Origin of the sequence: Micromonospora noduli (assembly GCF_003264365.1) — a bacterium.
GTDB lineage: Bacteria > Actinomycetota > Actinomycetes > Mycobacteriales > Micromonosporaceae > Micromonospora > Micromonospora noduli.
Genome location: NZ_PYAK01000025.1, coordinates 1 through 91,970 on the forward strand (window position 1 = coordinate 1; position 91,970 = coordinate 91,970).

Genomic DNA, 91,970 nt, shown 5'->3' on the forward strand with positions numbered 1-91,970 from the left:
GCCGCCCGCCGCCGGCCGCCCGCCGCCGGCCGCCGGCCGCCGGCAAGATCCGCACAACATCAGGGATGTAGTGGCCTCGTTGGCGGCGGAGGCCACTACATCCCTGATGTTGCTGTCACCACCCAGCGCCCACGCGCCGCCCTCGCCGATCTTGCGGTTTCTGTCGTTGATTCGTCCCGTTATGCCGGTGATGCGACGACAGGAAGCGCAAGATCGCCAGGCCAGGCCAGGCCGGGCCAGGCCAGGCCAGGCCGGGCCGGGCCGGGCCGGGGTGGGCCGGGGTAGGCCGGGCTGGGGTGGCTCGGTCAGCTGCGGCGGAAGGCGTAGCGGCGGGCCTGGCCGGCTTGCTGGCTGCGGCCGCCGCCGGAGCGGTTGCCGCCACCCTGCGGCGGGCCGGCCGTCGGTGCCTTCGGTCGACCGGTCGGCTTCGGCAGATCTCGCATCGTCGGCGCGTCGACGACCAGCGGCACGTCGACGACCGTCGGAACATCGACCGCTGTCGGCACGTCGACCGGCGGCGCCACCTCGTCCAGGACGGCCGCTGGCAGCGCCGGCTCGGCCAGCACCGCCAACAGCGCAGGCTCGGCCAGTGCCGTCGGAAGCGCCGGCTCGGCGAGCACCGCCAGCAGCGCCGGCTCGGCCAGCGTTCCCGGTTCCACAAGCACCGCCGGCAGGGCCGGGTCGAGGGCGGGGAAAGCGGTTGGGAGCGGGCCGTGGCCGGCCGCCGGGTCGACGCCGAGCGGCATCGCTCTCGGGGTACGGGTCTTCTTCGGGTTACGCCTGGCAGGCATCCGGGCCTCCTTCAATGCCGACCGGCGCGGCCGGTCCCGCGCTGCGGCGGTCGGTCGGATCGGCTGGTGACCGTCGTTGCGCGACGGTCGAGTGGGGAAGGGACTGCTCACCGGGGCCAGGCAGGGCCATCGCCGCCGAACGGCGGGGAGGGAATGCGGGACGCCCGGGAGCGCACGGACCGCGACGCGGGACGGCGGGCCGGCTCGGAAGTGGGGCGTCAGTTACGCATGTTCGTACCGTAGCCACCGCCGGACCGACGCGCATCCGTTTTTACTGGCACGATCGGCACATGCTGATCGCGTTCTCGATCACCCCGCTCGGCGGTGACGACTCCGTGGGTGACCTGGTCGCCGAGGCGGTGCGGGTGGTCCGTGCGTCCGGCCTGCCCAACCGGACCGATGCCATGTTCACCACCGTCGAGGGCGAGTGGGACGAGGTGATGGCGGTGGTGAAGCGGGCGGTCGACGTGGTCGCCGCGCGGGCGCCCCGGGTGAGTGTGGTGCTCAAGGCCGACGTCCGGCCCGGGGTCACCGACGCGCTGACCGGGAAGATCGCCCGTATCGAAGCCCGTCTCGCCGAAGGCTGACGCGCGCGGCGCGGGATGACGACAACTTTCCCTGCGCGGGGCATACCGACCACCGAAATGAGGCCGAGCCGCCAGCGGCAACGTCCACATTACGTGCAGTAACGGGACGTCCATCACTGGTCCGTATCGGCTCACATCACGGTAAGTTTCCAAACGCTGATAGTGGTGTGACGAGAGGTGGCGGCACGAATGGCTGATCAGGCGAGGGCACAAATCGGTGTGACCGGGCTGGCGGTGATGGGTCGCAACGTGGCCCGCAACCTGGCCCGCAACGGCTTCACGGTGGCAGTGCACAACCGCTCGCCGGAGCGCACCCGCAGCCTGGTCGCCGAGCACGGCGACGAGGGCACGTTTCTGCCGGGCGAGACGATGGCCGATTTCGTGGCGTCACTGGAACGACCCCGCGCGGTCATCGTCATGGTGAAGGCCGGCGCGCCCACCGACGCGGTGATCGACGAGTTGGTGCCGCTGCTCGACGAGGGCGACATCATCGTCGACTGTGGCAACGCCCACTTCGCCGACACCCGTCGCCGCGAGGAGGCGCTGCGGGCGCAGGGGCTGCACTTCAGCGGCACCGGCGTCTCCGGCGGCGAGGAGGGCGCGCTGCGCGGGCCGAGCATCATGCCGGGCGGCTCCGTCGAGTCGTACGCGAAGCTCGGGCCGATGTTCGAGAAGATCGCCGCCCAGGTGGACGGCGTGCCGTGCTGCATGCACGTCGGGCCGGACGGCGCCGGGCACTTCGTCAAGATGGTGCACAACGGCATCGAGTACGCCGACATGCAGCTCATCGCCGAGGCGTACGACCTGCTCCGGGCCGGCCTGGACGCGACGCCGGCCGAGATCGCGGAGATTTTCCGGGAGTGGAACAACGGCGAGCTGGAGTCGTTCCTCATCGAGATCACCGCCGACGTGCTCGCGCACACCGACGCGGCGACCGGCCGGTCGTTCGTGGACATCGTGCAGGACCGGGCGGAGCAGAAGGGCACCGGCCGGTGGACCGTGCAGAGCGCCCTGGACCTGGGCATCCCGATCACCGGGATCGCCGAGGCGACCTTCGCCCGTTCGCTCTCCGGGCACGTCGACCAGCGCGAGGCGGCCCGCCGGGCGTTCCCCGACGCGGGTGAGAAGTGGCAGGTGACCGACCGGGAGACCTTCGTCGAGGACGTTCGCCGGGCGCTGCTCGCCTCCAAGATCGTCGCGTACGCGCAGGGCTTCGACCACATCCGCGCGGGCAGCCAGGAATACAACTGGGACATCGACCTGGGCGGCACCGCAACGATCTGGCGGGGCGGCTGCATCATCCGGGCCCGCTTCCTCAACCGGATCCGTGAGGCGTACGACGAGCAGCCGGACCTACCGACGCTGCTGGTGGCGCCGTACTTCGCCGAGGCGGTCAGCGCTGGCGTGCCGAGCTGGCGGCGGGTGGTGGCCGACGCGACCCGGGCGGGTGTGCCGACGCCCGCGTTCTCGTCGTCGCTGGCGTACTTCGACGCGTTGCGCGCGGAGCGGCTGCCCGCCGCGCTGATCCAGGGTCTGCGGGACAACTTCGGCGCGCACACCTACCAGCGGGTGGACCGCGAGGGCTCGTTCCACACCACCTGGGCCGCCGACCGCACCGAGTCGCCGGCGTAGCCGGGGTGGCGCCCTGCGCGCCGCCGTGATCGTGCTCGATCCCTGATGTAGTGGTCTCCCCCGGTGGGGAGGCCACTACATCCATGTTCGGGCGAGATCATGGGGGTAGGCCGCGCGGGTGACGGTCAGGCGACCGTGGCGTGCATCTCCCAGACCAGGATCTCGGCCGGTTCGTCGGTGGTCACCCGCCGGCCACCGGTCATGGTGAGCCGGGCGGCGTCACCACTGCCGAGCGGACCGCTGCCCTCCAGGGTCACAGTGCCGTCGGGCACGTAGAGGTGCACGTAGGGCGCGTCCGGGATGGTGACCTCGTCGCCGGGGGCGAGGCGGGCGGCGTGCAGGGTCGCGTACCGGTTGCGGATCCGGATCGCGGACGCGCCGTCGTAGCGGTCCATCCCGGAGGCGATCGGCACGAGGCCCCCGCGGAGCAGTTCGTCCTCGATCTCGAGTTGCTCGTAGCCGGGGTCGACGCCCTGCTCGTCGGGGAGCACCCACATCTGCACGAAGTGCACCGGGTCGGTGTGCGGCTCCTGGTTGTTGAGCCGCCAGGCGTCGTTCTTCTCCGAGTGCAGGATCCCGGTGCCGGCGCTCATCCGCTGGGCCAGACCCGGGTAGATCACCCCGGAGTGCCCGGTGGAGTCCTGGTGCACCAGGGAACCGCGCAGCACCCAGGTCACGATCTCCATGTCCTGGTGCGGGTGGGTCTCGAAGCCGGCCCCCGGTCGGACCACGTCGTCGTTGTTGACCAGCAGCAGGCCGTGGTGGGTGTTGGCCGGGTCGTAGTGCCGGGAGAACGAGAAGGAGTGCTTGGAGTCCAGCCAGGAGATCCGGGTGGCGAAGCGGTCATCGGCACGACGGATGTCGACAGCGGGTGCGGGCGCGGTCACCAGGCACGCTGCCCGGCGGCGGGGGTCGACGGCGCCCAGGTCAGGGCCGGCTCGCCGGTGGCCAGTTCGGCGATCTCACCGGTGCGCAGCTGCGGTGTGTGGCCGAACTCGGCGCAGTGCTGCTCGGCGATCTCGGCACAGATCTCGGCCACCTGCTCGCAGATCGGGTCGCCCAGGTCGGCGGCGTTCAACGCCATGATCATCTTAAAGCGGAGATCACGCATCTGCCCCCCAACCGCCGTCGTCCCACCACCTCCGGACCCTACCCGCAGCCCTTGCGCAGGACCCCGAAACGAGCACACCACCCCCGCTCGGTGCCAAGCCTGATGGTCGCCGTGGTGCCTGCCCAGGCCCTTCGGCACTGCGGGGAATGCGACAACGCCGCCCGCACGGGGGGTGCGGGCGGCGCTGGGACAGCCTGGGGGTCGGTCAGAAGAAGCGGCGGCGCTTGGCCTTCTGCGGACGGATCAGGTCCGCACCCTTGGTCAGCAACCGGGTCGCCCCGGAGGGACCACGCCGGGCCTCCAGGGTGTGGCTGAGCCGGCGGGCACCGGCAGCGGCCAGCGGCACCGCGATCGCCATCACCGCCCACTGGGCAACGCGCTTCTGGATCATGTGGGTTCACCTCCGTCAGTGGCTTCTGACGTCTCTGATACCCAGAGTGACGTGCGGGTAAGCGCGTCGGCTCAGATAACCGGGGCGACCGGGTTGGGCAGCGCGCCGCCGAACCGTCGGTCCCGCTGGGCGTACAACTCACACGCGTACCAGAGGTGGCGGCGGTCGAAGTCGGGCCAGAGCGTGTCCAGGAAGACCAACTCGGCGTACGCGGTCTGCCAGAGCAGGAAGTTGGAGATCCGCTCCTCCCCGGAGGGGCGCAGGAACAGGTCCACCTCCGGGATCTCCGGGTGGTAGAGGTACTTCGCCACGGTCTTCTCGGTGACCTTCGCCGGATCCAGCCGGCCGGCCGCCACGTCCCGCGCGATCGCGGCGGCGGCGTCACCGATCTCGGCCTGCCCGCCGTAGTTGACGCAGAACTGCAGGGTCAGCGTCGAGTTGTCGCGGGACATCTCCTCGGCGGTCTGCAACTCGGAGATGACGCTCTTCCACAGCCGACCGGGCCGGCCCGACCACACCACCCGTACGCCCAGGTCGACCAGCTGGTCCCGGCGGCGACGGATCACGTCCCGGTTGAACCCCATCAGGAACCGGACCTCGTCGGGCGAGCGCCGCCAGTTCTCGGTGGAGAACGCGTACGCCGACAGGTACGGGATGCCCATCTCGATGGCGCCCTCGATGGTGTCGAAGAGGCTGTGCTCGCCCGCCTCGTGCCCCTTGGTGCGGGGCAGCCCGCGGTCCTTGGCCCAGCGACCGTTGCCGTCCATCACCACCGCCACGTGCTTCGGCACCGCCTCGGTGGGCAGCGCCGGAGGGCGGGCCCCGGACGGGTGTGGCACCGGCGGCGTCGGCTCGCGCCGGCCGGCCTTCTTCGATCGGATCACGTGGTCACTCCCTGTTCGCGCCGTCCGCCCCGGCCTCGACGTCGCCACGTGGCCGGAGCACCACGGCCCCGGTGCCCTCCGGCGGCGGGGCCGTGCCGGCCGCCGAGGAACCCCGGTCGACCAGCGGCAGCGAGCGTAGCGCGCGCTCCAGGTGCCACTGCAGGTGAGCCGCGACCAGCCCACTGCACTCCCGACGGACGGCGGCGTCGGTGGCGTCGGCGATCACCCAGTCGCCGGAGGTCAGCGCGGACATCAGATCGATGGTGGCCGGGGCGGGATGAGCCGCCCCGGGTGGCCGACAGTCCGGACAGACCGCGCCTCCGGCCGGCACCGAGAACGCCCGGTGCCGGCCGGGCGTGCCGCAGACCGCGCAGGCGACCAGCGCCGGCGCCCAGCCGGCCAGCGACATCCCGCGCAGCAGGTACGCGTCGAGCACCAGGGTGGTGGCGTGCTCGCCCCGGGACAGCGCCTTCAACGCGCCGATGGTGAGCTGGAACAGCCGCAGCGATGGCTCCCGTTCCACCGGGGTCAGCCGCTCGGCGGTCTCGGCGATCGCGCTGGCCGCCGTGTAGCGCGGATAGTCGCCCAGGAACCGTTTGCCGTACAGGTCGATGCCCTCGACCTGGCTGACGGTGTGCAGAGAGCTGCCGTGATTGCCCTTCGGGTCACCGGCGAGCTGGAGGTCGACGTGGCCGAACGGCTCCAGCCGGGCACCAAACTTGCTGGTGGTGCGGCGGATCCCTCGAGCCACCGCGCGCAGCCGGCCGTGCCGGCGGGTGAGCAGGGTGATGATCCGGTCGGATTCGCCGAGCTTCTGCACACGCAGCACCACCGCGTCGTCGCGGTAGAGCTGTCGGCGATACCCGGCCATCGGGCCATTCTCCCTCGGGGTGTGAAATCAGGGTTGGTTCGGGGTGCAAGCGCGGATGAACCCCGATGCGGCCGCCTCGTGCCCGGCCGTAGCGTGCTGGTCATGGCACTGCACCTGACCACCACCCCCCGCCGTCGTCGCGTCGCCGCTCCCGTCGCGCTAGGGCTCGCCACCACCCTCATCGTGCTCGCCGGGTGCGACAACCTGTCGTTCCGTCGACTCGACTACGACAACACCGAGGCGGTCCGGATCACCACGGTCCGGGTCTCCGGGGGCTCGGGCGACGTGGTGGTCCGCGGCACCGGCCCGGCGTCCGAGGTGCGGATCAAGCGAGTGGTTCGCTACCAGGGCGGTGAACCGGACAACACCCGCTACGAGATCAAGGGCAGCGAGCTGGTGCTGGACACCGACTGTGGCTCGCGGTGCAGCATCTCCTACGAGGTGACGGTGCCGGAGGGTGTGGCGGTGCAGGGCGAGACCAGCTCTGGCAACGTCGAGCTGAGCCGGGTCGGCACCGTGGATCTACAGGTGAGCTCCGGCGACGTGCGGATCTCCGGTGCGTCGGGTGCGGTAGGGGTGGAGGCCCGTTCCGGCAACATCGAGGTGAGTGAGGCCGCCGCGGCGGTACGGCTGCGCGCCTCGTCCGGAGACATCAGCGCACGTCGGCTGGGCGGCACTGTCGACGCCGAGGCCAGCTCGGGCAATGTCAACGTGGAGCTGGACAAGCCCGCCTCGGCCCGGGTCCACGCCTCCAGCGGTGACGTCACGCTTGTGGTGCCGCAGGGCAGCTACCGGGTCCGGTCCAGCGCCGACTCCGGCGACAAGACCGTCACCGTCTCCGACAACCCGGCGGCGTCCCTGGTGCTCGACGGTTCGGCCGACAGCGGCAACCTCACGATCAGCGAGCGTTGATCTCGACGTTGGCCCCGGCCGTCCGCTGCGCCGGCACCACCGCTCGTCCGACGGTCGCCCCGGCACCGCCCGCCGCTTCGGCACCCGGCCGGGCCGCACCCTCGGCACCCGGCCGGGCCGCACCCTCGGCATCCGGCCGGATCGCCGCGTCGGCGGACTGCGCCGGGCCGCCGGGAATCAGCTCCGGGCGGCGGCGGGCGGCGACGTCCTCGACCCAACCGACGGCCAGGGTGACCAGCCCGACCAGAGCGAAGACCAGCAGTACCCGGATGGCCAGGCCCACCGGGTCCTGGTGGGACCAGCCCACCACGTCGACCAGCGGAGTGAGCGCCACCACGAACGGCATGTGCCAGAGGTAGACGGTGAGCGCCCGCCGGTTGAGCACTGTCACCGCCCGGTCGGCCAGTCGGCTCCGACTCAGCCAGGCCACCGCGGCCGGTGCCCGGCCCAGCACGATCAGGACGAACGCGGCCGACCAGAGGGCGTTGCCCAGGGGGTTGTCGTTGAGGTCGTACCCGCGCGGCCCGGGATGCGCGACGATCCAGGCGCCGCCGCCCACGGCGAGGGCGAGCGCCACCGGGTAGAGCAGTCGGCCGGAGAGTCGGCGCAGCATCCCGGCGTGGTGGGCGAAGCCGAGCAGCCACGCGCCGAAGTAGAGCCCGAACTCGCGCAGCACCGGCGGCGCCGGGTAGATCCCCACCTCGATCGTCACCAGCAGGAGGTACGGGGCGAGCAGGGTCATCAGCGGGGCACGCCGGAACAGCCAGAACGCGACCGGCGAGGCGAGCACGAACCAGAGATAGTCGCGCAGGTACCAGATGACGCTCAGCGCCAGCGCGCCCCAGTGATTGGCCGGCGGGTCGGCGATCGGGAACAGCCACAGCAGCACCCCGGGGCTCACCGACAACCCGCTGAACAGCATGGCCGGCACGAAGACCACCGCGAGCACCCACAGCGACGGCAGCAGTCGACGCAGCCGATGCCCGACCGCCGCCGGTCCGACCCGGGTCAGCGACGCGGCCATCAGCGAGCCCGCCAGCGCGAACATCACCGACATGGCGGGGAAGACGAGGGTGAGGGTCGCCCATCCGGTGACGTGGTAAACCACCACTCGAACGATGGCCAGGGCACGGAGGAGGTCGAGGTACCTGTTGCGCATCAGCCTGCACTCGGTCGGGGACGCGGGGCACAACTTTCCTACCCTGCGTGGCGCCCGCACCAAACGACAGCTACCTCAACCGAGCGTGAACATCCCCGGCTGCCCGACCGAAGGCGATCGTGCCGCCGGTCGGGCACCGCCGACGAGGTGGGTCAGAAGCCCAGCTTGCGCAGCTGCCTCGGGTCGCGCTGCCAATCCTTCGCGACCCGCACGTGCAGGTCGAGGTAGACCCGACCGCCGAGCAGCTCCTCGATCTGCTTGCGGGCGTTGGTGCCGACCTCCTTGAGCCGACTCGCCTTGTGCCCGAGCACGATGGCCTTCTGGCTGGGCCGCTCCACGTACAGGTCGGCGTAGATCTTCATGACCTGACCCTCGGGGATCATCTCCTCCACCACCACGGCGATGGAGTGCGGCAGCTCGTCGCGGACCCCCTCCAGGGCGGCCTCGCGGATCAGTTCGGCGACCAGCACCTGCTCGGGGTCGTCGGTGAGCATGTCGTCCGGGTAGAGCTGCGGCGACGGCGGCAGGTACTTGGTCATCACGTCGACGAGGGTGTCCACCTGGTGCCCGGACACCGCACTCACCGGCACGATCTCGGCGAACTCCCCCATCTTGCTGACCGCCAGCAACTGCTCCGCCAGGCGACGCTTGTCCACCAGGTCGGTCTTGGTGACCACCGCCAGCACTGTCGCCTTCAACTCGGCCAACTCGCCGGTGATGAACCGGTCCCCGCGCCCGACCGGCTCGTCCGCCGGGATGCACAGGCCGATCACGTCGACCTCGGTCCAGGTGGACCGGACCAGGTCGTTGAGACGCTCGCCGAGCAGCGTACGAGGGCGGTGCAGGCCCGGCGTGTCGACGAGGACCAGCTGCGACTCCGGTCGGTGCAGCACCGCCCGGATGACGTGCCGGGTGGTCTGCGGCTTGTTCGAGGTGATGGCGATCTTGGTGCCGACGATGGCGTTGGTCAGCGTCGACTTGCCGGCGTTGGGGCGACCGACGAAGCAGCCGAACCCGGCCCGGTACGGACGCGCCTCCGGATCCTGCACCGGGCTCACTGGGTCACCGTGCCGAGGACCGTGCCGTCCGGAGCGGCCACGTGGACCGGTGCGTCCGCCGCGAGGTCCCGTACCGCCGCGTGCCCGGCACCATCCAGCGTCGACGCCTCGGTCACCACCACCGCCGCCTCCAGCCGACTCGCCCCGGCCGCCACTGCCGAAGCCACCGCCAACTGCAACGCGGTGAGCGTCAGCGACGGCAGCGCGACACTGGCCGCCGCGTACGTCCGGCCGTCCTGGTCGCGGACCGCGGCGCCCTCCACGGCGCCAACCCTCGCGCGGGCTCCCCGGGCCAGGACGACGAGCTTGCCGTCCTCGGCGCTCAGCGCGCCCGACGCTGTGGGGGTGGGCCGGGCGACAGGCGCGGCGGGTGTGTCAGGCATCGGCGGGTTGCCTCTCATCGTCTCGATAGTTGTCAGTGTCGTCCCCGGGGCCGGCGTGCTCGCCGCGCCCCGCGGTGTCGTGCTCATCGCCCGGCTCCACCCGGCTGACCAGGACGGTGTCGATCCGGTTGCGCCGGCCGGTGGTGCCCTCGGCGACCAGGCGGAGACCGGCGACCTCGGCCTCGGCACCCGGGATCGGCACCCGCCCCAGCGACTGGGCGAGCAGACCGCCGACCGTCTCCACCTCGTCGGTGGGCAGGTCGGTGTCGAACATCTCGCCGAGATTCTCCACCGGCAGGCGAGCGGTCACCCGCACCGAGGAGTCCGCCAGACGTTCGACGGGCGGGCGCTCGACATCGTACTCGTCGGTGATCTCACCGACGATCTCCTCGAGGATGTCCTCGATGGTGACCAGACCGCCGGTGCCGCCGTACTCGTCGACCACGATGACCAGGTGGTTGCGGGCCGCCTGCATCTCGGACAGCAGGTCGTCGACCGGCTTGGACTCCGGCACGAAGGTCGCGGGGCGCATCAGCTCGGCCACCGGCAACTGCTCGGCCCTCGGGTCCCCACCACGGGAGCGCCGGATCAGGTCCTTGAGGTAGAGCACCCCCAGCACGTCGTCGACGCTCTCGCCGATCACCGGGATGCGGGAGAAACCGGAGCGCAGGAAGAGCGCCAGCGCCTGCGCAAGCGTCTTGCCCTCCTCGATCCACACCATCTCGGTACGCGGCACCATCACCTCACGCGCGATGGTGTCGCCGAGCGCGAAGACGGAGTGGATCATCTGGCGTTCGCCGTGCTCGACAACGCCGCGCTGCTCGGCCAGGTCGACCAGCTCCCGCAGCTCCACCTGGGTGGCGAACGGACCTTCCCGGAAGCCGCGCCCCGGGGTGACCGCGTTGCCGATCAGGATCAGCAGCGACGCGAGCGGGTTGAGCGCCCGGCCCAGCCAGCGGACCAGCGGCGCCACCGCACGACCCACGGCGTAGGCGTGCTGCCGGCCGATGGTGCGCGGGGCCACGCCCACCACCACGAAGCTGACCACTGTCATCGCGCCGGCGGTCACCAGCGCGGCCCGCCAGCCGGCGCCGAAGCTGTCCACCGCCACGAGCGCCACCAGTGTGGTGGCGGTCAGCTCGGCGAGCAGCCGCAACAGCAGGAGCAGGTTGAGGTGTCGGACGACGTCGCCGGCCACGACCTGGAGGGTGCGGGCGCCGCGCACGCCGTCGCGGGCCAGTTCGGCAGCTCGGGCCGGTGAGACAGCGGCGAGGGCCGCCTCGGTCATCGCGATCAGGCCGGCCAGCACCACCAGACCGGCCGCGAAGACGATCAGCTGAAAGTCGGGAAGGCCGGCGGTGGCGCCGGCCGCGAGTAACGGAGGAGTGGACATCACTGGGTGCGGGTCGACCGCCAGCTCGCCAGCAGCCGAGCCTGGAGTGCGAACATCTCCCGCTCCTCCTCCGGCTCGGCGTGGTCGTAGCCGAGCAGGTGCAGCACCCCGTGCACGGTGAGCAGGTGCAGCTCGTCGGCCGGCGCGTGCCCGGCGGTAGCGGCCTGCTTGGCCGCCACCTCCGGGCAGAGCACGATGTCGCCGAGCAGGGCGGGCTCGCCGCCGGCCGGTGCGGACTCACCCGGGCCGTGGTCGACGCTGCCCTCGTCCATGGGGAAGGCGAGCACGTCGGTCGGGCCGTCGCCACCCATCCAGCGGTGGTTCAGCTCGGTCATGTAGTCGATGTCGACCAGCAGCACTGACAGCTCGGCGAGGGGGTTGACCCCCATCTCGTCGAGGGCGTGCCGGGCGACGGCGAGCACGGCGTCGGTGTCGACGTCGACACCGGACTCGTTGGCGATCTCGATGGACAACTGCTTTCCTCTGCTTTAGCGGCGGCGGGCGGCCCGGCCGCCCTGGGCGGGTCGCCCAGGCACGGCGTGAACGCCCTGCGCCTGCTGGTTCTCCCGCTCGGCGTCCCAGCGGGCGTACGCGTCGACGATCTCCCCGACCAGCTGGTGGCGGACCACGTCAGAGCTGGACAACTGGGAGAAGTGCACGTCATCGACGTTTTCCAGGATCTCCCGAACCACCCGCAGGCCGCTGCTCGTCCCGCCGGGAAGGTCCACCTGGGTGATGTCACCGGTCACGACGATCTTGGAGTTGAAGCCGAGTCGGGTGAGGAACATCTTCATCTGCTCGGGCGTCGTGTTCTGCGCCTCGTCCAGGATGATGAACGCGTCGTTGAGCGTCCGACCCCGCATGTAGGCGAGGGGGGCGACCTCGATCGTGCCGGCGGCCATCAGCTTCGGGATGGTCTCCGGGTCGAGCATGTCGTGCAGCGCGTCGTAGAGCGGGCGCAGATACGGGTCGATCTTCTCGTTGAGCGTGCCGGGCAGGAAGCCCAGTCGCTCGCCCGCCTCGACCGCCGGCCGGGTGAGGATGATCCGGTTGACCTGCTTGGCCTGCAACGCCTGGACGGCCTTCGCCATCGCCAGGTAGGTCTTTCCGGTGCCCGCCGGGCCGATGCCGAAGACGATGGTGTGGGTGTCGATAGCGTCGACGTACTTCTTCTGCCCGAGCGTCTTGGGACGGATGGTGCGCCCGCGCCGGGAGAGGATGTTGAGTGTCAGGACCTCGGCGGGCCGCTCGGCGCTGCCCTGCTCGAGCATGCCGACGGTACGCCGGACGGCGTCAGTGGTCAGGGTCTCGCCTTTCTCGATGAGTTCGAGGAGCTCGCTGAAGACCCGCTCGGCGAGGGCGTTGTCCGCGGGGTCACCGGTGATGGTGATCTCGTTGCCGCGAACGTGCACGTCACTGGTGACCGAGCGTTCGACGAGTCTGAGGATCTCGTCGCCTGCGCCGAGCAGATTGACCATGATCTTCGGGTCGGGCACGGTGATCCTGGTCTGCACCCGGGGCGGGCCGGGAGGTGGGGTGCCGGTCATAGGTTGGGCCGAAGGGCCCTGCGCACCTGCTCTCGATCTCGGCGCCGGCCTGCTGGCCTGGCGTGCGGACGTTACACCCATCGTATCGGTTCAACGCGGGGCGCATCGCGCCCATTTCCGCTGGCCGCGATCAACTCCCGGCCCGGAAGTCGTACCGGTCGAAGGTCTCCTGGTGGCGGGTGAACCGGTACGTCGCCCAGTGCATCCGGACCACCGCGCCGGCCTCGTCCCGGGTCAGCCGCAACAGCTCACCGACCTCCCGACCGGAGACCACCCGGAACACGTCCGGCTGGTCCGGCAGCGGGGTGAAGATCGCCGGTGGGCGTCCGGGCGGGTCACCGACCCCGCGCGCCCGCAGGGTGCCGTCGTGCCAGGAGAAGACGTACTCGGAGCCCTCGCCCCACCAGCGGCCGAGCGCACCCCGCAGGGCCGCCGGCGCGGGTGCGCCGGGTCGCCAGGGCTCGATCTCAGCCGGATCGTGCTCGACCGCCGCGGCGAGCAGCCGGTGCGACAGGTCGAACAGTTCGGTCGCTGTGCCGGACGAGCCGAGCACCGCGGCGCCCATCGCGCCGGGCGTGCCGTCACCGCCGCGGCGGCCGTACGCCCCGGCGAGGAACCCGGGCATCGCCCCGTCGTGCCCCACGTGCAGCACCCGCTCCCCCTGCGGAATGAGGATCAGCCCGAGCCCGAAGCCCGCGCCCCACAGCGTCTCGTCGGTGGTGGTCGCCGGCCAGCGCATCTCGTCCAGGGTGGTCGGGGCGAGGACCGCGCCGGCCGGGTCCAGCGCCGCCGGGTCGGCCAGGAACGCCGCCCAGCGGGCCATGTCGGTCGCGGTGCTCCAGAGCTGGGCGGCCGGGCCGACCGCGCCGAAGTCGGTCGGCGGCTCCGGGTGCGCCTCGTCGGAGTACGCGTCGACCAGGAACCCGGTGGCCGCCGTCGGCCGTGGGGTCACCGTGGTGTCGGTCAGCCCCAGCGGCGTCAGGATCCGCTCGGTGAGCGCCTGCGCCCAGCTGCCGCCGCGGAGCCGGGCGACGAGTTGGCCGAGTACGGCCACGCCCAGGTTGGAGTAGTGGAACCGCCGGCCGGTCGGCAGCACCCGCTCGGCCCGGTCGAGCTCGGCGACCAGTTGGTCGTCGTCCGGTGCGCGCAGGCTGTCCCACACATCGCCGAACGGCTCGCGTTGCAGGCCACCGGTGTGCGACAGCAACCGGCGTACGGTCAGCTCGCCGTGCGCCGGGACGTCCAGGTGCCGGCCCACCGGGTCGTCCAGGTCCAGCAGCCCGTCGTCGCGGCACCGCAGGACCAGCACCGCGGTGAACGTCTTGGTGATCGAGCCGATCCGGAACTGGGTGCCCGCGTCCAGGGGGCTGTCGGTGCCGGTCTCGCCGACGGTGCAGCTCCAGAGCGGTCGGTCGGCCCGGTGCAGCGCCGCCGACACCGCCGGCACCCGGGCTTCGGCCTGCACCCGCCGGACCGACCGGTCCAGGTGCTCAGTACCGCGACCGTCGGGACCGCGCTCGCTCACGCCAGGTCCCGGGCGAGCATCGGGCCGAGCGGTGCACCGCCGAGCAGGTGCGCGTGCACGTGGAAGACCTCCTGCCCGCCGTACGCGCCGGTGTTGAACATCAGCCGGAAACCGTCGCCGAGCAGCCCCTCGTCCTCGGCCACGGCGGCGGACGTCGCCAGCACGTCGGCGGCCAGCGCCGGGTCACCCTGGGCGAGCGTGGCGACGTCGGCGTAGTGCTCCTTCGGAATGACCAGGACGTGCACCGGCGCCTTCGGGTCGATGTCGCGGAAGGCGAGCGTGGTGTCGGTCTCCCGGACCACGGTGGCCGGGATCTCCCCGGCGACGATGCGGCAGAACAGGCAGTCGGATCCCATCGGGGCAGTGTAAGGACTAACGGGCCGGGGGCGCTCCGGCGCAGCAGGCGCCGCCGGCCCGTTCGCAGGGAAGGTGCGGCTGAGGCAGGATGGCCGGCATGACGGATCGGGCGGTACTCGTGACCGGGGCCTCGCGCGGGATCGGCCGCGCGGTGGCGAAGGCGTTCGCGGCCGGCGGCGACCGGGTGGCCATCCACCACCGCGACTCCGCCGACGCGGCCGAGGAACTACGCGCGCAACTGCCGGGCACCGGGCACGTGGTGGTCCGCGCCGACCTCACCGATCCGGACGCGGTCCGGGTCATGGTCGACCGGGCCGCCGAACTGCTCGGTGGGCTGGACGTGCTGGTCAACAACGCCGGGACGTACGGCGACCGCGACGACCCGCACCCGATCTTCGGCGCCTCCTACGAGGAGTGGCAGCAGCGCTGGCGGCAGGTGCTGGAGACCAACCTGACCGGCGCCGGCAACGTCACCTGGTGCGCCGCCCAGCACATGCGCGAACGCGGCGGGCGGATCGTCAACGTCTCGTCCCGTGGCGCGTTCCGCGGCGAGCCGGAGCAGCCGGCGTACGGCGCCAGCAAGGCGGGGCTGAACGCGCTGGGCCAGTCCCTCGCCGTGGCGCTCGCGCCGTACGGCATCACTGTCGCCACCGTCGCGCCGGGCTTCGTGGCGACCGACATGACCACCGAGCACCTGCGCGGCGAGCGGGGCGCGGCCATCCGGGCGCAGAGCCCGTTCGACCGGGTGGGCCGACCGGAGGAGATCGCCGCCGCCGTGCACTGGTTGGCCTCGCCGCACGCCGAGTGGGCCTCCGGCACGATCGTCGACCTCAACGGCGCCTCCTACCTGCGCAGCTGAGGTCGACGCCGCAGGCAGGTCACCCGGCCGGGGATGTGGTTGGCGGTTCGCGGGAGGGTAAGTCCCACCGACATGGCCGACTCCGCGCTGCTGGACCTCACCGCCGACTACCGGGTGGCCGATGGCCACGACGACGACCCTGTCCTGCTCCGCCCCGACGGCACCCCCGTCGACACCTGGCGCGAGGACTACCCGTACGAGGAGCGACTGGATCGCGAGGAGTACGACCGCGACAAGCGGCTCCTCCAGATCGAGCTGCTGAAACTCCAGGACTGGATCAAGGAGTCCGGCGAGCGTCTGGTGATCCTCTTCGAGGGCCGGGACGCGGCCGGCAAGGGCGGCACCATCAAACGCTTCATGGAGCACCTCAACCCGCGTGGCGCGTCGGTGGTGGCGCTCGCCAAGCCGGACGAGCGGGAAGCCGCCCAGTGGTACTTCCAGCGCTGGCTGGCACACCTGCCGGCGGCCGGCGAGATCGTGCTGTTCGACCGTTCCTGGTACAACCGGGCCGGCGTGGAGCGGGTGATGGGCTTCTGTAGCCGCAAGGAGTACCTGGAGTTCCTGCGGCAGGCCCCGGAACTGGAACGGATGCTGGTGCGCTCAGGCATCCGGCTGGTCAAGTTCTGGTTCTCCGTCTCCCAGAACGAGCAGCGCACCCGGTTCGCGATCCGCCAGGTCGACCCGGTCCGGCAGTGGAAGCTGTCCCCGATGGACATCGCCTCACTCGACCGGTGGGACGAGTACACCGAGGCCAAGGAGGCGATGTTCTTCTGGACCGACACGGCCGACGCGCCGTGGACGGTGGTGAAGAGCAACGACAAGAAGCGGGCCCGGCTCGAGGCGATGCGGCACGTGCTGCACCGCTTCGACTACATCGGCAAGGACGCCGACGTGGTCGGCACACCGGACCCGCAGATCATCGGGCCGGCCGGACTGGACCTGGGGCCGGAGGAAGAGGTGGTGCCGGTGTTTCCCCGGCCCTGAAACGAGCCGGCCGCCGACGGGTCACCAGCGACCGAGGCGGGCGGCGAGCACGCTGAGGGCCGCCACGCCGGCGGTCGAGGTGCGCAGCACGGCCGGCCCGAGGCGTACGGCTCGCCCGCCGGCCTCGGCGAAGACGGTCAACTCGGCCGGAGCGATGCCACCCTCCGGGCCGATCACCAGCACGATCTCGCCGGTGGAGGGCAACTCGGCGGTGGTGAGCCGCTCTTCGGCCTCCTCGTGCAGCACGAACCCGGCGGCGGCACCGGCGATCCGACGGGCCACCGTGGCGGTGGACTCGTCCGGCGCACCGGCCACCACCGGCAGCCACGGCCGGCGGGCCTGCTTGGCCGCCTCCCGGGCGGTGGCCACCCACTTCTCCCGGGCGCGTACGCCCCGGTCACCGCGCCACTGGGTCACCGAACGCGAGGCCGCCCAGGGCACGATCTCGTCCACCCCGACCTCGGTCATCGCCTGTACGGCCAGCTCACCCCGGTCGCCCTTGGCGATGCCCTGCACTGTCACCAGCCGGGGTACGGGCGCGTCCGCGTACCCCCGGGAGGTGATGGTGACCTCCAGGCTGCCCCGGCCGACGGCAGTGACCACGGCGGCGGCCGTGCCACCCCGGCCGTCGGCGAGCAGCAGTTCCTCGCCGACGCGCAACCGCTGCACGGTGGCGGCGTGATGCCCCTCCGGGCCGTCCAGGGTCAGCGCGTCGCCGGTGGGCAGCGCCTCGACCAGGAACAGCGGTGCGGACACCTCAGGCGTGCCCGTTGAACGCGTCGCGCATCCGGGAGAAGAAGCCGCCCTGCTTGGACAGCTCGGCGACCTCCTCACCACGGGTCTTGGCGAAGTCGCGCAGCATCTTCTCCTGGTCCGGGTCGAGCTTGGTGGGCGTCCGCACGTCGAGGTGGACGTAGAGGTCGCCTCGGCCGGTGCCGCGCAGGTGCGGCACGCCCCGGGCGCGCAGTCGCAGCGTGCTGGCCGGCTGGGTGCCGGCCTTGACGTCGACGGTCTCCTCGCTGTCCAGCGTCTTGATGGTCAGCCGGGTGCCCAGCGCCGCCGCCGTCATCGGCACTGTGACCCGGCAGTGCAGGTCGTCGCCCTTGCGGGAGTACACGTCGTGGGGGCGCTCGTGGATCTCCACGTAGAGGTCACCGGCGGTGCCGCCGCCGGGGCCCACCTCGCCCTGCTGGGCCAGCCGGATCCGCATGCCGTCCTCGACGCCGGCCGGGATCTTGACGGTCAGCGAACGGCGGGTCCGCACCCGGCCGTCGCCGGCGCAGGTGGGGCAGGGGTGCGGGATGGTGGTGCCGTAGCCCTGGCACACGGTGCACGGCCGGGCGGAGACCACCTGGCCGAGGAAGGTGCGCTGCACCGACTGCACCTCGCCCCGACCGCCGCACGCCTCGCAGGTCGCCAGGTGGGTGCCGGCGGCCGTGCCGGCACCGGAGCAGGTGGTGCAGAGAACCGCGGTGTCGACGGTGATCGGGGCCTCCACGCCGAAGGCCGTCTCGTGCAGGTCGAGTTCGAGCCGCAGGATCGCGTCGGCGCCCGGGCGGGTACGCGGCCGTGGGCCACGGGCCCCACCTCCGGCACCGCCGAAGAACGCGTCCATGATGTCCTGGAAACCGACGAACGGGCCGGCGCCTCCGGGGCCACCCGGGCCGCCGGCACCGCCGCCACCCGGGGCGAGCGGGTCGCCACCCAGGTCGACGATCTGCCGCTTCCGGTCGTCCGAGAGGACCTCGTACGCGGCGTTGATGTCCTTGAACTTCTCCTGAGCCTCCGGGTCCGGATTGACGTCCGGGTGGAACTGGCGTGCCAGCTTGCGGTAGGCGCGCTTGATCTCGTCATCGGAGGCTTCCCGGCTCACACCGAGAATGCCGTAGTAGTCCCTGGCCACTGCGTTCCGTGTCCTCATGTTCGTCTCGCGTTGCGCCGGTCGGCGGCCGCAGCCGGCCGCATCGGCCCTGACCAATCAGTTCTGGGCCAGCAACTCGCCCACGTAGCGTGCCACGGCGCGCACCGTGGCGATGTTGCCGGGGTAGTCCATCCGGGTGGGCCCCAGCACCCCCAGGCCGCCCACGATGGTGGCACCCGGGCCGTACCCGGTGCTGACCACCGAGGCGGCGCGCAGGTTGTCGAACTCGTTCTCGTCGCCGATCAGCACCCGGGTCGTGCTCGGCTCGGTCTCACCGATGAGCTTGAGCAGCACGACCTCCTCCTCCAGAGCTTCGAGGATCGGCCGCAGGGAGCCCTGGAAGTCGAGCAGGCCACCCCGGGTGAGGTTCGCGGTGCCGGCGAGCGCGATCCGCTCCTCGTGCCGCTCGACAAGCGTCTCCAGCAGGACGGTGGCGAGCGTGGTCATGGTCGGACGCAGCCCGGTCGGCGCTTCCTCGACCAGCGCCTGCACCAGCGGCGGCGTCTCGGACAGCCGGGCGTTGGCGAGCTTCTCGTTGATCAGTCGGCGCAGGTCGGTGACGTCGTCGGCGGGCACCGGCCCGGGCAGCTCCACGAGTCGCTGCTCCACCCGCCCGGTGTCGGCGATCATGACGAGCATCAGCCGGGTGGTGGAGATCGGCACCAGCTCCAGGTGACGCACCGAGGAGCGGGCCAGGCTCGGGTACTGCACGACGGCGACCTGCCGGGTCAGCTGCGCGAGCAACCGCACCGTGCGGTGCACCACGTCGTCGAGGTCGACCGCGCCGACCAGGAAGCGCTCGATGGCCCGGCGCTCGGCCGGGCTGAGCGGCTTGACCCGGGACAACCGGTCGACGAAGAGGCGGTAGCCGCGGTCGGTGGGCACCCGGCCGGCACTGGTGTGCGGCTGCCGGATGTAGCCCTCCTCCTCCAGCACGGCCATGTCGTTTCGGACCGTGGCCGGGGAGACCCCGAGCTGGTGCCGCTCGACCAGCGCCTTGCTCCCGACCGGCTCCTGGGTGGAGACGTAGTCTTCGACGATGGCGCGGAGCACGGCGAGTTTCCGGTCGTCGAGACCCATCCTCCGCACCTCCTGTCGCACGTCGGCCGCCGGCGCTCTGGGCCGGCCGGGCCGTCCTGGCACTCGACTGTAACGAGTGCCAGTCTACGTCGGCGGGCCGGCCGACGCGATGATCAACGGCCACCCGCCGGTGCGGCCCACGCCACCGGCGTTGGGCCGATCGGCCCGCACTGCCAGGCGGTGTCGCTCTGGTGCGGCGTTGCCACGGGCCCCTACCGTGACATCCATGACTGAACCTCCTCGCCCTCCCGGGTCGGGCGACCCCGGCAACTACCCGCCGGAGCCCACCTCCCCAGGCCCGTCCCCGTCGGCCGAGCCGCCCACCGCACCACTGTCCGGGGCGCCCGGCCCGGCCGGCTATCCCCCGCCCGGTGGCTATCCGCCGCCCACCGGTGACCAACCGCCGTCAGGCGGCTACCCTCCGGCAGGCGGTTACCCCCCGCCCGGGGGCTATCCCCCGGCCGGCGGCTACCCGGCCGGTGGGGCCTACGGCGGCCCCGGCGGCGGCTACGCCAACAACGAGGACAAGACCTGGGCGCTGGTCGCGCACTTCGGCGGCGCTCTCGGCGCGCTGGTCAGCTTCGGTCCGCTGGGCTTCGTCGCCCCGCTCATCGCCTACCTGGCCCGCGGCCAGCAGTCGCCGACCGTCCGGGCACACGCCCTGGCCGCCCTGAACTTCCAGATCCTCTGGTCGATCATCGCGTTCGTGCTGCTCTTCGTGAGCTGGTGCCTGCTCTTCCTGCCCAGCATCGCCGTCGTGGTGATCCAGATCCTGTTCGGGATCATCGCCGGCATCAAGGCCAACGAGGGCACCCCGTACCGCTACCCGATGACTGCCAACTTCATCAAGTGAACCGGGCCGGCCGCTCCCCCGGCCGGTCCGGAGCACCGCAGTCCCGGTCCGGGGGTGGGCCACTCAGGGCAGCAGGTCGCGGACGACCGCGTCGGCGAGCAGCCGCCCGCGCACTGTGAGCACCGCCCGGCCGGCGGCGTACTCGTCGGCGGCCAGCAGGCCGCCGGCCAGCGCCCGCTCGGCGCCGGCCCGGCCGGTGGCGTCGAGCACCGCCAGCGGGAGGCCGCTGGCCAGCCGCAGCCGGAGCATCACGTCCTCCATGTGCGCCTCGTCGACAGTGAGCACCTCCCGGGCCAGACCGGGAGACGCACCGGCGGCCAACCGCTGGGCGTACGCCGAGGGGTGTTTCACGTTCCACCAGCGCACCCCACCGACGTGGCTGTGCGCCCCCGGCCCCAGCCCCCACCAGTCCGCGCCGGTCCAGTAGAGCAGGTTGTGCCGGCAGCGGGCTTCCTCGGTGCGGGCCCAGTTGGAGACCTCGTACCAGGAGAGCCCGGCCGCGTCGAGCGCGGCCTCCGCGGCCAGGTAGCGGTCCGCGGCCACGTCGTCACTGGGGTACGCCAGCTCGCCGCGCCGCATCCGGGCGGCGAGCCGGGTGCCGTCCTCGACGATCAGGGCGTACGCGCTGACGTGGTCCACCCCGGCGGCGACGACCTGTTCCAGCGAGGCGGCGAAGTCCTCGGCCCGTTCCCCCGGGGTGCCGTAGATCAGGTCCAGGTTGACGTGCTCGAACCCGGCGTCGCGCGCCTCCAGGGCGGCGGCGGTGGCCCGGCCGGCGCTGTGTTTGCGGTCCAGGATCGCCAGCACCCCCGGGGAGGCGGACTGCATGCCCAACGAGATCCGGGTGTAGCCGGCGGCCCGCAGCAGCTTCAACGATTCCGGGGTGACCGACTCGGGGTTGGCCTCGGTGGTCACCTCGGCGTCGGCGGCCAGCCCCCAGGTGCGGTCGATGCCGTCGAGGATGCGGGCCAGGTCGTCGGCGGGGAGCAGGGTGGGCGTGCCGCCGCCGACGAAGACGGTGTCGACCCGGGGCGGCGGGGTGTCGCCGAGCACCCGGGCGGCGAGCTTCAGCTCGGCCAGCACAGTGTCCGCGTACCCCTCGCGGCTGGCGCCGCCGCCCAGTTCGGCGGCGGTGTAGGTGTTGAAGTCGCAGTATCCGCAGCGGCTGGCGCAGAACGGCACGTGCACGTACACGCCGAAGCCGCGCGCGCCGACCGCCGCGGTGGCGGTGGCGGGCAACGATCCGTCGACGGGGACGGTCTCACCATCTGGAAGGACGCCGGGCATGGCCACTAGTGTGCCCGGCATGACCTCTCCCGACGTCCTCGTGCGGGTCGCCACGGCCCGTGGGGTGACCACCCTCACCCTGGACAGCCCGCACAACCGCAACGCGCTCTCCACCGGCCTGATGACCCAACTGCTGGCCGGGCTGGCGGACGCGGTCGCCGACGAGGCGGTCCGAGTGATCGTGCTCGACCACACCGGCCCGGTCTTCTGCTCCGGCGCGGACCTGAAGGAGACCGCCGCGGCGTACGCCAGCGGGACGGTGCCGGCCGGCATGCTGGGTGACGTGCTCGCGGCGCTCTGGGAGTGCCCGAAGCCGGTGCTGGCCCGGGTCGGCGGGCCGGCGCGGGCCGGTGGGCTGGGCCTGATCGCCGCCGCCGACCTTGCGGTTTGCGCCGACGAGGCGACGTTCGCGTTCACCGAGGTACGCATCGGGGTGATCCCGGCGGTGATCTCGGCGACCGTGCTGCCCCGGCTGCACCCCCGCGCCGCCGCCGAGCTGTACCTGACCGGCGACACCTTCGACGGTCGCCGGGCCGCCGAGATCGGCCTGGTGACGGCCTCGGTCCCGGCGGACGGGTTGGACGACGCGGTACGGGGCTACTGCGACTCGCTGGTGCGCGGCGCGCCCGGGGCGTTGGCCGGCGCGAAGGAGCTGCTGCGCCGACCGGGTACCGCCGAGTTGCGCGCCGACCTGGCCCGACTCTCCGCCGTCTCGACCGGCTACTTCCTCTCCGACGAGGGGCGCGAGGGGGTCACCGCGTTCCGCGAAAAACGACCGGCGCGCTGGGTGCCCGCTCTCGACGCCTGACGGTCGGGGCGCCACCGGGAGCGGCGGCGCCCCACTGTCGGGTCACCAGGCGGTCGCGCCGCCGTCGACCGGGTAGTTCGCCCCGGTGATGTACGACGCCCGGTCGGACGCGAGGAAGACCACCAGTTCGACGACCTCCTCGGGGCGCGCGAAGCGCTTGAGGAGCGTCTTGGCGGTGATGGCGTCCCGGGCCTCCTGGTTGTCACCGAGGTCGCGTTCGCTGGCCGGGGTGAGGGTGGGTCCGGGGCTGACCGCCACCGCGCGGATGCCGTGGGGCGCGCCTTCGAGGGCGAGCTGTCGCGTCATGCCGATGATGCCGGCGTTCGCGGCGGTGTGACCGACCATCGGCGGGACGTGGCCGCCGATCATTCCGGCCATGGAGGCGGCGCTGATGATGACACCGCCGCCGCGTTGGACCAGGTGCGGCCAGGCGAACTTCGACACGAAGTACGGAATGTCGAGTTCTCCGGTGATGGTGTAGCGCCAGTCCTGCACGGAGAAGTCGGGCATCGGGCCGAAGCGGAGCGCGGCCGCGTTGTTGTAGACCACGTCGAGCCCGCCGTAGGTGGCCGCGGCGTCGTCGACGAGCTTGCGTACCTGCTCGGGGTCGGTGAGGTCGACCGGCGCGATGCCGGTCATCTCGCCGCCGGCGCGACGGACGAGTTCGACGGTCTCGTCGTTACCGGCGACCTGGAGGTCGGCCCCGACGACCTTCGCGCCCTCGCGGGCGAAGGTCAGCGCCGCGACGCGGCCCAGACCACCGCCGGCGCCGGTGATCAGCACGACTTTGCCATCGAGCGTTCCCATGGAACTCCCCCTCGATCGACGACCAACACGCCCGGGTATGGGAGGGTGGGTCGGATTGATATGTCAACTGGCTCAAGTCCTTGACCGATCAATCGCTTCCCGTTGTCGGTTACCCGGTGACGCTCATGACAGCCCTGCACCGGGACGAGCGACAGAACGACGTGGCAGGTGAGATCGCCACCGGAGCGGGAACGTCGCCAACCGGTACGCGACAGCGGAGCCGCCCCCGAACCGGTCGGAGTCGGCCAGGCCGGGCCCGAACCACTCGGACGACCCGCGGAGGGCCAGCGGGGACGTACGCTTGTCAGACTGTCGATCTGGGGGTGTGGGTGCGAACTCGGGCAACCGTGGCGGGTGGAGTGGCGCTCATCCTCATCGCCGTGATCGCGATCTGGCTCGTCGTACGGCAGGTCGGCGACAATCTCACGTTGCCACTGATGGCACGGAAGTGCACGGTGCAGGCCGACGGACGGGTCGCGCTGGACGCCGACCAGATGGCCAACGCGGCGACCATCGCGGCGATCGGCGCGAAGCGCGGAATGCCCGAGCGGGCCGTCGTGGTAGCGCTCGCCACCGCGTACCAGGAGTCCGGGCTGCGCAACCTCGCCGACGGCGACCGCGACTCGGTCGGCCTGTTCCAGCAGCGACCGAGCCAGGGCTGGGGCACCCCGGCACAGATCCGCGACCCGCGTTACGCGGCCAACCGGTTCTACGCGGCCCTCAAGAAGGTGCGCGGCTGGGAGGAGATGCGCGTCACCGACGCCGCCCAGCGGGTGCAGCGCTCGGCGTTCCCCGAGGCGTACCAGAAGTGGGCCGACGACTCCGAGGTGCTCAGCCGGGCCCTGCTCGGTGACGCCAGCGGCGCTGTCGCCTGCACGGTCGGGCGCACCCCGGCGATGCACGGCGCGGCGGCGGCCGCGCAACTGACCCGCAACCTGGTGCTGGACTGGGGGCTCAAGGGCACCGACCCGACCGACCCGACCGGGTTGGCGGTGACTCCGGGCGACCAGCGCGACGGCTGGCGGTACGCGCACTGGCTGGTCTCGCACGCCCAGGACCACGGGGTGAAGCGGGTCCGCTTCGGCGACCTGGAGTGGACCGCCCGCGACGGCTCGTGGGGCCGTGTGGACGCCCGGCAGAACCCCGCCGGCCAGGTGATCGCCGAAGTGTTCAACGAGGGTTGACCGACCTGGATCTCTTAACCGGCAGTCACCGCACAATCGGGCAATACGCATCGAATCGCACTATTGATCACCCGGATCTCACTCTGTGCGTTTCTCTCGCTGCGTGGGGTCCCGCCTTGGCCCAATCCCGCGCCACACCCTCCCCGATGCCTGGGCCGCCGCGTTACGATCGGCGGCCTGTGCCAGAAAAGGTTTCACCTCATGGGGAGGGGTACGACGCGGTGTTCGATTACGGCGACCGGACCGGTTACGAACCGATCAGCGACATTGACCGCAAGGAGTTCCACGAGCAGGGCTTCCTCCTGCTGCGCAACGTCCTGACGGAGGACCACCGGGCGGCGCTGGAGGCGGCGGTCGACCGCGTCTACGCGGAGGAGCAGGCCAAGGGCACCACCAAGAAGGACGGCACCCTGCACCTGCTGGGCTTCCTGGAGCGCGACGAGCTCTTCGGTGAGCTGCTGACCCACCCGATCGCCTTCCCGTACATGTGGGGGCTGGCCGGCTGGAACATCTACACCCACCACAACCACCTGGACGTCACCCCGCCGGCCGCCGAGCCGGAGAAGCCGTACTGGGGTTGGCACCAGGACGGGTACCGGCAGAACTCCGACCCGGAGACGATGGACCCGAACCTGCCTCGGCCGATGTTCTCGCTGAAGGTCGCGTACGTGCTGTCGGACCTCTCCGAGACCGGCCGCGGCGCCACCAAGGTCATCCCGGGCAGCCACCTGAAGAACTCGCTGCCCCGGCCGGCGGACCTCACCGTGCAGAACCCCGACCCGGAGGGCACGGTGGAGATCACCGCCAACCCGGGCGACGCCTTCATCTTCGACCGCCGGCAGTGGCACTCGCGGTCGACGAACCTGTCGACCATCACCCGCAAGATGCTTTTCGTCGGCTACACCTACCGGTGGATCCGTCCGCTGGACGAGCTGCACCCCGACGTGAACGGCGAGTGGTACCGCAACCGCACCCCCGTGCAGCGCCAGCTGATCGGTGAGGGCACCCACACCGCCAACTACTGGGGCATCAACTGGGACGGGTACGTCGACGACGAGATCCCGCTGCGCAAGGAGCTCAAGGAGCGCGGTCTGCTCGACCGCAACATTCCCTGGCTCCGCTGACCCACTGCTCGTAGGACGGCCCCCTGCCGACGCTCAGCGTTGGCAGGGGGCCGTTTCACGTCTGCGGACCGACCGCTCCGGCCCAGCCCGTTCCCGACCACCGGAGACCGCACTGTCGGTAGCGTGGCGGGTGCGCAGGTCGGGGCGCGGCGCCAGGGCGCGGGGTGGCACAGGAGGCAGCGCAGTGACATCCGCTCCGCTCCCCCGGATCCTCCGCCGCCGCGGCGAGCCGGAATACCCGACCTTCCTGGAACTCTTCTTCGATCTCGTCTACATCTTCATGTTCTCCCGGCTCGCTGCCAGCCTGGCCGAGAACCTCACCGTCCGGGGCGCGGCGCAGACCGCCGTCCTGCTGCTGGCCGCCTGGTGGGTCTGGGTGCTGACCGCGTGGCTCACCGACCTGTTCAACCCCCGACTGCCGATCATCCAGGCGACCACCCTGCTGGTCATGCTCGGCACCCTGCTGATGGCGATCGCGACCCCGTACGCCTTCGGTCGGTACGGGTGGCTCTTCGTCGCGGCCTACTTCGCCATTCACCTGGTCCGCGACGCCGTCCTGATCCCCGGCACCCGGGTGAACCGGCCGATCCAGGCAAGAAGCATCCGGGTGTTCTTCTGGTTCGGCATCACAGTGATGCCCTGGGTGGCCGGGGTGTTCGTGGACGAGACCGCCCGACTGGTGCTCTGGTCTCTCGCGGTGGTGGTCGACCTCGGCTCGGCCCGGGTCGGCTGGCCGACGCCGAGGCTGGGGCGTACCGAGCTGGCCAGTCAGATCTTCACCGGGGTGCACCTCTCCGAGCGGCACCGTGCGATCTTCATCGTCGCGCTCGGCGAGTTGATCCTGAGCACCGGCACGGGGCTGGCCGGCAGCGGATTCACGGCCGGCGCGGTGGCCACCAGCGCCGTCGCGTTCCTCAGCGCGGTACTGCTGTTCCAGCTCTACTTCCAGCGGGTCCAGCGGATCCTGGCACCACCGAGCGTCGCAACTGTGGAACGGGTCCGCTCCGGCACCTCCACCTCGTACAGCCATCTGGTCATGGTGGCCGGGGTGGTCCTGGTCTCGACCAGCACCTCGCTGGTCATCGACCGGCCGTTCGGCCGCGCCCCGGTCGAGCTGATGGTCGCCACCCTCGGCGGACCGGTCCTGTTCCTGCTCGGCAGCGTCCTGTTCGATGCCGTGGTGACCGGCCGGACCCTCTGGTCCCGGGTGCTGGCGATCGCGGTGTTGTGTGCCCTGGTGGCACCCGCCACCCTCCTGTTCCCGCCCCTGGCCGCCCTGATGCTGGCGAACCTGGTCCTGCTGGGCACCCTGGTCGGGGAAGGGCTGGTCGCGCGCAGACGCCTGGTCGAGGCCGCCGCGCCATCGTGATGAAGGGCCGTCGTAGAGAGTCACCGCAGCATCGGTGGTGCCGGCGTACGCGTGTTTCGCCGGGTGCTCACCAGGTTCGCCACGGCGATGAGGAGCAGCACCGCCATGGCGAGCAGGGCGAGCAGCACCGGCGGCAGCAGGGGCGTGGCCGGTGCCACGCCCGCCAGCAGCACCAGCCCGGCCAACCGGGACCGCGAGATCCGCCCGAACACGGTGAAGTCGAGGACGCCCCGGCCGACCAGGTACAACGCGGGTCCGCCGAGGATCACGGCGGCCCACGAGGGCGGGGTCTCGCCCAACGGGCGGCTCACCACGAGCCGGCTGGTGACCGCCGCGCCGATGATTCCGGCCACCATGATCAGATGGGTGACCGCGGCGGACTGGGTGAGCAGCGCCGGGTTGGACGATCGGGCGATCGCGTCGGTCAGCAACTCACCGGCGCGGTAGATGTAGATCCGCCACATCAACACGATGGTGGTGAACACCACTAGTAGAGCCGAGGCTCGCTCCAGCGTGTACTCGCTCATGCTGAAGGTCGTTCCGGTCACGAAGATCGAGACACCGAGCGCGACGATGACGAACTGCCGGTAACGCTCAGCTACCCGGGCGCCGACCAGCCGCCAGTCGCGCGGTCGTGAGCGGCCGATCCCGGGTACCGGCCAGCCCAACGCCGCCGAGCCGTACTCGACGACGGAGGCGAGCACCCAGATCGCCAACTGCCCCGAACCGCCCAGGAGCGCCCCACCGATCCAGCCGACGCCCGCGACGGCCTCCCAGATCAGGATCCGGATGCTGCGCCGCGGCGGCCTCCTGCGCGAGATGACCAGGATGTAGTAGGCCGCGGTACTGAGGTGGATGACCACGTACGTGGTCGCGAAGAGCAGCCGGCGATCGCCGTACGCGTCGGCCGCGACCGCGGCCAACAGCAGGCTGGCCGCCGCCACCCAGATGAACTGCCCCTGCCCGGCCGGGCGGGTCAGGTCGACGCTGTCCGCCGTCCACACGGTCAGCGCCCAGATCATCGTGAACCCGAGCAGCAGCACCAGCGTCCCGACGACGCCCGTCCAGGTCAGGTTGTCGGCCAGTACCGTCGCCAGGGTGACAAGCGCGAAGACGTAGACGAGGTCGAAGAAGAGCTCCAGGAACGCCGGACGCTCCAGGCCCGGGTCGGAGGGTGACGCCGCCGCGGCACCGCCGTCCGTCGTCATCGACATCGCGCTCCACCCGGTCCCCGCCGCACGCCCTCCGTGGGGACAATACGGGCAAGTCCGTCGCTGGGCCCGTCATCGGGGTTCTTCCGGGCCGGATCCGCCGAGCCCGCCGGTGCTCGTCGCGGCGTCGCGGCGGATGCCGTCGCGGGCGGTCAGCCCCGGGCGGCGAGGCGTCGACGGGCCTTCTCCCGGATCGGCTCCGGCAGGTCCTCGGCGTCGAGCAGCCGCGGCAACAACTCCGGCTCCAGGCTGTTCGCCCGGAACACCTCGCCGATGGTGACACCGTGCGCCGGCCGGTCCACCACCTCGACCGGGTCGCCCGCGCCGACCTCCCCCTCGCGCAGCACCCGCAGGTAGGCCCCGGGCGACGCGCGGACGGTGAACCGCTTGATCAGATCCGGTATGCCCCAGAACCCGGCGAAGGTGGTGCAGGGGGTGCGCGGCTTGGTGACCTGGAGCAGGGCGGAGCCGACCTGCCACTGCTCGCCAATCACGGCACCCGTCACGTCGACCGCGTAGGTGGTCAGGTTCTCGCCGAAGCCGCCGGGCGGTATGGCGCGGCCCAGGTCGGCCACCCACCAGGCGGCGTCCTCCTCCGCGTAGGCGTAGACCGCCTGGTCCGGGCCACCGTGATGGGCCCGTTCGCCAATGAAGTCACCCGCCAGGCCGCCGGTGAGCACCAAAACCGGGCCGTCGACCGGCCGCTTGTCGATGCCGCTGCGACCGCTCGCGTCGCCGGCCCACCCCGCCTCGGTCACGATGCCGAGGTTCACCGCTGCCACCCTGCCCGTCATGACCGCCAGCCTAGTTGGCGGTCCAACGCCGGCCAGCCCTCCCGGCCGCGGGTCAGGACCGCCGCCGGCCCTCGCGGCGCGGGGTCAGCCCTTGACGGCGCCGGCCACCAGGCCGGAGACCATCCGACGCTGCACCAGCAGGAAGAAGATGATGACCGGCAGGGTGAACAGGGTGGACGCGGCCATCACCGGCCCCCAGTTGGTGTCGTCCCGACCGAAGAAGAAGGTCATCGCCACCGGCAGCGTGTAGCTGCCCTGGTCGTTGATGAACGTCAACGCGAAGATCAGCTCGTTCCACGCCGTGATGAAGGAGAAGATGCTGGTGGCCACCAGGCCGGGCGCGACCAGCGGGAAAAGCACCCGGCGGAAGATCTGGGCCCGGCTGGCCCCGTCGATCGCCGCCGCCTCCTCCAACTCCTTCGGCACCGCGGCGACGAAGCCGCGCAGCATCCAGACCGCGAACGGCAGCGAGAAACCGAGGTACGTGAGGATCAGGCTGGGCAGGGTGTTGTAGAGCCCGAGCCGTTGGATCATCAGGAACAGCGGGATGACCAACGCCTCCAGCGGGATCATCTGCACCACCAGCAGCATGATCAGGAAGCTGGTCCGCAGCTTGAAGCGGAACCGGGCCACCGCGGTCGCGGCGAGCAACGCCACCAGACCGCTGAGCACCACAGTGGAGACGGCTACCAGCGCGCTGTTGAGGAAGAAGTCGAGGAAGCTGACGCCGGGGATCAGATTGCCGGTCAGGATCTCCCGGTAGTGCGCCAACGTCGGATGCGTCGGCACCGGCTGCGGGGTGGCCGAGAAGATCTCGCTGCTCGGCTTCAGCGAGGTGGAGATCATCCAGTAGACCGGGAACGCCGCGAAGAGCGCGACCAGCAGCCCGGCGCCGTTGAGGGCGATCTTCTTCACGATTCGTCCTCCTGCCTGAGCACCATCCGTACGTAGAAGCCGGTGACCACGAGCAGGATCAGCGTGAGGATCACCGCGATGGCCGCGCCGAGCCCGTACTTGGGCGGCGGGGAGAAGGCTTCGGCGTACGAGTAGATGGCGAGCATGAACGTCGGCCGGTCCTGGGTGCCGCCGGCCAGTACGAACTGCTGAGTGAAGACCTTGAAGTCCCAGATCGTGGAGAGCACGATCAGGATCCCGAAGACCGGGCGCAGCAACGGGAAGGTGATCTTCCAGAAGACCCGCCACGGGCTGGCGCCGTCCACCCGGGCCGCCTCGTGCAGCTCACTCGGCACGCTCTTGAGACCGGCCAGCACGCTCACCGCGATGAACGGGAACGAGTGCCAGACCACCACCAGGGTGAGGATGGCGAAGAAGAGCAGCGGCGAGTTGAACCAGCCGTAGCCGGTCCAGTCGCTGCGCCCGAACAGGCTGTTCGAGAGCCCGTCCGGCAACGCGTTGAACAGCCAGGTGACCAGGCCACTCGTGTCGTCGAAGATCCACTTCCAGACGATGGTGCCGGTCAGCGCCGGCGTGGCCCAGGCGAGCATCACGCAGCTGGCCACGAATGTCGCCATCTTGCGACCGAGCCGGTTGAGCAGCAGCCCCACGAGCGTGCCGAGCACCATGGTGAGCAGCACGTTGGCCGCGGCGAACAGAACAGTGTTGCGCAGCACGGTCAGGAAGAACGGGTCGGAGAGGATGTCGACGTAGTTGCCGAACCCCACCCACGGCCACTCCCGATCGCCGCGCAGCTGCCGGACGCTGTTCAGCCGGTAGAAGGACATCACCACCACCTGGCCGAGCGGCCAGAGCAGCAGCACCCCGATGATCAGCAGGGCGGGCAGGAGCAGCAGGTAGGGCAGGCGGTCCACCCGGCGACGCCGCCGCGCGGGGTTCTCCCGCGCGGCGGCCGTCTCCGGGCTTTTTGTCTGGGAGCTCACTTGCTGTTCAAAATGCCTTCCATCTCACCGGCCGCATCGGCGGTAGCCTTCTCGACCGTCTTCTGACCCTTCATGACCGAGCTGTTCATCGCCTGGGTCACCGTCTTCGTCCGGCTGACCTCCACCCACTTCGGGGTGAGCGGCGTGAGCTTGGTGTTCTGCATGGTGGTGGCGAACGCCGCCATCACCTTGTCGTTCGCGTACGCGTCACCGGAGACCAGGTCCTTGTAGACCGGGAAGAAGCCGAGGCTGCTCGCGAAGCTCTGCGCGTTCTTCTTGTTGAGCAGCACGGTCAGGTAGTCCCAGGCCAGGTCCTGCCGCTCGCTGTCCTTCCAGATCGCCACGTCCGAGCCGCCCGCGAAACCAGGCGCCGCCTTGCCGTCCGGGCCGGGGATCGGGAACGTACCCCAGACCTTCTCGATCTCGGGGTTGTCCTTCTTGATGGCGCCCTGCTGCCAGCTACCGGCGAAGGCCATCGCGGCCTTGCCGGTGGCGAACTGGGTGCGCGCGTCGATCTCGTTCCAGCCCGCCGCCGCCGGCGGGGCAACCTTGTGCACGGTCACCAGATCGGTCCAGAACTTGACGGCCCGCTGCGCCTCGGGCGTGGTGTAGCCGGACTTCCAGGTGCCGCCCTGGTTGCTGGCGATCTCGCCGCCGGCACCCCAGAGGAAGGAGTAGAAGGGCAGCTCGGAGTTGCCGGGCAGGGCGATGCCGTAGGTGCCCTTCTTCTTCGCCTGCACAGCCTTGGCCACCGTGACCAGGTCGTCCCAGGTCTTCGGGGGCTGCACGCCGGCCTCGGCGAACCAGTCGGTGCGGTAGTAGATCGCTCGCACACCGGCGTACCAGGGCACGCCGTACTGCTTGCCGTCGAGCTGCGCGTTGCGCACCAGGTCGGGCAGCAGATCCTTGCCGTCGGCCCAGCCGCCCATCCGACCACTCACGTCGGCGAGCGCCTCCTGGGCGGCCCAACCCTGAGTCTCGGTGTTGCCCAGCTCGGTGATGTCCGGCCCTTCCCCGCCGGCGAGCGCCGCCTGGAACTTCTTGGGCGCCTCCAGCCAGGGGATGTACTGCACGACCACATCGGTGTCGGGGTGCTTCTGGCGGAACTCGGCCTCGACCCCGTCGAGGAAGGAGTTCTGCGCGTCCCCGCCCTCGCCCATCATCCAGACCGTGAGCTTGCTGTCGTCAGCCGCATCGTCGGAGCCTCCACAGCCGGTCAGCACCATCGCGGCCGAGGCCACCATGGCGGTGACCGGGGCCAGCCGCTTCCACCTGTTCACGCCACTTCTCCCCTCGCGCCGCCTGGAACTAACCTTCTCCGCCGCACCCTAGTACGGAGAATTCCTTTACGACAGTGGGCAGGACTGGCCGAAGCGTGGCGACCGTACCGCAGCGGCCCGACGACCGGCACTCCAACATCCGGCCAAAGTTGGGCCTTCCAACACGAAAGAGCGCCCGGCTCTCCGCCGGGCGCTCTTTCCAGTCGTGCTGTCCTACCAGTGGTGCTGTGTCGCCAGATGATGCCGGGTCGTTATCGGGTGACGCTGCGGCGGCGACCCACACCGGCCACCAGCGCGACAGCGATCGCGGCCACCACGACCTGCACCAGCAGCTCGGCCCAGTCGATACCGCTCGTCTCGGTCGCGATGCCGATGGCCCGCGCCAGGACGGTGCCCAGCAGCGCGGCACCGACACCGATCAGCAGGTGCAGCCAGATCGGCATGTTCTGCCGGCCCGGGACGACCAGGCGGCCGAGCGCGCCGACGATGAGACCAACAACGATCGCAGTGATGATGCCCCACACGGTGAGCTCCACGGCCACCCTCCTTCAAGAATGTCTGACACACGGTGCGTGTGCTTCCTGTCGTGACCGTTAATTGCCCTACCCACCGAAAATCCAAACCGACTTCAATCACCAAACGATCACGACTTGGTCGACAGGAACAGGTTCCACCGCGGTCCCACCAGCCCCTCAGGCCACCCCGGCCACCCCGGCCACCCCGGCCGCCGAGCCACCGGGCCACCGGGCCACCGGGCCGCCGGGCCACCGGGCCACCGGGCCACCGGGCCACCGGGCCACCGGGCCACCGGGCCACCGGGCCACCGGGCCACCGGGCATGATCAACACGAGGTCATTGAATCCGCGGTATTGGACCCACCGGGACACCGCGACATCACCAAAACCGAGTCGATCACCGCGATCCAGCCCCGCCGGAGACGTCGAGCGGGAGGCGGCGACGTCCGTTGCGGCAGGCAGAACGCCGATGGGCGCCCGGCCTGCCGGCCGGGCGCCCATCGGAGGTGTCGCGGTGGTACGAGTTGATGCTGTGGTGGTGTTACCGGGTCACGCGGCGGCGGCCACCCACACCGGCCACCAGCGCGACAGCGATCGCGGCCACCACGACCTGCACCAGCAGCTCGCCCCAGTCGATACCGCTCGTCTCGGTCGCGATGCCGATGGCCCGCGCCAGGACGGTGCCCAGCAGGGCCGCGCCGATACCGATCAGCATGTGCAGCCAGATCGGCATGTTCTGCCGGCCCGGGACGACCAGCCGGCCGAGCGCGCCGACGATGAGACCGACAACGATCGCAGTGATGATGCCCCACACGGTGAACTCCACGGTCGCCCTCCTTCAAAGAATGTCTGACACACGAGTTGTGTGCTTCCTGTCGTGACGGCTAAGTGCCCGACCCACCGAAAGCCCAAACCGACTCACCTCAATCGACAACGCCAGCCGTCAATGTTTCGGCGGTGCGTCGGTTGACACGTGAGTACGTCCACACAGGTAGGAGCCCACTTCGTCGATCCATCGGCCCCACAACAGCGACAAAAAATTTTCGGCACCCGGTGGTCACAATCCCCGCAACGGGGCACTCGAGGCGTCCGGAAACGCGACGCGCCCGGGTGCGGATGGCACCCGGGCGCGTACGGCGGCGCGAACTACTTCTTGCCGGCGGCCTTGCCGTCGCCGGAGTCGGAGGAGAGGGCGGCGATGAAGGCCTCCTGCGGCACCTCGACCCGGCCGACCATCTTCATCCGCTTCTTGCCTTCCTTCTGCTTCTCCAGCAGCTTGCGCTTACGGCTGATGTCGCCGCCGTAGCACTTGGCGAGCACGTCCTTGCGGATCGCCCGGATGGTCTCCCGGGCGATGACCCGGCTGCCGATGGCCGCCTGGATCGGTACCTCGAACTGCTGGCGCGGGATCAGGGTGCGCAGCTTGGCGGCGATGGTGACGCCGTAGTTGTACGCCTTGTCCTTGTGCACGATGGCGCTGAACGCGTCCACCGGCTCGCCGTGCAGCAGGATGTCGACCTTCACCAGGTCGGACGCCTGCTCGCCGGAGGGCTCGTAGTCGAGTGAGGCGTAGCCCTTGGTACGGCTCTTCAACTGGTCGAAGAAGTCGTAGATGATCTCCGCCAGGGGCAGCGTGTAGCGCAGCTCCACCCGGTCGGCGGAGAGGTAGTCCATGCCGAGCAGGGTGCCGCGCCGACCCTGGCAGAGCTCCATGACGGCGCCCACGTAGTCGTTGGGCGTCAGTACTGTGGCCCGGACCACCGGCTCGTACACCTCGGCGATCTTGCCGGTGGGGTACTCGCTCGGGTTGGTGACGACGATCTCCTCGCCGTCGTCCGTGATCGCCCGGTAGACGACGTTGGGCGCGGTGGAGATCAGGTCGAGGTTGTACTCGCGCTCCAGCCGCTCCCGGATGATCTCCAGGTGGAGCAGGCCGAGGAAGCCGCAGCGGAAGCCGAACCCGAGCGCGCCGGAGGTCTCCGGCTCGTAGTCCAGGGCGGCGTCGTTGAGCTTGAGCTTGTCCAGCGCCTCGCGCAGGTTGGGGTAGTCGGATCCGTCGATCGGGTAGAGGCCGGAATAGACCATCGGCTTCGGGTCCTTGTAGCCACCCAACGCCTCGGCCGCCGGCCGGCTGTTGATGGTGACCGTGTCACCGACCCGGGACTGCCGGACGTCCTTCACACCGGTGATCAGGTAGCCGACCTCGCCGACGCCGAGCGCCTCGGCCTTGACCATCTCGGGTGAGATGACACCGATCTCCAGCAGCTCGTGCACCGCGCCGGTGGACATCATCTTGATCCGGTCGCGGGCGCTGATCCGGCCGTCGATGACCCGGACGTACGTGACGACACCGCGGTAGACGTCGTACACCGAATCGAAGATCATCGCCCGGGCGGGCGCCACGGCGTCACCGACCGGCGGGATGAACTGCCGGACGATCTCGTCGAGCAGGTACGGAACGCCCTCGCCGGTCTTACCGGAGACCCGGATGCAGTCGGCGGGGTCACCGCCGATCAGGTGGGCCAGCTCCTCGGCGTACTTCTCCGGCTGCGCGGCCGGCAGGTCGATCTTGTTGAGCACCGGGATGATGCGCAGGTCGTTCTCGAGAGCCAGGTAGAGGTTGGCCAGGGTCTGCGCCTCGATGCCCTGCGCGGCGTCGACCAGCAGCACGGCACCCTCGCAGGCGGCCAGCGACCGGGACACCTCGTAGGTGAAGTCCACGTGCCCCGGGGTGTCGATCATGTTGAGCACGGCGTGCTCACCAGCCCGCTCACCCTCGCGGATGGTCCACGGCATGCGGACGGCCTGGCTCTTGATAGTGATGCCGCGTTCGCGCTCGATGTCCATCCGGTCCAGGTACTGCGCGCGCATCTGCCGCGGGTCGACCACGCCGGTGAGCTGCAACATCCGGTCGGCCAGGGTCGACTTCCCGTGGTCGATGTGGGCGATGATGCCGAAGTTCCGGATGCGACCGGGGTCGGTGGCACCAGGGGCGTTCGCGCCGGGATCGAGCTTCGGTGGCACAGCGGTCCGTTCTGGTCGGCTGACGTGAACAGGCCGGCGCACCGCCGACCCCCTCTATGTTCCCACGCCGCCGGGGTGCGCCCACTGCGCGGGCGATGGAACGGCCCGAGGACCCCTCACTCCATCGGCGGCTCGACGAAGAGCGCGGCCAGTCGGGGCAGCCGGCGACGCGCCTCGTCCTCGTCGTCGAAGTCCCAGAAGTCGTTGAGATCCGGCGTCCGCACCGGGTCGCGGTCCGCCGGCAGTTCGGTCGCGGTGGCCTTGCGGTACGCGTCCCAGGGCACCGAGAGCATCTGCTCGGCGGAGAACTCCTCGCCGCTGAGCGAGGCCGCCCGCACCTGGGGCAGTTCGGCCAGCGAGTCCGGTTCGGCGACCGCGCGGGCGAAGACGGCCCGACCCTGGGTCATCAGCCAGCCCCGGAAGTGTTCGAAGCCGTCGGCCGAGGCGCCACCGTTGATCAGGTACGCCGCACCCCACAGATCCGCCTTGTGCGAGGCGGCCAGCACCCGCGTCTGGTGCCGCGCGTACCCGATGATGTCCTCCGGGTCGCGCTCGGCGAGCAACGCCACGGCCCGTGCGGCGACCGGGCCGGGCTCACCCCCGCCGCCGGCCCGCGCCTCGTCGATCAGCTGCCAGAAGTCCTCGGTCCTCATGGCTTGGCAGTCTGGCAGTGTCGCCGTGCGTCGCGCACGTACCCCGGGGCAGCATGGTGGGATGTCCCCTCCCCTGCTGCCGCCGGTGCCGTACCACGCGAGCGCCCTGCGCCCGTCGTGGCCGGCGTTACCGGCGGCGCTGCGGGCCGCGGTCACCGAACGGCTCGGCGCGCCGGTGGTCACCGCCCGGGTCGCGGGCGCGGGCTTCACCCGCGGCTTTGCCGCCGTGCTCGACACCGCCGACGGAGGTCGGGCCTTCGTCAAGGCCGCACCCGCCGCCGAGCAACCGCATCTGGTCGACTGGTACGCCCGAGAGGCCGCGATCCTCGACCGGCTGCCGGCCGACCTGCCGGCGCCCCGCCCCCGGTGGACCCTCTCCGCAGCCGGCTGGTTCGTGCTCTGCACCGACGCCGTCGACGGGCACACCCCAAACCTGCCCTGGGTGCCCGCCGAGTTGGACGCCACCCTCGCCGGGTACGCGCAGGTCGCCGCCGCCCTGGCCGACCCGCCGGCCGAGCTGACCGCGCTCGGTCTGCCGCACCTGGCCGACCTGGCCCGGTCGGACATCCTCTGGTGGGAGGAGGTCGCCGCCGGTCGGGAGCCGACCCCACCACTGCCCGCGCCACTGCTGGGCCGGCTGCCCGAGCTGGTGGAGTTGGAATCCCTCCTACCCCGGTACGCCGCCGGCGCGACGAGCCTGATCCACGGCGACCTGCGGGTCGACAACGTGCTGATCGACTCGGACGGCCGGGCCTGGTTCTGCGACTGGACCTGGGTCTGCTCCGGGCCGGCCTGGTTCGACCTGGCCGGCCTGCTGCTCACCGCGTACGCCAGCGGGCTGGACGCGGACCGGCTCTTCGCCGCGCACCCCGCCACCGCCGGCGCGCCCCCGGACGCGCTGGACGCGACCCTGGCCGCGTTGGCCGGCTACTACCTCACCGGCGCTGCGGCGGCACCGCCGACGGCCTCGCCGCACCTGCCCGCCCACCAGCGGTGGAGCGGCGAGCAGTCGCTCGACTGGCTGGCCCGCCGCCAGGGCTGGCAGTGACGCGGGCCGGTCTGGGGCGGGCTGGCGGTAACGCGGGCTGACCTGGGGCGGGCTGGCGGTGCGGCGGACCGGCCTGCCGCCGCGCTGGCGGTGAGCCGCCGCCGTGTTCGAGGGCGTAACCTGGTCCCCGACGGGCCGGGTCCGTCCGCGCGAAGGCCGAGCCGTTTTGGCTCGTCCCCGGCGACCTGGTAACCTGGCTCTTCGCGCAGCGATGACGCACGTTCGTCATCACGCGCAATAAGCTGACCAACCCGAGCTATCAAGACGAGGCTGTCGCGTGGCGAACATCAAGTCCCAGATCAAGCGCAACCGGCAGAACGAGAAGGCCCGGCTGCGCAACAAGTCGGTCAAGTCGTCGCTGAAGACCGCCGTCCGGAAGTTCCACGAGGCTGCCGAGGCCGGTGACGTCGAGAAGGCGACCGCGCTCATGCTGGACGCCTCGCGCAAGCTGGACAAGGCCGTCAGCAAGGGCGTGATCCACTCCAACCAGGCCGCGAACCGCAAGTCCGCGATCGCGAAGCGCGTGGTGTCGCTCTCCGCCTGACGACTTCACCGTCAGACTGATTCGGAAAACCCCGGGCCCCAGGCCCGGGGTTTCCGTGTGTCCAGAGGCCGGCCGTGTTCATCCGGACCGGCCGTTCGGTGCGTGGGCCCCGACGGGGTCGGCGCTCAGTCCGACGGGTTGGCCCGCCGGGGCGGTGGCACCTGGTCGGCGGTGATCACCACGCCGGGAACACTGTGCGAGACCCACTCCACCCGGGCTCGGCCGACCACCGGTTCCATCTGCCGGCGAAACCGGTCCCGTTCCTGCTCGGGCACGAGCGCGGCGGAGCGGACCACGATCGCGGCCACCATGTCGTTGAGCTTCACCATGGCGGCCACCACGACCGGCAGCACCAGCACCGCCCACCAGCTGACCAACTCGGCGAGGGCGAGCAGCACCGCCAGGGCGATGGCACCCTCGAAGAAGAGAAAGCACAGCACGCCACCGGGGTTGACGAACCGCAGGCCGAGGAGCCGGGCGTAGAGCGGCCGGTAACGCTCCTCGTCCACGGGAATGGTGGCCCACGCCGGGCGGCTCGCCCCCGTCACCTGGTGCTGCCCTGCCGGGCCGCCGCGACCGAGAAGACCGCACGCTCCAGGGCGTACGCCCGGTCGTCGGAGCCGCCCTTGACGGCCGCGTTGCACTCGGCGGCGACCTGCATGGCCCGGACCAGGCCCTCCGGCGTCCAGCCCCGCCCCTGCCGCTGCGCCCGCTCGATCTTCCAGGCGGGCATTCCGAGGCTGCTGGCGAGCTGGTACGGACTACCTCGCCCAGCCGACGCCACCCGGGCCACAGTGCGCACCCCGTCGGCCAGGGCGTCGGCGATGGGCACCGGGTCGACCCCGACGTGCAGGGCCCAGCGCAGCGCCTCAAGCGCCCCCGGCACGTCGCCGACCATGGTGGCGTCCGCCACCGTGAAGCCGGTCACCTCGACCCGGCCCCGGTAGTAACGGGAGACCGTCTCGGCGCTGATCCGCCCATCGGTGTCGGCGACCAGTTGGGAGCAGGCGGCAGCCAGCTCACGCATGTCGTTGCCGACCGCGGCGATGAGCGCCTCGGCGGCGTCGTCGGTGCACTTTCCCCCGGCCCGGCGGATCTCGTCGCGAACGAAGGCCACCCGGTCGCGGTGCCCCTTGAGCTTGGCGGCCGGGACCACCGTCGCGCCGGCCGCCCGCAGACCGTCGGCGAACGCCTTGCCCTTGGCACCGCCCAGGTGCAGCACCAGCAGCTGGACCTCCGGGTCGGGATTCTTCGCGTACGCCAACAGCGCGGCGACCAGGTCCTTGCGGGCGTCCTGGCCGGAACGCAGGATCAGCAGCCGCCGACCGCCGAACAGCGAGGGGCTGAGCATCTCGGCGATCTCGCCGACGGTGAGCGCACTGGCCTGGTACTCGCGGACGTCCACCTCGGGGTCGACACTGCGAACCTTCGCGACAGCTTCGGTGACCGCGCGCGTGGCGAGCAGTTCCTCGTCACCGAGGACGAGCAGAATGGGGGCGAGGCTGGCGGGGGTCACGCCGCCCATATTCGCACGGCCTGCGGCGGGATCGTGCCTGCTCATTCGCTGCTTGATCGGCGCAGCCCGCACACAGCGCAAATCCAGACATCCAACTCAATTCCCCGTTTAATCCGCAATTCGTCCGATTAATCGGAGACCTATTCAAGGCCGTCGGCCCGCGGGCACACCTCGCCGGGCTACCGCCAGACCGTCGCCCGTTCGGACCGCCGCCACGTCGCCGTCCGTGTCGGTGCGCAGCACCCGCACGCCGCTCCTGCCAAGGTGGGCGAGCAGCCCCGGACTCGGGTGCCCGTAGGTGTTGCCGGTGCCCACCGGCACGAGCGCCACCGTCGGCCGGACCGCGTCGAGGAAGCCCGGGTCCTGGTACGCCGACCCGTGGTGCGCGACCTTCAACACGTCCGCCCGTAACTGGCCGGGGGCCGCCCGCGCCACCATCGCGTGCTGCTCCTCGGTCTCCGCGTCGCCGGCCAACAGGATCCGTACCCCGGCCACCGTGGCGCGCAGCACCAGCGAGTTGTTGTTCGGGTCGGACCTGGTTCCGGCCAGCGGGTACGGCGGGCCGAGCACCAGCAGATCGACCCCGCCCACTGGGTGGCGAGCGCCGGCAACGGTGCTCAGCAGCGCGGCCCGCCCGCCAGTGGCCGCCACCCGAACCAGGTCCCTACCGCTCTCCGGGTCGGTGGACGACGGCGTCAGCACGGCACCCACCCGCCGCCCCCGGAACACCCCGGCCACCCCACCCACGTGGTCCGCGTGGAAGTGACTGATCACCAGCAGGGGCACCTCCCGTACGCCGAGCCGACGTAGGCAACCGTCCACCGCACCCGGTTCCGGCCCGGCGTCCACCACCACGGCCCGGCCGGGGTCGACCGGGAGCACCAGGGCGTCGCCCTGCCCCACCGCGCAGGCCACCACCACCCAACCGGCGGGCGGCCAGCCAGCGGCCAGCAGCCGAACCGGCAGGGCACCCAGCACGGCGGCGACCCCAACGACCGCCACCAGTCGGCGTACGAGTGGCCGGCGCACCGCGATCAGCAGCGCGACGGTCAGCCCGGTCAGCAGCAGGGCACCGGGAACCCCGCCCGGCCACGGCACTGTGCCACCTGGCAGTCGAGCACCCTGGCGGGCGATGAGCACCAGCCACCAGGCCGGCCAACTCGCCAGCCACGCGACGAACTCGGCGCCGGCCGGCCAGATCGGCGACACCATGGCCGCCAGCACGCCCAGCACTGTCGCTGGCGCGATGGCCGGCACCGCCAGCAGGTTTGCCGGTACCGCCACCAGGCTCACCGTCCCGGAGATCCCGGCGACGACCGGGCCGCAGGCAAGTTGGGCAGCAGCCGGCACGGCCAGCGCCTCGGCCAGCCCAGGCGGGACGCCTCGCCGACGCAATCCGTCCCGCCAACGCGGCGCGAGCAGCAGCAGGCCACCGGTGGCCAGCACGGAGAGCGCGAACCCGGGATCCCCGGCCAACTCGGGGTCGACGAGCACCAGCACTGTCACGGCGGCGGCCAGCGCGGGCAGCGCCGCCCGAGGTCGACCGGCGGCGAGCGCGGCGAGCCCGATCGCTCCCATCGTGGCTGCCCGTACGACGCTCGGCGACGGGCGGACCAGGATGACGAACCCCACCAGCGCCACCCCACACAGCGCGGCGGCGAGCCACGGGCCGGCGCGCGACCACCGGGCCAGCAACAACACCGCACCCACCACGATCGCCACGTTGGAGCCGGAGACCGCGTTGAGGTGGGTCATCCCGGTGGCCTGGAAGTCCGCCTCGACGGCGGGTGGCAGTCGACTGGTGTCGCCCACCACCAGACCGGGCAGCAGCCCACCGGGGTCGTCGGGCAGCGGCGCGCAGGCCCGTTGCAGGCCGGTACGCAGCGTACCGGCGGCGCGCTGCGCCCAGGACGGCGCGCCGTGCCGTTCCGGCGGACCGTTGGTGCTGAGCACCGCCGCGGTGAGGTCGCCGCCGCGCGGAACGCCGAGCCGGCCGTCGACGGTGAGGCGCTGTCCGGGCAGCAGGCCCCGCCACGCCGGATCGGTCGCCAGGACCAGTAGCCGCACCGACGCGTGGATCCGTCGACCATCCGGGCCGGTGAGCCGGACCTGCTCGGACGACACCAGCAGCATCCCCGGCCGCCCGGCGCTCCGAAGCGGGCGCGGGTCGTCCCGGACGACCAGGTCGGCGGTGATCGGAGCGCGTTGCTCCGCAAGGGCACGGATCGCCGGCGCGTCGCGAACGGCGAGCCGGGCGGCGGTGGCCGCACCACCGCAGACCACACCGAGGCCGACCGCCACGGCCACCCACCCGTAGCGCCGCACCGCTGTTCGGGGACGGCCGAGGCGGCCGAGCAGATGCGCAGCACCAATTGCCGTCAGACCGGCCCCCGTGCTGGCCACCAGCAGCGTGGCGCGGCTGCCAAGGTGCAGGCCGGCGAGCGCCGTGAGCCAGGCCGCCACGGCGAGCCCAGCCAGTCGCAGATCCGGCGGCTCCGACCGGGCCCCGCCAACCGGTGGCGCGGCCTGCGCCGACCCAGCCGGCGGCCCGGGCTGAGCCCCGCCGGCCGGTGGGTCAGCGGTCACGGAAAACCCGCTCACACCGTCACCAGATCCTTGAGCTGCTCATACCGTGCGTCGCCGATCCCGTCGACCTGGCGCAGGTCGCCAACGGACTTGAACCCGCCGTGCTGATCGCGATGGGCGAGGATCCGTTGGGCGAGCACCGGCCCGACCCCGGGCAGCGCGTCGAGCTGGGCCAGTGTCGCGGTGTTGAGGTTCAGCGGCCCGGCGGCGGGAGCCGCACCGCCCGCCGCAGGCCCGGCCGCACCGCCCGGCACCGGCGGTGGCGTCACCCCGACCACGATCAGCTCGCCGTCGGTGACCTTGCGGGCGGGGTTGAGCAGCGCCACGTCGACCCCCGGGAGCGCGCCGCCGGCCGCCTGCACCGCGTCGGCGAGACGGGACCCGGCCGGCAGGCGTACCAAACCGGGTTTTCGGACCTTGCCCGCGACCGCCACCACCAGCTCGGCGGAGCTGGACACGCTCGGATCACCCACCGGTGCGGCCGACGCGGCGTCGCTGGCCAGCGGGGCGACCGGCTCCGACTGCGGCCGGGCCTGCCAGGCCCAACCTGCCGCACCCGCGACCACCACCACGGCGACCACCGCCAACGCCCGCACGCCCCGCCGCCCAGGGTCGAACGCCGACGGGCCGGGCAACCGCGACTCGGGCGGGAGCGCAGGGCCGTCCGAGGACGGTTCCGCGAGCGGCACTGCGGGCCGGAAGGACGGTACGTCCGCGGGCTGCGCGTGGACCAGGGACGACGGGGGTACGCCCGCGAGCGGCACCTCCGGCCGGGGCAGCGGTGCGACAGCCGCCTCCGTCAGCCGGCGCAGGCGCTGGCGTACCTCTGTCTCCTCGTCGTGCGACACAGCGCGACGCTATGGCGGCAGCCGTGATGGTGGAGGTAGACGGCGTCGTCCTGTGGACAAGCAACGCCACTGTGGACAACGCCCTGATCATGCCTCGATCTGCTATGGGCGCAGACGGCAGCTACGCCGTGCGCCGCGACGTCAAGGCCGCAACGCCGGGCGCGCTCGGCCGGCCCGCCATGTCGAACTGCCAAGGAGCGGTATACCTCAGAGGCATAAATATGCCTCTGAGGTATACCGCTTAATGCCGGATCCGCCCCGACGAAGGTGACCGACGGTGATCGGCCTTGCCGCACTCCGTCCACAGGTCGGTGTGTGCCGCGATCAGCCCCTACAGGTACGGCCGGGTGATGATCTCGATCGCGTGGCCGGCAGGGTCGAAGAAGTAGAAGCCCCGGCCACCGTGCTCGGTGTTGGTCTCCCCCTCCCGCTTCAGCTGCGGGTCGGCCCAGTACGTGATGCCGCGTCCCTCGACGAACGCCAGGCACCGCACGAACAACTCGTCGTCGACGAGGAACGCGTAGTGCTGCATCTGGATGTCCACCGGCGGCTCGGCGAACTGGAGCAGCACACCCTCGTCCAGTTGGACGTTGGCGAACGGCCCCCACGATGGCGCCTCCGGCAGCTCGAACAACTCCCGGTAGAACGCGGCCGAGGCGCTCTTGTCCTTGCTGGCGATGATGGTGTGGTTGAACGTGACTGTCATCCGTACCGTCTTCTTCCCGGTCGATCCGAAGACCCGACCGGAGGCCCACAGCGTTCACCCAGCCACACAGATGACGAAGCCCCGAGGGCACCGACGCCCCGGATCCCGCACGAGAGACGCGTATATCGCGTCGATCTCGGCGTGGTGGCTGAAGTAGCCAGAACCTCCGGGGGGTAGGCCCATCTGGGGCGCGCACGGAGGCTAACACGGCGACACGGAGCAGCGGCGCGACGAGGGCGGTCAGCGGGCCTCCGGGTCGAGGCCGAGTACGGCCCGTCCGCCGTCCACCGGCAGCGTCACCCCGTTGACGAAGCTCGCCGCGGGCGACAGCAGGTACGCGACCGCCTCGGCCACCTCCTCGGCCCGCCCGATGCGGCCCACCGGGTGCAGCCGGGTCAGCTCGGCGTCGATCCACTGGGCCTGGGTGGGCTCCTGGGTGGCGAGGAATTCGGCGTGCCGCTCGGTGGCGATCGAGCCGAGCGCGACCGCGTTGGCGCGGATGCCGTGCCGGCCGTACTCGACGGCCAGCGCCCGGGTGAGCCCTTCCACGGCGGCCTTCGCCGTCGCGTACGGCAGGGCACCGGACACCGGTCGGCGGGCCTGGTGCGACGAGACGTTGACGATCGCGCCGCCGGCGGCGCGGGCCAGGAAGCGGCGGACGGCGACCGCGGCGCCCACCACGGCCGGGCGCAGGTTCAACCCGATCAGCTCCAGCACCGTGTCGGCGGACGCGGTGTGCAGCGTGGCGTCGCGGAAGACCGCTGCGTTGTTCACCCAGCCGGTCAGCGGCGCGGCCCGGTCGGCCAGCTCGGCGGCGTGCTCGGCCACCTGCTCGTCGGCGGCGTCACCGACCACCGCGACGAGCCGATCGGCGGCCGGATGGTCGGCCAACCAGTCGACCGCGTCGGCGTCGCGTTCGAGTACGACGATGGTGGCGCCGGTCGCCAGCAGCCGTTCCACCACGGCCCGGCCGACACCGCGACCACCTCCGGTCACCACGCACGACGTGGGCACGGCTCAGCCCTCCGGTCGGCGGTGGACGACCACGCAGGCCAGGCCCGGCCCGGCGTGCGCGGCGACGACGGCACCCGCCTCGGAGACGTACGTGTCGTGCAGCCGGTCACCGAACCGCTCGGTCAGCGCGGCGCGCAACGCCTCGGCCCGTTGCGGCGCGGCCAGGTGGTGCACCCCGAGATCCACGTCGTCGCCGTCGGCCGCCTCGACGGCCAGGTCCACGAGACGGGCCACTCCCCGGCTGGCGGTGCGGACCTTCTCCCGCAGCACGATCGCCCCGTCCGGCATGTGCATGATCGGCTTGACGGACAGCGCGGTGCCGACCAACGCCTCGGCCGCGTTGATCCGGCCGCCCCGGCGCAGGAACTCCAGCGTGTCGACGTAGAACCAGACGGTGGTGCGGGCGATGGCGGCGAGCGCCGCGTCGCGTACAGCGGCAAGGTCGGCGCCGGCCTCGGCGGCGGTGGCGGCGGCGATGGCCGGGAAGCCGAGCCCCATGCCCGCCGAGCGGCTGTCCACGACCTCGACCCGGCCGTCCAGGTCGGCGGCGGCGAGCCGGGCGGCCTCCACCGTGCCGGACAGCGCGGCGGAGATGTGCACCGAGACGATCCCGTCGGCGCCGGCGTCGAGCAGTCGGCGGTACGTGCGGGCGAACTGCTCGGGTGCCGGGCGGGAGGTGGTCGCGGTGACCCGGCGGGCGCTCAGCGCCAGTGTGGCGTCGGCCGGCTGGGTCTCCACCCCCTCCAGCCCTTCCGCGCCGTTGAGCACGACGGTCAACGGCACGACGGTCAGCCGGTGCGCCTGCACCAGCTCGGACGGAAGGTAGGCGGTGGAGTCGATGACAACCGCGACGGGCATGCCCGGCACGCTAGCCGATCGAGGCCGGGAACGCCGAGGCGCGAGTACTCAGACCGCGTCGACGGCGACCGGGGCGGTGATCAGGCCGACGTTGTGCGCCCGCAACTGCCAGCCGCGGACGTCGTCGTGGCGCAGCTCGGTCCAGTGGCAGTTGGCCAGCGAACCGATGGTGCGCAGCACGGCAGTGTCCCAACCGAGCAGGTGACCGATGCCCTGCCGGGAGCCGCCACCGTGAGTGGCGATCACCACGGTGCCGCCCGGGGCCGCATCGGCTGCCTCCTGTAGCGCGGCACCGACCCGCTCACCGAGGTCGTGCAGGGGCTCCAGATCCGCGCCCGGGTCGGGGTCGCCGGCCCGCCAGCGCGCGTACTCCTCGGGGAAACGCTCGGCGACCTCGGTGAGGTGCAGACCCTGCCACTGGCCGAAGTGCCGCTCGCGCAGCCGGGCGTCGGTGCGTACCGGTAGACCCGTCAGCGCGGCGAGCGCGGCGGCGGTGTCGGCGGCGCGGCTCAGGTCGCTGGCCACGATGGCGTCGGGCCGCAGCCCCGCGAGCAGCGGGGCGGCGGCGCGGGCCTGGTCGCGGCCAAGCTCGTTGAGGGGTACGTCGGTCTGCCCCTGGACGCGGTTGGCGGCGTTCCAGTCGGTGTTGCCGTGCCGCCAGACGATCAGTCGGGTCATTCGGCGGTGGCGGACCCGCTGGCGTCGGCCTCGACCAGGTCGCGATCGACGAACGGGATGGTGGGGCAGTCCTTCCAGAGGCGGTCGAGCCCGTAGAACTCGCGCTCCTCGGTGTGCTGGACGTGCACCACGATGTCGACGTAGTCGAGCAGCACCCAGCGGCCACCACGCTCGCCCTCGCGCCGCACCGGCTTCGCCTTCTCCGGCAGCTCCAGCAGGCTCTCCTCGATGGCGTCGACGATGGCCAGCACCTGGCGCTCGTTGGGGGCAGCGGCGAGCACGAACGCGTCGGTGATGGCGAGCTGGTCGCCGACGTCGATGATCGTGATGTCCTGCGCCTTCTTGTCGGCGGCGGCCTGGGCGGCCGCGATAGCCAGCTCGTGAGCGCGTTCGGAAATCGTCACCGTTCTCCTTTGATCAAGCGTGCGATCCTCCAAGCGTCTCATACCCGGCGGCACCCCGATCGTCCAGTTCTGGTCGGTTAGTGCCACGAACCTGGGCATAACGGGTGCGCTCAGTGCTGATAGAGGCTCCGCTTGGCGATGTACTGCACCACACCGTCGGGCACCAGATACCAGACCGGCTCGCCTCTGGCGACCCGAGCACGACAATCGGTCGACGAGATGGACATCGCGGGCACCTGGATCAGGCTGACAGTATCCGCCGGAAGGTGCTTGTCGCTCAGCGGGAAACCGGGTCGGGTCACGCCGATGAAATGGGCCAGCTCGAAGATCTCGTCCAGGTCCTTCCAGGACAGAATGCGTTGCAGGGCGTCCGCGCCGGTGATGAAGAACAACTGCACCTTCGGGCCGTACTCGGCGTGCAGGTCGCGCAGGGTGTCGACGGTGTAGGTCGGCCCGCTGCGGTCGATGTCGACCCGGCTGACCTGGAAGCGAGGGTTGGAGGCGGTGGCGATCACGGTCATCAGGTACCGGTCCTCGGCCGGGCTGACCGGCTCGTCGGCCTTCTGCCAGGGCTGCCCGGTGGGCACGAAGACCACCTCGTCCAGGCCGAACCGGTCCGCTACCTCGCTGGCCGCGACGAGGTGCCCGTGGTGGATCGGGTCGAAGGTGCCACCCATGATCCCGATCCGCCGGATATCTTCCTCCACCCAATGATCGTAGGCCGGGCGTCATGGCCGACCGTTCCGGCCCGGCGCAATGATCAACTCAACTGCCGGGCCATGCGCCGCCCGCAGAGCGCCGCACGTAGGGGTCGCAGCATTCCGCCCGTCGGCGTATATTCGTTGACGAGTAACCGTCGACGAGCGAGGGGGTCATCGTGCCGAAGCGGCGCAAGGTCGGCAATCTGCTGGCGCTGGCCGTGCTGTCCGCGCTGGTCCAACGGCCGATGCACCCGTACGAGATCGCCACCGCACTACGTGCCTGGGGCAAGGACCAGGACATGGAGTTCAAGTGGGGGTCCTTCTACACGGTGATCGGCAACCTGGACAAACACCACCTGATCGAGGCGGTGGAGAGCGTGCGCGAGGGCCGACGCCCGGAACGCACCGTCTACCGGATCACCGACGCGGGGCGGGCGGAGCTGGTCGACTGGGCCCGCGAGCTGGTCTCCACCCCGATGGCGGAGCATCCCCGTTTCCGGGCCGGGTTGTCCGTGCTCGCCGCGCTGCACCCGGACGAGGCCACCGCCCTGCTGCGGCAACGGCTCGATCTGCTGGAGGCCGCGATCCGCCAGGACCGCGAAGCGCTCGACGCGCACCTGCGGGAGATCCCGCGACTGTTCCTGGTCGAGTCGGAGTACGACCTCGCCATGCGCGACGCGGAGGCGGCCTGGCTGCGGGCGCTGCTCGCCGAGCTGACCTCGGGCAGCTACCCGGGGTTGGACACCTGGCGGACCTTCCACGAGACCGGCGAGATGCCGGCCGAGCTGACCGAGTTGGCCGAGAAAAGCAGCACCCCGAAGGCCAACCCCGACACCCCAACCACCCACACCCCGGAGGCAAGCCCCGACAGCTCCGAACGCCCCGCCAGCGGCAGCCGGAGAGCCGACGCCACCGGCTGAAGAGCGGCCCCGGCGAGGTGCGCCAACACCTCACCGGGGCCCTGACCCCGAACCGACACCTGGGAAGGCACCCGGCCCGAAGCGGCAACCACGAGGATAACCGGGCTCCCTCCCAGGTCCGCGCCCACGCGCACCGACCACACCAGGTCCGCGCGCCCGCGCACCGACCACACCCAGGGAGAGAGCATGACCACGGTACGAACCGCGATCGTCATCGGCGGTGGCATCGCCGGGCCGGTGACAGCGCTCGCGCTGCGCCGCGCCGGCATCACCGCAACCGTCTACGAGGCGTACCCGACCACGGCCAGCGGCATCGGCGGCACCCTCGCCCTCGCGCCCAACGGCGTGGCGGCTCTGCGTACGGTCGGCGCGCACGAGGCGGTGACGGCGATCGCCACACCGATCGACCGCAGCGCTCTGGCCGTCGGCCGCCGCCGCATCGACATGCCCACGCTGACCGGGGTGCCACCGCTGCACGTGGTGCACCGGGCCGAGCTGTACCAGGTGCTGCACGACCAGGCATTCGCCGAGGGCGTGCCGTTCGCGTACGGCAAGCGGCTGGTCGATGCCGAGCAGACCGGCGACGGCGTGACCGCACGTTTCGAGGACGGCAGCACGGCGACCGCGGACATCCTGGTCGGCGCGGACGGGATCCGCTCCACGGTCCGGGGCCTCATCGACCCGGCCGCGCCCGGTCCCCGGTTCACCGGGCTGCTCGGCGTCGAGGCGGTCGCCCGCCACGAGGTCGACGCCGAGCCGGGCACGATGACGTTCGCGTTCGGTCGGCGCGGCTACTACCTGTACTGGCCGGAGCCCGGCGGCGGCACCCGCTGGGGGGCCAACCTGCCGCAGCAGCGGCCGATGAGCCTCGTCGAGGCCCGGGCTGTGCCGGCGGAGCAGTGGTTGGACACGCTGCGCGCCACCTACGGCGACGACGACCCGGGCCGGGAGCTGGTAGCGACCAGCAACGCCGACGATCTCCAGGTGGTCGGGTCATTGCAGATCATGCCGCCCGTGCCGCACTGGTATCGGGGCCGGATGGTGCTGGTCGGCGACGCGGCGCACGCACCGTCGAACAGTTCGGGGCAGGGTGCGTCGTTGGCCATCGAGAGCGCTGTGCAACTCGCCCGCTGCCTGCGCGACCTGCCGGACGTCGAGGCGGCGTTCGCCGCGTACGTGCGGCTGCGTCGTACCCGGGTGGAGAAGGTCGCGGCCCGCGCGGCCCGGATCAACCACGCGAAGGCCCCCGGTGCGGTCGCGCGGACGCTGATGCCGTTGCTGATGCCGCTGATGGTGCGCACGGTGCTGGACCCGGAGAAGACCGTCGCCGACGAGCAGCGCTACGTCATCGACTGGGACGCGCCGGTCACGGCGGAGCCCGCCCTGCGCTGAGCTGTGGCTGCGGGGTGGCCGGCCAGCCACCCCGCAGCGGCCCGCCCGCGCCGGGTCAGCCCGCGCCGGGTCAGCCCGCGCCGGCCACCCCACGGCGTCAGCCCGCGCTGCTCAGCGGTCAGGCCGAGGCGGCGGCCACCGCCGTCCGGGCGACCAGCGCGCGACGCAGGTCGTCGTCGGCGTCGGTCACCGCCCGGCGCAGGCCGGGGGTCAGGTCGTCGCGGGACAGCAGGGCTGCGGCCGCCTCCCGGGTGGGCTGCGCCACGGCGTAGCGGGGGAACGCCAGGGCGGCAACCCGGTCGGCCGTCCAGGGGGTACGGCGGTGCGCGGCGGCCGGCATCTCCGCGAAGTACCGATCGACGTACGCGGCGGTCAGGTCGGCCTGTTCGGGTTGCCAGAACCCCTCGGTGATCGCCTCCAGCAGCCGACCGGACAGCTCGGTGTCCCCCACGATGATCTCCCAGGTCGCCTGCTTCGTCACCGGGTCGGGCAGGGCCGCCCGGCAGTGGGCCGCTCGTTCCGCGCCAGTGGAGCTGTTGTCGGCGGCGGCCTCGATAGCGATCTCCGCCTCGCCGGCGGCGCCCAGCACCACCAGGCGACGCAGCACCGCCCAGCGCAGCTCCGCGTCGACCTTCAGACCGGCCGGCACGTCCCGGCCGGCGAGCCAACCGACGAGCAGATCGGCGTCGGTGGTCGCGGCGATCCAGCCGCGTGCGGCGGCGAGCTGCAGCGACTCACCGGCCGGCGCGCCGTCGAGCAGCCGCTGGCACGTCCCCGCGACCCTGGCCAGCGCCGTGGAGCGGGCCAGCGGGTCGAGGTAACGGTCGACCAGGGACCGGCTGAGCGTCAGCACGTCCTCCGCGATGATCACCTCGGTCTCGGTGGGAAGCGCGGCGGCCATCAGGTCGATCAGGCCGTTGACCGGCCGTTCGCCGTCGGTCACCGCGTCCAGTGCCTCGCGCCAGAGCACAGCTCGTGCCAGCGGGTCGGCCAGACCGGGCAGCACCTGCGGGACGGCGTCCGCCGACGCCGGGTCGAGGCGTACCTTCGCGAAGGTGAGGTCGCCGTCGTTGAGCAGCAACAACCGGGCCGCCGGCTCGCCGGTCAACGCACCGAGCAGGGTGCGGCCTCCGTCGGCGTTCGGGTCGATGTCTACCTCGTCGCGTCGCCCGGTGCCGTCCAACGAGTAGCGGCCCACGCCGATCCGGTGTGGGCGCAGCACCGGGTACGACTCGGGCGCGGTCTGCACCACTGCCACCTCGGTGTAGCGGCCCTCGGCGTCGACGGCGACCTCGGCACGCAGCGTGTTGACCTGCGGGCGGCGCAACCACAGCTCGGCCCAGTCGGACAGGTCCCGCCCGCTGCTGGCGGAGAGGCTGGCCAGCAGATCGGCAAGGGTGGCGTTGCCGAAGCGGTGTCCGGCGAAGTGCGCGTTCAGGCCGGCGAGGAATGCCTCGTCGCCGAGCCACGCGACCAGCTGCCGCAGCACGCTGGCGCCCTTGGCGTACGAGATGCCGTCGAAGTTGAGCAGGCCCGCCTCGGCGTCGACGACCTCCTGTGGAGCGATCGGGTGGGTGGAGGGCCGCTGGTCGGCGGCGTAACCCCAGGCCTTGCGCCGCATGGCAAAGGTGGTCCAGGCCTGATCGAAGCGGGTCGCCTCGGCGGTGACCCGGGTGCCGAGGTACTCGGCGAAGGACTCGTTCAACCACAGGTCGTCCCACCAGCGCATGGTGACCAGGTCACCGAACCACATGTGGGCCATCTCGTGGGCGATGGTGCCGGCCCGCTGCTCGCGCTGGGTGTCGGTGACCGCCGAACGGAACACGTAGTCGTCGCGGAAGGTGACCAGGCCCGGGTTCTCCATCGCGCCGGCGTTGAACTCGGGCACGAACGCCTGGTCGTACTTGCCGAACGGGTAGCGTTCGGTGAAGAGCTGGTGGAACCGGTCCAGGCACTGCCGGGTGATGGTGAAGATTTCCTCGGCGTCGGCGTCCAGGTGCTCGGCGAGCGACCGACGGCAGTAGATGCCCAGCGGTACGCCGTCGTGCTCGGCCCGCCGGACGTGGTACGGCCCGGCGATCAGCGAGAAGAAGTACGTGGCCAGGGGCTCGCTCGGGGCGAACTCCCAGCGCCCGGGTGCCGGGTTGGCGGCCAGCTCGGCGTTGCCTGCGACGATCCACTGCGGCGGCGCGGTGACCGAGAGCGTGAACGGGGCCTTGAGGTCGGGCTGGTCGAAGGCGGCGAAGATGCGCGGCGCGTTGTCGAGGAAGGACTGGGCGTAGAGGTAGGTCTCGCCGTCGGCCGGGTCGACGAAGCGGTGCATCCCCTCCCCCGTCCTGGAGTACGCCATCTCGGCCTCGACGACGAGCGTGTTCTCCTCGGCCAGGTCGTCGAGCGGCAGCCGGTTGTCGGTGAGCAGGCCGGGGTCCAGGTCGCTGTCGTTGAGGCGTACACCGCGCAGTTTGGCGGGCTTGACCTCGACGAAGGTCGCGGCGCCGGCGGTGGCTCGGAACCGGATCTGGACGCGGGAGCGGAACAGGTCGCCGTCACCGGTCAGGTCCAGGTCCACCTGATAGGACTCGACGGTAATCGCCGCGCCACGCGCGGTCGCCTCTACACGGGTCAGGCTCGGCATCCGCTTATCCTGCCCGATGGGGATCGGCACCCGGTCACCACACGACCCTCGGCACTGGAGGAAAGAACCATGGCGCAGCACCCCAAGGGCGACTTCGACCTCTCTCGGGCGGTCTGGCAGCGGGCCGAGGGGGACACCTCCGACAGCGCCGTCGAGGTCGCCTTCGTCGACGATCTGATCGGGATGCGCAACTCGGCCGAGCCGGACGGGCCCGTGCTGGTCTTCACCCAGGCCGAGTGGGACGCCTTCGTGGCCGGCGCGCAGGACGGCGAGTTCGACCTGGACTGACAGTGCCCGACGACCCGTCGGTGGTGGATCGCCGTGCCGGTGCCCGTGGTCGGGACACCGGCACGGCCACGCTGGCGGGTCGGCCGGCGCACCCCCGGATCGGCCACCCGGGGCTGGTGGTCAACCACGGCCGGGGCCGTCGCCGTCGCCGTCGCCCCAGCCGAGGCCACCTGGGCCCGGGGCGTGGTGGAAGCCCGGATGGTCGGCCACGTCGACGCAGCGTTCGCCGTCCGGGCCGACCGCGCCGCAGAACAGCCGCTCGGCCCGCTGCCAGGCATCCGCCGGTGACACTGCCGCCGCACCGAGTGCCACCTCCGAGCGGAGCAGGCTCAGCGCCTCCGCGTACGCCACGGCCAGCTCGCGGGCCTCGGCCGGGCCGGGCGCGGTGAAGCCCAGGTGCACTGTGAAGAACCGGTGCGGACGGGTGGGCCGCCGCGGCGGCCCGATCAGTGACCGTCCGTCGCGGCCTCCGCCGAGTGCCCCGGCCGCTCGCCGCTGCCGCCAGTGCGGTGATGTGTTGTCGCGCATTCCGCCCTCCCCGTGCTCGTCCCCACCAGCAGCAAACCAGGTTCCGCCGCCCCTGGGAGGGGCCAGCCGGGCGGGGTTCAGCGGCGTGGACGGGGGTAAGCGCACCGGCAAACGGCGACCAGCCGCACCTGCGCGTGAGGAGACCCGATGGCGACCATGCCGGCCGACCGCAGCCCGGACAGCACCCTCGCGCTGCTCCGCGCCGGTTACCGGTTCATCGGCGAGCGCTGCGAGCGGTACGGCAGCGACGTCTTCAAGACCCGGATCCTGCTCGCCCCGACCATCTGCCTGCGCGGCCGGCCGGCGGCGGAGCTGTTCTACGACAATGACCGCTTCCAACGCGCCACAGCGATGCCGCTGCGGGTGCAGCGAACCCTGACCGGGCGGGGCGGGGTGCAGGGGCTGGACGGGCCGGAGCACTCCGACCGCAAGGCCATGTTCATGTCGATCATGACACCGGCGGCGATCCAGCGGCTCGGCCAGCTCTTCGACGACGAGTGGCGGGCCCGGGTCGCCGCCTGGGAGGGCGCCGGACCGGTGTCGCTCTACGACGAGCTGGGCCGAATGCTGACCCGGGTGGTCTGTGCCTGGGCCGGGGTGCCGCTGCCCGCGTCACAGGTCGAGCGCCGCGCCGTCGAGCTGCACGCCATGATCGAGGCTCCGGCCGTGCTGGGACCCCGGCACTGGAGGGGACGGCTGGCCCGGTACCGCGCCGAGCACTGGCTCGCCGACCTCATCGAACGGACCCGGGTCGGTTTCGCCCCGGCGCCGGCCGGCACCGCCCTCGCCGTGATCGCCGAACACCGGGACGTGCGCGGCAACCTCCTCCCCCGGCGGATCGCGGCAGTGGAGCTGCTCAACGTGCTGCGCCCGGTGGTCGCCGTCGACCAGTACATGACCTTCGCCGCGCTCGCCCTGCACGACCATCCGGCCTGGCGGGAACGCGTCCGCGACGACGACGAGGCCACCGAGCAGTTCGTCCAGGAAGTACGCCGCTACTACCCGTTCTTTCCGATCGCGGCGGCCCGGGTCCGGCGGTCCTTCGACTGGCAGGGCCACCACTTTCCGCGCGGCCGGCGGGTGCTGCTCGACCTCTACGGCACCAACCACCACCCGACGCTCTGGCCGCAACCGGAGCTGTTTCGCCCGGAGCGGTTCGCCGGCCGCCGGGTGGACCCGTTCGAACTGATCCCACAGGGGGGCGGCGACCACTGGGCCGGGCACCGCTGCGCCGGCGAGTGGATCACCATCGACCTGATGAAGCGGGCAGTCACCAACCTCGTCACCACCATGCGCTACGACGTCCCCGTTCAGAACCTGGCCCTGGATCTGCACCGGATGCCCGCGCTGCCGCCCCTCGGGCTGACAATCATCAACGTCCGCCGCGCCGGCTGACCCGCCCCGCCCGATCGCAGCGACCGGCGAGGCGGGTACGCCCAGCCGTCAGGGATGCAGAACGCTGCGCAGACAGCCGTCCTCCTTCTTCTCGAACAGCTCGTACCCCTGGGCGCCCTGCTCCAGGGAGAGCGGGTGGGTGGCCAGATAACCAGGGTCGATCTCGCCGGCGGCGAGCCGGTCAAGCAACATCGGGATGTAGCGCTGCGCGTGCATCTGCCCCATCCGCAGCACCAGGGCCTTGTTCATGGCCGCGCCAAGCGGAAACTTGTCGACCAGGCCGGCGTACACACCGACGATGCTCACCGTGCCGCCCTTGCGGCACGCCATGATCGCCTGGCGGACCGAGGTCGGGCGGTCGGTCTGCAACCGCGCCGCCTGCTTCACCCGGTCGTACGCGTAGGTCGGTCCGACGTCGTGCGACTCCATTCCGACGGCCTCGATGCAGGCGTCCGGCCCGCGCCCGGCGGTCAGCTCCCGCAGCGCCTCCAGCACGTCGGTCTCCGCGTAGTTGATCGTCTCGACCCCGATCCGTTCGGTGGCGGTCCTGAGCCGATCCGGGAATCGGTCGATCATGATGACCCGCTCGGCGCCCAGGAGTTGCGCCGAACGGGCCGCCATCTGACCAACGCCCCCAGCACCCCAGACGGCCACCACCTCGCCACCGGTGAGCCCGCAGAAGTCCGCCGCCATCCACCCGGTGGGCATCGCGTCGGAGGCGAACACCACCGAGTCGTCCGGCACCCCGTCGGGTACGGCGAAGGCGCCGATGTCGCCGAACGGCACCCTGATGTACTCGGCGTGTGATCCCGAGTAGCCGCCGGCGGCGTGCGAGTAGCCCAGGATGCCGGCCGGCGAGTGCCCCCACAGCTTCTCGGTGAACACCGGTTGCGGATTGGAGTTGTCGCAGAGCGAGTACTGCTCGGTCCGGCAGTACCAACAGCCACCGCAGGCGACCACCGACCCCACCACCACCCGGTCGCCGACCCGGTGCCGCCGTACGCCGGGCCCGGTCTCCACCACCTCGCCCATGAACTCGTGGCCGAGGATGTCCCCCTCCCGCATCGCCGGCAGGTACCCGTTGATCAGGTGCAGGTCGGAGCCGCAGACGCTGCTGGCCCGGACCCGGACGATGATGTCCCCCTCGGCGCGGATCTGGGGCTCCGGCACGTCCCGGACGGCCAGCTTGCCGACGCCTTCCCAGCAGAGCGCCCTCACGCCCGTCCTCCCGTCATCAGCTTCTCCCGCACCTTGTCGGTCGCCTTCTCCTGGGCGGGGCTCCGGCCGGACGGGTCTTCCCGGGTGTCCACCACCTGGCCACACTCGATCAGCGCCTTCACCCGCCGCAGCGCGTCCCGCAGCGCCAGGTCCGGCTCGTCGCCGCTGACCAGGCCAGCCAACCGACGCACCGGACCGGAGCGGTAGCGCAGCTCGGCCCGGATCTCCGTGCCCCGGCCCTGGGGTGCTTCGGTCAGCTCGATCCGTCCCAGCTGCGGCATCGGCCCGTCCTCGACCCGCCACATCAGGGTGCCCGTCCCCTCAACGGTGATCTCGGCCTGCCACTGCGTCTCACCGCCGGCCCGGTCGCGGGCCACGCACCGCCAACGCCGCTCGTCGAGCTGCTGCAACGTGGCCCACCCGGCCAGCGCGCGGTCCAGCCGTTCGCGGTCGGTCCAGAAGCCGATCACCTCGTCCCGGGACCGGTCCACTGTCACCCCGCGACGCACCACGTACCAACCGTCCTGTCGCTCCGGCTGATGCCGATGCCGACGGCGGGCCGCCGCCCGCCCCACGCCGACCGCCGTCGCCGCGGTGACGCCGAGAAGCGCCCACCTGGTTCCGTTGTTGGTCATCACGTCTATCTCCTCCACCCGGACAACCGGGCATGGACAGCTCTTAGGGCAGCGCTACCCGGGGTCCGGCAGTCGAAACGACCCGCTGTTTGATCGACGGAAATGCGGGCAGATGCTGCTCAACACCGACCGCGACCCTGTCCGCCACGGAGTTGCCATGTCCTCGTTCAGCCCTACTGAAGACGCCACCCGCCGGTGGGAGGTCGCGCCCGAGGGCGCCGGCACGTCGCCGGTCCGGCTACCGATGACGTACGTGCTGCCGCTGCGCTGGCACACCGACAGCGGCCTGGCCGAGCTGACCGACTACCTGCGCTGGCTCGGTCACCGGGCGGAGGTGCTCGTGGTCGACGGCTCACCTCCGGACATCTTCGCCCGGCACGCCGAGGCGTGGCGGGGGCTGGTCCGGCACCTCCCACCGGATCCGAGTGAGCGTGGGCTCAACGGCAAGGTGCTGGGCGTACACACCGGCGTCCGCGCCGCCGGCCACGAGCACGTGGTGATCGCCGACGACGACGTCCGGTACGACGAGTCCGCGCTGAGCGCGGTACACCGGTTGCTGGGCCGGGCCGACGTGGTACGACCGCAGAACTACTTCGACCCGCTGCCCTGGCACGCCTGGTGGGACACCGGCCGCACGCTGCTCAACCGGGCGCTCGGAGCGGACTACCCGGGCACCCTTGCCGTGCGGCGCAGCACCTTCCTCGCCATGGGCGGGTACGACCCGGACGTGCTCTTCGAGAACCTGGAGCTGATCCGCACGGTGCGCGGGTACGGCGGCACCGAGGCCGCCCCGGCCTGGCTGTACGTCCGCCGGCTGCCTCCGGAAGCCGCGCATTTCCGTGGTCAACGGGTCCGACAGGCGTACGACGATCTGGCTCAGCCGGCTCGCCTGCTGATCGCGCTCGCGGTACTGCCGGCGCTGGCGGCGGCGGTCGCGTCGCGCCGCCCCAGGCTGCTGCTCGGCGCGGCGGCCGGGGTCGTCGCCCTGGCCGAGACGGGTCGCCGCCGCGCCGGCGGCACCCGGGTGTTTCCGCCGGCCACGGCACTGGCGGCCCCACTCTGGCTGCTGGAACGCGGTGTGTGCGGCTGGCTGGCGGTCACCCAACGCCTCCTGCTGGGCGGTGTCCGCTACGGCGACACCCGAATCCGCCGAGCCGCCAACCCCGCCCCGCGCAACCCACGGCTCCCCGCGATCTTGCACTTTCGGTTGGGACGAAACCGCCGGTAGGCCCACAGAACTCCAGCCGAGTACCGCAAGATCGCGCTGACCCCAACGCGACAGCTCGCGGGCACCAGAGGGTGACCGCGAGCTGTCGCGCTGGTTGGGGGTGGGGTCAGGGAGTGGCGTGGTCCTTTACCTGGTGGGCGGCGGACTTCGTGTCGTCCTTGACCGCGTGCACGGCGTCCTGAGCGGTGGACTTCACCGACTCGGCGGCCTGCTGGGCCGGCTCGCGCAGCTCGCCGGCCACCTCGCCCAGCTTCTCCTTCACGGCCCCGCTGTGCTCGCTGACCTTGGCCTTCACCTGGGTGGCGGCCTGCTGCTCGCGGCGGGAGGCCGGGATCAGCGACGAGGCCAGCCAGCCGACCCCGAACGCGATCAGGCCGGCGGCGAGAGGGTTGCCCTGGGACTTCTGCCGGATCACCCGCGGCGCGCTCTGCGCGGCATCGCTGACAGTGGTCGCCGCCGAGTGCGCGGCGTCGCTGACGCTGGAGGCCGCCGACGAGGCGCGGTCACCCACCGAGTGGGCGGCCTGGCCGGTGCCGTGGCCGAGGTCAGACGCGGTTCCCATGACCTTGTCCCTCACATTCTGCAGAGCGGAACGGGCCCGCTGCTTACGGTCGTCGACGATGCGGCTCGGGCTGACCTTGTACGCCAACGCATCCACATCGGAGCTGAGACTGTTACGGGTGGCTTCGATCTCCCGGCGGATCTGATCGGGATCGGTGCTCATCGGGTGACTCCCTCCGGGTGCGGCTTGAGCGCGTCGGGGATCCGCTGCACGCTGTCGTTGGTCTGCTGGAGCCCGCGTACGTGCTGGGCGTTCTTCTTGGCCTTCGAGTAGAGGACCGCGGCGACCGCGGCCCAGATCACAGCCACGATCAGCGCGGCCAGGCCGGAGTCCATGACGTTGTCCAGGAACTGCCAGATGGCGATGGACACGAAGAGGGCCACCATGTAGCCGCCGAAGCCGGCACCGCCGAAGAGGCCCGCGGCCTTACCGGCCTTCTTGCCCTCCTGGCGGATCTCGGCCTTGGCCAGCTCAACCTCCTGACGCATCAGCGTCGACAGGTCCGTGGTGACCTGACGCATCAGGTCACCCAGCGAGCTGCCCTTCACCTCCGACGCGGTGTGCGGGGCACCCGCGTCGGGGTGGTAACCGGAGTCCAGTCCGGACCCCTGCGTCGGCATGCTCATGCCGTCGCCTCCCTTCGGATGACTCGGCGGCTCACGGGCGAGGGCTACCGCTGGACGGCACGCCCGGCAGCGGGTCGGTCTGGGTCACCGGCGGCAGCGGCTGGCCGGTGCCGGAGTGCTCCGGGTACTCGCCCTGGCCCGGCTCGACGGAGCCGCCGGGCGCCGGGTCGGCGTAGGTACCGGGCGTCTGGTCGGTGTAGCCACCGGACGTCGGCGGGGTGTGCGTACCGGGGGTCGGGTCGAGGTAGCCGCCCGGCGGAACGGCGTCCGGCACCGCGCGGGCCGCCGGCGGCTGCGTCGGGATCACGGCGGTCTGCTCCGGGTCGTACGCTCCGGCGCCCCGGAAGGTCGAGGAACCGTTGCCGGAGTCGTCGCCGGCGGCCGAGATGCCACGGGTCAGCCGGCCGGCCAGCACACCGAGCACCGCCGCGCCGACCAGGAAGGTGCCCGGGTTACGCCGCGCGTAGTCGCGTACCTCGGTGATCAGGTCGCCGGGCTCGCGCTGCTCAAGCCAACCGGCGACGCCCTGCACCCGGTCGGCGGCCTGGCGGGCCAGCTCGGTCACCGGGCCGGCCTGGCCACCCTGCTCGGCCATCGAGCGCATCTCGTCGGCCAGCGAACGCAGCCCACCGGCGGCTCGGCGCTGCTGCTCACCGGTCTGGCTGGCGAGCTGGCTGCGGGCCTCGCCGTACAGGTTGCGGGCCTGCCGGGCCGCCTCACGGCCGACCTCGGTGCCCTGCTCCTTGGCGGTCTGGGCGACCGCACCACCTGCCTGCGCGGCCTCCGACCCGACCTGGCGCGCCTGGTCGCGGACGCCACCGCCGTTGGTCGACTGCTGCCCGTACGTGGAAGACGTGGGTGAAAGATCGTAAGTCATGATTTCCCTTCCGCTCAGAAAGTCGTAGCGGTTGTGCTGGGGGGATGCGACGCGTTGCCGCCGCCGCTGACCATTCACCTACCCTCCGTTCTGGCTTCCATACCTCTTCGTGCATTTATCTGCGCGGCCCACCGGTTGGTCTTCAAAATGGAGGATCGTCGGGCTGCGTCACGTCGCCGCTGCGGACAGTGAGGTTCGCGAGGCCGGTAGATCCACGGAGGGGGCAGCGATGGCACGAGACGCACGAGGCGGCCGAGCGGCCGGCCCACGACCCCGGGTCCAGTTGGCCGCACTGGTAGTGGCCGGGGTCTTCCTGTTGATCGGCGTCCTCGGCTTCATCCCCGGCATCACCACCGAGTACGGCGAGCTGCGGTTCGCCGGGCACCACTCGGACGCCAACCTGCTCGGGCTGTTCCAGGTGTCGATCCTGCACAACGCGGTGCACCTGCTCTTCGGGTTGGCCGGCCTGGTGCTGGCCCGCAGCGTCGCCGGTGCCCGCGTCTTCCTGGCCGCCGGTGGCGCGACCTACCTTGCTCTCTGGCTGTACGGCCTGGCGATCGAGGCGGTCAACCCGGAGGCCGGGGCGAACATCCTGCCGGTCAACGACGCCGACAACTGGCTGCACCTCGCGCTCGGCTTCGGGATGCTCGCGCTCGGGCTGCTGCTGTCGAACCAGGCCGGCACCGGCGGACGCCTGGACAGCCCCGCCGACCGGCAGTGAACTGGACTTTTGTGGTTTCGCGGTCACGCCCGCAGGGGTAAATCGACCGGCGAAGGAGGTACGACCATGCCTCGTTGGCTACGTGACAACGCCCTGGCCGTCGCCATGCTGGGGGCGTTCCTGGTCTTTCTGGTGTTGCAGAGCGTCTTCGGGTGGCAGACCCACAATGAGGAGCTGACCGAGTTCGGGGCCGCGCCGCTGAGCTGGCCGGCGTACCTGACCAGTGGGCACTTCGCCGAGTCGGTCTTCGAGAACTGGGAGTCCGAGTTCCTCCAGATGGGCGGGTACGTGCTGCTCACCGCGTACCTGGTCCAGCGGGGCTCGGCCGAGTCGAAGCCGATGGACCAGACCGACCGACCGGAGGACGACGAGCGCCGGGCGACCCCGCAGTCACCCTGGCCGGTGCGCGTCGGCGGCCTGCCGTTGGTGATCTACCGGAACAGCCTCTCCCTCGCCCTGCTGCTGATCTTCGCCGGTTCGTTCGTCGGTCACCTGCTCGGTGGCACCGCCGCGTACAACCAGGAGCAGGCGCTCCAGAGCGGGGCGCCGCCGATCGGGGTGTGGGAGTTCCTCGGCACCAGCGACTTCTGGTTCCAGTCCATGCAGAACTGGCAGAGCGAGTTTCTCGCGGTCGGCGCGCTGATCCTGCTGAGCATCGTGCTGCGCCAGCACGCCTCGCCGGAGTCGAAGCCGGTGACCGTCGAGCACGCCAGCACCGGCGCCTGAAACGCGAAGCGGCGGCGACGCCGCGGCCGTCAGGCCGCGACCGGCAACCGCTTGGCGAAACAGACGCTGTACGGGTTGCCCACGTACTCGCCGTAGACCGGGATCCGCTGGTAGCCACACGCGGTGTACAGGGCGACAGCGGCCGGCAGGTAGGTGCCCGTCTCCAGGCAGACGACCGAGTGCCCCTGCCGGAACGCGCACTCCTCCAGCGCGGCGAGCAACTGGCGACCGATCCCCCGCCCCCGGTACGCGGGCCGGACGTACATCCGCTTGACCTCGCCGGTCTCGGCATCGAGCGACTGGAGTCCGCCGCAGGCGACCGCCCGACCGTTCACCACCACCGCCAGGTAGCGGACGTCGTCGTGGGGGACGAAGACCTGCCCGTCCAACCCCCCATCGGCCTCGCGCAGCTCACGCTGCTGCGCGATGACCAGGGCGGCGATCTCCGGATCGGTGGCAGGCCGGGACTCGATCAGCATCACCCCACGCTAGGACGCGTGGATTTCGGGGAGGTTTCCGGAAATCAACCCCACCACGGACCGCAACGGACTACTCGGCGTCGTCCTCGTCGTCGATGTCGTCGTCGGACGCGTCCGCGCCCAAATCGTCGGCCGAGCGCACCCGGCGAGCCTTCCGGGCGGCGAGCCGATCCGCGGCGGAGGCCCGGTTCGACTTCTCCTCCAGGCGGACGTCGGTGCCCCGGTTGCCGGGTACGAAGTCCACACCGGCGAAGAGCGTCGGCTGCCAGTCGAACTCGCGCGCGCCGATCCGGACCAGGTCACCGGGCTGGGCGCCGGCCTTGGCCAGCTTGTCCTCCACCCCGAGCCGGGCCAGCCGGTCAGCCAGGTAGCCGACCGCCTCGTCGTTGTCGAAGTTGGTCTGCTTGACCCAGCGTTCCGGCCGCACACCGCGCACCGTGAACGAGCCGTCCGCCTCGGCCGTGATGGTGAAACCGTCGTCGTCCACGGCGATCGGGCGGATCACGATCCGGGTCGGCTCGGCGGGCGGAGCGGCCTTACGCTCTGCGTCGACCAGCTCGGCCATCGCGTAGGTCAGCTCCTTGAGCCCTTCCCGGGTGGCCGCGGAGACCTCGAACACCTGGTAACCGCGCTCCTCCAGATCGGGGCGCACGATCTCGGCGAGGTCGCGGCCGTCCGGCACGTCGATCTTGTTGATGGCGACCAGCCGCGGGCGGTCGGTCAGGCCGCCGTACTGGCTCAGCTCGGCCTCGATGGCGTCGATGTCGGCCACCGGGTCACGGCCGGGCTCCAGGGTCGCCGAGTCGATGACGTGCACCAGCACGGCGCAGCGCTCGATGTGCCGCAGGAACTCCAGGCCCAGGCCCTTACCGGTGGCCGCGCCGGGGATCAGGCCCGGCACGTCCGCGACGGTGAAGGTGTGGTTGTCCATCCGGACCACGCCGAGGTTGGGCACCAGGGTGGTGAACGGGTAGTCGGCGATCTTCGGCTTCGCGGCGGAGATCACCGAGATCAGCGACGACTTGCCGGCGGACGGGAAGCCCACCAGGCCCACATCGGCGACGCTCTTCAGCTCCAGCACGATGTCCAGTTGGTCGCCGGGCTCCCCCAGCTCGGCGAAGCCGGGCGCCTTGCGCTTGGCGTTGGCCAGCGAGGCGTTGCCCCGCCCGCCGCGCCCGCCGCGGGCGACCTCGAAGGTCGTGCCGGCGCCGACCATGTCGGCCAGCACGGTGCCGTCGGAGGTCTGCACCACTGTGCCGTTGGGCACCTTGAGCACCAGGTTGTGGCCGTTGGCCCCGTCCCGGTTCGAGCCGGCGCCACCCTTGCCGTTGTCGGCCTTGACGTGCGGGTGGAAGTGGAAGTCGAGCAGCGTGGTCACCTGCGGGTCGACCACCAGGGACACGCTGCCCCCGTGCCCACCGTTGCCGCCGTCGGGCCCGCCGAAGGGCTTGAACTTCTCGCGGTGGATCGAGGCACAACCGTGCCCGCCATCGCCGGCCTGCAGATGCAGAACGACCCGGTCAACGAACGTTGCCACGGCGTCAATCCTTCCAGCGAGGCTCGACCTCGCACTTCGCGAAAAAGGCTAAGCGGGCCGGGACCCGGAGGTCCGCGGCCCGCTTAGCCCGAGAACTACTGCTGCGGAACGATGCTGACGGTCTTGCGACCGCGCTTGGTGCCGAACAGGACCGAACCGGCGGACAGCGCGAACAGCGTGTCGTCGCCGCCACGGCCGACCAGGTCACCGGGGTGGAACTTGGTGCCACGCTGCCGGATGATGATCTCACCGGCGCTGACGACCTGACCACCGAAGCGCTTCACGCCGAGTCGCTGGGCCGCGGAGTCACGACCGTTACGCGAGCTGGACGCACCCTTTTTGTGAGCCATTGGAGGACGACCTACTTCCCGCTGGAGATGCCGGTCACCTTGACCTGGGTCAACGGCTGGCGGTGACCCTGGCGCTTGTGGTAGCCAGTCTTGTTCTTGAACTTGTGGATCCGGATCTTCGGGCCCTTGGTGTGCGCGGCGATTTCGCCGGACACCGCGACCTCGGCAAGCTTCGCCGCGTCGGTCACCAGGTCGTCACCGTCGACGAGGAGCACCGCGGTGAGCTTCACCGCGTCACCGGGGGCACCGGTGAGCTTCTCGACCTCGATCACGTCGCCCTCGGCGACCTTGTACTGCTTGCCGCCGGTCTTGACGATCGCGTACATCGGAGGCGGACTCCCTGTCGTTGAGGCTGCTGGCGGTCGTTCCCGCAGCGGCTCGCCGGGTAGCAGTGCACGGCGGCGCGGGCACACGGGAACTCGGCACACCAAAGGTGGGCCGCAGGCAAGAGTACGCCATCGCTGGCCCGGACCCCAAACCGGCCCGCCCTGGTCAGCGCGCGCAGAGCTGGTCGAGGCGCTGCTGAAGGCGGTCGAGTTCGGTCTCGTCGATCGACCCGACGTCGGCACCGAGCGCGGAAACCTCGGCGCCGAGGTCGGTGAGCAGCGTCTTGAGCTGCGGATCGTCGGTCCGCTCGGACTGCTCCCGCAGCACGGTCCGCCAGTTCGCCAGCGCCGCCTCGGCCCGTCCCCGGGCGGCCTCGGCCGTGCGGCTGTCCCCGGCGCCCACCGCCGCGAGCATCTGGCCCAGCTCAGCCACGTACGTCCGGACGGCAGTGGTGCTTGCCTCCTGCGCCGCGGCGCAGACCTGGGTGGCGTTGCCGCCCGCCACACCACCGCTGGCCGGCATGCCGGTCGGGCCGGGAGGGGTGCCAGCGGCCGCCGAGCCTGCGCCCTCGGCCGTCCCACCGGTGGAGCAGCCGGTCGCGCCGGAGAGCATGGTGAGCAGGACGGTGACGGCGAGCAGACGGCGCATCTTCTTCTCCTGACCTGGGACGGCCGATCGAGGGCCGGGTGGCCGCAACGGCGAGGTCCCTCCCCCGTCACTTTGCCGGGAGAGGGACCTCGTCAAACACGTGGCCGGTCAGGCGCTCAGGGGCGGGTCCGTCGACGGGCGCCACCGCGACGCGACCGGCGACGGCCGCCACCACCCTCGGTGGTCTCCTCGTCGCCCTCACCGTCAGCGAGCGCGTCCGGGTCGTCCGCCGCGGCCAGCCGCGCCGACTCGCCCTGCTGAGCGTCGGAGATCGCCGGTGCGGCGGCGGTGTCCGACTCGTAGCGGGACAGGTCGTAGCCCATGGTGTCCTGGTAGTCGGCGTCCGGCTCGGCCGTGGTGTCGGTGTCGACGACCTCGACCGCGGTCCGCTCGGCCACGGCCGGGGCGTTCTTGCGCGCCCGGCGACGGGGCGAGGTGGCAGCCTGCTCGGCCGCCGGAGCGGGAGCCACCGCCGAGGCGACCGCCTTGACCTTTTCCCCCGCACCGGCGGGACGCGGCTTCTCCGGCACCGGCTCGGTGTGGATGATGACGCCCCGGCCCTTGCAGCACTCGCAGGTCTCGCTGAACGCCTCCAACAGGCCCGCGCCGATGCGCTTACGGGTCATCTGCACCAGGCCGAGCGACGTGATCTCGGTGACCTGGTGCTTGGTGCGGTCCCGGCCCAGGCACTCGGTGAGCCGGCGCAGCACCAGCTCACGGTTCGACTCCAGCACCATGTCGATGAAGTCGATCACCACGATGCCGCCGATGTCCCGCAGCCGGAGCTGACGGACGATCTCCTCCGCCGCCTCCAGGTTGTTGCGGGTGACGGTCTCCTCCAGGTTGCCCCCGGAGCCGGTGTACTTGCCGGTGTTGACGTCGACGACCGTCATCGCCTCGGTGCGGTCGATCACCAGCGAGCCGCCGGAGGGCAGGAAGACCTTGCGGTCCAGGCCCTTGATGATCTGCTCGTCGATCCGGTACTCGGCGAAGACGTCGCTCGTGCCGACGTGCCGGCGCACCCGGTCGACCAGGTCCGGGGAGACGTGCGACAGGTACGACTCGACCATGTCGTACGACTGCTCACCCTCGATCACCAGCTCGCGGAAGTCCTCGTTGAACAGGTCCCGGACCACCCGGATGACCAGGTCGGGCTCCCCGTAGAGCAGCACCGGAGCGCCACCCTCGGCGGCCTTGGCCTGGATGTCCTCCCACTGCGCCTGGAGCCGCTTGACGTCGCGGGCCAGCTCGTCCTCGGTGGCGCCCTCGGCGGCCGTCCGGACGATCACGCCGGCACCGTCCGGGACGAGCTTCTTGAGCACGTCCCGCAGCCGCTTGCGCTCGTTGTCCGGCAGCTTGCGGCTGATCCCGGAGGCGTTGCCGTTGGGTACGTAGACCAGGTGCCGGCCCGAGAGCGCGATGTGGCTGGTCAGCCGTGCGCCCTTGTGCCCGATCGGGTCCTTGGTGACCTGGACCAGCACCGAGTCGCCGGAGCGCAGCGCCTGCTCGATCGAGCGGGCCCGCCCCTCCAGCCCGGAGGTGTCCCAGTTGACCTCACCGGCGTACAGCACCGCGTTGCGGCCCCGACCGACGTCGACGAACGCGGCCTCCATGCTCGGCAGCACGTTCTGCACCTTGCCGAGGTACACGTTGCCGGCCATTGTTCCCGAGGAGTTGCGGGTGACGTAGTGCTCGACCAGCACGCCGTCCTCCAGGACGGCGATCTGGGTGCGGTCACCGCGCTGGCGGACCGCCATCACCCGGTCGACGGCCTCCCGGCGCGCCAGGAACTCCGACTCGCTGAGGATCGGCGGCCGGGTACGGCGCTGCTCCCGACCGTCCCGGCGGCGCTGGCGCTTGGCCTCCAGCCGGGTCGAGCCGGACACACCCTGCACCTCGTCGACGGTCCGGCGCGGCTCGCGGATCTTCACCACGGTCGGCACGCCGTCGTCCGCCGCACCCTCGGTGTCACCGGCGCCGCGACGGCGACGGCGGCGACGACGACGGGTCAGACCGTCCCCGCCCTCGGACTCCTCGTCCTCGTCGGCCTCCGCCTCTGCCTCGGCGGTCTCTTCCTCGTCGGCCTGCGCCGCTTCCTCGGACTCCTCGTCCTCGGCGTCGTCGGCCCCGCCCTTGCCCCGGCCCCGGCCGCGGCGACCACGCCGGCGGCGGCGGCGCGCGGCGGCGCTGTCCTCGTCGTCCTCATCCGCCTCGGCGGCCTCGTCGGCCTCCTCGGTCGGCTCCTCTTCGGCCTCGATCGCCTCGATCGGCTCCACCGGCTCGACCTCGCGGCGACCACGCCGACGGCGGCGGGACGGCTCGGCGGCCTCCTCGACGGCCGGCTCCTCGGTCGCCGCGGCGGGCTCCACCGGTCGGGTCACCGGAACGGCGTCCGGCTGGGGTGCCATGAACAGCACGGTGGGCGCGGAGAGCGCGGCGCGTCGACGACGGGTACGCGGCTGCTCCGGCTCGATCTCGGCCGGCTCAGCTGTCACACCGGAGACGGCCACACCCGGTGGCACCTCGCCGGAGCGGTCCTGCGCGCCACTGCTCCAGGCCAGATCGGCGGCGGACGTGCCCGGCAGAGCCGGGGAGTCGTTCAACTCGGCCTCGGCCTCGCGCAGGTCGGACTCCGCCGGCTCCTCGGTGAGGTCCGGCTCCTCGACGACCGGCTCCTCGACCGCGGGCGACTCGTCGACGGCGGCCGGCTGCTCGGTGGCGGGCGGCTCCTCGACGGCCGCCGGTGTGGCCTTCTTGCGCCGGGTACGGGTCACCTTGACCGGTGGCACCACCTCGGCCGAGGCCTCCTCCGCGGAGGCGGCGACCAGCGGCTCCTCAGCGGTCTTCTCGACGGGGGTGGCCTTGCGGCGACGCCGGGGGGTCTTCGGTGCGACGTCCAGGTCGCCGGAGACCGGGGCGAAGACCTCCGCCTGCGGCGACTCGACGTGGCCGGCGCCACCGGTGGGCGCCTCGATCGGGGCGTCGGTCTGTTCCGGCTGGTTGAGCGGAGCGGCCCGACGACGGGTCGTCCGGGTACGCCGCACCGGCGCGGCCGGTTCGGCTGCCTCAGCGGGAGTGCTCTCCGCGCCGGCCGGTTCCACCGACGCCGAACCGACGGCCGTGGTGGAGGTCTCGACGGCGGCGCCGTCGGCCGTGGTGCTCTGGTCGGCGGTATCACCGGCCGGCTGTGAACCGGTCCGTTCGCCGCCCTCGGGCTCGTTCTCGAGCATGGACGTTCTCCAGTTCTGGCTAGCCCGGGCGCGGGTGAGCGCTGCCACGCAGGGTCGCCGCAAAAGTGTTTCCGCCGGGCGCGCGTGGTGCGCGACCGCCGAAGTCTGCCTGCCAGAACACCGACCGTCGGTCAGTGCCCAACGATGGCTGCCCCGTCGCGGTCCGCATCCAACGGATCCACGATCGCACCCTGCGCGGTCAACGTGCCCTGAGCCAGCCGTGTCACCCTCGGCGAAACCGGCGGCTCCAGGTCGGCCACCACGCGGAGGCCGGAAAGGACGTCATCGGGCCGTACGGACGGGGTGACCTGCCGCACGACCAGTTCGAGTATCGCACACGGTACGGCCGGCGCCCCGGAAGGCGTCGGCGTAGGCAGTTGGACATCGATCGATATCACGGCGGCTCGGGCGTCGAAAGTGCGTCGACCCTGCTTGGTCATCCGCTCGACCAGCACCTCCTCGGCCGCGACGAACGCGTCCACCGCGGCGCGCAGCACCGCCGTGTCGACCTCAGGCAACTCGATGTGCCAGTGCGACGCCTCGATCCGGTCCGGCAGGTTGCCCCCTTCGGCGATCACGGCGTCCAGGACGTCCAGCCCCGGCGAGAGCGCGGCGTCCAACGCGGCGCGCAACGCCTCCGGGTCGACGGCCGCCTGAAGGGCGATTTCCAGGTACTCCGCCTCACTCGCCACCCCGGTCGGCGCGGCGCTGGCGTAGGAGATCTTCGGGTGCGGGTGGAAACCCTGGGAGAAGGCGACCGGCACAGCGGCCCGGCGCAGCGCGCGCTCGAACGCCCGGGCGAAGTCCCGGTGCGAGGTGAATCGCAGCGGGCCGCGCTTGGCGTACCGGATGCGGACGCGCTGGACGACCGGTGCCTGGCCGCCCTCGGGTTGAGGCTTTCTGGCGATCGTGGGCTCCTCGGGTGTACCTGCGTGTCCGCCCATCCTGGCGCAGGGCTCGTGACGGTACGCAGCCGGGGCGGCCGAACCTCCCGGCAGACGGGCACAAAACGGTCGCCAGGGTCACGGCCACCCGGCGCGGAAAGCCAATGGCCGGCTGGCGACGCGGAGGTCACCAGCCGGCCAGATGATCGGGACCGGTTACCGCTCCCTCGGCGGCGCGGGCGGTGCCCCGCCCGGCGGCGGGCCGTAGCCGGAGGGCGGGGTGTAGTCCGAGGGAGGGGCGTAACCCGATGGACTGGCGTAGCCGGAGGGCGGGGCATACCCGGCAGGAGGCGCCTGGCCGGGTGGGGGCGGGTAGCCCGGCGGTGGGGCGTAACCCGCGTCAGGCGGCGAGTAGGCGCCCTGGGCCGCCCGGTCGAGCACCTCGTCCGGGATGTCGGCGGCCCGGGCCGCCTCCCGCCGGTACCGACGGCGGTTCCAGATGAGGAAGACCACCAGACCCAGCAGCAGGACCAGCACCACTGCGATGCCGATGCCGACCACCATGACCTGCTGGTCGGTCGGACCACCGCGGTCGCCGTGCTGGGTGACGTCGAACTCCTCGTCCGCACCTCCGGCACGGGCCGGGCCCGGGTCGGTCGCTGCGGCGGCCGGGTCGAGCAGCGGGTTGGCGGTGACCGGCGGCACGTTCGCGGTCAGCGCCTTGGTCGGGTCGATCACCCCGAAGCCGTACTGCGGATCCCGCCCGGACACACCGGCGTCCCGCGCGGTCCGGATGATCCGGTTGATCACGTTGGGAGCGCTGAGATCCGGATATTTCGACCGGATCAGCGCGGCGAGACCGGAGACGATCGCGCTGGAGTCGGAGGTCCCGTCGCCCCAGCCGTAGCCCCCCTCGTTGGCGACGTTGTAGATGCCGTCGCCGGGAGCGGCGACCACCGCCTCCGGCCCCTGGACCGAGCCGGACCAGAACGCGCCGCCCCTGGTCGTCCCGGTCACCGCGATCACGCCCGGGGCGTTGGCGGGGCTGCCCACGGCGGTGCGGCCGCTGGCGGTGTTGCCCGCGGAGGCCACCACGACGACGTCATGGTCCAGGGCGTACTTGATTGCGCTCTCTTCCACGGGGTTGGCGAGGCCCGCGCCACCGATGGAAATGTTGATCACCTTGGCGCCGCCGTCGACGGCCATCCGGATGCCCCGAGCCATCCCGGCGCTCTTGTAGACCCCGTCCTCCTTGCGCAACTTGATGGGAAGGATCTTCACACCGGGGGCGATGCCAGTCACACCGTCGCTGCTGCCCTTGGCCGCGATGATGCCGGCCATGTGTGTGCCATGCCCGTCCTCATCGGCTCGACCATCTCCGGAGGCACCGTAGCTGCGACCACCGGCGAGCACCTGACCGCGCAGGTCCGGATGGCCGGCTTCGACACCAGTGTCGATCACGGCCACGACCACGCCTCGCCCGGTCGAGATCTTGTGCGCCTGATCGATCCGGAGCTCGTCCAGATACCACTGCTCGGCCCGTCGGGGCGCGGCTGCCGCCGGCTGAGCGGCCCCCACCACCAGGAGCCCCGCCAGCAGGCAGGCGGTCACTGGCCGGAGGCTTCCGACGTTCACCCTCATCCGTCCATCCTCATCGAAGGACACCCGGGGACGCCCCGTCACCAGGGCCCCACGGATCGTCATCCTCAGTCAACCACGACGAGTGCTCGGAGCCGGTGCCGCCACCGTGCCCGGCGCCGCCCGCGCCGCCCATCATGCCGCCGCCCATCATTCCGGCACCGCCGACGCCCGCACCACGCGCGCCGCCCGCCATCCCGGCGCCGCCGGCGGCCTGGGCCGTGCGCAACGCGTTCGCCGCGCTCGTCATCGGCGGCAGTTTTCCGTTGCCGCCACCCACCATGCCGGGGATGCCGCCCACGCCGATCCCGGCACCGCCGCCGAGGCCACCGCCGGCACCGCCGCCGATCCCGCCGGCCGAGCCGACGCCGGCACCGCCTCCGAAACCGCCGCCGGCGCCACCAAGACCGGCGCTGCCGACCCCGCCGCCGCCGATGCCGCCACCCAGGCCGCCGACCCCGCCAGGGGTGGCGCCAGCCAGACCGCTGCTGTAGCCGGCGTCGCCGTCGGTGTAGCCCGGCAAGCTGGAGCCCGTCGACGGTGACGTGAGCTGACCCGTGCCGCCGGTGGGCGAGCCATCGCCGAGCCCACCGGGCTTGGTCGGGGAGAACGGGTCGACGGTGGACGTCGGACCGCCCGTGTCACCGATGCCCGGCGGCCTGCTGCCTATCGTGGGGCCACCACCGATGTCGGGCTTCCCGCCGATTTCGCCACTGCCGATGTCGGGCCGCCCCGACGGGGGGACCCGGGGGTCGCGACGGAGGTCATCCTCGACGATTCCACTTTCCGGCCTGTTCACGGTGAGCTTCGGACGCTCGGTGTAGACCGCCTGGGGCAGCGGCGCCATCGCGGTGTTCGCCGCGTTCTGATTGTCCCGGTACCAGTTGTCCAGGTGGGCTCCGGTGTCCCACCAGCCGCCCCGCTTCTGGTCACCGGCCTGACCGTCGACCTTCATCGTCGCTTCCAGGTCGTCGGCCTTGTCACGAAACGCGCCATCGGCGTACGAGCCGGGGTTGCTCTGGTAGTCCTTGCGCAGCGCGGCGAGGAACCCCGACGAGCTCTCGCCGTCGCGGGCATCGTCGAGCTCGGTGCCGTTGGGCAGGCTCCACTCGTTGAAGCCGAAGTCGTCCATCAGCGGAATCGGGATCGTGGAGACCGACTTGCGGATGTCGCCCTCGATCCGCGTCAACGCGCCACTGACGTTCGTCGCGTCGGTGATCAGATCCTCGATCTGCTTGCCGATCTTGCCCAGGTGCTCGCGGTACGCGTCACCACCGCCGCCCTTCCAACCGGCGAGCATCCCGGGCAGACCGCCGACGTGCGGGCGTTCCTGGCCCGTCGCGATCGGGCCGACGAACGAACGACCGACGAGCGCGTCCCGCAGTTGTTGCAGGCCGCTGGAGAGGTTGCTCCAGCCGGCTCCGACCGATCCGACCGTTTCCGGGTCCGCGGAGAGCGTCACCTCACGGACGCACCGCTCCCAGGTTCCTCCAGCCATGACGTCCCCCTCAGGCCGTGTACGGGTAGGTGGGTGCACCGCTGGCAGTGGGCGGCGGCGCCGCCGACTCCAGCAGCCGCTCGATCTCCTTGCCGTTGGCGCCGTTGCGCGCCTCGGTGTCGCGGAACGCCTTGGCGATCTCCTCGGTGCCCTCCTTGAGCGCGGCGAGCTTCTGGGAGAGCGTGGTGAGGTGCGCTTCCATGTTCACCGTTGACGCCTCCAGGGCCCGCCACTGCATGACGGCGTCCTCGTACGCGCCGAACGGGGTGCCGTTCGGGACGGTCTGGGCGTTGTTGCTGTCGCCCTTCATCCGCGTCTTGATGCGTTCCATCTCGTACTTGATGGTGTCGTCGATGTACTGCCTGAGCCGCTCGACGTACGTGGCGGCGGCGTCCAGGTCCTCGACGCTGACTTGCAGATCGCCGATGCTCGGCGGCGGGATGCTCCCCATGCGATTCCTCCCCCGTCCCCGACCCGCCGGGTCGGTCCATGTCAGACGCAGCGTATCGAGTCTGACCTAGTCGAGGCAGCCCCAGCCACCAGCACGTGGTACAGATGGCGGCCGATCTCGCGGAAGATCCGGTGTGGGGCCAGCGCGCGGGCCGAGCCCGAACAACGCCAACGGGCCCGCGAGACGCGGACCCGTTGGGCGACATGTTGTATGTGGAGGGTGGTGGGTCACCGCCAGCAGGCACCGCCCGAAGGCGGCGCGGTCAGGGGTGCGAGTGCGAGTGGCCCGACGGGACCTTCATGCCGTTGCCGCCCAGCGGGGTGAGCGGCAGAAGCTTCTTGCCGGTGGGGCCGATCTGGATCTCGGTGTCCATCGATGGGCAGACGCCGCAGTCGAAGCAGGGCGTCCACCGGCAGTCGTCCTGCTCGAACTCGCTGAACGAGTCCTGCCAGTCCTGCCAGAGCCAGTCTTTGTCGAGGCCCGAGTCGAGGTGGTCCCAGGGCAGGACCTCCAGCTCGTCGCGCTGACGGGTGGTGTACCAGTCGAGGTCCACCCCGAACGCGGGCAGCGTCTCGGCCGCCGCATCCACCCAGCGCTGGTACGAGAAGTGCTCGCTCCACCCGTCGAACCGGCCGCCGTTCTCCCAGACCTTGCGGATGACCGAGCCGACCCGGCGGTCACCCCTGGAGAGCAGCCCTTCGATGAGCGACGGCTCACCGTCGTGGTAGCGGTAGCCGATGGCCCGACCCAGCGAGCGGTCCGCGTTGATGGCCTGCTTGAGGATCTTGAGCCGGTGGTCGATGACCTCCGGACGGTCCATCGCTGCCCACTGGAACGGGGTGTGCGGCTTCGGCACGAACCCGCCGATGGAGACCGTGCAGCGGATGTCCTTGGAGCCGGTCGCGGCCCGGCCGGCCCTGATCACCTCGTGGGCCATCTCGGCGATCTCGAGGACGTCTTCGTCGGTCTCGGTGGGCAGGCCGCACATGAAGTAGAGCTTCACCTGCCGCCACCCGTTGGTGTACGCGGTGACGACCGTACGGATCAGGTCTTCCTTCGACACCATCTTGTTGATGACCTTGCGGATCCGCTCCGACCCGCCCTCCGGGGCGAAGGTCAGGCCGGTACGCCGCCCGTTGCGGGACAGCTCCTGCGCGAGGTCGATGTTGAAGGCGTCCACCCGGGTCGAGGGCAGCGACAGCGAGACGTTCGTGCCCTCGTACTGCTGGGCGAGGCCCGAGCACATGTCGCCGATCTCGGAGTGGTCCGCCGAGGAGAGCGACAGCAGGCCGACCTCGGAGAAGCCGGAGAACTCCAGGCCCTCGCGAACCATCTGCGCGACAGTGGTGATCGACCGTTCGCGCACCGGGCGGGTGATCATCCCGGCCTGGCAGAACCGGCAACCCCTGGTGCAGCCCCGGAAGATCTCCACCGCGTACCGCTCGTGCACCGTCTCGGCCAGCGGAACGAGGGGCTTTTTCGGGTACGGCCAGGCGTCCAGGTCCATCGTCGTGCGCTTGTGCACCCGGAACGGCACGTCCGCCCGGTTCGGTACGACCCGCTGGATCCGGCCGTCCGGCAGGTAGTCGACGTCGTAGAAGCGCGGCACGTAGACGCTCTCGGTGCGGGCCAGCCGCAGCAGCAGCTCGTCGCGGCCGCCCGGCGAGCCCTCGGCCTTCCACTCCCGGACGATCGCGGTGATCTCCAGGACCGCCTCCTCGCCGTCGCCGAGCACCGCGGCGTCGATGAAGTCGGCGATCGGCTCCGGGTTGAACGCGGCGTGCCCGCCGGCCACGATCACCGGGTCGGCGTCGGTGCGGTCGGCGGCCAGCATCGGGATGCCGGCCAGGTCGATCGCGGTGAGCATGTTGGTGTAGCCCAGCTCGGTGGAGAAGGAGATGCCGAACACGTCGAACCCGCGCACCGCCCGGTGCGCGTCGACGGTGAACTGCGGCACGCCGTGCTTGCGCATCAGCGTCTCCAGGTCCGGCCAGACCGCGTACGTCCGCTCGGCGAGGGTGTCGGGCAGCTCGTTGAGCACCTCGTAGAGGATCTGCACGCCCTGGTTGGGCAGGCCCACCTCGTAGGCGTCGGGATACATCAGCGCCCAACGCACGGTGGCCGCGTCCCAGTCCTTCGTCACCGCACCCAACTCGCCACCGACGTACTGGATGGGCTTGGAGACCTGGGGTAGCAGCGGCTCGAGCTGGGACCACACGGAGTTGGTCGCGGCCGCGCGCGGCGTCGTGGACGGGGCACTCATGATGCCCAAGGGTACGCGTTCGTCCGGCGGCGATCGCGCGCACGCCCGATCGGCGGTGGTGGCGGCGCGGTACTAACCTCGGATCGGCGCGAGAGGAGATTGCCGCGATGCCGGAGCCCCAGCCGGGAGCACGGCCGGCCGACGGGAGCACCCCGGGCGCGGAGCCGGAGCGGGACCGGGCGGTCGCCGACGAGCCGACCTCCCCACCCGTCCCCCCGGACCAGCCGGAACCCTCGGACCAGCCAGAACCCCCGGACCAGCCGGAACCCTCGGACCAGCCGGAACCCCCGGACCACCCGGAGTCCTCGGACCAGCCGGAGTCCTCGGACCAGCCGGAGTCCTCGGACCAGCCGGAGCCTGCCGCGACCGCGGAGGTCCCGACGCCCAGGTGGAGCGGTTCGGCCCCGGTACCACCGCCGCTGCCCCGCCGACCCGTCTGGGGCGAGTCGGCCGAACCGACCCCTCCCCCGCCGGTGGCCGTCGGGCCGCCGGAGCACCAGACACCGGTCGACCCGTGGGCCGGCGTGGACACCGGCGGCTGGGACCTGCCCTCCGCCGAACTGCCCCCGCTGCCGCCCACGCTGTCGTATCCGACGCCGCCGGACACCCGGCAGTGGTCCGGGCCGCCCGCTCCTCCGGCCGTATCGCGGGACACCCGGCAGTGGTCCGGGCCGCCCGCTTCCCCGGCCGGGCCCCACCCGGTGCCGCCGGCCGCCCCGGGCGCACCGCGGGCCATCGGACCCATGGTGCCGGCCAGACCGATGTCACCACCCGCACCACCCGCGCCGCCGAAGGTGCCGAAGCAACGCCGGGGCCGGCGATCCACCGCGCCACCGCCATCGGCGCCGCCGGGCTGGCAGGCCCCCAAGGGGTACGTGCCGGTACCGGTCCGCCGTCGACGCCGCTGGCCGTGGCTGCTGCTGCTCAGCCTGGCCTGCTGCTGTGGCTGCCCCGCCTACTACGGGTTCCCGATCTCGGCCCAGTACCCGGCGCGCGCGGCGCTGCCCGTCCAGGTGGACGACCTCAGCCTGCGACAGGACGGCCGCAGCACGGAGACCGCCAAGAAGTTGGAGGGCGAGGTACGCAAGGAGCACTGGCTCGCCGAGGACACGTTCGCCGGCGTCTACGCCACGACGAGCGGCAAGCGGGTGACGGTCTTCGGCGGCACCGGCTTCCGGCTGAGCCCGGAGTCGGATGCGGAGGCCGAGATCAGCCGGCTCACCGAGCGGTACGCCCTGGATGCCCCGGAGACCGTGGACACCGGTGTGCGGGGCAGGCACGAACGGTGCGCGGTGGGTAGCGCCGACGGCAGTGCCGTGGTGGTCTGCACGTCGGTCGACCACGGCAGCATCGCCACCGGCGTGTTCACCCGACTCTCCGTCGCCGACAGTGCCGAACTGCTGGGCACCCTGCGCGCCCAGATCGTCCAACCCGAGCGGGGCTGAGCCGCACCCGGGGCGGCCGGGGTGCGGTGATCCGCACCCGGGGCGTTCGGCCCGCGCGCCCGCACCGGCGGCAACAGTCGTGACGTAGCGTCACGCCATGCCGAGGCCACAAGGCAAAAGGCGGTATACCTCTGAGTCATAAATATGACTCAGAGGTATACCGCCTTTGAGACCGGATGCCTCCCGGCCGGGAGGCACCCGGTCGGGACCATGCAGGGCTGTTTCGATACTGCTGGCAGATCTGCCAGCAGAGGGCACGCGGTCAGGCGTCGCGGGTCGGGTCCGGGTGGGCGCGCGGCGGGGCGTAGCGGGGCACGTACTCCTGGCCGGTGAGCTTCTGGATCTCACTCATCAACTCGTCGGTCATCTGCCGCAGCGAGGTGCGGTCGTCCGGTCGGCCGGTGAAGTCCAGCGGCTTGCCGAATCGAACCGTGATCTTGGCAGTGCCCGGCCGGGGCACCCGGGCACCGATCGGCTGCGCCTTGTCCGTGCCGATCATGCCGACCGGGATGATCGGCACGCCGGCCGAGATCGCCAGCCGGGCCGCGCCGGTCCGCCCCCGGTAGAGCTTGCCGTCCGGCGAGCGGGTGCCCTCCGGGTAGACCACCACCAGGTCACCGCCCTTGAGCGCCGGGATCGCCGCGTCGAACGCGGACAGCGCCGCCCGGCCACCGGCCCGCTCGACCGGGATCGCACCGAGGCCGGTGAGGACGAACTTGGAGATCGCACCCTTCACGCCGGTGCCCTTGAAATATTCCGACTTGGCCCAGAACGCCAGGTGCCGGGGCACGACCGTGCCGAGGAACAACTCGTCGGCCACCGAGAGGTGGTTGCCGGCAAAGACCGCGCCACCGATCTCCGGCACGTGTTCCAGCCCCTCCACGGTCGGGCGGAACGCCAACCGCAGCGTGGGCGCCACGGTGAGCTTGCCGATGGTGTAGAGCAGGGGCACTGGTCCTCCGGCAGATCAGGTGCGAACAGGCGGTGTCACGGTAGCGGACGCCTCCACACCTCCCGGACGGAGGTGGTGAGGCGCCCGCACCCTGGCGATGGTCCCTTATACCCGGCGGACGACCACCGTTACCCGCTCACCATCGCCGACCTCGCCAGCGAAGCCCTCCAGGCCCTCGGTGAAGTCCACCGAGTCGGCCAGCACCTCCGCGGATACGAAGTCGACGTACGCGGACACCGCCGCGCGTACCTCGTCGGACGCCGACACCGACACCACGATCCGGTCCGAGACGTCCAGGTCGGCGTCCCGGCGGGCCTGCTGCACCACCCGCACCACGTCGCGGGCCAGCCCCTCGGCGGCCAACTCCGGGGTGACATCGGTGTCCAGCACCACCACGCCCTCGCCGCCGGGCAGCGGCGCGGACTGCTCGGCGTCGGCGGCGACCAGGCGCAGCTCGTACTCACCCTCGGCGAGGGTGACGCCGGCGGCCACCGGGGCGCCGTCGACCAGCTCCCACTCGCCCGCCTTGACCGCCTTGATCACCTGCTGCACCTGCTTGCCGACCCGCGGGCCGAGCGCCCGCGGCACCACCGTCAACACCTGCTCGCAGTACGCGGACAGCTCCGCACTGAACTCCACAGTCTTCACGTTGACCTCGTCGGCGACCAGGTCGGCGAACGGCCGCAGCTGCTCCGCGGCCGGCGAGGCCACTGTCAACTTCGACAGCGGCAGTCGCACCCGCAGCCCCTTGGCCTTGCGCAGCGACAACGCCGCCGAGGCGACCGCCCGCACGTTGTCCATCGCGGCGACCAGGTCGTGGTCAGCCGGGAACTCGCTCGCGTCCGGCCAGTCGGTCAGGTGCACCGAACGTTCCCCGGTCAGGCCACGCCAGATCTCCTCAGCGGTCAGCGGCGCGAGCGGCGCCACCACCCGACAGAGGGTCTCCAGCACCGTCGACAGGGTGTCGAAGGCGTTCGCGTCACCGGACCAGAACCGGTCCCGGGACCGGCGCACGTACCAGTTGGTCAGCGCGTCCAGGTAGGACCGGACGGTGGCGCAGGCACCGGAGATGTCGTACGCGTCCATCTGCGCGCCGACAGTGGACACCAGCTCGTTCGTCTTCGCCAGGACGTACCGGTCGAGCAGGTGTGTGGAGTCGGTGCGCCGCCGCGCCTGGTACCCGTCGGCGTTGGCGTAGAGCGTGAAGAAATACCACACGTTCCACAGCGGCAGCAGCACCTGCCGGACGGCGTCGCGGATGCCCGCCTCGGTGACCGCCATGTCCCCACCGCGCAGCACCGGCGAGGACATCAGCATCCAGCGCATCGCGTCCGAGCCGTACGCGTCGAAGACGTGGTACACGTCCGGGTAGTTGCGCAGGCTCTTGGACATCTTGCGCCCGTCCGAGCCGAGCAGGATGCCGTGGCTCAGGCAGTTGCGGAACGCCGGCCGGTCGAACAGCGCGGTGGCCAGCACGTGCATCGTGTAGAACCAACCGCGGGTCTGCCCGATGTACTCGACGATGAAGTCACCCGGGTAGTGGTGCTCGAACCAGTCGGCGTTCTCGAACGGGTAGTGCACCTGGGCGAACGGCATCGAACCAGACTCGAACCAGCAGTCCAGCACCTCCGGCACCCGGCGCATCATCGACTGCCCGGTCGGGTCGTCCGGGTTGGGGCGGACCAGGTCGTCCACCGCCGGCCGGTGCAGGTCGGTCAGGCGTACGCCGAAGTCCCGCTCGATGTCGGCAAGCGAACCGTAGACGTCCAGGCGCGGGTAGTTCGGGTCGTCGGACTTCCACGCCGGGATCGGCGAGCCCCAGAACCGGTTCCGGCTGATCGACCAGTCACGGGCGTTGGCCAGCCACTTGCCGAACGAGCCGTCCTTGATGTGGCCGGGCGTCCAGTTGATCTCCTGGTTCAGCTCGACCATCCGGTCCCGGAACTGCGTCACCGCGACGAACCACGACGACACCGCCTTGTAGACCAGCGGGGTGTCGCAACGCCAGCAGTGCGGGTACGAGTGGGTGTAGGTGTCCTGCTTGAGCACCACCCCCCGGTCCTTCAGCTCCCGGATCACCGGCTTGTTGACGTCGAAGACCTGCTCACCCTGGTACGGCGGGACCAGCGCGGTGAACCGGGTGTGGTCGTCCACAGTGACGATGGTGGGGATGCCGGCGGCGATGCAGACGTTCTGGTCGTCCTCACCGAAGGCCGGGGCCAGGTGCACGATCCCGGTGCCGTCCTCGGTGGTGACGAACTCCGCGCCGAGCACCTGGTAGGCGTTCTCCCCGGCCTGCTCGACGAGGAAGTCGAACAGCGGCGTGTAGCGGCGTCCGGCCAGGTCCCGGCCGTACACCGTGCCGACCTGCTCGTAGCCTTCCAGCTCCTTGGCGTACGCGGCCAGCCGCGCCGCGCCCACCAGGTAGCGGTCGCCGTCGCGCTCCAGCACCGCGTACTCGATGTCGGGCCCGACGGCGAGCGCCAGGTTCGACGGCAGGGTCCACGGCGTGGTGGTCCAGACGCCCAGCTTGACGGGCCCGCGCACCAGCTCCGGCGCGGACTCGTCGGCGGTCAGCTCGAACCACACCGACAGTGTGGGGTCGTGCCGGTCCCGGTAGACGTCGTCCATCCGGGTCTCGGTGTTCGACAGCGGCGTCTCACAGCGCCAGCAGTACGCCAGCACCCGGAAGCCCTCGTAGATCAGACCCTTGTCGTGCAGGGTCTTGAAGGCCCACATGACGCTTTCCATGTAGTCCAGGTCGAGGGTCTTGTAGTCGTTGGTGAAGTCGACCCAGCGGGCCTGCCGGTTGATGTACCGCTCCCAGTCCTGGGTGAACTCCAGCACCGAGGCACGGCAGGCCTCGTTGAACCGGTCCACGCCCAGGTCGATGATCTCCGCCTTGCTGGTGATGCCGAGCTGCTTCTCGGCCACCACCTCGGCGGGCAGGCCGTGGCAGTCCCAGCCGAAGCGCCGCTCGACGTGCCGGCCGCGCATGGTCTGGTAGCGCGGCACCACGTCCTTGACGTAGCCGGTGAAGAGGTGACCGTAGTGCGGCAGGCCGTTGGCGAACGGCGGGCCGTCGTAGAAGACGTACTCGTTCTTGCCGTCCGTGCCGGCGGGGCGAGCCTCGATGCTGGCCTCGAAGGTCTTGTCGGCCGTCCAGTGCTCCAGCACCCGGCGCTCGACCGCGGGCAGGTCCGGGCTCGCCGGCACACCGGCGGCGGTCGGGTCGTGCAACGGATAGGCCATCGGGGGTCGCTCTCCTCGTGCAGTCACTCAACGTGGGACTGCGAGGACGAACCTTCCCGGGGTACGCCTCAAACGGCGCTCCCGGGTGGCCCGCGGTACCACCCCGCTTGGCGGTCAGGATCGACCGCCCGCTCATTGTCGGCTGTGACGGGCCGCACCCGTCCGGTTCTACTGGGCCGGTTGCCCGGCTGTTCTTCCGGAGGCTCACCGGTGATGGCCGGGTCATCGCCTTACGGTGCCCAACGATACAAGACCCGCCCCCCAACCCGCCGCCGAGTGAAGGCACGCGCCGGCACCCTAGGCTGTCCGGATGATCCGGATCGAATTGGACGAGCCGACGCTGGCCCGCACCCGGATCGCCACCAGCCCGCTCTGGGAGGTGCTGACCAGCCTGTTCGTGCTGCAACGCCATCCGAAAGAGGCGCCCTGGCCGTACACCGCCTGGGCGCGGCACGCACGGCGGGTGCTCGACGAGGTGCCGGCGACCGGGCCGGCCAGGCTGCTGACCATCGGCCTACCCGCACCGGACTTCCTCAGCCCGCTCCCCACGTCGGCCGCGCCGACCCTGGCCGACCAGCTCGCCGAACTGCGCGCGACGCCAGCTGAGGTGATCGCCGAGCAGATCCCCCGCTACTACGACCCGGACGACCTGCCGGGATGGCTCGGCCCGTTCGTCACGGACCGGCGGGCCGCCCTGGACCGGCTCGCCGACGGCATCGAGGCGTATTGGGACGCGGCCATCGCGCCGTGGTGGCCGGCGATGCGGGCGGCGCTGGACGAGGAGGTGCTGCACCGGGCGCGGGCGCTCGCCGCGCACGGTCCGGACGCGTTGCTGGCCGACCTGCACGAGCGGGTGCGCTGGGAGAAGCCGGTGCTGACGCTGGTGAAGCCGTCGGAGCAGCAGTTCACGGCGGTGGACCAGCGGCTCCTGCTGATTCCACTGATCTTCTCGCAGGGAGCACTCATCTGCGCCACCGACCATCCGGAGATCATCGCCGTCTCCTACCAGGCGCGCGGCGCGGTGGTGCTGGCCGAGGGTGGGCCCAGCTCGGCGCCCCGGACGACACCGGCCACGGATCGGCTGGCGGTGCTGGTCGGCCGAGGTCGTGCCCAGGTGCTGCGGGCGCTGACCCGGCCGGCGACCACCGCCGGCCTCGCGGCCACCCTGGGGCTGGCCCCGAGCACCGTCTCGGAGCAGCTCTCCGCGCTGCTCACCGCCGGTGTGGTGCATCGCCGTCGGGTGGGCCGACGGGTGCTGTACGGCCTGGAACCGGCCGGCGTGGCACTGGTGCAGCTCATCGGCGACGAGCCGGCGAGCGCCTCGGCCTGAGCATTCGGCTCGATCCGAATCCGTTTCCCACCCGTCCCGGTCGCTCCTAGCGTGCGAGTCACGAACGAACACGCGATCGAGGCGGTCGGGCTGCGCCGCAGGTAGCGCAGCCGCAGGGGATGGTGGCGACCCAGCGTCGGGAGGCTCAGGCAGTCCGCGGCGTCAACCTGGCGGTTGGCAACGGGGAGCTGTTCGGCCTGCTCGGGCCGAACGGCGCTGGGCACCCTCCAACCCCGGCCCCGACCCGGTTGACCATGAAGTTGTCGCCTCCCTCGTCGGCGTGTCGTGGCAACAACTTCATGATCAACCGAGGGGGTCAGGGGGCCGGGAGGGTCGTGGACCAGAGGGAGGCGCCGTCTCGGTCGCGCAGGTGGACCGTCAGGGCCTCGGACTCACCGTCGATGGTGACCTCACCGAAGTGCTGGAAGCCTCCCGCCGGGCCCGTGTTGGCCACCGGCGGCGCGTGCACGAAGGCCGCCTGCGGCCCGAACGTGCCGTCCAGCGCGTTCGGGCCGAACGCACCAGCGTGCGCCGGGCCGGAGACGAACTCCCAGAACGGGGTGAAGTCGCCGACCGCCGCGCGGGACGGGTCGTAGTGGTGCGCGGCCGAGTAGTGAACGTCGGCGGTCAGGAAGACCATGCCGGTCACCCCGGCCCGGTGGGTGGCCCGCAACACCTCGGCGAACTCCAACTCCCGGCCCGCCGGCGCGCCCGGATCGCCCTGCGCGACACCCTCCTGCGCGCCCGGACCGTCCGGCACCACCACGCCGATCGGAAGGTCGTTGGCGATCACCTTCCAGGTCGCCGTGGAACGCTTCAGCTCCCGGATCAGCCACTCCCGCTGCTGCCGGCCGAGCAGACCACGCTTCGGGTCGGCGTACGTGTTGCCGTCGTTCGGGTCCTTGTGGGTACGCATGTCGAGCACGAACACGTCCAGCGACGGCCCGTACGACAGCCGCCGGTACATCGGCCCGTCGACCGGCACCGGTAGCCACTCGTTGAACGCCTGGCGGGCCCGGGCGGCGAGCACGTCGACCCGCCGCTCGGTGTAGCGCGGGTCGTCCAGGATTTCGCCCGGGTACCAGTTGTTCAGGACCTCGTGGTCGTCCCACTGGTTGATCTGCGGCACCGCCGCGGCGAACTCCCGCAGGTGCTCGTCGAGCAGGTTGTACGCGAACTGCCCGCGGTACTCGGTCAGCGTCTCGGCGACCTTGCTCTTCTCCGGGGTGACCAGGTTGCGCCAGATCCGCCCGTCGGGCAGCGTCACCGACTCGACCAGCGGGCCGTCGGCGTACACCGTGTCGCCGCTGCACAGGAAGAAGTCCGGCCGGGTCTGCCGCATCGCCCGGAAAATCGACATGCCGCCGAAGTTCGGGTCGATCCCCCAGCCCTGCCCGACCACGTCGCCGGTCCAGACGAACTTCACGTCGCGTCGCCGGTGCCGCCCCGGCGCGGTGGTCAGCGTCCCGGCCAGCGGCTCGCTGACCACCCCGTGCCGATCCAGGCTCTCCACCCGCACCCGGTAGTGCAGCCGCTCGGCGTCCGGCAGGCCCCGCAGCCGGACCTTTCCGGTGAAGTCGCCGTTCGGGCCGAGCACCGGGCCGCGCAACTTGCGCGCCCCCCGGAAGTCCGGCCGACGGCTCACCTCGACCAGCATCCGGCCCGGCCGGTCGGCCCGCGTCCAGACCAGCGCCGAGTCCGCGGTCACGTCACCGCTCTGTACGCCGTGGGTGAGCACCGGGCGCGCCGCCGGGCGCCAGGCCGGGGCGGCGTTCGCGCCGGCACCGCCCAGCAGGGCGCCGCCGGCGGCTCCGGCACCGACCATCAGTCCGGTCCGCAGCAGGGTACGTCGATCAAGCTCGGTCATGCTTCCTCCCGATCATGGGTTGACCCCGTGGGTCTATCGGGCGGAGGTGACCGTGAGCGGCGGCCCGGGTGACGCGAACACGAACGCCGGTCGTCGGTCGTTCGGTCGACGTGCCGCCCACCCCGGCCACCTCGGCGACATGAGCGGGATCACAGCCGGTGTTGTCACAACCCGGCCCGGCCCACACGTCGTACCCGCGTCGGACCGATCAGGAGGTAGTCGTGCAACGGATGAACCCGGCCGAGGTCGCACCGCAGGCGTACAAGGCCGTCATGGGGTTGGAGAAGTACGTCCAGACGAACGTCGACCGCACCGTGCTGGAACTGGTCAAGCTGCGGGCGTCGATGATCAACGGGTGCGCGTACTGCGTGGACATGCACAGCCGGGACGCGCTCGCCGGCGGCGAGTCGAGCCAGCGGCTCTTCGCGGTCGCCACCTGGCGGGAGGCGCCCTTCTTCGACGAGCGGGAGCGGGCCGCGCTGGCCCTCACCGACGCGGTCACCCGCCTCGGCGAGCACGGGGTGCCGGACGAGGTGTGGAATGACGCCGCGAAGGTCTGGTCGGAGAAGGAACTGGCCGACCTCGTCATCGCGATTGCCACAATCAACGTGTGGAATCGGATCGGTGTGACGATGCGGCTGGAGCCTCCGGCTCAGGCGTGACCACCGAGGCGGCAGCAGAGGCGGCCGGTGCGCTCGAGGCGCACCGGCCGATGCTGCTTGGGCTCGCGTACCGCCTGCTCGGCAGCCGGCACGACGCGGAGGACGTGCTCCAGGAGGCGTACCTGCGCTGGCTGGGTGTGGACCGGGCCCGGGTCGAGGAGCCGCGACGGTACCTGTCCAGGGTGGTCACCCGGCTGGCCCTGGACCGGCTGCGTGCCCGACAGGCGGCCCGCGAGACGTACGTCGGGACATGGCTGCCCGAGCCGGTGCCGACCGCGCCCTCGCCGTTCGGGCCGTTGGACCGGGTGGAGCTACGCGACTCGCTCTCCACCGCGTTGCTGCACGTCCTGGAGCGGCTCACCCCGCCGGAGCGGGCGGTGTACGTCCTGCACACGGCCTTCGACCTGCCGTACGCGGAGATCGCCGAGATCCTGGACCGGTCCGTCGCCGACTGTCGGCAGCTGTACCACCGGGCGACCGCGCGGGTACGACACGAGCAGCGTCGGTTCACCGCCAGCCGCCCGGAGCGGGAGCGGCTGCTGGACGCGTTCCTCGCCGCCGCCCGCGACGGTGACCTGGCGAGGCTCACCGACCTGGTGGCCGCCGACGCCACCGCGTGGAACGACGGCGGCGGTCGGGCGCGGGCCGCCCTCAACCCGGTCACCGGCGCGGACCGGATAGCCCGATTCTACGCCGGGGTCTACGGCCCGCGTCACCGGGTGGTGATGGATCCGGTCGAGCTCAACGGGGAGCCGGCGATGCTGATCACCCGCGCGGACGGCAGTCGGTACACGCTGACCATCGCCGCGGCCGACGGACGGATCACCGGGATCTACGTGGTCGGCAACCCGGCGAAGGTGCCGGCGCTCGGCTGAACCCGGGCGTCGTCGGTCGGCCCCCGGGCCGGTGGGCGTCAGCCCAGCTCGGGGAACCAGAGCGCGATCTCGCGCTTGGCGCTGTCCGTCGAGTCGGAGGCGTGCACCAGGTTCTCCCGGTTGGACAGCGACAGGTCACCCCGGATGGTGCCGGCCGCGGCCTTGCGTCCGTCGGTGGCGCCGACCAGCCCGCGGACCACGTCGATGACCTGGTCGCCGGAGAGCACCAGGGCGACCAGGGGGCCGCCGGTCATGAAGTCCTTCAGCGGCGGGTAGAACGCCTTGTCGACGTGCTCGGCGTAGTGCTCGTCGGCGAGCGCGGCATCCATCGTCCGGTGCACCATCGCGTCGATCCGCAGCCCCTTGCGCTCGAAGCGGGAGAGGACCTCGCCGACCAGGCCGCGGCGAACCGCGTCGGGCTTGATCAGAACGAGGCTGCGCTCATCCGGGCTGTTGCTGGACACGCTGGGTTCCTCCTGTACGCGCAGAACGCTTGGGATCGGTACGGTCAGCCTAGCGACCCGGTCCCGGTGCCGGCGCGGCGGCCGGTCTTTCCCCCGGTGGCCGATCCGGCCTAGCCTGGTCCTGACCCCGGGAGGTCCACTGTGGCGAATGGCGGGAACCGACCCATCGCGCCGGTACGCAAGCTGATCGGCGCGGTGCTGGGCACCGTGGCCACGTTCGTCGTCCTGTTCGGGCTCGGCATGACGAGTTGGGCCATCGTGGCTCTCGGGGTCGCCCTGCTGGTGCTGGCGATCGCGCTGGCGACCGTACGCGGCGGCGGTCGCACGTGGGTCGTCGGCGTCGGGCACGTGCACAGCGCCTCCGAACCACCCACCCAGTACGCGTTCGGCCGCTGCGAACTGCAACTGGTGATTGACGCCCCTGGTCTGCCGCCGCGCTCCAAGAAGATCATTGAGCCGAGGGTGCCGGTCTCCAAGTGGCCGTCGCTGGGCCAGACCCTGCCGATCCGGGTCGCGTTGGACGACCAGCGGCACGTCAAGGTCCTCTGGGACGAGGTGCCGACCCATGCCGAGACCGCCGCTGCCGTCGCCGATCTTCCGCCGGAGTTCGCCGACGCGGAGGCGATGGACGAGCTGTTGATCCAGCAGGACGCGCCGCCGTGGGCCGACCGCGCACCCGACGACGACTTCCGCGACGACTTCCGCGACCCGGTCGGTGACCCGTTCCGGGACCCGGTCGGTGACCCGTTCCGCGACCCGCTCGGTGACCCGCTGCGCACCGACCCTTCGCGGGACGAACTCCGGCGCGACGATCCGGGCGTCATGCCCGAGGAGCGCGAGCCCGTGGTGATGCACCAGAGCCCGGGTGGCCCGGTGGTGTTGGAGGGCGTCGTCGTCGAGCCGCAGTCCGGTGGGCTGCCCCGACGGGCGACCACTCCGGCACCGCGCCCGCCCGCCGAGGAGCGCTTCGACGAGCCCGCCGCCGACCGGTTCGACGCCTCGGAGGAGGGCGGCACGACCGCCCCACCCGCCGAGGACCCCGTCGACCCGCCCAGCGCGCAGCGCTTCGAGCAAGCCGGCGCACAGCGCTTCGACCCACCGCCCGCGCAGCGGTCCGGCCCGGGCGGGGCCGACCCGCTGGACCCACTCGATCTTCCGCTGGACGACCCCTCCCCGGCCGGGGCCGCACGCACGACCGTGACCGACGAGGAACTGGACCAGGCGATCTTCGGGTTCGACGCCGGCTCGGGCGCGGACCCAGCCGGGCCGATCAGCGGGGTGGGCCTCACCCTGCTGGTCACCGACCTGCCCCGGTCGCTCAATTTCTACCGCGACGTGCTCGGCTTCAGCGAGGTCGACCAGGGTGCCCACAACGCCGTCCTGGCCTCCGGGTCGACCCGGATCGTCCTGCGCGAGGTGACCGGGGCGGCACCCATCAGCCGCCGACTCGTACACGTCAACCTTGAGGTGAGCGACATCGAGGCGGCGTACGAACGGTTGCGCGAGTCGGGGGTCCGCTTCACGTACGCGCCCCGGGTGGTCAACCGGGGCACCAAGCTGGAGGGATGGGCTGCGGCCTTCCGCGACCCGGATGGCCACGGCGTCGCCCTCACCCAGTGGCGCGAACGCGCCGACGCCTGACCCGGCCCGCCTTCGGACGGCGCCGGCCGGGCCGGGCGTCAGCCGAGAATGACGCGGCGAACGTGCAACGCGTACGCCCAGACCAGGGCGAAGATGATGCCCAGCCCGAGCAGCGACCAGTGCAGCAGACCGCCCAGCAACAGCAGGCCCTGAAGCACGGTGCCGGCGTTCCAGGCCCACTGCCGACGCATCATGCCGGCGAGCACCACGGCGGCCACCGCCAGTGCCACCACCGCACCGATCGCGGCGCCGCCGAGGTCACCGCCGACCACCCGGATCGGCTGGATCGCCAGCAACAGCACCAGCGCCTCCAGGCTGAGCGTGCCAGCGCCGAGACCGCGTACCGCCCGCTCCGGGTTGCGCAACCCGGAGCGTCGCGGCTGCCCGGCCGTGGGCTCCTCCCCCACCGGCTGCTCGACCGGCGGGCCGGTCGGGTCCTCGGTGGGGTGCGGGTCCCGCTCCGGGCTGGTCATCGCTTCAGCAGCCGGCGCGCGTCGGCGACCGTCACCACGGACCCGGTGACCAGCACCCCGACGCCGCTCAGCTCACCGGGGACGTCCTCCTCGGCCATCGCCACCGCCAACTCGATGGCGTCCGGCATCTCCTCGGCCGAGGCCACCCGCTCCTCGCCGAAGATCTCGGCGGCCAGCGCGCCGAGTTCCTCCGTCGGCATCGCCCGTGGCGAGCTGTTGCGGGTGACCACCACCTGGTCGACGACCGGCTCCAGCAACTCCAGCAGCGCTTCGGCGTCCTTGTCGGCCAGTACGCCGATCACGGCCACCAGCTTGCTGAACGCGAACTCCTCCTGGAGCGCGGTGACGGTGGCCTTCATGCCGTGCGGGTTGTGCGCGCCGTCCAACAGGATGGTCGGGGCGTTACGGACCCGCTCCAGCCGACCCGGGGAGCTGGTCGAGGCGAAGCCCTCCCGGACCGCCTCGATGTCCAGCTGACGTCGAGCCCCCGCACCCAGGAACGCCTCCACGGCGGCGAGCGCCATTGCCGCGTTCTGCGCCTGGTGGGCACCGTGCAGCGGAATGAACACGTCGTCGTACACGCCACCCAGCCCCTGGAGGGTGAGCACCTGGCCCCCGACCGCCACCGCCCGACCCAACACGCCGAACTCGCCGCCCTCCCGGGCGAGCGTGGCCCCGACCTCGGCGCAGCGTTCGAGGAGGGGACCAGCGGCCTCCTCCTCCTGGGCCGCCGAGATCACGGTGGCCCCCGGGTGGATGATGCCGGCCTTGGCCAGCGCGATGTCCTGCAGCGTGTCACCGAGCCACTCGGTGTGGTCCAGGCCGATCGGGGTGATCACGCAGACCCCCGCCTGGAGAACGTTCGTGGCGTCCTCGGCACCACCGAGGCCGACCTCGACCACCGCGATGTCGACCGGCGCGTCGGCGAACGTGGCGAACGCCAGCGCGGTGGTCATGTCGAAGTACGTCAGCGGCTCGTCCGACCGCGCGTCGACCAGCTCGGCCAGCGGCTTGATCTCCCGGTACACCGACGCGAACCGTTCCTCGCTGACCGGCTCCCCGTCCAGGCTGATCCGCTCCCGGACGGTCTCCAGGTGCGGGCTGGTGTACCGCCCGGTGTGCAGCCCGTGCGCCCGCAGCAGCGAGTCGATCATCCGCGCGGTGGAGGTCTTGCCGTTGGTGCCGGTCAGGTGGATCGCCGGGTACGCCCGCTGCGGGCTGCCGAGCAGGTCGAGCAGTGACTCGATCCGGTCCAGCTCGAAGACCATGCGGGTGAAACCGCGGGCGTTCAGCTCGGCTTCGACGGCGGCGAATTCGTTACGGTCGGTCACGAGGGCAGTGTCTCCAGAGCAGCGTCGATCCGGACCAGGTCGGCCTCGGCGGTGGCGAGCCGGTCGCGGATCTTCGCGACCACCGGCTCGGGGGCCTTGCCGATGAAGGCAGGGTTGTCGAGCTTCGCCCGGGCCTGCGCGACCTCCTTCTCGGCTGCCGCGCGGTCCTTCGTCAGCCGGGCCCGCTCGGCGGCCACGTCGATCGACCCCCGGGTGTCCAACGCGACACCTACCGCGCCGGGCATGGCCAACGTGGCGCTGGCCTGGAAGTCGTCACCGGCCGGGTCCAACCGGACCAGCGAACGGATCAGCGGCTCGTGGGCAGCGATACCCGCACGGGACAGCCCGTCCAGGCGGGCAGCCACCCGCTGCGTGGGGCGCAGCCCCTGGTCGGAACGGAACCGGCGGATCTCGGTGACCACCCGCTGCACGCCGACCAGCTCGGCCTCGGCGGCGTCGTCGACCAGCGACCGGTCGGCCACCGGCCAGGCCGCGGCCTGCACCGTCTCGCCGCCGGTCAGCGCGAGCCACAGCTCCTCGGTGACGAACGGGATGACCGGGTGCAGCAGCCGCAGCAGCTGGTCGAGCACGTGCCCGAGCACCCGGCGGCTGGCCTCCGCGCGCTCACCGCCCTCGGCGAGCACCGGCTTGCTCAGCTCGACGTACCAGTCACAGACGTCGTCCCAGGCGAAGTGGTACAGCAGGTCACACACCTTGGCGAACTCGTACGCCTCGAACTGCTCGTCGACCTCGGCGGTGACGTGCGCCAACCGGGACAGGATCCACCGGTCGACGGTGGAGAGCTGCTCGGTGGGAGGCAGGTCGCCAGTGGTGTGCGCACCGTTCATCAGGGCGAACCGGGTGGCGTTCCAGAGCTTGTTGCAGAAGTTGCGGGAGCCCTGGCACCACTCCTCGCTGACCGGGACGTCCTGGCCGGGGTTCGCGCCCCGCGCCAGGGTGAACCGGGTGGCGTCGGCGCCGTACCGGTCGATCCAGTCGAGCGGGTCGACCACGTTGCCGAACGACTTCGACATCTTCTTGCCGAACTGGTCACGGACCATGCCGTGCAGCGCGACCACGTCGAAGGGCGGCCGGCCGTCCATCGCGTAGAGGCCGAACATCATCATCCGGGCGACCCAGAAGAACAGGATGTCGTACCCGGTGACCAGCACGCTGGTCGGGTAGAACTTCGCCAGGTCCGGGGTCTGCTCGGGCCAGCCCAGGGTGGAAAACGGCCACAGGCCGCTGGAGAACCAGGTGTCCAGGACGTCCTCGTCCTGGTGCCAGCCCTCGCCGGTCGGCGGCGCCTCGTCGGGGCCGACGCAGATGATCTCACCCGCCGGGCTGTACCAGACCGGGATGCGGTGCCCCCACCACAGCTGCCGGGAGATGCACCAGTCGTGCATGTTGTCGACCCAGGCGAAGTAGCGCTTGGCCAGCTCGGCCGGCTCGATGCGGACCCGGCCGTCGCGCACCGCGTCACCCGCGGCCTGGGCCAGCGGGGCGGTGTTGACGAACCACTGCAGCGACAGCCGCGGCTCGACCGTGGTCTTGCACCGCGAGCAGTGCCCGACCGCGTGCACGTACGGGCGCTTCTCGGCGACGATCCGGCCCTGCTCCCGCAGCGCCGCCACGATCGCCGGTCGCGCCTCGAACCGGTCCAACCCCTCGAACGGGCCGGGCACGGTGATCACACCGCGCTCGTCCATCACGGTCAGCGCGGGCAGGTCGTGCCGCTGGCCGATCTCGAAGTCGTTCGGGTCGTGCGCCGGCGTCACCTTGACCATGCCGGTGCCGAAGGACGGGTCGACGTGCGCGTCGGCGACGATCGGGATCCGGCGGCCGGTCAGCGGCAGCTCGACCTCGGTGCCGATCAGGTGCTGGTAGCGCTCGTCGTCGGGGTGCACCGCCACGGCGGTGTCGCCGAGCATCGTCTCGGCCCGGGTGGTGGCCACCACGACCTCGTCGCTGTAGCGGATCGAGATCAGCTCGCCGTCGTCCTCGGTGTGCTCGACCTCGATGTCGGAGAGCGCCGTGAGGCAGCGCGGACACCAGTTGATGATCCGGTTGGCGCGGTAGATGAGGCCATCGTCGAAGAGCTTCTTGAAGATCGTCTGGACGGCACGGGTCAGCCCCTCGTCCATCGTGAAGCGCTCACGGTCCCAGTCGACGGAGTCGCCGAGGCGGCGCATCTGGCCGAGGATGGCGCCACCGGACTCGGCCTTCCACTGCCAGACCCGCTCGACGAACTTCTCCCGGCCGAGATCGTGCCGGGAAAGCCCTTCGGCGGCGAGCTGACGCTCGACCAGGTTCTGGGTGGCGATGCCGGCGTGGTCCATGCCCGGCAGCCACAGCGCCTCGAAGCCCTGCATCCGCTTACGCCGGGTCAACGCGTCCATCAGCGTGTGCTCGAACGCGTGGCCCATGTGCAGCGAGCCGGTGACGTTCGGCGGCGGGATGACGATGGTGAAGGGGGGCTTGTCGCTGTCGGCGGAGGCCCGGAAGTGCCCGCCGGCTACCCACTGCTCGTACCGTCGCTGCTCTACCTCACCGGGCTGGTACTGGCCGGCAAGGGTCGGGGCGTCGGGGCGTCGGGCATCCAGTCTCTCGGTCACCGGACAAGTCTACGGAGGGCTTCCGCAGACCCGACGTGCGCCACCTGCCGTTCGCGTACGGTGTCGGCTATGTCCGACGCACATCTCACCGAGCAGTCGCGCGACGGCGGCCGCGAGCCGGTTGAGCTTTCCGAAGAGCCGATCCAGCTGAGCACCCGGGACTCCGGAGGCGACCCCGACGAGCGGTCCAGCGGCTGGTCACGCCGCCGCAAGATCGGTTGGACGGTCGCACTGGTGGTCGGTCTCGCCGGTGCCGGCGTGCTTGGTGTCGGTGGGTGGCGGGTGGCGCAGCAGAAGGACACCCAACTGGCGTCACCCGATCGGGTGGCGGGTCTGACCCGCGACGACAGCGAGCGGGCGAAAAGCACGGCCGACTATCTGCGCAGCGGCCTGGCGGCGAACATCGAACTGGACCGAAGTTTCGGCACTGTCTACCGCGACCCCGCCGACGACAAGCGCTCGGTGCTCATCTTCGGGGGCACCACCCTGCTCTGGCAGCCGGAACGGGACCTGGACAGCCTCTTCCGCCTGATGTCGGACGAGACCGGTGCGGTGAACGGTCTAAGGGACCTCCCCGCGGGTGATCTCGGCGGGGTGCTGAAGTGTGGCAGCACCAGCGGCGAGGGCGGGGACTTCGCGGTGTGCGGCTGGGCCGACCACGGCAGTGTGGTGATGGCGATGTTCCCGGGCCGGTCGGTCAGCGACGCAGGCGGCCTGCTGCGCAACCTCCGCGACGGCATGCAGACCCGAGACTGACCGGCACCGCCGATCCGTAGGCCGCAAGATCGCGCAACATCCCGGTTGTAGTGGTGTCCGCACGTCGTGAGGCCACTACATCCAGGATCGAGCGTG

At 71.5% G+C, this 91,970-nt stretch carries 90 protein-coding genes; 25 read left to right on the forward strand and 65 right to left on the reverse strand.

Features of this window, described 5'->3' with window-relative positions:
- Positions 1-305: 305 nt before the first annotated feature.
- Positions 306-791, reverse strand: a complete 486-nt coding sequence (locus tag GUI43_RS34655) for a hypothetical protein (RefSeq protein ID WP_146765931.1) — start codon at positions 789-791, stop codon at positions 306-308.
- 290 nt (positions 792-1,081) lie between these two features.
- Between GUI43_RS34655 and GUI43_RS19335 the strand changes: the two genes are divergently transcribed.
- Both GUI43_RS19335 and gnd read left to right on the forward strand, forming a co-directional pair.
- A complete protein-coding gene (locus GUI43_RS19335) occupies positions 1,082-1,378 on the forward strand; it encodes a thiamine-binding protein (protein ID WP_030336432.1) in 297 nt (98 codons plus the stop codon).
- 189 nt (positions 1,379-1,567) lie between these two features.
- On the forward strand, positions 1,568-3,010 hold the full coding sequence (gene gnd, locus GUI43_RS19340; RefSeq protein ID WP_112588251.1) for an NADP-dependent phosphogluconate dehydrogenase: 1,443 nt from the start codon (positions 1,568-1,570) through the stop codon (positions 3,008-3,010).
- A gap of 125 nt (positions 3,011-3,135) precedes the next feature.
- Here gnd and GUI43_RS19345 read toward each other — a convergent pair whose 3' ends face one another.
- The 5 genes from GUI43_RS19345 to recO all read right to left on the reverse strand — a co-directional run bounded on the left by GUI43_RS19345 (position 3,136) and on the right by recO (position 6,267).
- Positions 3,136-3,897 carry a pirin family protein gene (locus tag GUI43_RS19345; RefSeq protein ID WP_112588253.1) on the reverse strand — a complete coding sequence of 254 codons (762 nt, stop codon included), beginning with the start codon at positions 3,895-3,897 and terminating at the stop codon, positions 3,136-3,138.
- Positions 3,894-4,094 (reverse strand): thioredoxin reductase, encoded by a 201-nt coding sequence (locus GUI43_RS19350; protein ID WP_249037795.1) that lies wholly within the window; start codon positions 4,092-4,094, stop codon positions 3,894-3,896. The genes GUI43_RS19345 and GUI43_RS19350 overlap by 4 nt, the downstream gene beginning before the upstream one ends.
- Before the next feature lie 232 nt (positions 4,095-4,326).
- A complete protein-coding gene (locus GUI43_RS19355) occupies positions 4,327-4,512 on the reverse strand; it encodes a hypothetical protein (protein WP_112588255.1) in 186 nt (61 codons plus the stop codon).
- 71 nt (positions 4,513-4,583) lie between these two features.
- Entirely contained in the window at positions 4,584-5,396 is an 813-nt protein-coding gene (locus GUI43_RS19360) for an isoprenyl transferase (protein WP_091409745.1), read from the reverse strand.
- 4 nt (positions 5,397-5,400) lie between these two features.
- Complete coding sequence (gene recO, locus GUI43_RS19365; protein WP_091409749.1) at positions 5,401-6,267, reverse strand: DNA repair protein RecO; 867 nt, start codon at positions 6,265-6,267, stop codon at positions 5,401-5,403.
- Positions 6,268-6,369: 102 nt separating this feature from the next.
- Between recO and GUI43_RS19370 the strand changes: the two genes are divergently transcribed.
- A complete protein-coding gene (locus tag GUI43_RS19370; RefSeq protein ID WP_112588326.1) occupies positions 6,370-7,179 on the forward strand; it encodes a DUF4097 family beta strand repeat-containing protein in 810 nt (269 codons plus the stop codon).
- Here the strand turns inward: GUI43_RS19370 and GUI43_RS19375 are convergent.
- The 8 genes from GUI43_RS19375 to GUI43_RS19410 all read right to left on the reverse strand — a co-directional run bounded on the left by GUI43_RS19375 (position 7,166) and on the right by GUI43_RS19410 (position 14,600).
- Entirely contained in the window at positions 7,166-8,338 is a 1,173-nt protein-coding gene (locus GUI43_RS19375; protein WP_112699456.1) for an acyltransferase family protein, read from the reverse strand. The genes GUI43_RS19370 and GUI43_RS19375 overlap by 14 nt on opposite strands.
- 152 nt (positions 8,339-8,490) lie before the next feature.
- Entirely contained in the window at positions 8,491-9,387 is an 897-nt protein-coding gene (gene era / locus GUI43_RS19380) for a GTPase Era (protein ID WP_091409997.1), read from the reverse strand.
- Positions 9,388-9,392: 5 nt separating this feature from the next.
- The gene (locus GUI43_RS19385; protein WP_112588259.1) at positions 9,393-9,779 is read right to left on the reverse strand and encodes a cytidine deaminase-like protein; all 387 of its coding nucleotides are present in this window, start codon (positions 9,777-9,779) and stop codon (positions 9,393-9,395) included.
- Complete coding sequence (locus GUI43_RS19390) at positions 9,772-11,196, reverse strand: hemolysin family protein (RefSeq protein ID WP_112588261.1); 1,425 nt, start codon at positions 11,194-11,196, stop codon at positions 9,772-9,774. The genes GUI43_RS19385 and GUI43_RS19390 overlap by 8 nt, the downstream gene beginning before the upstream one ends.
- Entirely contained in the window at positions 11,172-11,645 is a 474-nt protein-coding gene (ybeY, locus tag GUI43_RS19395; RefSeq protein WP_030491788.1) for an rRNA maturation RNase YbeY, read from the reverse strand. The genes GUI43_RS19390 and ybeY overlap by 25 nt, the downstream gene beginning before the upstream one ends.
- A 15-nt stretch (positions 11,646-11,660) precedes the next feature.
- A complete protein-coding gene (locus tag GUI43_RS19400) occupies positions 11,661-12,719 on the reverse strand; it encodes a PhoH family protein (RefSeq protein WP_091409765.1) in 1,059 nt (352 codons plus the stop codon).
- A 130-nt stretch (positions 12,720-12,849) separates the two neighbouring features.
- The gene (locus GUI43_RS19405) at positions 12,850-14,244 is read right to left on the reverse strand and encodes a serine hydrolase domain-containing protein (protein ID WP_112699457.1); all 1,395 of its coding nucleotides are present in this window, start codon (positions 14,242-14,244) and stop codon (positions 12,850-12,852) included.
- On the reverse strand, positions 14,241-14,600 hold the full coding sequence (locus GUI43_RS19410) for a histidine triad nucleotide-binding protein (RefSeq protein WP_088988083.1): 360 nt from the start codon (positions 14,598-14,600) through the stop codon (positions 14,241-14,243). Before GUI43_RS19410 ends, GUI43_RS19405 begins: the two co-directional genes overlap by 4 nt.
- Positions 14,601-14,698: 98 nt before the next feature.
- Between GUI43_RS19410 and GUI43_RS19415 the strand changes: the two genes are divergently transcribed.
- Both GUI43_RS19415 and ppk2 read left to right on the forward strand, forming a co-directional pair.
- The gene (locus GUI43_RS19415) at positions 14,699-15,460 is read left to right on the forward strand and encodes an SDR family NAD(P)-dependent oxidoreductase (RefSeq protein ID WP_112699482.1); all 762 of its coding nucleotides are present in this window, start codon (positions 14,699-14,701) and stop codon (positions 15,458-15,460) included.
- Positions 15,461-15,532: 72 nt separating this feature from the next.
- A complete protein-coding gene (gene ppk2, locus GUI43_RS19420) occupies positions 15,533-16,444 on the forward strand; it encodes a polyphosphate kinase 2 (RefSeq protein WP_112730766.1) in 912 nt (303 codons plus the stop codon).
- A 21-nt stretch (positions 16,445-16,465) separates the two neighbouring features.
- On the opposite strand, the gene GUI43_RS19425 is transcribed toward ppk2, so the two are convergent.
- The 4 genes from GUI43_RS19425 to GUI43_RS34305 form a co-directional block, all read right to left on the reverse strand.
- A complete protein-coding gene (locus GUI43_RS19425) occupies positions 16,466-17,200 on the reverse strand; it encodes a 16S rRNA (uracil(1498)-N(3))-methyltransferase (RefSeq protein ID WP_112699459.1) in 735 nt (244 codons plus the stop codon).
- Position 17,201: 1 nt separating this feature from the next.
- Positions 17,202-18,347: a molecular chaperone DnaJ gene (gene dnaJ / locus GUI43_RS19430; RefSeq protein WP_181518639.1), complete on the reverse strand. Its 1,146-nt coding sequence runs from the start codon at positions 18,345-18,347 to the stop codon at positions 17,202-17,204.
- A 75-nt stretch (positions 18,348-18,422) separates the two neighbouring features.
- Entirely contained in the window at positions 18,423-19,445 is a 1,023-nt protein-coding gene (gene hrcA, locus GUI43_RS19435; protein ID WP_112588271.1) for a heat-inducible transcriptional repressor HrcA, read from the reverse strand.
- Between the two features lie 84 nt (positions 19,446-19,529).
- Complete coding sequence (locus GUI43_RS34305; RefSeq protein ID WP_181549363.1) at positions 19,530-19,673, reverse strand: hypothetical protein; 144 nt, start codon at positions 19,671-19,673, stop codon at positions 19,530-19,532.
- Between GUI43_RS34305 and GUI43_RS19440 the strand changes: the two genes are divergently transcribed.
- Positions 19,663-20,298, forward strand: coding sequence for a DUF4870 domain-containing protein (locus GUI43_RS19440; RefSeq protein WP_502322463.1), 636 nt, complete (start codon positions 19,663-19,665; stop codon positions 20,296-20,298). The genes GUI43_RS34305 and GUI43_RS19440 overlap by 11 nt on opposite strands.
- Positions 20,299-20,361: 63 nt before the next feature.
- Here GUI43_RS19440 and hemW read toward each other — a convergent pair whose 3' ends face one another.
- Positions 20,362-21,585 (reverse strand): radical SAM family heme chaperone HemW, encoded by a 1,224-nt coding sequence (gene hemW, locus GUI43_RS19445; RefSeq protein ID WP_181541895.1) that lies wholly within the window; start codon positions 21,583-21,585, stop codon positions 20,362-20,364.
- A 19-nt stretch (positions 21,586-21,604) separates the two neighbouring features.
- Between hemW and GUI43_RS19450 the strand changes: the two genes are divergently transcribed.
- Positions 21,605-22,393 (forward strand): enoyl-CoA hydratase-related protein, encoded by a 789-nt coding sequence (locus GUI43_RS19450; RefSeq protein WP_112588330.1) that lies wholly within the window; start codon positions 21,605-21,607, stop codon positions 22,391-22,393.
- 42 nt (positions 22,394-22,435) lie between these two features.
- Here the strand turns inward: GUI43_RS19450 and GUI43_RS19455 are convergent, their stop codons facing one another.
- Positions 22,436-23,200, reverse strand: a complete 765-nt coding sequence (locus GUI43_RS19455; protein ID WP_112699460.1) for an SDR family NAD(P)-dependent oxidoreductase — start codon at positions 23,198-23,200, stop codon at positions 22,436-22,438.
- Positions 23,201-23,583: 383 nt separating this feature from the next.
- On the opposite strand from GUI43_RS19455, the gene GUI43_RS19460 reads away from it, so the two are divergent.
- From GUI43_RS19460 to GUI43_RS19470, 3 genes are all read left to right on the forward strand, one after another.
- A complete protein-coding gene (locus GUI43_RS19460) occupies positions 23,584-24,384 on the forward strand; it encodes a hypothetical protein (RefSeq protein ID WP_373861104.1) in 801 nt (266 codons plus the stop codon).
- 221 nt (positions 24,385-24,605) lie between these two features.
- Entirely contained in the window at positions 24,606-25,508 is a 903-nt protein-coding gene (locus GUI43_RS19465; protein ID WP_112604298.1) for a phytanoyl-CoA dioxygenase family protein, read from the forward strand.
- A 184-nt stretch (positions 25,509-25,692) separates the two neighbouring features.
- A complete protein-coding gene (locus GUI43_RS19470; protein ID WP_112588281.1) occupies positions 25,693-26,877 on the forward strand; it encodes a low temperature requirement protein A in 1,185 nt (394 codons plus the stop codon).
- Positions 26,878-26,897: 20 nt separating this feature from the next.
- On the opposite strand, the gene GUI43_RS19475 is transcribed toward GUI43_RS19470, so the two are convergent.
- From GUI43_RS19475 to GUI43_RS19520, 10 genes are all read right to left on the reverse strand, one after another.
- Positions 26,898-28,091, reverse strand: a complete 1,194-nt coding sequence (locus GUI43_RS19475) for a low temperature requirement protein A (RefSeq protein WP_112699461.1) — start codon at positions 28,089-28,091, stop codon at positions 26,898-26,900.
- A gap of 149 nt (positions 28,092-28,240) precedes the next feature.
- The gene (locus GUI43_RS19480; protein WP_112699462.1) at positions 28,241-28,882 is read right to left on the reverse strand and encodes an MOSC domain-containing protein; all 642 of its coding nucleotides are present in this window, start codon (positions 28,880-28,882) and stop codon (positions 28,241-28,243) included.
- Positions 28,883-28,966: 84 nt separating this feature from the next.
- Positions 28,967-29,800, reverse strand: coding sequence for a carbohydrate ABC transporter permease (locus GUI43_RS19485; protein WP_112588332.1), 834 nt, complete (start codon positions 29,798-29,800; stop codon positions 28,967-28,969).
- Positions 29,794-30,780, reverse strand: coding sequence for a carbohydrate ABC transporter permease (locus GUI43_RS19490; protein ID WP_091409821.1), 987 nt, complete (start codon positions 30,778-30,780; stop codon positions 29,794-29,796). The genes GUI43_RS19485 and GUI43_RS19490 overlap by 7 nt, the downstream gene beginning before the upstream one ends.
- Complete coding sequence (locus GUI43_RS19495; RefSeq protein ID WP_112588286.1) at positions 30,777-32,060, reverse strand: sugar ABC transporter substrate-binding protein; 1,284 nt, start codon at positions 32,058-32,060, stop codon at positions 30,777-30,779. The genes GUI43_RS19490 and GUI43_RS19495 overlap by 4 nt, the downstream gene beginning before the upstream one ends.
- Before the next feature lie 251 nt (positions 32,061-32,311).
- Positions 32,312-32,596, reverse strand: a complete 285-nt coding sequence (locus tag GUI43_RS19500; RefSeq protein WP_091410004.1) for a GlsB/YeaQ/YmgE family stress response membrane protein — start codon at positions 32,594-32,596, stop codon at positions 32,312-32,314.
- 156 nt (positions 32,597-32,752) lie between these two features.
- Positions 32,753-32,908: a hypothetical protein gene (locus GUI43_RS33925; protein ID WP_170158757.1), complete on the reverse strand. Its 156-nt coding sequence runs from the start codon at positions 32,906-32,908 to the stop codon at positions 32,753-32,755.
- A gap of 208 nt (positions 32,909-33,116) precedes the next feature.
- On the reverse strand, positions 33,117-33,401 hold the full coding sequence (locus GUI43_RS19510; RefSeq protein ID WP_091409827.1) for a GlsB/YeaQ/YmgE family stress response membrane protein: 285 nt from the start codon (positions 33,399-33,401) through the stop codon (positions 33,117-33,119).
- A gap of 320 nt (positions 33,402-33,721) precedes the next feature.
- Positions 33,722-35,599 (reverse strand): translation elongation factor 4, encoded by a 1,878-nt coding sequence (gene lepA / locus GUI43_RS19515; protein ID WP_112620143.1) that lies wholly within the window; start codon positions 35,597-35,599, stop codon positions 33,722-33,724.
- A 116-nt stretch (positions 35,600-35,715) separates the two neighbouring features.
- The gene (locus GUI43_RS19520) at positions 35,716-36,252 is read right to left on the reverse strand and encodes a DUF4240 domain-containing protein (protein WP_112588292.1); all 537 of its coding nucleotides are present in this window, start codon (positions 36,250-36,252) and stop codon (positions 35,716-35,718) included.
- A gap of 61 nt (positions 36,253-36,313) precedes the next feature.
- Here GUI43_RS19520 and GUI43_RS19525 point away from each other — a divergent pair, with 61 nt between their 5' ends.
- Together GUI43_RS19525 and rpsT are read left to right on the forward strand one after the other, a co-directional pair.
- Positions 36,314-37,300: a phosphotransferase gene (locus GUI43_RS19525; protein WP_112699464.1), complete on the forward strand. Its 987-nt coding sequence runs from the start codon at positions 36,314-36,316 to the stop codon at positions 37,298-37,300.
- Positions 37,301-37,577: 277 nt separating this feature from the next.
- The gene (gene rpsT, locus GUI43_RS19530) at positions 37,578-37,844 is read left to right on the forward strand and encodes a 30S ribosomal protein S20 (RefSeq protein WP_030491765.1); all 267 of its coding nucleotides are present in this window, start codon (positions 37,578-37,580) and stop codon (positions 37,842-37,844) included.
- Between the two features lie 125 nt (positions 37,845-37,969).
- On the opposite strand, the gene GUI43_RS19535 is transcribed toward rpsT, so the two are convergent.
- The 10 genes from GUI43_RS19535 to nadD form a co-directional block, all read right to left on the reverse strand.
- Positions 37,970-38,392, reverse strand: coding sequence for a hypothetical protein (locus GUI43_RS19535; protein ID WP_112699465.1), 423 nt, complete (start codon positions 38,390-38,392; stop codon positions 37,970-37,972).
- Positions 38,389-39,369: a DNA polymerase III subunit delta gene (gene holA, locus GUI43_RS19540; RefSeq protein WP_112604304.1), complete on the reverse strand. Its 981-nt coding sequence runs from the start codon at positions 39,367-39,369 to the stop codon at positions 38,389-38,391. The genes GUI43_RS19535 and holA overlap by 4 nt, the downstream gene beginning before the upstream one ends.
- A gap of 135 nt (positions 39,370-39,504) precedes the next feature.
- Entirely contained in the window at positions 39,505-41,946 is a 2,442-nt protein-coding gene (locus tag GUI43_RS19545) for a ComEC/Rec2 family competence protein (protein WP_112699466.1), read from the reverse strand.
- 11 nt (positions 41,947-41,957) lie between these two features.
- Positions 41,958-42,794 (reverse strand): ComEA family DNA-binding protein, encoded by an 837-nt coding sequence (locus GUI43_RS19550; protein ID WP_112699467.1) that lies wholly within the window; start codon positions 42,792-42,794, stop codon positions 41,958-41,960.
- 331 nt (positions 42,795-43,125) lie between these two features.
- On the reverse strand, positions 43,126-43,500 hold the full coding sequence (locus GUI43_RS19555; protein ID WP_112604312.1) for a VOC family protein: 375 nt from the start codon (positions 43,498-43,500) through the stop codon (positions 43,126-43,128).
- A gap of 240 nt (positions 43,501-43,740) precedes the next feature.
- Positions 43,741-44,514, reverse strand: coding sequence for an SDR family NAD(P)-dependent oxidoreductase (locus tag GUI43_RS19560; RefSeq protein ID WP_112699468.1), 774 nt, complete (start codon positions 44,512-44,514; stop codon positions 43,741-43,743).
- Between the two features lie 3 nt (positions 44,515-44,517).
- Positions 44,518-45,372: a DegV family protein gene (locus GUI43_RS19565; protein WP_112699469.1), complete on the reverse strand. Its 855-nt coding sequence runs from the start codon at positions 45,370-45,372 to the stop codon at positions 44,518-44,520.
- 48 nt (positions 45,373-45,420) lie between these two features.
- Positions 45,421-46,050 carry a histidine phosphatase family protein gene (locus tag GUI43_RS19570; RefSeq protein WP_112588308.1) on the reverse strand — a complete coding sequence of 210 codons (630 nt, stop codon included), beginning with the start codon at positions 46,048-46,050 and terminating at the stop codon, positions 45,421-45,423.
- Entirely contained in the window at positions 46,047-46,454 is a 408-nt protein-coding gene (gene rsfS, locus GUI43_RS19575; RefSeq protein ID WP_091409872.1) for a ribosome silencing factor, read from the reverse strand. The genes GUI43_RS19570 and rsfS overlap by 4 nt, the downstream gene beginning before the upstream one ends.
- 110 nt (positions 46,455-46,564) lie before the next feature.
- Positions 46,565-47,161 (reverse strand): nicotinate-nucleotide adenylyltransferase, encoded by a 597-nt coding sequence (gene nadD / locus GUI43_RS19580; RefSeq protein ID WP_112588310.1) that lies wholly within the window; start codon positions 47,159-47,161, stop codon positions 46,565-46,567.
- Between the two features lie 170 nt (positions 47,162-47,331).
- Here nadD and GUI43_RS19585 point away from each other — a divergent pair, with 170 nt between their 5' ends.
- A complete protein-coding gene (locus GUI43_RS19585; protein ID WP_112699470.1) occupies positions 47,332-48,075 on the forward strand; it encodes a PadR family transcriptional regulator in 744 nt (247 codons plus the stop codon).
- A 186-nt stretch (positions 48,076-48,261) separates the two neighbouring features.
- Positions 48,262-49,467 (forward strand): FAD-dependent oxidoreductase, encoded by a 1,206-nt coding sequence (locus GUI43_RS19590; RefSeq protein WP_112699471.1) that lies wholly within the window; start codon positions 48,262-48,264, stop codon positions 49,465-49,467.
- A gap of 118 nt (positions 49,468-49,585) precedes the next feature.
- Here GUI43_RS19590 and pepN read toward each other — a convergent pair whose 3' ends face one another.
- The gene (gene pepN / locus GUI43_RS19595; protein ID WP_112604320.1) at positions 49,586-52,102 is read right to left on the reverse strand and encodes an aminopeptidase N; all 2,517 of its coding nucleotides are present in this window, start codon (positions 52,100-52,102) and stop codon (positions 49,586-49,588) included.
- A gap of 69 nt (positions 52,103-52,171) precedes the next feature.
- On the opposite strand from pepN, the gene GUI43_RS19600 reads away from it, so the two are divergent.
- Entirely contained in the window at positions 52,172-52,390 is a 219-nt protein-coding gene (locus tag GUI43_RS19600; RefSeq protein WP_030336536.1) for a DUF397 domain-containing protein, read from the forward strand.
- 120 nt (positions 52,391-52,510) lie between these two features.
- Here the strand turns inward: GUI43_RS19600 and GUI43_RS19605 are convergent, their stop codons facing one another.
- Positions 52,511-52,918, reverse strand: a complete 408-nt coding sequence (locus GUI43_RS19605) for a hypothetical protein (RefSeq protein WP_112699472.1) — start codon at positions 52,916-52,918, stop codon at positions 52,511-52,513.
- Between the two features lie 147 nt (positions 52,919-53,065).
- Between GUI43_RS19605 and GUI43_RS19610 the strand changes: the two genes are divergently transcribed.
- Complete coding sequence (locus GUI43_RS19610) at positions 53,066-54,313, forward strand: cytochrome P450 (protein WP_112699473.1); 1,248 nt, start codon at positions 53,066-53,068, stop codon at positions 54,311-54,313.
- A gap of 48 nt (positions 54,314-54,361) precedes the next feature.
- On the opposite strand, the gene GUI43_RS19615 is transcribed toward GUI43_RS19610, so the two are convergent.
- Complete coding sequence (locus GUI43_RS19615) at positions 54,362-55,531, reverse strand: zinc-dependent alcohol dehydrogenase (protein WP_112588322.1); 1,170 nt, start codon at positions 55,529-55,531, stop codon at positions 54,362-54,364.
- Positions 55,528-56,166 carry an SRPBCC family protein gene (locus GUI43_RS19620; protein WP_112699474.1) on the reverse strand — a complete coding sequence of 213 codons (639 nt, stop codon included), beginning with the start codon at positions 56,164-56,166 and terminating at the stop codon, positions 55,528-55,530. Before GUI43_RS19620 ends, GUI43_RS19615 begins: the two co-directional genes overlap by 4 nt.
- Positions 56,167-56,323: 157 nt before the next feature.
- On the opposite strand from GUI43_RS19620, the gene GUI43_RS19625 reads away from it, so the two are divergent.
- A complete protein-coding gene (locus tag GUI43_RS19625; protein ID WP_112604359.1) occupies positions 56,324-57,394 on the forward strand; it encodes a glycosyltransferase family 2 protein in 1,071 nt (356 codons plus the stop codon).
- Between the two features lie 106 nt (positions 57,395-57,500).
- Here GUI43_RS19625 and GUI43_RS19630 read toward each other — a convergent pair whose 3' ends face one another.
- Genes GUI43_RS19630 through GUI43_RS19640 form a run of 3 tightly spaced genes read right to left on the reverse strand, consistent with a single transcriptional unit; the run spans position 57,501 to position 59,459 of the window.
- Positions 57,501-58,118, reverse strand: coding sequence for a DUF3618 domain-containing protein (locus GUI43_RS19630; protein WP_112585984.1), 618 nt, complete (start codon positions 58,116-58,118; stop codon positions 57,501-57,503).
- Entirely contained in the window at positions 58,115-58,582 is a 468-nt protein-coding gene (locus tag GUI43_RS19635) for a phage holin family protein (RefSeq protein WP_112699475.1), read from the reverse strand. The genes GUI43_RS19630 and GUI43_RS19635 overlap by 4 nt, the downstream gene beginning before the upstream one ends.
- 31 nt (positions 58,583-58,613) lie before the next feature.
- Positions 58,614-59,459 (reverse strand): hypothetical protein, encoded by an 846-nt coding sequence (locus tag GUI43_RS19640; protein ID WP_112699476.1) that lies wholly within the window; start codon positions 59,457-59,459, stop codon positions 58,614-58,616.
- A gap of 229 nt (positions 59,460-59,688) precedes the next feature.
- Between GUI43_RS19640 and GUI43_RS19645 the strand changes: the two genes are divergently transcribed.
- Positions 59,689-60,180 carry a DUF4383 domain-containing protein gene (locus tag GUI43_RS19645; protein ID WP_112585990.1) on the forward strand — a complete coding sequence of 164 codons (492 nt, stop codon included), beginning with the start codon at positions 59,689-59,691 and terminating at the stop codon, positions 60,178-60,180.
- 66 nt (positions 60,181-60,246) lie between these two features.
- Positions 60,247-60,906, forward strand: coding sequence for a DUF6766 family protein (locus tag GUI43_RS19650; protein ID WP_091409920.1), 660 nt, complete (start codon positions 60,247-60,249; stop codon positions 60,904-60,906).
- A gap of 29 nt (positions 60,907-60,935) precedes the next feature.
- Here the strand turns inward: GUI43_RS19650 and GUI43_RS19655 are convergent, their stop codons facing one another.
- From GUI43_RS19655 to GUI43_RS19705, 11 genes are all read right to left on the reverse strand, one after another.
- A complete protein-coding gene (locus GUI43_RS19655; RefSeq protein ID WP_112586030.1) occupies positions 60,936-61,385 on the reverse strand; it encodes a GNAT family N-acetyltransferase in 450 nt (149 codons plus the stop codon).
- A 70-nt stretch (positions 61,386-61,455) separates the two neighbouring features.
- Complete coding sequence (obgE, locus tag GUI43_RS19660; protein WP_112585995.1) at positions 61,456-62,922, reverse strand: GTPase ObgE; 1,467 nt, start codon at positions 62,920-62,922, stop codon at positions 61,456-61,458.
- Positions 62,923-63,017: 95 nt separating this feature from the next.
- On the reverse strand, positions 63,018-63,272 hold the full coding sequence (gene rpmA / locus GUI43_RS19665; protein ID WP_030491740.1) for a 50S ribosomal protein L27: 255 nt from the start codon (positions 63,270-63,272) through the stop codon (positions 63,018-63,020).
- Between the two features lie 11 nt (positions 63,273-63,283).
- On the reverse strand, positions 63,284-63,598 hold the full coding sequence (rplU, locus tag GUI43_RS19670) for a 50S ribosomal protein L21 (RefSeq protein WP_007464063.1): 315 nt from the start codon (positions 63,596-63,598) through the stop codon (positions 63,284-63,286).
- A 166-nt stretch (positions 63,599-63,764) separates the two neighbouring features.
- On the reverse strand, positions 63,765-64,247 hold the full coding sequence (locus tag GUI43_RS19675; protein WP_112585996.1) for a hypothetical protein: 483 nt from the start codon (positions 64,245-64,247) through the stop codon (positions 63,765-63,767).
- 116 nt (positions 64,248-64,363) lie between these two features.
- On the reverse strand, positions 64,364-67,477 hold the full coding sequence (locus GUI43_RS19680; RefSeq protein WP_112585998.1) for an Rne/Rng family ribonuclease: 3,114 nt from the start codon (positions 67,475-67,477) through the stop codon (positions 64,364-64,366).
- A gap of 131 nt (positions 67,478-67,608) precedes the next feature.
- Positions 67,609-68,421: a TIGR03936 family radical SAM-associated protein gene (locus GUI43_RS19685; protein ID WP_112586001.1), complete on the reverse strand. Its 813-nt coding sequence runs from the start codon at positions 68,419-68,421 to the stop codon at positions 67,609-67,611.
- Positions 68,422-68,577: 156 nt separating this feature from the next.
- A complete protein-coding gene (gene mycP, locus GUI43_RS19690; protein ID WP_112699477.1) occupies positions 68,578-70,002 on the reverse strand; it encodes a type VII secretion-associated serine protease mycosin in 1,425 nt (474 codons plus the stop codon).
- 10 nt (positions 70,003-70,012) lie between these two features.
- Positions 70,013-71,497, reverse strand: a complete 1,485-nt coding sequence (locus tag GUI43_RS19695) for a hypothetical protein (RefSeq protein WP_112586004.1) — start codon at positions 71,495-71,497, stop codon at positions 70,013-70,015.
- A gap of 10 nt (positions 71,498-71,507) precedes the next feature.
- A complete protein-coding gene (locus GUI43_RS19700; protein WP_112586006.1) occupies positions 71,508-71,948 on the reverse strand; it encodes a hypothetical protein in 441 nt (146 codons plus the stop codon).
- A 262-nt stretch (positions 71,949-72,210) separates the two neighbouring features.
- Entirely contained in the window at positions 72,211-74,211 is a 2,001-nt protein-coding gene (locus GUI43_RS19705; RefSeq protein ID WP_112642074.1) for a TIGR03960 family B12-binding radical SAM protein, read from the reverse strand.
- Positions 74,212-74,318: 107 nt separating this feature from the next.
- Between GUI43_RS19705 and GUI43_RS34660 the strand changes: the two genes are divergently transcribed.
- The gene (locus GUI43_RS34660) at positions 74,319-75,656 is read left to right on the forward strand and encodes a hypothetical protein (RefSeq protein WP_225855327.1); all 1,338 of its coding nucleotides are present in this window, start codon (positions 74,319-74,321) and stop codon (positions 75,654-75,656) included.
- A gap of 262 nt (positions 75,657-75,918) precedes the next feature.
- On the opposite strand, the gene GUI43_RS19715 is transcribed toward GUI43_RS34660, so the two are convergent.
- Together GUI43_RS19715 and ileS are read right to left on the reverse strand one after the other, a co-directional pair.
- Positions 75,919-76,608 (reverse strand): lysophospholipid acyltransferase family protein, encoded by a 690-nt coding sequence (locus GUI43_RS19715; RefSeq protein ID WP_091409949.1) that lies wholly within the window; start codon positions 76,606-76,608, stop codon positions 75,919-75,921.
- A 105-nt stretch (positions 76,609-76,713) separates the two neighbouring features.
- Complete coding sequence (ileS, locus tag GUI43_RS19720; protein ID WP_112699478.1) at positions 76,714-79,860, reverse strand: isoleucine--tRNA ligase; 3,147 nt, start codon at positions 79,858-79,860, stop codon at positions 76,714-76,716.
- A gap of 310 nt (positions 79,861-80,170) precedes the next feature.
- Here ileS and GUI43_RS19730 point away from each other — a divergent pair, with 310 nt between their 5' ends.
- Entirely contained in the window at positions 80,171-81,190 is a 1,020-nt protein-coding gene (locus GUI43_RS19730) for an ArsR family transcriptional regulator (protein ID WP_112699479.1), read from the forward strand.
- 316 nt (positions 81,191-81,506) lie between these two features.
- On the opposite strand, the gene GUI43_RS19740 is transcribed toward GUI43_RS19730, so the two are convergent.
- The gene (locus GUI43_RS19740; protein ID WP_112604348.1) at positions 81,507-83,057 is read right to left on the reverse strand and encodes an alkaline phosphatase D family protein; all 1,551 of its coding nucleotides are present in this window, start codon (positions 83,055-83,057) and stop codon (positions 81,507-81,509) included.
- Positions 83,058-83,287: 230 nt separating this feature from the next.
- On the opposite strand from GUI43_RS19740, the gene GUI43_RS19745 reads away from it, so the two are divergent.
- Entirely contained in the window at positions 83,288-83,719 is a 432-nt protein-coding gene (locus GUI43_RS19745; protein WP_208646735.1) for a carboxymuconolactone decarboxylase family protein, read from the forward strand.
- Positions 83,716-84,594, forward strand: a complete 879-nt coding sequence (sigJ, locus tag GUI43_RS19750) for an RNA polymerase sigma factor SigJ (RefSeq protein WP_112604350.1) — start codon at positions 83,716-83,718, stop codon at positions 84,592-84,594. The genes GUI43_RS19745 and sigJ overlap by 4 nt, the downstream gene beginning before the upstream one ends.
- Positions 84,595-84,632: 38 nt before the next feature.
- On the opposite strand, the gene ndk is transcribed toward sigJ, so the two are convergent.
- On the reverse strand, positions 84,633-85,058 hold the full coding sequence (ndk, locus tag GUI43_RS19755) for a nucleoside-diphosphate kinase (protein WP_091409968.1): 426 nt from the start codon (positions 85,056-85,058) through the stop codon (positions 84,633-84,635).
- Between the two features lie 141 nt (positions 85,059-85,199).
- On the opposite strand from ndk, the gene GUI43_RS19760 reads away from it, so the two are divergent.
- Positions 85,200-86,699, forward strand: coding sequence for a VOC family protein (locus tag GUI43_RS19760; protein WP_112699480.1), 1,500 nt, complete (start codon positions 85,200-85,202; stop codon positions 86,697-86,699).
- Between the two features lie 38 nt (positions 86,700-86,737).
- Here the strand turns inward: GUI43_RS19760 and GUI43_RS19765 are convergent, their stop codons facing one another.
- The 3 genes from GUI43_RS19765 to GUI43_RS19775 are packed head-to-tail and all read right to left on the reverse strand — an operon-like array spanning position 86,738 to position 91,118.
- On the reverse strand, positions 86,738-87,172 hold the full coding sequence (locus GUI43_RS19765; RefSeq protein WP_112586022.1) for a DUF4233 domain-containing protein: 435 nt from the start codon (positions 87,170-87,172) through the stop codon (positions 86,738-86,740).
- A complete protein-coding gene (locus GUI43_RS19770; protein ID WP_112586024.1) occupies positions 87,169-88,503 on the reverse strand; it encodes a bifunctional folylpolyglutamate synthase/dihydrofolate synthase in 1,335 nt (444 codons plus the stop codon). The genes GUI43_RS19765 and GUI43_RS19770 overlap by 4 nt, the downstream gene beginning before the upstream one ends.
- On the reverse strand, positions 88,500-91,118 hold the full coding sequence (locus GUI43_RS19775; RefSeq protein WP_112699481.1) for a valine--tRNA ligase: 2,619 nt from the start codon (positions 91,116-91,118) through the stop codon (positions 88,500-88,502). Before GUI43_RS19775 ends, GUI43_RS19770 begins: the two co-directional genes overlap by 4 nt.
- A 69-nt stretch (positions 91,119-91,187) precedes the next feature.
- Here GUI43_RS19775 and GUI43_RS19780 point away from each other — a divergent pair, with 69 nt between their 5' ends.
- Positions 91,188-91,874: a hypothetical protein gene (locus GUI43_RS19780; RefSeq protein WP_112586028.1), complete on the forward strand. Its 687-nt coding sequence runs from the start codon at positions 91,188-91,190 to the stop codon at positions 91,872-91,874.
- The last annotated feature ends 96 nt before the right edge of the window (positions 91,875-91,970 follow it).

Bases quoted from the DNA above. Each gene is read 5' to 3' on its own strand.
- gnd (WP_112588251.1), top strand. From the start codon at position 1,568: ATGGCTGATCAGGCGAGGGCACAAATCGGTGTGACCGGGCTGGCGGTG.
- GUI43_RS19730 (WP_112699479.1), top strand. From the start codon at position 80,171: ATGATCCGGATCGAATTGGACGAGCCGACGCTGGCCCGCACCCGGATC.
- GUI43_RS19695 (WP_112586004.1), bottom strand. From the start codon at position 71,497: ATGGCTGGAGGAACCTGGGAGCGGTGCGTCCGTGAGGTGACGCTCTCC.
- GUI43_RS19620 (WP_112699474.1), bottom strand. From the start codon at position 56,166: ATGACCAACAACGGAACCAGGTGGGCGCTTCTCGGCGTCACCGCGGCG.
- GUI43_RS19590 (WP_112699471.1), top strand. From the start codon at position 48,262: ATGACCACGGTACGAACCGCGATCGTCATCGGCGGTGGCATCGCCGGG.
- GUI43_RS19400 (WP_091409765.1), bottom strand. From the start codon at position 12,719: ATGACCGGCACCCCACCTCCCGGCCCGCCCCGGGTGCAGACCAGGATC.
- holA (WP_112604304.1), bottom strand. From the start codon at position 39,369: ATGGGCGGCGTGACCCCCGCCAGCCTCGCCCCCATTCTGCTCGTCCTC.
- hrcA (WP_112588271.1), bottom strand. From the start codon at position 19,445: ATGGGTCTCGACGACCGGAAACTCGCCGTGCTCCGCGCCATCGTCGAA.
- GUI43_RS19645 (WP_112585990.1), top strand. From the start codon at position 59,689: ATGGCACGAGACGCACGAGGCGGCCGAGCGGCCGGCCCACGACCCCGG.
- hemW (WP_181541895.1), bottom strand. From the start codon at position 21,585: ATGCCCGGCGTCCTTCCAGATGGTGAGACCGTCCCCGTCGACGGATCG.
- GUI43_RS19685 (WP_112586001.1), bottom strand. From the start codon at position 68,421: ATGGGCGGACACGCAGGTACACCCGAGGAGCCCACGATCGCCAGAAAG.
- GUI43_RS19475 (WP_112699461.1), bottom strand. From the start codon at position 28,091: ATGTCGATGACGACGGACGGCGGTGCCGCGGCGGCGTCACCCTCCGAC.
- GUI43_RS34305 (WP_181549363.1), bottom strand. From the start codon at position 19,673: ATGGATGTCACGGTAGGGGCCCGTGGCAACGCCGCACCAGAGCGACAC.
- GUI43_RS34655 (WP_146765931.1), bottom strand. From the start codon at position 791: ATGCCTGCCAGGCGTAACCCGAAGAAGACCCGTACCCCGAGAGCGATG.
- GUI43_RS34660 (WP_225855327.1), top strand. From the start codon at position 74,319: ATGCCGGAGCCCCAGCCGGGAGCACGGCCGGCCGACGGGAGCACCCCG.
- GUI43_RS19375 (WP_112699456.1), bottom strand. From the start codon at position 8,338: ATGCGCAACAGGTACCTCGACCTCCTCCGTGCCCTGGCCATCGTTCGA.
- GUI43_RS19675 (WP_112585996.1), bottom strand. From the start codon at position 64,247: ATGCGCCGTCTGCTCGCCGTCACCGTCCTGCTCACCATGCTCTCCGGC.
- GUI43_RS19450 (WP_112588330.1), top strand. From the start codon at position 21,605: ATGACCTCTCCCGACGTCCTCGTGCGGGTCGCCACGGCCCGTGGGGTG.
- GUI43_RS19355 (WP_112588255.1), bottom strand. From the start codon at position 4,512: ATGATCCAGAAGCGCGTTGCCCAGTGGGCGGTGATGGCGATCGCGGTG.
- GUI43_RS19630 (WP_112585984.1), bottom strand. From the start codon at position 58,118: ATGAGCACCGATCCCGATCAGATCCGCCGGGAGATCGAAGCCACCCGT.
- GUI43_RS19745 (WP_208646735.1), top strand. From the start codon at position 83,288: ATGAACCCGGCCGAGGTCGCACCGCAGGCGTACAAGGCCGTCATGGGG.
- GUI43_RS19520 (WP_112588292.1), bottom strand. From the start codon at position 36,252: ATGAGGACCGAGGACTTCTGGCAGCTGATCGACGAGGCGCGGGCCGGC.
- GUI43_RS19480 (WP_112699462.1), bottom strand. From the start codon at position 28,882: ATGACGGGCAGGGTGGCAGCGGTGAACCTCGGCATCGTGACCGAGGCG.
- GUI43_RS19455 (WP_112699460.1), bottom strand. From the start codon at position 23,200: ATGGGAACGCTCGATGGCAAAGTCGTGCTGATCACCGGCGCCGGCGGT.
- GUI43_RS19370 (WP_112588326.1), top strand. From the start codon at position 6,370: ATGGCACTGCACCTGACCACCACCCCCCGCCGTCGTCGCGTCGCCGCT.
- GUI43_RS19705 (WP_112642074.1), bottom strand. From the start codon at position 74,211: ATGAGTGCCCCGTCCACGACGCCGCGCGCGGCCGCGACCAACTCCGTG.
- GUI43_RS19605 (WP_112699472.1), bottom strand. From the start codon at position 52,918: ATGCGCGACAACACATCACCGCACTGGCGGCAGCGGCGAGCGGCCGGG.
- GUI43_RS19335 (WP_030336432.1), top strand. From the start codon at position 1,082: ATGCTGATCGCGTTCTCGATCACCCCGCTCGGCGGTGACGACTCCGTG.
- mycP (WP_112699477.1), bottom strand. From the start codon at position 70,002: ATGAGGGTGAACGTCGGAAGCCTCCGGCCAGTGACCGCCTGCCTGCTG.
- GUI43_RS19565 (WP_112699469.1), bottom strand. From the start codon at position 45,372: ATGCCCGTCGCGGTTGTCATCGACTCCACCGCCTACCTTCCGTCCGAG.
- GUI43_RS19410 (WP_088988083.1), bottom strand. From the start codon at position 14,600: ATGGGATCCGACTGCCTGTTCTGCCGCATCGTCGCCGGGGAGATCCCG.
- GUI43_RS19385 (WP_112588259.1), bottom strand. From the start codon at position 9,779: ATGCCTGACACACCCGCCGCGCCTGTCGCCCGGCCCACCCCCACAGCG.
- GUI43_RS19635 (WP_112699475.1), bottom strand. From the start codon at position 58,582: ATGAGCATGCCGACGCAGGGGTCCGGACTGGACTCCGGTTACCACCCC.
- GUI43_RS19650 (WP_091409920.1), top strand. From the start codon at position 60,247: ATGCCTCGTTGGCTACGTGACAACGCCCTGGCCGTCGCCATGCTGGGG.
- GUI43_RS19570 (WP_112588308.1), bottom strand. From the start codon at position 46,050: ATGACCCGACTGATCGTCTGGCGGCACGGCAACACCGACTGGAACGCC.
- GUI43_RS19610 (WP_112699473.1), top strand. From the start codon at position 53,066: ATGGCGACCATGCCGGCCGACCGCAGCCCGGACAGCACCCTCGCGCTG.
- GUI43_RS19350 (WP_249037795.1), bottom strand. From the start codon at position 4,094: ATGGCGTTGAACGCCGCCGACCTGGGCGACCCGATCTGCGAGCAGGTG.
- GUI43_RS19525 (WP_112699464.1), top strand. From the start codon at position 36,314: ATGTCCCCTCCCCTGCTGCCGCCGGTGCCGTACCACGCGAGCGCCCTG.
- GUI43_RS19680 (WP_112585998.1), bottom strand. From the start codon at position 67,477: ATGCTCGAGAACGAGCCCGAGGGCGGCGAACGGACCGGTTCACAGCCG.
- ileS (WP_112699478.1), bottom strand. From the start codon at position 79,860: ATGGCCTATCCGTTGCACGACCCGACCGCCGCCGGTGTGCCGGCGAGC.
- GUI43_RS19740 (WP_112604348.1), bottom strand. From the start codon at position 83,057: ATGACCGAGCTTGATCGACGTACCCTGCTGCGGACCGGACTGATGGTC.
- ppk2 (WP_112730766.1), top strand. From the start codon at position 15,533: ATGGCCGACTCCGCGCTGCTGGACCTCACCGCCGACTACCGGGTGGCC.
- GUI43_RS19765 (WP_112586022.1), bottom strand. From the start codon at position 87,172: ATGACCAGCCCGGAGCGGGACCCGCACCCCACCGAGGACCCGACCGGC.
- GUI43_RS19640 (WP_112699476.1), bottom strand. From the start codon at position 59,459: ATGACTTACGATCTTTCACCCACGTCTTCCACGTACGGGCAGCAGTCG.
- GUI43_RS19625 (WP_112604359.1), top strand. From the start codon at position 56,324: ATGTCCTCGTTCAGCCCTACTGAAGACGCCACCCGCCGGTGGGAGGTC.
- GUI43_RS19555 (WP_112604312.1), bottom strand. From the start codon at position 43,500: ATGACAGTCACGTTCAACCACACCATCATCGCCAGCAAGGACAAGAGC.
- GUI43_RS19780 (WP_112586028.1), top strand. From the start codon at position 91,188: ATGTCCGACGCACATCTCACCGAGCAGTCGCGCGACGGCGGCCGCGAG.
- GUI43_RS19655 (WP_112586030.1), bottom strand. From the start codon at position 61,385: ATGCTGATCGAGTCCCGGCCTGCCACCGATCCGGAGATCGCCGCCCTG.
- rpmA (WP_030491740.1), bottom strand. From the start codon at position 63,272: ATGGCTCACAAAAAGGGTGCGTCCAGCTCGCGTAACGGTCGTGACTCC.
- GUI43_RS19415 (WP_112699482.1), top strand. From the start codon at position 14,699: ATGACGGATCGGGCGGTACTCGTGACCGGGGCCTCGCGCGGGATCGGC.
- pepN (WP_112604320.1), bottom strand. From the start codon at position 52,102: ATGCCGAGCCTGACCCGTGTAGAGGCGACCGCGCGTGGCGCGGCGATT.
- GUI43_RS19700 (WP_112586006.1), bottom strand. From the start codon at position 71,948: ATGGGGAGCATCCCGCCGCCGAGCATCGGCGATCTGCAAGTCAGCGTC.
- GUI43_RS19600 (WP_030336536.1), top strand. From the start codon at position 52,172: ATGGCGCAGCACCCCAAGGGCGACTTCGACCTCTCTCGGGCGGTCTGG.
- recO (WP_091409749.1), bottom strand. From the start codon at position 6,267: ATGGCCGGGTATCGCCGACAGCTCTACCGCGACGACGCGGTGGTGCTG.
- rplU (WP_007464063.1), bottom strand. From the start codon at position 63,598: ATGTACGCGATCGTCAAGACCGGCGGCAAGCAGTACAAGGTCGCCGAG.